This is a genomic window from Caulobacter sp. GW822-FHT07D08 (assembly GCF_058798735.1).
In genome coordinates this window covers 1-83,292 of sequence record NZ_JBXAKU010000020.1, presented here as the reverse complement: position 1 = coordinate 83,292, position 83,292 = coordinate 1, and the positions used below count along the sequence as shown (strand labels likewise).

The following is an 83,292-nucleotide window of genomic DNA, read 5'->3' as shown; positions in this document are numbered from 1 at the left end:
TTGTTTCGGGGTGGTTCTGCTCTTTGGGCCCCCCCGCGTTTCTGTGTCTGAGCGCGCGCCATCGTGGCTTATCGCGCGCGGCGGGCCGGGGCGCCGGGCGCCCAGAACCCGCGCCCGGCGGCGCGGGCCTCGTCCTGCGCGGCGGCGTAAGCGCCCTTGCTGTAGGCGCGCCATTCGGTGGTCAGTCCCGAGCGGATCATCGCGGCGTTGATGTCGGGGCTGGCGCTGGACCAGCAGCGGGCCACCGAACGCCCATAACGGTCCTGGGCCACCACCCGGCAGCCGACCCGGCCGCGCGTTAGCTTCGCCAGGAGGTCACGGGCTTCATAGGCCAAGGGCTCGGCCGCCGCCGATCCCCGTCGCACTTCCGGCGCATCGACCCCAAACAGCCGGATGCGGTCTTGGCCACAGCGCAAGGTGTCGCCGTCGTGGACGGTGGGCGCGGTGCAGGCGATCACGGCGCCGGCGAGGAGGGCAAGGGCGGTCATGGCGGCCCTATAGACCGGTTCGCCACGACCTCCACCCTAAGGCCCGGCGCCATGGCGTCGGAAGATGCGCGCGCCGCGCCCGCCCCGCCGGATCGGCGGACGGGCTGGCCGCCTTAGTCCGCCGTGTGGCCGTTGCTGCGCGACCGGACCAGGGTGTGGACACTGTCGATCACCACCAGGGCGGCGTTGATCGCGGCGCCGAACGACGGAGCGCCCAGGGCGGGCCGACAGATCGTCGTATTGTCCTTTGCTGACCCCTTCCAGGCCGCGCTGGGTCGGCGTTGATGGCCGCGACCTGGCAGTCGGGGCTCTAGTCGCTGGACTTGTCGATGACCGGGCGGGCCTGGACCCTTGAGCTAGAGGCCAGGGCGCGGACGACGCCCGTGCAAGAGCCGTCAGTGTTCGGATGAACGGCGCCGCCGGCGGCCATGGTGGTCTCTCCAGCAGATCTGAGCCGGGCGCGTCGACCGCGTCCTCTTCTGGCCTGATCTGACCGGGGACCGGTCCATCCCCGCAACCTTGGTCTTGGACTTTCTTCCCCTGGGGCGAGCGCCCCATTCCTCGCGAGACAAGAAACTTCAACGCCTACGGTCCTCCGCCAAGGCTCCGGGAGCGCGCCCCCAAGACCAAGAGCGGGGGCAGGGCGCGCCCTGCGGGGCGGACTAAGGCCCCGGTCCAGCGATCGCCATCGAGGCCGCGATCGGCGCGGCCCGGTTCAGATCGGAGAGACCACCATGGCTACCATCGGCACCTTCACCCTCAATGCTGACGGCTCGTACACGGGCGCCATCCACACCCTGGCCATCAATCTCAAGAAGGTTCAGTTCCGCCCGGTCGCCGACAAGTCCAGCGACAAGAGCCCCGACTATCGGGTCACGGCCGGCAACGCCGACCTGGGCGCGGCCTGGAAGAAGGTCAGCAAGGATAACAACGACTACCTGTCGGTCCGCCTGGACGACCCGTCGTTCGGCGCCGCGATCAACGCCGCCCTGGTGGTGATCGAGGACGTCCACACCCTGGTCTGGTCGCGCAGCAACGGCCACAAGGAGGACTAAGGCGGCCAGCCCGCCCCGCCGATCCGGCGGGGCGGGCGCGGCGCGCGCCTTCAATCTTGGGATGGCGGCGGCGGTCCGGGACAAGTCCGACCCGCCGTTTCCACGCCAGGGCCTGTCTTTGTACGACGGCCCGTCCGGACGTCTTGAGACCCCGGTTTTTGCGGATCAGAACGGTGGGGCGGGTCACGCGAGGACGCTTCCAACCGCCCGCCCAGGCGTCCATTTCGCACCCGCGCCGTCGTCGCGCGCTCGTCCCCCCGGCGCGCGGCGAGGCGGCGGCTCGACCGACCAGCTCAACTCCCCCCAGCTGGTCCTCGAGCCGCCGCCAGACGGGCCAACCGGCGCCCCCTCTGGGCGGGTCCTTAAGCCGCAAGGATGTTTCCATGACCACCATCGGCCACTTCCGTCGCGAGGGCGACGGCTTCACCGGGCGTATCGCCACCCTGGCCCTCGATGTCACCGTCACCCTGACCCCGGCCGAGAAGTTCTCGCCCAAGGCGCCTGACTTCATCGCCCAGGTTCGCGATCAGGACTGCGGCGCGGCCTGGCGGGTCAGCGACGCCAGCGGCGCGGTGCTCAGCCTCAAGCTCGACGATCCCACCTGGCCCGAACCGATCAGCGGCCGGATCATGGCCGCCGAGGACGGGGTCCTGCCGCTCGTGTGGTTCCGGCGCGCCGATCCGCCGCCGGCCGCCGCGCCGCCGCCAGGCTAGCGCGCGCCCTCGTCCGGGCCGTCATCGTCCTCGTCGGGATCGGCGGCCTCTTCATCGTCGCCGTCGTCGTTGTAGATGTCGGCCCAGGCCTTCTCCAGGAAGCTCTCGGCGCTGGCGGCGTGGCGGATCAGATGATCATCGATCTCCTCGGTCATCCGCCGCATGCCCGACAGCACCAGGCGCGGCGGCACGACGTTGAGGCGTGGTCCAACCTTGGTCAGCAGCTCAAAGAAGGCGATCCAGAACGTCATCGGCAGCTTACTGTCGAGCGTATAGAGCGCCACCTCCGGCCGCTTGAAGAACAGGGCCAGCTGCAGGGCCACCGGATCCGAACGCGTCGCGCGGGCGAACAATCGAAGCTTGCGCAGGTCAAGCGCGCCGCCGCCGGCCTCGAAGTCCTGATAGGTCCGCAGGGGCATATGCATGCTGTCGGCGACTTCCTGCTGGGACATCCGCCGCTCCTTGCGGACCAGTTTCAGGATCCGCTTGAGTAGGCGCGCCTGGCGGGCCAACGGCGTCGACGGCGAGCCTGACATGCCTTACTCCACACCACTGAACAACTCTAGATCGGTATTAGTCCTCCACTGCCGGCTGAGTGCAATTGTCGATTGACTGTCAGCCTTCAGACCATATTGGCGGCGCGCCGCGCGGGCCAAAATTGCTGCGCTTTCGCGCGCGTGAGATAAGCCCTTGCGGGCTTTTACGCAGCGATCGCCGATGTCATCGGCAAACGCCCGCGTGGTCCGCGGCCGATCGTTGCGCCTCGACCCGTCTAGACATCGATCGTGGCCTGGAATGCGCCCTTTCGACAGGCGCGGGGTCGACGCGATCTCGCGCCCCCGACACCCTTGCTGCCTTTGCGAGGAGCCACTGGTTGGGCCGGGACCGTGATCCGTTCGAGCGTACGATTAAGGCCTTGCGCCAGCGTCTGGTCACGGCTGGTCCGCTGCAGGGCGCGCCCTTGCTGATCAATTTGCTCGCTGACGAACTTGGGGTTAGCCAGACACCGGTCAGAGAGGCCCTGGCCTGGCTCGCGGGGGAGAACATGGTCGGCCGCACGCGCAGTGGGTATGTCGCCGCCACCTACGATGCGGAAGACTTGGCCGACACCTATCAATTGGCTTTGCTGCTGGTCTTGGCCGCCTATCGCCGCCGACCCGCCTCGCGCGTTCTTGGAGACGACGTCGACGCCGGCAAAGTGCTTGCCGACATCGTCGATCAGGGCGGAAGTCGGCCGCTCAGCCGGGCCTTCGCCCGCGTCTTGACGGAGCTCGCGCCGCTTGGCGCCGACGAGGCGGCGGTTTGCGGTGATAGCGCCGGAGCGGGGGCCCGGCTGGTCGTGGCGCTCGGCGAAGGCGCACCAACATTCGTCCATGCGGTGCGGCGTCACTATGCTCGGCGCATCGAACGGAGCGGGGAGATCCTCGCCCATGGGCTTCTCCGCTCCCCGCGAATATAGCGTTGAATATACTCAACTAAAGGCGCCCGATGGTGACACCGCAACACGCGGTGACAACGCCAAAAGGAGGCGACCATGACCACCACCATCCGCCTGATCCGTCTCGGGCAAGCCAAGCACCTGACCCAGGGCGGCGGCCTGCCGATCGTGCCCGAGGAGTTCAACCCCGCCCAGCGCTACACCGGCAGCTGACCCGGGGTCGGCGCGGGGCGCCGGAGACGTCCCGCGCCGCCTTTCGACCAGGCCTCGACAGCGTCGTTTGGCCGGGCGTCTCAACCTCGAAGCGGAAGGAGCACGCCATGACCGTGCGATTTCATTTGATTTGCCTGGGACGGGCTTGCGCCCTGACCCAGGCCGGCGGCGGCATGCTGGTGCCGGAGGACTTCGGTCCCGTGCGCTGGATGTAAAAGGCCAGCCGCGGGCCGCTGACGAGGGCGGCTCGCGGTCCGGCCTTGACAGGCCGGGGCCAGCCCGCTGATCCGCTGTTGCGGGGCGCCGTTCCCGAAGACATGACGCATTCGGCGACAAGCCTTGCCGCGGCTGGCTCAGCGCCGGCTCAAATATAGGTTTGAATATAGGTGATCGGCTTGGCCTGATTTGATCGCCGCGACCGGCGCGGCGCTTCAATCAGGAGAACCGTCTATGGCGTTTCAGTTCGCCCTGACCCGCTTGGGCAAGGCCTCGGCCCTCACCCAGTCCGCGGGGGGAACGCTCTTTCTCGAAGACAACATGATCTTCAAATACGACCCGATCTGACCCCACTCGGGCCGCCGCGGGGGCGTGCGGCGGCCATTGTCGATCCTCCAAATTTCAGAGGTCCGCGATGCAGCTTCGTCTCGGCGAGGACATTCACGGCGTCATGATCGACGGCGACGCTGTCTTTCTCGACGTCAAGGCCGACGCCTATTTCTGTCTGCCTCAGATTGGCCCGGTCCTGACGATCGAGGGCTCTGTCCTGTCGACGTCGGAACGCGCCCTGGCGGATGGCCTGTGTGACGCGGGTCTGGCCACGGCAGAGGCGATCGCGCCGCTCCGGCCAAGTCCGCCAGCGACCCCGCTTCGGACAGCCCGCGCCCTGATCGGCCAAGCGGGTCAGGCGACCGCCCAGCCGAGTTGGCGGCACTGGCAAGCCCTGGGCAGGGCCGCCGTGGTCGCCGCGCGAGGGCGGCGGCGCCCCTTCGACCGGCTGCTGCCCGATCGCGTCGTCGGTGCGGCCGCGCCCGATGCCCGACTGTTGGGAGATCTGACGATCTTTCGGCGGTTGGCGCCATGGCTGCCGCTAGACGGGCTCTGCCTCTATCGCAGCCATCTGCTGAGAACCTATCTGGTGGCGCTCGGCCATTCGGTCGACTGGATGTTTGGGGTGCGCACCTGGCCGTTCCGCGCGCACTGCTGGCTCCAGGCCGGCGACGTCGCACTTGACGACGAAGCCGAACGCGTCAGCGCCTATCACCCGATCATGGCGCGCTAGGATGTCTTACCTCGTCCTCGTCCATGAGCCGGGCCAGCCTGGGCAACTGTTCGACGCGATGGTCGCCGACCTGCAAGCACGGGGCTGGCGTCTTGAGATGAAGGCGTTCGCCCTCGCGGTGCTGACTCAGGGCGCGGCGGCGCCGATAATGGCCCTGGGCGCGGCCCAGGGCGTTGGCGGTGTCCTCGTCGGACAGGTGTTTGCGCGGGCCAGGCCCGGCGCGGGTCCCCTGGCGCAGGCCGATCTCGCCAGTCTGGTCGAACACGATCCTCAGGACGCTTGCGGTTGGTTGATCGAGAAGGCCTGGGGCGGTTACGTCGCCGTGTTGGCGCGCGATCGTCGCGAGCCGCCGACCGTGTTGCGTGACCCGACCGGGGCGATCGAGGCCTTCGTATGGAGCCGCGGCGGCGTGACGGCGATCGGTTCGACCATCCCCGAAGGCCTGGCCGCGCCGCCGGATCTGGCCCTGGACTGGGACCGGATCGGCGACATTCTCGCCGACCCGGCCAGGAGCGGCGGGGCCTTGCCGCTCACCGGGCTCCTCGCGGTAGACCCTGGCGCCTGTCGCTCAGGGCCGGGCGGTCGGCTTCAGCAGGTCCTCTGGTCGCCGGCCCGGTTCGCGCATCGCAAAAGCCAGGAGGTTTGGGCCAGCCGCGCGGAGCTGCGTGCCTGCGTCGACGGCGTCGTCGCGGCCTTGGCCGCCGATACGGGCAAGATTGTTTGCGAGATCTCCGGCGGACTGGACTCGGCGATCGTGGCCACCAGCCTCGCCGCCGTGGGACGCCCCGCCGACCAAGCCATCAACTTCTTTCGCGACCAAGCCGAGGCCGATGAGCGCGCCTATGCGACAGCGGCGGCCGAGCGCGCCGGCGCGCCGTTGCAAATGGTTCGTCGCACGCCCTTCGCCCTGACCGCCTCGACCTTCGATCTGAGCGCCAGCTCCGTAAGGCCCAACTTCAACGCCCTGGATCCTGGCTATGACCAGGCCTTGAGCGACGCGCTGGCGAGCGCGCAGGCCGACGTTCTCTTCACGGGCCATGGCGGCGACGTGGTCTTCCTGCAGGTCGGCGCGGCCAGCCTTGCCGCGGATCTGTTGGCGGGGGCGCCCTGCGAAGGCGCGCGCCTGAGACGCCTCGCCGAGGTCGCCCGCCGGACCCGGCGCTCAGTCTGGAGCCTCGCCGCCGAGGCGTTGCGCCAACGACCAGGCCGCTTTTCGCCCGAGGCGATGGTTTCGCCGTCCGGGATCGTCAAGCGCGCCGCGTCCCACGCCCAGCACCCTTGGATCGTCGAAGGCGCGGCGGCCGCGGCGGGCAAGCAGGCTCAAGTCGCCGGCCTGGTCATGAGCCTGACCTTGAATGGCGCGACGCGCCGCGCCGAGCGCGCGCGCCTGGCCCATCCGTTGCTCAGCCAGCCAGTGATCGAGCTCTGTCTGGGCATACCCGCCACGGTGCTGAGCGCGGGCGAGACCGAGCGCAGCTATGCGCGCGAAGCCTTCGCTGATCGCCTGCCGGCGTCGATCGTCGAAAGGCGTTCCAAGGGCGACATCAGCGTGTTCCTGGGACGCAGCCTGGCCGCCAGCCTCCAATTCCTGCGACCATTTCTCCTCGAGGGGCGAGTGGCGGCCGAAGGGCTCGTCGATACTCAGCGCCTGGACGCGGCGCTGAGCGTCGAGGCCATGGTCTGGAAGGACGCCACGGTCGAGATCCTGGCCGCCGCGACCCTGGAGGCCTGGATCGGCCACTGGGAGGGGAGGATCGCAGCGGCCCACCATCAGGGCGCAGAGGGGGCGCCGTCGACGGTCTCGGGTCCACCGAAGGCCTCCTCCAGGAAGGCGAAGGCTCGGCGATAAAGGTCGCGCGTGTTCTCGGGACTGATCGGCACGTGTTGTTCGCCGCGATAGACCACGAGCTGGGCGTCCTTGCCGTCCCGCGCCAAGGCCGAGAACATGCCTTGGGCCATGATGACCCCGAAATCGAGGTCGCCGAAGAACATCAGCACCGGCGCGGTGATCTTGCCGGCCTGGTAGCGGGGACTATTGGCGCGGTAGAGGTCGGGCGCATCCTCCGGCTTGGCGCCCATCCGGCCTTGGCCAGCCTCGGTATAGGCCGCGAAGCCGCCGAGCGTCAGGTGCGCTTCGGGCGCGGCCAAGGCGCCGAGCCGGCCGGTGTCATGCATCCATCCCAAGTCGGTGATCGGCGCCGATGCGATCACGGCCTTGAAGCGTGATGACTCCGCCCCCGCGAGCAAGGCGCCATAGCCGCCATAGCTGTGACCCCAGACGGCAAGCTTGGTCGCCGATAGCCCAGCCTGCTGCTGGCGCGCCGCGTCCACGGCCAGGAGCATGCCTTCGGCCAGCCGCGGCGCCGGCGGCTCGTCCATCGCCAGCGGCAGGCTGGGCGCAAGCACGGCGTAGCCCTTGGCGACCATGAGCTGGATACAGGTGTCAAAGCAGGCCGCGCCCGGCGCGTCGCTTGCCGGCGCGGCGTCGTAGCGATTGCCAGGATAGGGGACGACGACCAGGCCGCGATCATCGGACGCCGAGTGGCCGGCGGGCAGGTACAGCCACGAGGTCAACGGCTCGCCATGGATGCCCGTGTGCGGGACGGCAATGGCCTGGGCGAAGCGCACGCTGGCCAAGTCCTGGTTGATGGTGGTGACGGGAACAGGGGAGCTTCCGCGGCGCAGGACGATGAGGCGTGTGACGCCCTGGGCGTCCCTGGCCGTCGCCGCCACCGCCCCCGAGCGGGGCGAGAACGCCAGAACCTGCAGGGCCGGATCGACGGGCGCGGCGGGGACCGTCGCGCCATCGACCGCGAAGACACGGGTCTTGCTTCCGCGCGGGTCGAGCAGGGCCGACGGCCTGGTTCCGACAAGCGTCTGCCCGGGTGTCAGGCGCGCGTCCGGACCCGCGAAAAGTCTGGGCTCGCCAGCGCCGCCAAGGCGGAAGGCTCCCCTTGCCGTACGGACCACGAGCGCGTCGCCGCTGGCCGCCGCGGCCAGCCCCAGCGGCTTGTCCAGGCGCGCCGTGAGGTTGCGCGGCGTCGCGCCCAGCGTCCACCAGTCCACGCGCGCGTCGCCGGACCGGCGCGCCAGGCCGGCCGGTTCGCCGCCGACCCAGGCCGCCTGGCCCCGCGGTTGCACCATGAGGTCGCGCGAGTCCTCATTGACGAGGAAGTCCGGGGCGAGCCGTTCGGCCGCTCCGGGGGGAGAGAACCGCCAGTAGCCATACGGGCTGGCATATCGGTCGCCGTCCCGGGCGGCAGCGACCAGGGCCTTGCTGTCGCTGGACCAGGCCCAGCTCCTGGCCAGCACGTCGCAGCGCGGGCAGGGGATGGTCCGTGCGCCGGTTTTCAGATCGATGAAGCTCAGCCGCCGCCACCGCGCCAATTGCCCGCCCAGCGCTTGGGGGGTGCTCGCGTCGGGTTGGGTGAGGCGATCCTCCTCGAGCATCGCGGCGCTGGCGCCATCGGGCGACAGCAACATGTCGGAGAAGGCGCCCTTGGCCAGCGGTCTCACCGCGCCGTTGACCGCGTCGAAGGCGACAAGCGAGAGGGCCTGCGGGGCCGGCGTCAGATCCCGATAGCGGCCGCTCCCCAGCACAACGCCCGAATAGCGTCCTCGGCCCTGATCGCGCCACGCCGCCGAAAGTCGCGCCTGGGTCTGCCATCCCGCGCCCAGCAACAGCGAGGCGACCTCGGGTGGCTTGTCGATCACGATGACCTCATGGTCGTTTCGCCAACGCGCGGCGGCGGACCAGAACTCAGCCTCGACCGTCAGCCCTGACCACCGGATGTCTCCGGTCGACAGGGTGACGACGCCCATTTCCCGCCGGTGGTCCTTCAAGCGGAACACCAGCACCCGCGCGCCGTCAGGCGAGAACGCCCCAAAGGTATCGCCCCCTTGCGGATCGGTGCGCAGGAGCGGCCGCGCCGGTCCGGACGCAATCACGTCCACGACCAGGAGGCGGCTGAGCGTCTGTCCGTGCAGCCACTCGTGGTCAAAGTTGGGGGCGTCCTTGAAGGGGCCTTGGCGCTCGACCACCAACCATCGCCCGTCCGGGGAGAACGCGACGCGGCCAAGGTCTTCGAGGGACACGAGGTCCTCGACGGTGAAGGGGCGCTCGGCGCGGGCGGGCGAGACGCCCAGCGCGCAGGCGAACGCCAGCGCTGCGAAAGTTCGCATCACGGATCTCCGGGATTTCAGGAAAAGGCGGGGGCCTACCAGGCCTTGGTCAGCTGCAGGGCGATGACGCGTCCGGACGGATCGTAGTTGGCCGGGTCGTAGCCGACCCCGACCGGCGAGTCATAGAAGGGCGGGTCGCTGTCGAAGAGGTTCTGGACCGTCAGGGCGACCACCAGCCCATTGGCGAAGCCGCTCCGGGCCTTCGCCGCATACTGGAGCTGAAGGTCCGCCGTGGTCTGGGACGGAATGCGGGGGCCCGCGACGGTGTGGAGGTCGCCCAAGTGGTTCAAGCTTCCGGTGAGGCTGTAGGGGCCATGCGACCATGTGGCCGACAGGCGCGCGCGCAGGTCGGCGGGGTATTCGGCCATACCGGCCAGTTCGACCCCTTCGGCGGCGGCCGTGATTTTGCGCTTGTAGGACAGCATCCAGGAGAGGTTGCCCGTCAGCACGAGCGGGTCGCCGTTGACGCGCAAGCCGTAGGTCCCCGAAACGTCGAGCCCACGAACAAAAAAGTCGCCGGTGTTGACGTAGCGTGCGTCGGCGATCGCCAGATAGGCTTCCGGCGCATAGAGGCCCGCGACCGAGGACGACGCCTGCTTCAGGAGGTCCTTGACCAGGGCCAGGTCGGCCGGGTTCGTCGTCGGGCTGATGAATTGACGGAAGGGCGCGAGGTCCGGCGCGGTCAGGACGGTGGAGAGGTTGTTGATCGCCGGCTGACCGATCCTGCCCTTGAAGGTCGTGTTCCAGAGCGTCGCGTTCAGGCGAATGTCCGGATGGGCCGCGGGCGCGTATTCCAGACCCGTCGTCCAGGACTTGGCGGTCTCGGGCTGGAGATCGGGATTGCCGCCATAGCGCAGCAGGGTCAGGATCGTGCTCGCCCCGACGCTGATATTGACGGGCGTGACGCGCTGGGCGTCGGTGAGTTCGCCCAGGGACGGCGCGCGGAACGACTCCCCATAGGTGGCTTTCAGGTTCCAGTCCTGGATCGGCGACCAGACGAGCCCAAGCTTGGGCACGGTGCTGGTGGCGCCGCCTTCGTAGTGCTCCCGGCGAATGGCCAGGGACAGGTCGAGGCGCTCCAAGCCCGTTCGCCGATTGTCCGCGCCAAACAATGGCGCGCGGGCCTCGGCGAAGAGCGCGCCGACCGTGCGCTCGCCATAGCGCGAGAAGTTGGCGACGGGCGTGACCCCGGAGGTCGCCGACAAGCCGATTGTCTTGAGGTGTTCCTCGCGCAGCTGGGCCCCAACCGCCAGGCGCACCGGCCCGGCCGGCAGGCGGAAGAGCGCGCCGTCGGCCGTCACGCTGGCGGTGTCCAGACGGCCGATCGTGCGCCGCGTCTCCCAGCCGGAGGTCACGAAGTCGAGGATCGCCTGCTTGTTGCGGCCCGTGCCGATGAACGGATTGAAGTATCCGTCGCGCGCGGCGTTGTAGGCGGTCTGCGGATTGTCGGGGGTATTGCCCAGCGCCTCATTGAGGAAGGCCGAGTTGAGCATCGTCGTCGAGCGGCTAACGCCAAGCTCTTCGGCGTGCTGGACATAGGCGTCCAGTCGCCAGTCGCCGGGCAGGCGCACCTTGGCTCCAAGCGACAGACCGCGGCTTTGCACGCTGCCGGCGCTTTTCAGGCCGGTGGTCTCATTGAGGAATGAATAGGCGACGTAGTTCGAAGACGCGCCGTTCGGGGAGACGAAGTAGGGGTTGTTGCGGCCCACCACCAGCGTCGTCTGTGGCGCGACGGAATAGTCCGTGTAGCGTCGATCGCTATAGCGCGCATCGGCGTTCAGGGTGACGCGCGAGCCGAGCTCCTGGGTCGCGGCGACATAGAGACTCCCGCGCTCCTGGGTCGGCAACAGGGTCATCGACTTTCGCCAATTGGCCAGATTGCGCTGGCCGGGCAAGAAGTCGGTCGGCTTGAGGGTCGTGCCGTCCTGACCCGCCGGCACGGCGTATGTCGGCACGAGCGAGAAGGTCCCGGGGTCGACGCCGAGAATTGTGGCCGGCTGGCTGTAGTAGAGCCGATGGTCCGTGCCGCCGAGGGGCCGCAGGTCCGCGTCCGCCGTGTAGTCGCGGCGAGACGCCATCATCATGTCTCGCCTTTGATACTCCCCGCTGACCAGGATCGAGCCGCTGGTCCAGCCGTGTCCGAAGGTCTGGGCCAATTGCCGCTGACCAAGGTCGCCGCGCGTCGAGCCGCCAATCCGCGCTCGCGTCTCCGCACCCTCGTAGCGCTCGCGCATCACCACATTGACGACACCGCCGACGGCGTCCGACCCATAGAGCGCCGAAGCGCCGTCGAGCAGCACCTCGATCCGCGCCACCGCCGCCAACGGGATTGACGAGATGTCGGCGAAGTCGCCCATCAGGCCGGCGCCGGCCATGCGGCGGCCGTTGATCAACACCAAGGTCGCGTCGGCGCCCAGGCCGCGCAGGTTGACCGCCGTGGCGCGGTTGCCGTTGGTCGTGGTCGGGTCCGAAGCGGTGGTGCTGGTGTCGTCGCTGGTCGTGCCGCCGAAGGCTTGCGGGACCGCCGACAAGGCGTCGGCGACTGTGGCGTAGCCGGCGCGATCGATCTCGGCCCGGTCCAGAACCACCACCGGCGAGGGACCGTCCTTGGTTCCCCGCAGGTGCGTCCCGACCACGATTTCCGAAAGCTCGGTGACCGTTTCGCTCGCGTCGACCGGCCGGATCTGTGTAAGCGGAACCGCGGTCGGTGGGGTTGCCTGACGCCCATTGGCGGAGGCGGGAGGCGGCGTCGTCGAGACGGGCAGGCGGCTCGCGCGCAGCACGAGCACGCCCCGGCTCGCCGTCTGGGCCTCGACGCCCGTTCCCGCGAGGAGCTGGTCGAGGGCTTGCTTGGCGCTGAACCGTCCCTCGATCGCGGCGGCGCGTTTGCCGGCGACCAGGTCGCGGGAGAACAGGATCCGCACTTGCGTCTGCGTCGCTAGGCTAAGGATCGCCGCGTCCAGCGGCCCCGCGCTGATCCGAACTGAAGCCGGCGCTTCCGCCGGATCGGCCGCCCAGGCCGGCGAGGCCAACATCACCGTCATCGCGACGCCGCCCATCAGCAGCTCTTGGAACCGTCCCATCTCATCCCCCAGGCTGGCGGGCGCCGTCTTGGCGAGGCGCTCTTGCCGTCAGCAGTGAGGGGGGGACGCAAGACAAAGGGGGCTCGGGTAGTTCGCTCGTGAAAAAATTATGACGTCATGTCGGCGCGCCCCGCGCGCTCAGTTCTATGGCTCCGTCGGCGCGCTTTTGCGCCTTAAGGCCGTAGAGCAGCGACGCGGCCGAGATGAACTCCTGGGTGTCGCCGGCGCGGAAGGCGCCGTTAATGACCAACGCGCGCGGCGCGGACGCATCCAGCAGGATCTGGGTCTTGCTGTAGCGATTAAGCTCATCGACCGCCTCGGCCAGGGTCACGTTGTGGAAGGTGAGGGTGCCGGTGCGCCAACTGGTCAGCGCCTCAACGTCGACGGCGACCGGACGCGGCGAGGCGGACGGGCGCAAGACGAGACCTTGGCCTGGCGCGAGGGTCCAGCCGTCCTTTCCGGCCAGAGCGTCGGTGACGGCGACGCGGCCCTTGGCCAGGACGATACGCACTTCCGCTCCGGCCCGCCGAACGTCGAACTGCGTGCCAAGGGCGCGCACCTTCGCCGGTCCGGCGGCCACGACAAAAGGCCGCGCCGCATCGTGGGCGACATCGAAATAGGCCTGTCCGCGCACGAGGTCGACGCGGCGTTGGCCGCGCGTGAAACGGATGCGCAGCGCGCTGTTGGTGTTGAGACGGACCTGGGTGCCGTCGTCGAGGCGTAGACTCGTGATTTCACCGACGCGCGTGCTGTAGGCGTCGCCCGCGAAGTGTTCGCGAACGAGGACGGCGCCGGTGACCACGCCAGCAAACACCAGGCCCGCGCCCCAAATGCGCCAGTCGGCGGCGCGCCTGGCCTTCGATTTCTCCGGTGGACGGGCGAGCGCTTCCTTCGCGGCGGCGCGCATGACGGGGTCATCGCGCAGGCTGCGCACCGCGCGGCTGACGTCCTCGATGCGGTTGTAGGCCTCGAGGTTGGCCGGATCGCGGCTCCATCGCTGAAACTCAACCAACTCCCGGGTCTCGATCGGCGTGCGGCTGAGACGCGCGAACCAGTCGGCGGCTTGGAGTTCGCGCTGATCGGTTTCCTGCGTCTTCGTGGTCATGACGGCGCGTTCGAGCCCTTCAACGCTTTCGACGTCAAGGCCAGGGCTTGGCGCATGCGGTGATGGACTGTCGTCACAGGGATCTTCCTGAGCGTCGCGACATCGGCATAGGACAAGCCTTCGATGTGGGTCAGAATGAAAACATCGCGCAACTTATCCGGCAGGGCTAGCACGATCTGTCGTACGTTGAGCGCGGCCTCCTGTGATGCGCTGTCGGCAGCCTCCCGGATGGCTTGTTCCGACTCTTCCGAGCCAGCTTCACGCCGTCGGCTTCGATACCAGTCGCGCGCGAGATTGTCGGCGATCTCCATCAGAAACGCCTTGGGATGACGAATCTTTCCGGCGACCTCGTACGGCGCCGCGCGCAGATAGGTGTCCTGGGCGAGATCGTCGGCGAGCACGGCGCCATAGCGCCGCGTGAGTTTCTCGCGCAGCCAGCGGTCATGCCGCCGACAGAGTCGTTCGAGCGCCGCGTTGACGTCCGCCAAGCGGGGCGTGGGGGGGAGCGAGCCGTCCACGGGATGTTCCAACCAGAGATTGGCCCACAGAATCTCGCAGAACATGAGATGTGTGAAGTCGTTAAATGGCGAATTACGATGTGATGCGTCCTCAGTATGTCGTGTCGGTCGCCTGACATTCCCAAGCTTCGTCAGTTTGGGATGCGTGGTTCATGTCGACGTTGCGCCGTCAAATTGGAGCGATGGTAAGGCACCACCGCGAGATGGCGGGGCTTACGCAAGCCGAGCTCGGCGACAAGATTGGCAAGGCACTGGAGTCGATTGGGCGTATCGAGCGCGGCGAGATTACACCGAGTCTCAAGACGCTTGAGGGGCTGGCCCAAGCTCTAAAAGTGGATGTTCGCGACTTCTTCGGCGCCGGAGAGTTTGCGGTGAGGGATCGAAAGGGTGATCCCTTGGCCAAGATCCTCGACAGACTCTCTGGCTTGGATCTCGACGACCTAGACTGGATCGACAGGACGATCGCACAGGTGTTGAGCAGAAAGTCGCGGAAGTAGTCTGCGCAAATTGGCGCAGTGATCTGGCTTTGGCCGCGCGACGATCACCGGAATGGCCCGCAGATCGCCGTGGGCATTTCCGCAACTGCCAATTTTCGTGAGGCTAAGCGAGAGCAAAGCAATAGTCACGCTGTGCGCCTCGGCAGCGCTTCTGGCGCCATGCCTTCATGGCCGCGCTCGCGTCTCCGTCGGGATCGGGACGGCCGCCCGGCGGCGATGCCGATGGCGGCTGGCGCGCGCATGCGACCTTGGATGTCCCGGGGTTCGCTTGGGAATTTTTGCGGCGAAATCCCCTTTACCGAAGCGAGTTTGCCAGCGCCTTGGCCAGTGGGGCGCGGGCCGTGGATGCGCGGTGGGGACTTAGATTTCCGGTCGATCCGGAGGTGAGGGCATCCGAAGCCGACGTTTTTTGGCGATCGGAAGTCGCGCCGGGCATCGTTGTCCCCCTCGCGCCAGATGAAGCTTCTGGCCGCTCGGTCGTCCTGAACCTGCCGCCCGGCCGCGTGCGCGCCGCCGAGGACGGGTTGCATATCCGGTTGGCGGCTGGCCTCCAGGTTTTGCTGCGCGGCCTTGATCACGTCAGTGGGCCTGTTGTCGTCATGTTGGCCTATGACGCGCATTTCGGGCTTCGCGTGCGCGCGGCAGAAGCGCTGGATCGCGCCACGCGGGGACGCCCACCGCTCAAATCCCGACTGACAACGGCGCAACGCGCGCGGCTTGCGCGCTGCCTCGCGGCGCTGGATGGCCGTCTGCGTGGCGATAGCTATCGCGCTATCGCCGCGGCGCTGTTCGGCGAAAAGGCGGTCGGCGACGAAGCGTGGCGCACGGCGTCCCTGCGCGCCTCGACCATTCGCTTGGTCCAAACGGGGAGGGCGCTGATGGAGGGGGGCTACCTCAAGCTTCTCGGCGGCGGGCTCTAGGGGTGACGAAAACAGGGGGGCCTGAGTTCGTCATCCCCCCAAGCCTCTCCAGTCCGCCAGCCTATCCGAACGACGCCGGCCATATCCGAGCGTCGCCGAGGATACGCCATGACCCATCCCGGCGGTTCACCCCCGCAACGCCATCTCCGAACGCCTGAAGCCGCGCGCTTCCTGGGCCTTTCAGATCGCACGCTGGAGAAGCATCGATCGTACGGAACGGGTCCCATCTACCGCAAGATTGGCGGCCGAGTGGTGTACACAATCGAGGATCTACAGGCCTGGTCCGAGCGCGGCGCGCGCACCTCCACCACCGACCCCAACGCCCAGTTCGTGCCGCCGGCCAAGCGTCACGCCGCCGTCGGGACGCCGTTTTTGACGACGCCCCCGCGGCCGAAGGGCGGCGCGCGATGACCACTCAAGTCGAACTTCTCTGGCTGGAGGGGCAAATCGAGCGTTGGATCCGCTTTGGTCGCGCGGCCGCGGAGCGCATCGTCGATCGTCGCCGACGTATCTTGGAATTCAGGCCAGGCGCGATCTTCGCCTTGGTCCGTTGGCGATCGGGCGAGTACGGCACGGTCGAGTCCCGCATCGCGATCTTGCGGGCCGTGGATAAGGGCGAGACGTTCACCACCTATCCCTTCGTCGCGCCGGGCGCCGAGATCCTGCTCAGTCTCAGTGGGTGGACGAGGGTTCAGGCTGTCCTCGATGCGATCGATCGTGTTGAGGGCCTGGGCCTTCGACCCGAGGATGTGGCGCCCGATCACTGGCGTCATGTCGGCGCGCGAATTGGCGTGGGTCTGCCCCCCCGCCGCTACGATCGTACCCGTCATCGCGCCTGGATCCTGCGTCGGAGGTTGGGCCGATGACGCGGCGTCCCAAGCGCCTTCTACTGATCGGCGGCGCGGCCTGCCTGCTCATGGCGGCGGTAGGGTTCGTCCCGCCGACCAAGCGGCTCATCTTCAATCCCACGGCCAGCGCGCCGATCGGCTTCTACTGGCTGGTCGGCGCAGAACCAAAAGTCGGGGAACTGGCGCTTGTTCGTCCGCCGCCGCGCTTGGCGCGATGGATGGCGATCCGCGGCTACGTCCCGCTCAATGTGCCGCTGATCAAGCACGTGGCGGCGGTCGGGGGGCAGTTGGTCTGTGGCCGCGACGGGACGGTCTTCATCGACGGTCGCGCGGTCGCCAAGACCTTGAGGCAGGACCTGGTTGGCCGCCCACTTGCGCCTTTCGCCGCCTGTCATCGTTTGGGGGTGGGCGAGGTCTTCCTGCTCAATCCGGACGCGCCGCGAAGCCTGGACGGACGCTATTTCGGGCCACTTCCTCGCCAATGCGTCATCGGCCGGCTCCGGCCGCTGTGGACCTGGTAGCGCTGAGATGCCGCTTCTTGGTCTCCTTTCATTGTTCGGCCGTCTTGACCGACCTTTCCTCGTCCCGGCCAAGACCACGTCGGCGGCCGCGCGCAGCCGCGGTCAAGGGCGGCCACACGGCCGGCGCGCCACGCGCGCTTCCCTTGACGGCGGCGAGCACGGCTGCACGCTTTCATGCGCCGGAACGACGTCAAGGAAGCCGCGCGCCTGGCGCGCGACCGCATGCTCTTTTGCGCTGGGGGTCGGGTTCGCCCTGACGCCCGCCGTGTTCGCTTTGGCGGAAGATCGGCCCAGGAATGTTGGCGGGCTGGTGGCGGCGATCGACGAGGCGTCGCTTCGGTTTGGCGTTCCTGTAGCGTGGATCGAGGCGGTGATCGCGGTCGAGAGCGGCGGCGAGCGCAACGCCGTCTCGATCAAGGGCGCCATGGGTTTGATGCAGCTTATGCCGGCGACCTGGCGTCAGCTACGCGCTGATCTCGGGCTAGGCGTTGATCCCTTCGATCGCCGCGACAACGTCTTGGCCGGGGTGGCGTATTTGCGCGAACTCTATGATCGCTTTGGCCGCCAAGGCTTCCTCGCCGCCTACAACGCCGGGCCGACGCGCTACCAGGCCTATCTCGCGGGCGCCAAGCGATTGCCGCCAGAAACCGTCGCCTACGTCGCGCGTATTGAGGCCCGGTTGGCCGATCGAGGGACTGCGTCCTGGACGGTTCGCCAGGTGAGGCCTGGTGATTGGCGAGCGGCTGGCCTGTTCGTCGAGCGTGCTGGCGCCGATCGCAAAGGACCCGAGGGGGCGACGGCAATGATCTTCCTGGATGACGCGGACTAGGAGCGTAGGCCATGAGCGCCGTGCAGCATTTGGTCCTTGGAAAGCGGTCGGGAGAAGAGCGGGGGAGGGCTGAACACTGGGCGGGGGGAGATGGCGAGATAAAAGGACCGGGACCTTTCAGGTCCATGTCCTTGGTGTTGTTGGTGATTTTTCGGGACCTGGGACAGCGCGTAGGTCCCGGACTTCAGAGAATTCTGAGGTTTTTCATAGGCTTATCCGGGGCCTGCGGCCGGAACGGTCGCTATGTCTGACGATCAGGAGTTTTTCCTGCGTCTCGGCCGTATCGGCGATCGGGGCGCCGCGAATGCCGCGCGAGCCCGAGGATTTGTCCGCGAGGTGCTGGCCGGCGCTCGAAAGAGCGGACTCGGCGCCGTCGACCTGAAGGGGCGAGGACGCTTCCGCAAGTCAGGACGTGGCCGAGATGCGGGCCTTCGATCCCGCCTGGCCGGGCGCCGGGTGATCATCAAGACCCGGATCGTCAGGCACGCGGGAGCCCGATACCGTGCGGCGCCGCTGTCGGACCATCTGCGCTATCTGCGACGGGAAGGCGTCACCAAGGACGGGACGCCGGCAGAGATGTTCGATCGCGACGGAGCGGCCGACCACGACGCTTTTGCGAACCGGTGTGAAGGCGACCGGCACCACTTCCGATTCATTGTTTCTCCGGAGGACGCCGCGGCGCTCGACGATCTGCGGACGACCACGCGCGAGCTGTTGGCGCAGGCCGAGAAGGACCTGGGCACGCGACTGGATTGGGTCGCCGTCGATCACTGGAACACCGAGCACCCGCACGTTCACGTCCTTGTTCGCGGCGTTGACGATCAGGGGCGCGATCTGGTCATCGACCGCGAGTACATCGGCCAAGGGATGCGGCAGCGGGCAGAGGCGCTTGTGGCGCTGGAGCTGGGGCCTAGAACGACGGCCGAACTGGCTGCCAGTCTAGATCGCGAAGTCGAGGCCGAGCGCTGGACAAGTCTTGATCGCAATCTGCGCGAGCGCATGGGACCGGACGGACTTGTCGATCTGCGTCCTTCTTCCCAGCACGAACACCAGATCCCGCCGCGACTGATCGGGCGCGCCCGGTTTCTCGAGAAGCTGGGTCTGGCGGAGGGCGCTGATGGGCAGTGGCGCCTGGCCGATGACCTGGAGGCGCGCCTCCGCGCCCTTGGCGAACGCGGCGATATCATCAAGACCCTGCACCGAACCTGGCGGGGCGAACGCGATCCCGCCGACATGCGGATCCATGGCGATGATCTGGAGGCGCCGCTCATCGGGCGCCTGGCCGATCGAGGCCTCCACGACGAACTCAATGGGCAAGCCTATGTCGTCGTCGACGGTGTGGATGGGCGACTGCACCACGTTCGACTGCGGGATCTTGGCGCAGCGGGCGATACGCCGGTTGGAGGCCTCGTCGAACTCAGACGCTGGACGGCGGAGGATGGCAGGCGCGGACTGGAGCTGGTGCATCGCGCCGACCTGACGATCGAGCGGCAAGTCACCGCCACCGGTGCGACCTGGTTGGATCGACAGCTCGTCGTCAAGGATCCGGCGGCGCTGGCCTCTCACGGCTTTGGCCACGAAGTCCGCGAGGCCCTCGAAGCGCGGCGCGCGCACCTACAGCGTCTGGGAATGGCGGATAGGGCAGGGCGTCTTCGGCCGGGACTGCTCGCCGCGCTCCGGGCGCAGGAGCTAGCCCGCGTCTCCGACAACATCGTCGCGGCCGGTCAGGCGTCCTCCGATCCTGCGAAGCCAGGCGACTTTGTGCAGGGCGTCTATCAGCGACGGGTGGATCTAGCGTCTGGCCGGTTCGCCATGATCGACGATGGCCTTGGCTTCCAGCTGGTGCCCTGGACAAAGGCTTTGGACGACCGCCTCGGGCAGGAGGTGAAAGGGACGATGGCCCCGGGCGGAGGGGTCGATTGGGCGCTCGGACGCAAGCGGGGGAGAGGGATTTAACAGTGAGTCCCCTCCATGAGTGGAACGAAGATCCTCTGGGGCCAGATCCTGGTCGTTGGCCTCTTGGCCTTGGCTGGCGTCTGGTTCGCGACTGAATGGACCGCCTGGCGGCTGGGCTTTCAGCCGCAGCTTGGACCACCCTGGTTTCATCTCGGCCAGTGGTCGGTCTACCCGCCGCCAGCCTTCTTCTTTTGGTGGTTCGTCTACGACGCCTATGCGCCCGACGTGTTCGCAAGCGGCGCGTTCATGGCGGCGGGCGGCACGGTGACAGCCATCTTCGTCGCGATCGGCATGTCGATCTGGCGCGCGCGCGAAGCCAAGAAGGTGACCACCTATGGCTCGGCGCGATGGGCCAACGAGGGCGACGCGCGGACGGCCCGATTGCTTGGCCAGGATGGTGTCCTCCTGGGGCGGCTGGGCGAACACTATCTGAGACACGATGGCCCCGAGCATGTCCTGTGTTTTGCGCCGACGCGCTCCGGTAAGGGCGTCGGCCTGGTCGTCCCAAGCCTCCTGACCTGGGCCGGCTCGGCCGTGATCCACGACATCAAGGGCGAGAACTGGCAGCTGACCGCTGCCTTCAGGGCCAAGCTCGGCCCGGTCCTGCTCTTCGATCCGACCAATCCGCTCTCCAGCGCCTATAATCCATTGCTCGAGGTACGGCGCGGCGCGACCGAAGTGCGCGATGTGCAAAACATCGCCGACATCCTGGTTGATCCGGATGGCGCGCTGGAGCGCCGGTCGCACTGGGATAAGACCAGCCACAGCCTGCTGGTAGGGGCGATCCTCCACGTCCTCTATGCCGAAACCGACAAGACGCTGACGGGCGTGGCCAACTTCCTGGCCGATCCTCGCCGGACGATCGAAGCGACGCTGCGCGCCATGATGGTTACGCCCCATCTCGGAGATCGCGTCCACCCGGTCGTCGCCAGCGCGGCCCGGGAGCTGCTGAACAAGAGCGAGAACGAGCGGTCGGGGGTGCTGTCGACCGCGATGAGCTTCCTGGGTCTCTACCGAGACCCGATCGTGTCGGCCGTCACCTCACGCTGCGACTGGCGGATCGATGACCTCGTCATGCCAGGGCGGCCGGTTTCGCTCTACCTCGTGGTCCCGCCGTCGGACATCAGCCGCACCCGGCCATTGATCCGAATGATCCTCAACCAGATCGGCCGGCGGCTTACGGAAGGCTTGGAGGCGGCGCGTCTTCGGCCTGAGCTTCTCTTGATGCTGGACGAGTTTCCGGCGCTGGGTCGGCTCGATTTCTTCGAGCAGTCGATGGCCTTCATGGCCGGCTACCGGATCCGGGCCTTCCTGATTGCGCAAAGCTTGAACCAGATCGCCAAGGCTTACGGCGAGAACAATTCTATCCTCGACAATTGTCACGTCCGGGTCGCGTTCTCGACCAACGACGAACGCACCGCGCGCCGGATCAGCGACAGTCTCGGCACTGCCACCGAGATGCGGGCGATGAAAAACTACGCCGGGCACAGGCTGTCGCCTTGGCTCGGTCACTTGATGGTTAGTCGCCAGGAGACGGCCAGGCCGCTGCTGACCCCGGGCGAAGTTATGCAGTTGCCGGCCGACGATGCGATCATTCAGGTCTCCGGCGTGCCGCCAATCCGGGCGAAGAAGGCCCGTTACTACGTTGATCGAGAGCTCGTCGCGCGGGTCGCCTCGCCGCCGGACAAGCCGGCGGTGCTCCTCCCAGCGGAGGTGTCCGAATGGGTCTCAACGATCGTCGCGACCGGGACTGGGGATCGGGCAAAGGCCGACGAAGAAGACGAAGGCGGTCTGCGTCTCGAACCAGAGCTCGATCCCCCGGCGCCGACAGTTGCCTCTGAGCCGATCGAGGCGGCGCTGGAGCCGGAGCTCGACGAAGACGACACGGTCCAGGCTGAGCAATCCCGCCGGTTCCGAGCCGCGGCGCGCATCGCGGCCATGGATCCTGATGACGGCATCCCGCTGTGAAGGTCCAGACGAAGGTGTTTTTGGCCAGGGATCTTTCCCTGTCCTTGGACGCCGCCTCGCGTCGCATGCGACGGTCGAAGTCCGAAATCGTTCAGGCCGCTGTCGCCGCCTATCTGTCGCCGGACGGCGAGGAGGTGTCTGAGGCGGCGGTGACCCGCCGGCTCGACCGGATCAGTCGTTCGATCGAACGACTGGAGCGAGACGTGACAATCTCCAACGAGGCCGTCGCGCTCTTCGTCAAGGCCTGGCTCACGGCCACACCAAGCTTGAGCAGCGGGGACCAGAAGGCTCAGAGCGCCAAAGGCCAAGAGCGATACGCCGGCTTCTTGGAGGCGCTTTCCCGCCGGCTCGCCTCTGGTCGTTTGCTGCGCGCGGAGATTCTGAACGACAGGCCAGGGGAAGGTGAAATGTGACTCATCGCGGACCTTGGGAGAGTCCGCTTATCGGATGGCCGTGGGTGTCGGCCGGCATCGGCCACACCTGGCGCACCCCCGTCTTACCGCCAACGAGGAGCAAGACAGGGGGGCACCGACAAGCAAGCGCTATTCGGATCGCAAGTTGGCGACGGCCTAGCCGCGGATGAAGGCGAGTATGTCCTGATTGATCGTATCGGCCTGGGTCGTCGCCATCCCGTGCGGGAATCCGGGATAGGTCTTGAGCGTGCCGTTCCTGAGCAGCTTGATGGCTAGGTGCGCGCTGTCGGCGATCGGGACGATCTGGTCGTCCTCGCCATGCATGATCAGCACCGGCGCGTCGATCGTCTTCAGGTCTTCGGTGAAGTCGGTCTCGGAAAAGGCCGCGATGCAGTCGTACTGGGCCTTGGCGCCGCCGGCCATGCCCTGGCGCCACCAGTTGTTGATCAAGCCCTGGCTGACCTTCGCGCCAGGACGATTGAAGCCGTAGAACGGCCCCTCGGGAACGTCCCGGTAGAATTGGGCGCGATTGGCCTGCAGCGCCGCGCGGAAGCCGTCGAAGACCTCCATGGGCAGGCCGCCGGGGTTGGCCGGTGTCTTCAGCATGATCGGCGGTATGGCGCCGATCAGCACGGCCTTGGCGACATGGTCGCCGCGCCCGAAGCGGGCCACGTAGCGCGTCACCACGCCGCCGCCCGTCGAATGGCCGACATGCACCGCGTTCGCCAAGCCCAAGGCTTGCACCATGGCGTGGGTGTCGGCGGCGTAGGCGTTCATCTCGTTGCCGTCGTCCGTCTGGGTCGAGCGCCCGTGCCCGCGCCGATCGAAGGCGACGACCCGAAACCCCTGGCCGCCGAAGAACAGCATCTGGGTGTCCCACTCGTCGGCGGTCAGCGGCCAGCCATGATGGAAGACGATCGGTTGGCCGCCAATCGGCCCCCAGTCCTTGTAGAACAGCTCGATGCCGTCCTGGGTCTTGACCAGACCGCTGCTCGCCCGCGATGGCGTGGACGCGATCGCGGCTTGGGTTTCGGACGGCGATAGCGTCGGCGCCGCGGCGAGGGCGGCAAGGCCGAGGCCCGACGTCATCACCGCGCGTCGTGACGCGGCTTGGTTCTTGGCTGAACGCTCGCTCATTTCAAACCTCCTGTTGGTGACCGAAACGGTCGGCTCTGGGAGGAAACTGGTCGAGGCGTCGGAGAAGGGCTTGAGCGCATCGAGCCCCATCTTGGACCCATAGCGCCCTGAAGCCAGCGCGTGACGCCCTGCCAGCCTTCAAAGGTTGGGGCTCCGACACGGCTAGGCGGCGAGCGCTGGAATTCGCGCGATCAGCAGATCGGCCAGGGCCCGCAGTCGCGGCAGGCGTCGCAGATCACGATGATAACCGAGCCATTGCGTGCGGCTCGGCGGGTTCTCGTCCAATTCGATGCGCTGGATACCCGGTGCGGCGTCGCCGAGCGGGCGCGGCAGCACCGCCAGTCCCGCGCCCAGCGCACAGAGCTGGGCCTGGACCTCGCGACTGTTGCTGCGCGAGGCGATCCTGGCCTGTGGCAGGCGGCGCGTGATCCACGCCACGTCCGGCATGCCGCCGAACGCGCTGTCCATCACCACCAACGCATGGCCCGCGCCGTCTCCAAGCGGTTCGACACAGGCCTCGGGGCGACCATATAGGCCATAGGGAATCGTCACCAGGCGGCGGGCGATCACTTCGGCTTCGCTAAACGGCACCATGCGCACGACAAGGTCGGCTTCGCGTCGCGCCAGGCTGTAGATGCGTGGATCGGTCAAGGTCTCGACCACCACGGCAGGGTAGAGCTCAGCCAGTTCGGCCAGAACCGGCGCGAGCAGCACGCGGGCGAACCAGTCCGAACAGGAAACACGAAGCTCGCCGGCCAGCGCCGCGTCGCTGCCCGACAAAGTTCGAAGCAAGGCCAGCGACTCGGTCTCCATGCGTTCGGCATGGGCCAGCAGCGTCTGGCCTTCGTCGGTCAGGACGAAACCGTCAGCGGTGCGCTGAAACAGCGCCGCGCCGATCGCTGCCTCAAGCGCCTTCAGTCGCCGGCCCATGGTCGGCTGCGACTGGCCAACTCGGCGACCCGCCGCGCCCAGCGTGCCCTCACGCGCGATCGCCAGGAAGATCGGGAGGTCGTTCCACTCCAGCGGCGCCATGCCTCATCCATTCAAAAGTGAATGGCTATCGTGCCAAGTCTTCTATTCCAGTCAATACTGTTTGGATGATCTTCTGGGCTCAACCTAACCGGAGCTAATCTGATGCGCCCGACCCAAACCATGACCGCCGCCGTCGTCGATTCTCGCGACGGCCCCTTCACCCTCCAGGCAGTGGCCCGCCCGACGCCTGGCCCAGGCGAGGTGCTTGTCCGCGTCGAGGCCAGCGGCCTCAATCCCCTCGACCTGAAAATCCGCGCCGAACAGGCGGCGCACGCCCGCAATCCGTTGCCGGCGGTGCTGGGGATGGACGTGGCGGGTGAGGTGGAAGCCGTTGGCGCGGGTGTTGAAGGGTTCGCGACCGGCGATCGCGTCTACGGTCTCATCGGCGGCGTCGGGGGCCTGCAGGGCGCCCACGCCCAGTACGTCTCCGCCGACGCACGCCTTCTCGCCAAGCGGCCGGCGAACCTCGACGCGCGCGCCGCCGCCGCCCTTCCGTTGGTGGCGATCACCGCCTGGGAAGGCCTCGTCGATCGGGCCCAGATCCGGCCGGGTCAGACCGTGCTTGTCCAAGGCGGCGCGGGCGGTGTTGGCCATCTGGCCGTCCAGATCGCGCTGGCCAAGGGCGCGCGAGTCTTCGCCACCGCCCTGGGCGAGCAGGACCAGGCCTACCTGCGCAGCCTTGGCGCGGTCGCCATCGACGGTGCGCGATCGGTCGAGGATTATGTCGCCGAGCTTACCGCCGGCGCGGGCTTCGAGGTCGTCTACGACACCGGCGGCGGCGCCCTCTTGGATGCGTCGTTCCAGGCCGTCAAAAGGTTCGGCCACGTGGTCAGCTGCCTGGGCTGGGGCGTGCACGCGCTGGCGCCGCTCTCGTTCAAGCAGGCGACCTATTCGGGGGTCTTCACGCTACAGCCGCTGTTGAGCGGTGAAGGCCGCAGCCACTTCGGCGAGATCCTGACCAAAGTGGCGGCCCTGGCGGACTTGGGGGCCTTGAAGCCGCGTCTGCATGGCGGCCGTTTTGGCTTGGACGCGCTGGACGCCGCCTACGGAACGCTGGCGAGCGGTCGGGCTGGCGGCAAGGTCGTGGTCGATGTCGCCCATCCCTGACCCCTGCGTCGGCGGCCCGCAGTGGGCCGCCGACAGCCTTTGTCGACGTCTATTCGGCCTGATGGCCGGTGTCCGCCGCCAATCCGCCCCAGGTCGCGAGGATCTCGCTATCGCGGGCGTGCTTGGCGGTGATCGCGGCGATCGTATCGGTGCCGAGCGGCAGGCGCACCGGGGGAGCCGGCGCGTTGGCCAACCACAGGATCGCGTCGGCCAGTCGGGCCGGATCCCCGGGCTGCTGGTGATTGAGCCCGCCCACCCGGACGCGGACGGCGCCGGCGGTCTCGGCATAGTCGGCGATCGTCGGCGCGCTGATTTTCAACGAGGCCGGATCGAGGAAGTCGGTGCGGAAATAGCCTGGCTCGACCGCCGTGACATGGACGCCCAGCGGCGCCAGTTCCGCCTGCAGGGCTTCCGACAGGCCTTCGACCGCGAACTTGGTGGCGCAATAGACCCCAAAGCCCGCCGCGCCCCGGTAGCCGCCGATAGAGGACATGTTGATCACGTGGCCGCTGCGCCGGGCGCGCATGGACGGGAGGACCTCGCGTGTCACAGCCAGGAGGCCAAAGACATTGACGGCGAAAAGCTGCTCGATCTCGCTGGCGCTGGCCTCCTCGACCGCGCCCACCAGGCCATAGCCGGCGTTGTTGACCAGAACATCGATCGCGCCGAACCGGTCCAGGGCCTTCTGCACGGCGACCTTGGCCTCCGTCGGTTGGGTCACGTCCAGTCGCGCGGCCAGCAGGTTGGCGCGCTCGCCAAATCGCGTCGCGACGGCGCCCGGATCCCGCGCGGTGGCGACGACGTTGTCGCCAGCTTGCAGGGCCCGTTCGGCGATCTGGGCGCCGAGACCGCGCGCCGCGCCGGTGATGAACCAGGTTTTCATTGGGGAGAACTCCTTGGGGCTCGACGGTCTTCGTTGAACCTGGGCGGCAGACTAGGTCGCCTGCGGTCGCCCTGGGTGTTGTGCTGTGTTGTGCGCCGTGAAGCCGCGCTATCGGGCGCATCGCCATGGCGTTAGCCGTCTCCGAACCCCGGGTGACGCGGCCGCTGCAGCTGAGGGTCGCCGTCCTGTTGGATCAGGCGCTTACTGCGTTGCCCGCCGATCCCACGGCCGCCAAGGTCCTGGTCTCCCGGGCGCGGGCCCTGCTGGAGACGCCGTCGCGCGATGAGAGCGGCGCCGCGCAAGGCTCGGCCAATTGCGTGCTGCCGGCCTGGCGCGCGCGCCAGATCGCCGTTTTTGTCGACGGCAATATCGGGCGCACGCTATATAGCGCCGAACTGGCCGGCGCCGCCAAGATGAGCACAGGGCAACTCGGCCGCGCCTTGAAGGCGACGTTCGGTCTGTCGCCGTCCGAATTCATCATGCAAAGGCGCCTGCTCATGGCCCAGCGCCTGATGCTCGAGACCGACGACGCCCTGGCGCAGATCGCGCAGCTTTGCGGCCTCTGCGACCAAGCCCATCTCAGTCGCGCCTTTCGCAAGGCCTATGGCCAGACGCCGGCCGCCTGGCGTCGCGGCGCTCGGACGTGAGGACGACCAAGACGGTCTCGGACGCCACGCCTGGATCGGCGCGGGGCCAGGACCCCGCGCCGTCCGACCGCGACGTTTAGACCGCCTGCAAGGCGTCCAGCGCGTCCAGCGTCCGCGTCGAATAGACCAAGGCCGCGCCGGCGTTGATGGCGATGGCCACGCCGAGGGCTTCGGCGATCTCCTCGCGCGTGGCCCCCAGTCGATGCGCCGCCTCGGTGTGGACGGTGATGCAGCCATCGCACCGCAGGCTGATGGACGCCGCCAGGGCGATCAACTCGCGGGTCCTGGCGTCGAGATGGCCGGTCTTGGACCCGGCGCCGCTGAGCGTGGCGTAGCCGCGCACGGTGTCGGGCGACAGCTTGCCGAGTTCGCCGACGCCCTTCATGAGCTGATCGCGATAGTCGTTCCAGCTGAGCATGGTCATTAGGGGTTCCTTTCTCCAGAGGTTGATGGGCCGGATGGCGGGGATCAGAGACCGAGGTCGGAGAGCGACGGGTGGTCGGCCGGCCGCGCGCCGAGCGGCCAGAAGAACAGGCGCTCGGACTCGCTGATCGGCAGGTCATTGATGCTGGCCAGGCGCCATTCCATCAGTCCGTCGGCGTTGAACTGCCAGTTCTCGTTGCCGTAGGAACGGAACCAGGCGCCCGTCGCGTCGCGCCATTCATAAGCGAAGCGAACGGCGATGCGGTTCTCGGTGAAGGCCCACAGTTCCTTGATCAGCCGGTAGTCGTGCTCCTTCTCCCACTTGCGGGTCAGGAAGGCGACGATGGCCTCGCGGCCCGTGAGGAAGTCGCTGCGGTTCCGCCAGACGCCGTCGGGCGTATAGGCCTGAGCCACGGCGGCGGGATCTCGACTATTCCAGCCATTCTCGGCCGCTTGCACCTTCTGCCGGGCTGTCTCGAGGGTGAATGGGGGGAGTGGGGGGCGCATGGCGGCCTCTTTGCAATCTGTTGGAGGGGCGAGAGACGTTGACGCCCTTCGCCCCTCGATCTGCGCACGGACCTCGCCGAACCCCGAGTCAGGCGATGTGAAGCCTTGTGAAGCCCTCCGGCGAACGGCGTTGTGCGAGGGGCTGCGACATCCTTCGCGACGCCTCACGCCCGGTCACGGCGCTTAACGCGCGCTCGGCGCGATCCCGGTCGATGCTCCTGTCATCACGACAAGGAGGCTCCCATGCGCAACATCGCCCTGACAGACCATCCCACCTGGGGCGCGCCTGGCCACGATATGGTCCGCGCTCTGATCGACGACGCGCTCAAGTCACTGGACCGCGACCGGCACGCGGCGCGCACCTATCTGGGCCAGGCACATCGGATCATTGATCGCGAATTGCATGTCGCGCTGGCCGCTCCCGAGATCGCGCCACCCCGCGCCAAGGGCGCGCGCCTCACCGGCTGGCGTATGCGCCGCCTGGCTGAGTTCATTGAGGCCAATATCGAGCGGACCATCCAGGTCGGCGAGCTGGCCAGCGTGATCCGCATCAGCACCAGCCAGCTTGGTCGCTGCTTCAACGTCACCTTCGGCCTGACGCCTTCGGACTACATCATGCGCCAGCGACTGGAGCGTGCGAGGCACATGATGCTGAGCAGCGACGAAGGCTTGGCCCAAATCGCTTACGCTTGCGGGCTCTGCGACCAGGCCCACCTGACTCGCGCCTTTCGCAAGCATTATGGCTGCCCCCCGGCCGCCTGGCGACGTGATCACCGGGGTGAGCGCCGAACCGCTCCGGCCTCGTGGACTCCCTCGGAGGCGGTCGCGTGAGGCCGCCGCCCCCGCCACGCGTTCGGCCTTACCGGGCGGTCCGCTCGGAAACCTGGGCGGACCTGACCGCTGTTCTCGCTCGCGGCGAGGCCGGCGTTATCTTCGGGCGACTTCAGGGCTTGCAGGCGCCGGACGTCGAGCGCCAAGAACCGCGGTGTGACTTGGACGAAAGCGCTTTCGGACAAGTCCTCGGACCCTGACTGTGGTTAAGTTGCGGGGCCGCGCGACACTCAAGGCTGTGTCCGCGGTGGCTCTATCCACGCCTTGATAGGGGCCAGGCCGTTTGGGGGACGCACGCGCTATCGACTCGGGCGAAGCGGCTGGCGCGCGCCAGGCGCTGTTCGGGCCCTATGTGCTCGCGCCCGAGCAGCGATTGCTGACGCGGCAGGGTGTCCCCGTCGCTCTCGGCGCGCGCGCGCTTGAGGTCCTGATCGCTCTGGTCGGCGAGCACGGCCGCGTGCTCACGCATCGACAATTGATCGAGCGCGCCTGGGCGGGCCTCACGGTCGAGGAATCCAACCTGCGGGTCGCGGTCTCGGGCCTGCGCAAGACGTTGGGCGATGGCGAGGAGGGCGCGCGCTACATCGAGAACGTCGTCGGGCGCGGCTATTGTTTCGTCGCGCCGGTGCGTTGGCTCGACCTCGAAGCCGAACAGGCCACGCCTTCCGCGCTTCCGCCGCCAGCGCGGAGCCTCTCCACACGCCTGCCGCTGCCCGCCGCGCGCGTGATCGGCCGCGACGAGGTCGTCGATCGCCTCGTGGCGGCCATGGGCGAGCGGAGCCTGATCTCCCTGGTCGGCGCCGGCGGTCTGGGCAAGACCACCGTCGCGGCGCTGGTCGCCCACACTCTCAAGGCGCGAGCGGCGGTCGAGCCGGTGTTTGTCGATCTCAGCGCGGCAGATGACGAAGCCAGTCTGGTCAAGGCGGTGGCGGCCGCCCTGGGCCTGGACGGCCCGGGCCGCGAACTCGAGTCGACGGTGCTCACCGCCCTGGCCAGCCATCGCCTGCTGCTGGTTCTCGACTGCTGCGAACATCTCGTCGAAGCGGCCGCGGCGTTCTGCGATCGGCTCACCCGCCGGCTCGACGCCTATCGCGTCCTCGTCACCAGCCGAGAGGCCCTGCGGGTCGAGGCGGAGACCGTCCACCTGCTCGAACCCCTGGCCTTTCCATCCGCCGACGACGCTGGCGCCCCGCGGGAACCGCTCGGCTATTCCGCGGTGCAGCTCTTTATCGAGCGCGCCGAGGTCAGCGGTCGGCGGGGTCCATGGACGGCGGCGGAAATGCGCCTGGCCGGGGACATCTGCCGGCGGCTGGATGGCGTGGCGCTGGCGATCGAGCTCGTCGCCAGTCGCGTGGGCGCCCTTGGCCTCAAAGGCGTCGCCGACCTGCTCGACGAGAGCCTGGGCCTGCAATGGCCTGGACGCCGCGACGCGGCTCCGCGCCACCAGACGCTGCAGGCGCTGCTCGACTGGAGCCATGATCTGCTGGGCGAACGCGACCGGCGGGTGCTGCGGCGGCTGGCGTTGTTCACCGGCCCCTTCACCTTGAAGGATGCCCATTCCGTGGCCGGAGACGTGGGCGATGACGCGCTCGATGTGGCCAACGCCTTGACCAGTCTGGTCGACAAGTCGCTGGTCTGGACCTCCCACGGCGGCGCGGGTCCCGTGCAGTTCCGGCTGCTCGACACGACCCGGGCCTACGCGCTTGCCAAGCTGACGCGCAGCGGCGAGGCGGAGGTCATCGCCGAGCGCCACGCCACGCAGGTTCTCGCGCGCCTCGCCGACGGAGGCGGCCCCGGCGCTTCGCTCTTCCAAAGACGCGCCCCGTCGACGCCGCCTGCTATCGGCGATGTGCTCGCGGCGCTGCGATGGGCCGAAGGCGCCCGCCCGGACGACCTCTTCTCGAACCTGGCCGTTGGCGCGGCGCCTCTGCTGCTGTCGCGTGCTCAACTGGAGGAGTGCGAGTCTTGGTGCGTGCGGGCGCTGAACAGGCTCGCCGAGGCGCGCCGCGGCGGGAGCGAGGAACTGAGGCTGCTGGAAGCCGTCGCCATCGCCCGGATGTTCGGTCGGGGCAACCACGACGCCGTTCGCGAGACGATCGAGCGCGGCCTGGCGCTCGCCGAGCGCCTAGGGGCGCGCTCCGACCAGGTGCAGTTGCTCGCGGGCCAGCATATCTTTCTCACGCGGCTGGGCGAGTTCTCCGCGGCGCTGGACTGTGGGCGCCAATGCGCCGAACTCTGCGACCCCGCGCGAGATCCGGGCGGGGCGGCGCTGGCCCAATGGATGCTCGGCACCTCGCTCCACCTGGTTTCGGATCAGCGTCTGGCCCAGCAGGCGATCGACCGCGGCTTTGCCTACTGGGCTGGGGCCGACGCCGACGGTGCGGATGTCTTCGGCTACGACCACAAGGTCCGCGCGATGATCGTGCTGTGCCGCGCGCTGTGGCTTCGCGGCGAGCGCGCGCGGTCGATCGAGGTGTGCGTGGCCGCCGTGGCCGAAGCCGAGCGCGGAGGCCGTCCGGTCAGCCTGTGCATCGCGCTGATCTACACCGCGTCGGTGGCGCTCTGGGACGAGGACTGGGAGAGGGCCGAGGGCCTAGTGACGCGCCTGGTCGAGCATTCGGCCCGCCACGGCATTGGCCCCTATCATGGCGTGGGCCTGGCCTTGGCCGGTGAGTTGGATATCGGTCGCGGGCGATACGCCGAAGGGGTCGAAGGGCTCGGTCAGGCGCTGGAGCGGCTGGATCGGGAAGCCCACCGCATCCTCTCGCCAGCGTTTTCCGGAACCCTCGCCCTGGGGCTCCACGCCCTGGGCGATCAAGCCAAGGCGCGCCGGAGGATCCTCTCGGCGCTGGAGGACGCCAGAGCGATCGGCCAGCACTACGACCTGCCAAGGCTTTATCTGATCGCCAGCGAGGTGCTGGCGAGCGATGGCGAAGAGGTCGGGCGCGGCTATGTGATGCAAGCTCTGGAGGCCGCGCGGGCAGGCTCGGCGCTTAGCCTGGAGCTCGCGGCGGCCACGGCGCTGCTGGCGCGCGACGCCCAGAAGGCGACGCGTGGCGAGGCGCGTGAGCGTGTGCGACAACTGCTGTCCAAGATGCCCGACCGAGACGGTCCCCCGGCCCGGAGGGCCGCCGTCATGCTGTCCGCGGTGGTCTGAGTCCGACGCTTTCACGCCGCTTCACACCCTTGAACTGGCGGCCGCGCCGCCGGCGCCGCAGGCTTTGACAAGCCGTCCGGAGCGCCTTGCGTGGCCGCGTGGCGATCGCGAAAGAGCTCATACCGACATGCTCTCCTATCGGCGTAATTTCATTGACGGCCGGCGACAGACGCCGCTCGGCCGTCTGCGCGTTGAGGTCCGGTCTCCCTACGACGGCGCCTGGCTTGGTCAGGCGCCCTTGGCCAGCCCGGACGACATCGAGTTGGCGGTCCAGGCCGCGCGCCAGGCGTTTCAGCGGCGCGGTTGGTCGGGAGCGACCCATCAGGGCCGGCTCGCGATCCTCGAGCGCTTCTGGAGTCTCTACAGCGCGCGGGTCGATGAACTGGTCCTGCTGAGCGCCCGCCAGACCGCTCTGCCGGTGACGGCGGCGCGCGACCTGATGGCCCAGGCCCTGGAGGCCGGCGAGGCCCGGCTGGCCCAAGCGCGCGGGGCGGTCAGCGGGCAACTGGTCGATCCGCGACAACCGGCAGGGGTCGTGGCGGCGATCACGGCCTGGAACGCCACTCAGCCCGACGCCCTATCCTGGCTGTTGCCGAGCCTGCTCGCGGGCTGCTCCATGATCTTGGCGCTTCCGCCGGCCTGTCCGCTGGACGGCCAGTGGCTGGGCGAACTACTGGCCGAGGCGGGGCTTCCCGACGGGGTGTTCAACATCCTGGTCGCCGACGACGCCGCCTGTCTCGGGATGGCGGCGCATTCCCAGATCGATTGGTTGGCCTTTTCCGGCCCCGCCGAACTGGCGCCAGACTTGGCGCGCGCACGCGCGGCCACGGGCAAGTCGCTCGTCCTGAGCCTGCAAGGTCGCGCGACGGGCATCTTGCTGCCGGACGCCGACCTCGGCGCGGTGATCTCAGCGCTCGGGCCACGCCTGTTCTTGGCCAGCGGCCAGGGGCCGTCCAACCCGAGCCGCCTGTTGGCGCCGCGGCATCGCCAGCCGGAACTGGTCGAGGCCCTGTCCAGCTTGGCCCGCACGCTGCCCGTCGGCGACCCGCGAGACGCTCGCACGGTGATCGGACCGCTGATTTCCGACGCGGCGCGGACGCGCGCCGCATCGCTGCTCGCCGAGGCGGCCGCCGCCGGCGCCGAAATCGTCGTGCGCGGCGATGATGCGTCGTCGCGGCAAGGCGCTGTGATGGGGCCGACCTTGGTGGCCAATGTCTCGCCCACGATGAGCCTCTTCCGCACCGAGCCCTGGGCGCCGGTCGCGACGGTGATCCCCTACGGCGACCTCGATGAAGCGATCGCCATCGCCAACGCCCTGCCGGGCCGTCCGAGCGCGGCGGTCTGGTCCGAGGAGCCGCCGATCGCGCGGGCGGTCGCCACCCGTCTGCGAGCCGCGCACGTCGCCTTGAACCCCAAGGTGCTGGTCGCCGACCTTGCCGCGGTCGCCCGCGAGCGCGAGCAGCCGTTTTCATACCTCCAAGTCCTCACCTGTTCGGAGTCCTGATCCATGGCGCGTTTCCTCCTCGTCCACGGCGCCTGGCACGGCGCATGGTGCTGGTCGCGCCTCGGGGATCTGCTTGAGCGCCAAGGGCACGTGGTGGAGGCCGTCGACCTTCCAGGCGTCGGTGAAGCGCCGGACGCGCTGGGCGCGGTGGGCCTGGACGACTGCGCGCGAACGATTACGGCCGCCATGGGAGCCGATCCGGTTTGGCTGGTGGGCCATTCCCTCGGCGGCGCGGCGATCACCGCCGCCGCGGCGATGCGCCCTCAGGGCGTTGAAGCGCTCGTCTATGTCGCCGCCAGCGCGCCGCTGGCCGGCGAGACGCATCTCCAGGCGCTCGACCTTGGCCCGGCTGGTCGCGCGGTTCCCAGGATGATCATCGACGCCGAAAGAGGCGTGGCGGCGCTGAATCGGGAGGACCGCATCGCGGCCTTCTACACGCGCTGTCCCGCCGACCTGGCCGCCTGGGCCGCCGACCATTGCGCGACCTGGCAGGCGCTGGGGCCGGCGGTGGATCCGTTACCGTGCGATCCGCCGGCCGCGATCGCCCGCTTCTATGTCCAAAGCGCCGGCGACGAGACGATTCCGCTGGAGACCCAGGCGGCGATGTGCGCGCGCCTGACCTTGGCCGGGCGCGCCTTGCTTGATGCTGGCCACTCGCCATTTCTATCCGCCCCCGACGCCTTGGCCGAAGTCCTGGCGGAATTTGAACGTTCGCCCAGGTAATCGACTCAACCCGCCGACAGGCACGTTCGGGCGCGACTTAGGCAGATCCCGCCGCCCGCGCGGCGATTTTGGGAACGGGTAGGTCGCGCCTTGTACGTCTGATCCGTGGCCCGCTTGTTGCGAAGGCGTCCGCAGTTACAGACTGAGGAGCTTTCCATCATGAGCATCATGGGTCTGACGGCCGGACAGTCCATCGCAGCCCTGACGCGAAAGGGGCCAGCGCCGTCGTCTTCGCCTTCGCCTACCGATCCCATCGCCCCGCCCAAGACGGCGTCGTTGCAAAGCCCAACGAGCCTGTTTGGCGCAGACACCTCCAACGGCTTTTCGTTGACCTTGCTGGGGCCTTCGGGCGGGGATCTCGATCCTGGGCTCAAGGCGCTGCTGAATGGGCAGCTAGAGCAGCTCGGCGCGGTCGACACCGAGGCCGGCGCGCGCGAATTGGCGCCGGATGGCGCCCCGGCTGGCCAGCGGTTCGTGACGCCGGACACGTTCCATATGGATCTGGGCGGGGGACGTTCCGTGGAGATCCACCACGGCGCGCCGGGGCAGGGCGAATACAATCCCGCCGCCATGCGGGCGATGATCGCCACGCTGGAGGCCATGCGCCATGCGCTCGGCGATCCTGTCGCATGATCGGCTCGTCGCCCCCGTCTGGGGGAGGGTGAGGGCGACGAGCCTACCGAAGCCCCGGCCGTCGCGCCGCTAGGCGCGGGAGCGACGACCGTCTGGGGGAGTTGGGCTTCGGATCCGGTTACACGCCGCGATAGACGAGGCGCGTGAAGAGTTCGGGACTGATGATCGCCTTGCCCCACACCTCGTCGAAGGCGGCGGTGGGACGGGCGGCGATCACCTGATCGACCGTCAGGCCTTGGGCCTTGAGCCGGGCGACGTTGTCGCGAATGGTCGCGAGCATGGCGCGGTAGGCCACCAAATCGTCGCGACCGCCGACGGGGCCATGGCCCGGAATGACGATGGTGCGCGGTCCGGCCTGAGTGATGCTGGCGTCGGCGGCCGCGATCATCCCGTCGATGCCGCCGCCGGCGACGTAGTCGATGAACGGATAGAGGCCGTTCCACCAGGTGTCGCCCGTCAGCAGGACGTCGGCACCTTGGAAATAGACCGATAGGTCGCCATCGGTGTGGGACGGAGCGTACGGGCGGAGGACAAGCTGGTCGCCGGCGAAGGCGATCGTCGTCGAAGCCGTGATGCGCACGTCCGCGCGCCCGCTGTCCGCGACCGGGGTGAAGGTGTGACCCCATTCCTCGACGCGGATGGTCTCCTCCAGGTGGCGGGCGGTGTTGGCGTGGGCCACCACGACCGCGCCGTCCTGGCGCGCCCAGCCGTTGCCGTCGGTGTGGTCCCAATGCCAGTGGGTGTTGATCGCATAGCGCAGCGGACCCTTGCCCACGCGCTTGAGCGCAGTCCGCATCTTGGTCTTCGACAGAGCGATCCCGTCGTCGACTAGCAGCAGACCCTCGGGGCCGCCGATCGCGGCCATGTTGCCGCCGGAGCCTTCGACGAGATAGACGCCACCACGCAGCGGCGTGAGGGTGATGTCGGCCGCGGCGGCTGCCTTGTTGATATTGGCGTAGGGCGTCTGGGCGGCCGCCGCGCTGGGCTGGGCGCCCAGCAGCGCGGCGACGACGATGGCGAGGGCCGCGCCTTGGCGCGAGAGGGGTTGGGGATCGCTCATGTCTTTTTTCCTTGAAGATGTCGGCGCGCAGCAACCTGTCGCGTCCCCAGACCCTGCGCCTTGCCTCATCAGCGCGCTTGAAGCCGGGCCGCGCGCTTTTGGCTGAACGCCGCCTCCAGTTCCGTCACTCGGCCTGAGCGGTCTCCGCATCGAGGCGGTGGAACACCGGCGCGACCGTCCATGAAACGGTCCCCTGGTCGATGGTGTCATGAACGGGCGAGTCAGCCAGTTCGGACATCAGCCGACGGGCGGCGGCCCGACCTTGCGCGGCGCTCTGCCAGACCAGCATGTCGATGACCTCGCCGTCCGCGTCCTGGGCGATACGCCGCGACACGAAGCCGGGCTGGCGCGAGAGCCAGGGATCGACATCGGCGTTGGCGCGGATGAAATCACCGATCGTCAGCCCCTCGGCGAGATGGAAGCGGGTGATTTCGATGGCCTGGGTCGGATGGGGTTTGGTCATGGGAAGCCTTTGATCGCTAGAGGTCTAGAACGAGATCGGTGGCGGGCCTGGCGCAGCATAGGAGCGCTTCATCCGGCGCATGATCGGCTGTCGGCGGTGCGTCGTAGGCGACGCTGCCCGACAGCACCGCGGTCCGGCACGCGCCGCAGACCCCTATTCGGCAACCGGAGGCGGGCTCGAGCCCCACCTGTTCGGCAAGGTCCAGCAGACTGCCGCCTTGCTTCGGCCAAGGCGTTGTCTTGCCAATGGACGCGAAGGTCACGAGCGTGTCGGGTATCGGCTCGCCGACCACCCGAGCGTTCTGCGGAGTAAGGGGCGCCGGGCCAAACGCCTCACTGTGGATATGTTCGGGCGCGACCCCAAGCTTGGGCAGACCTTCGCTGAGCGCCCGCATGAAGTCAGGCGGGCCGCAGAGATAGAACTCGTAGTCGTCGAGCGGCAGCGTCCGGCGGATCAGGTCGAGATCGATCCGGCCCGAGAGCACGCCACGCGCCAGGTCTTCATCGCGCGGCGCGCTATAGGCGGTGATCACGCGAAGATTGGCATGGCGGCTGGCCTGGCTCGCCACATGGTCGGCGAAGGCGTGTTCGTCCCGGCTCCGCGCGCCGTGGAAGAACCAGACGGGCCTATCGGGCGTGTCGGCCAGCAAGCTATTGAGCATCGCCACCATCGGGGTGACCCCGATGCCGGCCGAGATCAGGACCACTGGCCGCTGTGACGGGGCGTCGAGTACGAAGCCGCCCCTTGGCGGCAGGGCCTCCAGCGTGTCGCCGACCTTGGCTTGGTGAAGCCATCCCGACGCCGCGCCCTGGCGCTTGACGCTGAGGCGATAGACGTGGCCGTCGAACAGCTCCGAGAGCGTGTAGGTGCGCGTCAAACGGTTGCGGCCGATCGGCAACCGGATCGGCAGGAACTGGCCGGGGGTGAAGGTTCGCAGCGCGCCGCCATCCTCCCGTTCGAGCCAGAGCGAGCGCACGGACCGGGTCTCGTCGACGATCCGGGCGAAGCGAAGCCGCTTGTAATCCCGTGACGCCCAGTCGGTCGGCGTGGGGCTCGACCACGATCCGGTCTGCTCCAGATAGGGCGAAAGGCCGATCGCGCCGACGGCGCGAAGCGGCAGGCTCGCGGGGACACGCACCATGCGATCGACCGTGAAGCGCAGCAGGCGCTGGGCGCCGGCGTAGGCCTCGACGTCCGGACCGTCCCAGATGATCTCCGTCGTCACGGCCAGATGCAGCAGATCGCCCGTGGCGAAGTCGGGAAACACCAGCCCCGCGCGGGGATCGAGCGTGAGGTTTCCCAAGGTGTTGAACAGGAAGTTGCCCACGAAATCGGGCGCGGTCAGGACGTCGCCCTCGACCCGCACGAAGCCTGGCTTGCCGCCGCGATGAGAAACGTCGACCCCGCCGACGGGGCCAACGGCCTCGCTAGGCGGCGCGGCCGAGGCGATGAAGAAGGTGTCGGCCGTCGCGATCAGGGCGCGCGCGGCCTCGTCCAGGCCCGACCTTCGAGTGGCGGGCTCTTGGGCATCCGGTTTGCGGGGCGGGGCGGCTTCGAGCGTTCGCGTCTGGATATACTGCGGGCAGTTGCCGAAGCTCTGGTCGACGGCGATGACGAAGCCCTTGTCATCCAGCGCTTCGATCCGGCCGTTGAGGCGATTGCGACGCCGTGTGGGCAGTTCGATGCCCAGCACGCCCACCGCTCCGCCCAGGCGCAGACCCGCGGCGGCGGGGTCTTCCGCATGAGGCCGAACGTCGACCGCCAGCCTTGTCGGCGTCGGCGCGTGCGCGAAGCCGGCGGCGGCGGCGATCAAGGTCGCGCAGGGCCATTGGTCCTCGCCCCGCACGCCCAACACCAGGAACGGGACCTGTGCGAAAAACTGTTGGTGCTGCTCGGGCATCTCGCCCCGGATCACCTTCCGCCCCAGAGCCTCGATCCTGTCGCGCACGCCCACGCGATCCTGCACCGCCTGTTCGCCGGCATGGAACGGCGAACGGGCGTGCGGCCAGACGGGAAGTGAGGGCATGGACATCGTGGGACCTCCAAGGGGTTGGGTCGTCTCAGGCGAGCCAGCAGGTGGCGAGATGGAGGCTCTCGCCTCGCTCGATCTCGATCAGGAGACGCCCCTCGATCGGTGATGGCGCGGGTTCGGCTTTAGGCTCGGGAGCCTTGGCCGGGCGAGGGCCCGGCGCGCCCGAAGACAGGCGCGCCGAGTGTTCGAGATCTGGTCGACGTCGGGGTGTCACGCCCGCAGGCCCACGGCCGAGGCCGGCATCGGGACGAAACCCGGCAAGGCCTCGATCCGGGCGATCCAGGCCAGCACGGCGCCGTAGTCGTCGAGCGCGACGTTGCCCTCCGGCGCGTGGGCCACGTACGAATAGGCCGCCACGTCGGCGATGGTGGGACGGGATCCGGCCAGGTAGTCCGACCGCGCGAGCTCCTCGTCCATCACCTTGAGGATGGCGTGGGCCTTGGCGATGGTTTTTTCCGGATCGAGCTTGGCGCCAAACAGGGTGATCAGTCGCGCCGAGGCCGGTCCGGCGGCGATCTCGCCGGCGGCGATCGACAGCCAGCGCTGGACCCGCGCGGCCTCGTGCGGAGCTTCCGGCAACCAGTCCGAGCGGCCCGTCTTCTTGGCCAGATAGACCAGGATGGCGTTGGAGTCGGCGATGCTCGCCGTCCCGTCCTTCAGCACCGGCACCTGGCCCAGGCTGTTCATCGCCAGGAAGGCCGGCGACTTGTGCTCGCCCTGGGCCAGGTTGACGTCGACGATGTCGACCTTCTCGCCGAGCAGCGAAAGGAACAGCCGGGCGCGGTGGGAGTGGCCGGACAAGGGAAAGTGGTAAAGCGTCAGGGACATGGGGATGACCTTCCGGTTGGCTGGCGGACACCGCTCGGAGGCGGGGTTCGACGAGCGGATCCCTGCATGATCGGCCCGGTCCGCGCGGGCGGCTTGAAGCCGCGCCGCGCGCCCTTGAACCAACGGGGACCGTTCAGTCGGCTTGGCGGGGAAAGGCCATCGGCAGGTCGTGATAGATCCTGTGCGTCTGGATCAGCCATGCGCTGTCGCGCTTCTGCAGCGTGGGCCGGTAGTAGCCAGACTCGATCGGGGTGATGGCGCCCTGGGCTCCGGCCGCCGTGGCGGGCCATCCCTCGGCCGGCTCCTCCGCGCCCAAGACGTTGAACACGATGAACTGGGTGTCGAGTTCGGCGACGTCGCCATCGATCGAGACCAGGGCGTCGTGCGTCGTGTGGTGGCTCCAGCCGCGGGGAGGGTGGGGGCGCATCATCGCGCTGACCGCGTTGGCGATCGCCTCGCGCCCTTCCAGGACACCCAGCAACTGGCCCGCGCCGCCCTTATCGTAGTGGATCTCGACCGTAGCCCCCTCGATGAACAGCGCCGCCATCGCGGCGCCGTCTCTCTGGTCGGCGGCGCGGACATAGCGCGCCATAACCTCGCGAACAGCGATTTCGTCAGTCATGTCAGTCTCCAAGCTTGGGGCGGGGGCCAGGCCCGATGTCTGGCCCTCTCTGACGCACGCTGAGGCGGCCTCGCCGCGAGGGCTTGGCTAGATCGCGCCCCCCAGCTCGCGTCAAATCAGGTAGCCGCCAGCCACCTCGATCGACTGGGCGTTGATCCAGGCGCTCTCATCGGACAGCAGACTCGCCACCACCCGGCCGACGTCGTCCGGCTCGCCGACGCGGCCCAAGGCGGTCTGTCCCGCGAGCAGTGTCTCGAACTCGGCGTTCAGGCCTCCACCGAGGTCGGTGCGGATCGCCCCCGGCGAGACGGCGTTGGCGCGGATGCGCCGATCGCCAAACTCCTTGGCCATGTAGCGCGTCAGGACCTCGAGCCCGCCCTTGAACGCCGCGTAGGGGGCGACGCCCGCCGTGGCGACGCGGGTGGTGGCGCTGGTGATGTTCACGATGGCCCCGCCGTCGGCCATCAGCGGGAGCAGGGCCTGGGTCAGGAAGAACGGCCCCTTCAGATGCACGTTCAGGAGCCCGTCGAACTGGGCCTCGGTCACGCTGGCGATCGGCTCGAAGAGGCCATGGCCGGCGTTGTTGACCAGGAAGTCGAAGCGGTCGCGCGCCCAATGGGCCTCAAGCGTCAGGCTGACGGCGTCGCGAAACGCGGCGAAGCTCGAGACCTGGGCGACGTCGAGCGGCAGGGCCTTGGCCTTGCCGCCCATCGCCTGGATCTCGGCGACGACCGCCTCGGCGCCCTGGGGATGGCTGTTGTAGGTGACGATCACGCCCACGCCGCGCTGGGCGCACTGCAGGGCCGCGCTCCGACCCAGGCCCCGGCTCGCGCCCGTGATGATGACGACTGACATGTTCGCTCTCCGCGCTGATCGAGGCGTGGGAGATAGGCCGGTGGGTCTCTTTCGGCGCTGGGAGATCCTGCCTGATCCTTGCCTGATCCTGCTTAGTGCTTGCGCAGGACCAAACGGCCGCGCAAGCAGCGTGCATGGAACAGCCCTTGAACGAGCTGCGCCGTCTCGCGGCGCGCGCTGAGAACCGGCGGACCGAGACTGGCATACCGCGATTGGCGATGGCCCAGGGGGTCATCCCTGAGCATGAACTGGCCGCGGTCTACGAACCGATGATCAATCTGATCCTTCGAGGATCGAAGTCGATGACCATCGGCGACCAGACGCTGCGGTATGATCCGGCGACCTATTTCGTGATGTCGGTCGATCTGCCGGCGATAGGGACCGTCCACGCCGAGCCGACCGGAGAGCCCTATCTCGCCGTAAGCCTGACGCTCGACCGCGCCGTGATCGCATCGCTCCTGGAGCAGGCACCTCTTTTGGCCGGGGAGGGGGCTGGCTTCTCCGTCGCCGCGATCACGCCGGAACTGCTCGACGCCTGGATGCGGCTGATGCGGCTCACGGAGCGACCGGAAGACATTCCCATCCTCGCGCCCGCCTATGAACGCGAAGTCCTCTATCGCGTGCTCCAGGGGCCGAACGGCTGGCTGTTGCGCGACATAGCCACGCCCGGCACAGCGCTCTCTGGCATTCATACGGCCGTGCGATGGATGCGTGAACACTTCGATCATCCTGCGCCGATTGAAGATCTGGCGCGTCTTGCGGCCATGAGCGTCTCGGCCTTCCATCGACGCTTCAAGGCGGTGACCAGCATGACCCCGCTGCAATTCCATAAGACAATCCGCCTTATCCAGGCGCGACGCTTAATGGTGAGCGAGGCGTTGGGAGCCGCTGAGGCGTCTGATCGCGTTGGCTATGAAAGCCCATCACAGTTCAGTCGCGAATATGCTCGGTTGTTTGGTCGCTCGCCAAGGCGGGACGCCGCGGCGCTGATTGGCCAATGGCGAGGTCCTTCGGGAGGCTAGGGCTGGGCGGCTTGGCCAGCCTGCGTCTAGATACGACGGTGCCAAGCAATGCCGGCGGGGTGCGAGGATGTCCGGCGGACCGCCGGCTTACTCCGTGCGCAGACGCAAACATATTGTCGAACGTCGTGTTCGTGGAGAAGTTGGAGAGTCCGCTTCTGGCGCTTGCGCGCCACAAGCCCTGACCGCGATGACTTGATCGTTCGAGGGCAGGATGCTCTCGCGCTAGCGCGTCTCTACGAACCGATAGGCGCGCGGAGCCTCGCGAATGAGAAGACCTCGGCTCTGGGAGATGTCGGCGAGTTCGAACTCGTAGCCATCTGCGCCTGGCGTGATGGTGACGAAGGTGACGGTCCCGTCGTCGTTCTTGCGGCTAGCGACCTCGCTGGCCCAACCGCCGAAGTCGAACACCGTCTTGTCGCCCTCACGCCGGACAACGAGATCACCCAGATCGGCGTTGGCGTAACGGGCCGCGAGCTTGTCGACGACCGCGCGGTAGGCCGGCGCGGTCAGGGTCTGTCGACCTTCGCCGCGGCTGGCCTTAAACGCCTTGCCGTAGTTGGCCAGGTCGGCCGCCGCCCGAGGTTCGCCGTCGAACAAGACCTCCAAAAGTCGCCGCCGGAACGCCGAGCGTAGCGCCGCGCCGGAGTCTGAATTGGTCAAGATGACCGCGCCGACGCCCTGATCGGGGAGCCAGATCATGTCGGCGCGATAGCCGTACTGCGTGCCGCCATGGTGGATGACCGGCACGCCCCAGATGCGGTCGATCTTCAGGCCCATGCCGTAATATTCGTCGCTGCCTTCGGTGACCTGGGGAATTCGGCGCGCCAGGAGCGGGCCCTCGGCGATGTAGCGCTCGCCGTTGGGAAGCCGCCCCTTGGCCAATTCCATCCGCACATAGCGCAGCATATCGCGCGTCGTGCTCCATTCGCCCCCGTCCGGGCGCGAGGGGATGCCGGCGGCGTTGAGCCCCATCACGGCGACCTGCTGGCGGCCATCGATGTCCAAGGCGTGCGGCGCGGCATGGTCGCCCGCCAGGGCCTTTCCGTAGTCAAAGGTCGTGCGCGACATGCCAAGCGGGTCAAACACCAGCGCTTGCATGGCCGCGTCATAGGCCGCGCCCAGTTCACGATCGGGTTGCTGGACGTACGCGCCCAGATAGCCGCCCGAGGCCGCGAGCAGATTGGAATATTGATAGAGGTCGCCAAAGCCGCTGGTCGGCTGCATCGTCGACAGCCAGGTTAGGACGGTGGAGGCCTGGGCCTTGTCGCCCTGGAAGATCCACGGCAGGTCCTGGCGAGGCAGGCCCGTACAGGCGCAGACCAGATGCTTGACCCGCACCTGGGCCGTCGTCGCGGCGTCGCCCAAGCGGAATGCGGGCCACAGCGAAGAGACGGGCGTTTCCCAGTCCATCTTTCCCTGTTCGACTAGCTTGGCGAGCATGAGCGTGGTGAGGGCCTTGCCGTTCGAGCCGATCATGAAGGCGGTGTCGGCGTCGACAGGCTCGGGCTTGCCCAGCTCGCGCACGCCAAAGCCGCCCTCGAACAGGATCTTGTCGTCTTGGATCAGACCAAAGCCGACGCCAGGGATGTCGAGGTCGGCCCGCGCGGTTTCGATCAGTTCCGTCAAGGCGGCCAGACGCGCCGCATCAATCTTGTGTGCGGTCCGCCCGGCGAAGGACTCGCGCTCATAGCCGGAGGGCAGCAGTTTGTTGAGGATCACCTCAACCTGGGAATCGCGCTTTTCCAAAACCTCGTCGGCCATGTCCTGAATGACCACAGTCCAGCGGTCGCCCTTACGCAGCGCCCGGGCCCAGATCGTGCGTTCTTCGCCGGCCGGCGGTTGGTAGCTGTAGACGCGAACCTGGTCCCAGCCGTCGCGAACCGTACGATCCTTGGCGCCCTTCAGCGCGGGCGCGGCGGCGGCGCGATAGGCTGACCAGGCCGCCGCCACCGCCACATCGGCCTCGCCTCCGACCGTGTCGGAGACAAGGATCGAAGATCCGCTCTCCGGCGCGTCGAGACGTATCGCGCTCGCTGTCTTGAGGAGAGACCATCCGCGCGGCGCGACCAGCCGCGTCCCGTTCAAGGTCTTGATAGGCGTATCGAAGGCAATCACTTTGGCGGCCTCCGCGACGCTCGATTGCGGTCGGGCGATCGCAAGGCTGGGCGCCGCGACCAGGACGCCCAGCGCGACGACCAAGGCCGGGCTACGCCATCCGGCCTGACGCGCGCCGAAGCTTCGGGTGGACGACGGAGTGATTGGAGACTGCTGCAAGATTGGCTCGCTGGCGTGGGGTTGCCGATACCCGCGCGAAACGAGCACGCTGGCGAGCCCGGCCTTCGCAGATCAGGCCGGAGAAAACCTTCGTCGGCCGGCGGCGTGCGATCAAGTTACAAGCTTGAAACGTCGCATCGGGCGCAGCCACCACGTCGATATAGGGCGCCTTGCCTGGCCTTTATCGCGAGGGCGCTGAGGTCCGGTTGTTGGAGGCGTAGCAACTTCCGCTCATGGCGCGGAACAGTCGTTATCGTCGGCCCAACGCCGCGACCCCATCGGCCCGAAGCTCTCCATTTGGAGCAACGTGTAGATACAGGGCTTGTCGGGTGAGGGAGCACGCGCTCTTCGCGGGATGAGCATCGAACAACCGGGAACTGCCAGTCCAGACCACTGTCGGCCGCGGATCGGCATTTTGAAAACCTCAGTCATTCGACGCTGGTGCGGCGCCGGATGTGGGATTCACGGGTCCGCCCAACACGTCGGGATAACGAGCGGCTGTCGCGGCCAGGTTGGTGGGCACGCCGGTGAGTGGGCCCGAGAGGAACGCCGCGAGAATGTCGGCCGCCGCCTGCTGTGTGGCCGCGGGCCCGCGGCCGCCGCCCACCACCTGCGCCAACAGCCAGCGCCCCGGCGGGGCGAAGAAGACGGGCGCATCGGTGAAGCTGTAGTGGTTGGCGTGCTTGATCTCAAAGTGGAAGCCCGGCCCGGTCATGCGGGCGAGTAGCTTGCCGTTGCCGTTGATGAAGAGGTCGCCGTGATGCGTCTCGGCATTGTCGCTCTGCAGCAAGAGGAAGGGCCGGGTCAGCTGACGGTCCGGCAGGTCCCCATAGGGCGTGCCATCGATGTTGGCGGCGGCCACGATACGCGGGTCTTCGCTCATCGCCATGGCTGAAGCCGCTCCACCGAAGGAGTGGCCGATCACAGCCACCTTCGCGGCCTCGATCCGGCCGCCCCGCAGCAGCGGCGACAGCGCCTCCGGGCGCGCGAGCTGGTCGATGACGAAACGAATGTCGGCGGTCCGCACGATCTGCTGGTCGGGCATGAATTGGGTGCGATCTGGCGGGAAGATCTCCTGGAGCCCGACCACCCGGCCGTCCGGAAGCTGGGTCACCGCCGACTCGTAGGGATGGTCCAGCACGAAGACGACGAAGCCACGGCTGGCGAGCCGGGTCGCCAGTCCGGTATAGACGGCGCGGGGCGCGCCGTAGCCCGGCGAGAAGATCACCACCGGCCAGGCCCGATCGCGGTGCGCGAGCGGTGCAAGGGCCACAGCGTGGGTATCGATCTGGCCGTAGCGATGCAGCATGAAGCCGGGCATGATGCCGACCTGGCTAGGCATGTGGCCGATGCCGTCGATGTAGGGGAGACGCGCGCCGCCGGAATGATAACGGCGCGTCGTCGGATACCAGGTCTGGGCGATCACGCTTCGCCGGTCGCCCGTGTCGGTCGTATGCGGCTCATCCCGCGACGCGTCGGTCCAGCGAAAGACCTGAGTCGCGACGGCGTAGCGGCCGTCGGGCGGCGGTAGCGTCGGGACGGCGGGCAGGATCCAGACGCCGATGCATGCGACGGCGATCCCGACCAGACCGAGGCGACCGATCCAGCGCAACACGACGCCCGTGCGGACCAGCGGCAGGGCGCTCAGCGCCAACAGGAGATGGGCCGGCAGATCCTGCCAAGTGAAGCCGTACAAGGCCCATTTGGCCGCCGCCAGCAAGATGCCCAGGCCGGCAGCGGCGATCCGCAGCCTTGGCCGCCAGGCCGGCGCGATCAGCCGCCACGCCGCCAGGACCAGCACTGCGGCTAGCATGATTAGATCGAATATCAACATCGCTTTACTTGGCTTTCTACATGCAACCAGACAAGTATTTCTTCACAAGCTTGGTGACGTTCAAAGGCTTGAGGCGCTCGACGCGGAGCGGGCGGGGTTGGTGATGGGCCATGATGGGGGCGATGCGCGTTGGGCGCCGCCGAAGGCGACGGTCGTCTGAGAAGGGCAAGGCGCGAAGCTTCGCGCCGACGAATCCGTCCAAAAAAGACGGACGCGTTCAGCCCTGCGGAAAGCGCGTGCGGATCATCGTCATGGCAAAGAACCTATTGCGAGGTGGTGCGAGCGGCAATCTGGAAGGCCTTAAGTGGTGGCCAAAAGTCCGATCCTAGGTTGGGAGCCAGAGGCAGCTAATGGCGACCGCGACTGACAGTCGAACGCCCAATTAGCGAAGGGGTTGGTCAGCGGCCGCTCCGTTTTAGGGGCGGGGCTCGAGCAGATCACCTCTTCAGGTAAAGCCACTGCAGGCCCTGCATCAGGCCGATCGGGAAAGTGGTTTCGTGGAAACCATCGTCCACGACGTTTGTCCTGATCTCCAAGCTCGGATAGGCGCGGCTTTTCAGCATCGCCGCCAGGCGCGACTGGTCGGCGACCATGTCGTTGTCGCAATCGGCGCATCCGCCGGGCCCCGGATGCTCACGCGAACCCGTCGCCAGATAGATTCTGGCCGGCAGGTCCTTGTGAGTCGCCGCGTAGGCCGCTTCGCTTTGCAGGACCGCCCGGTCGGCGAACCAGATCGAAGGGCTGGTCAAGATGTAGTTGCGAAAGAGCTTGGGCTCATGGAACGCCACCCACAGTCCAAAGAGACCGCCGTAGGACTGCCCCGCCAGGGTGCGGTCGACGCGATCGACGCGGTAGCGTGTTTCCACCAGCGGCATCACAGCCTGCTTCAGAAAGGTGAAATAGGCTTCACCGCCGCCGGTGACGCCGTTGATCTCATGATCGCGCCAGGGCGTCAGATCGCGTCTGCGGCTGTCGGCGGCAACCTCGCCGCGCGCGTACGACAGGCCCACGATGATGAACTCCCGAAAACGCCCGTGATTGAACGGCACCCGCGTCAGACCTGAAGCGACCTGGAAGGTGTAGGGGCCATCGGTGAGATAGAGCACGGGATACCGGCGGCCCGCATTGGCTGGCTCGTCGTACCCGGGCGGGGTCTTGATGTAGATTTCATAGTCGCGCCCTGAGTCGGCTGAGCGCAGCGGGATCACCGTGCTGTTCTCGATGACGAAGCCGCCGGCCGCGCTCGGCGCGTTGGCGCCGACCGCGTTGGCGGCTCCCTCGGCGACGGGTCCGTTTACGGCGGTGGGGCGTCGTGCATCACCGCACGCACTCAGAACCATGGCCGCCGCGAAGATCGCAAATCGCAGGGAAAAACGCATGAACGCCACCTAATCCACCTTGGGCATGCATCAGTACAGTCTAGGTGGCCCAAGGCGAGACCCTGCGGACAGCAATCCCCAGGGATATTGTCGAAGACCTTATCGTCGGCTTGGAGGCGGCTTTTCCAATAGCGGCCGGAGCTGAAAGTCCGGAGAGCTGGAGCGGAGCCGACTTCCGCTCCTGGCGCCAGACCGACGATCATAGGGGCGTGGACGGCGCGATGGACAAAGCCTCGCGTCCGGCGCGCAGGGTGCTGACGACCCCAGCGGTCAAGGCAAGTGCCGCCCCGATCCCCAAGCCGAGTCTCGGCGCAAGGTCGACGGAGGTAGCGGTGAAGAGCGCCGTCATGAGCACCGCGCCGGCGGTCTGGCCGGTCAGACGGGCCGTTCCCTGCAGGCCGCCGGCCGCCCCGCTACGTTCCGGAGGTGCGCCCAGGAACAGATTGCGGTTGTTGGGCGCCTGAAACAGGCCAAAGCCCAGGCCGCACAGCATGACGCAGGGAACCAGGATCCGGGGCGCGCTCGTGGCCCAGATCGCCATCGCGCAAAGGGCCAGGGCGAGAACGCCGCCGCCCAAGGCGCAGAGCCAGGCGGTCGAGACACGGTCGGACAGATGGCCAGCGACCGGCGCGGCGATCGCCACCGTCAATGACCAGGGGGTGATGCAGAGCGCCGTCTGCAATGCGCTGAGGCCCAGGCCGTGCTGCAGGTAGAAAGGCAGCGCCACCAGGGCCGCTGTCTGGCCGGTGAACAGGCACACCGAGGCGGTCGCCGAGAGGCTTATGGAACGCACGCGCAACAGGTCCAGTGGGACGAGGGGCAACGCCTTGGGGGCTTCGCGACGCACCAGCAGGGCTAGCGCAGCCCCGGCGCCGAGCAACAAGACGATGGAAAGGTGCGGACGGGTCGCCAGCAGGTCCACGCCGACGACCAAGCCGGCGAAGACACAGCCGTTGAGAACGATGCTGACGAGATCCAGCGGTCGCAAGGAGCCAGGTGAGCGGGGCAGGGCGCGGGTGGCCAAGAGCGCCGCGGCGCCGATCGGTAGGTTCAGGGCGAACAGCCAGGGCCAGCTTGCTGCCGAGAGGATCACCGCGCCCAAGGAGGGACCGGTCGCCGTGGCGAGTGCGACAGTCAGCGCATTCCAGCCGATGGCAGCCCCGAAGCGGTGAGGCGGCACGACTTGGCGCAGCAGGGCGACGCCCAGAGCCATCGCCGCCGCGCCACCGAGCCCCTGAAGAAATCGCGCCGCCACAAGCCAGGATAGGGACGGCGCGGCGGCGCAGAGCGCCGAAGCCGCCGTGAAGAGCGCTACTCCTGCGGTGAAGACCCGCCGAAAGCCGAGGCTCTCCCCGAGGGCGGCGCAAGGGAGAAGCGCCATCACCAGCGCCAGCTGGTAGGCGGTCATCACTAGGACAGACCTCGCAGGCGACACCTGCAAGGCTTGGCCGATCGACGGCAGGGCCAGGTTAGCGATCGCTGCATCCAGAACCACCAGCATCGTGGCCGCCAGCACCGCGGCGATCGCCTGGACGGAGCGCGCGGTCATGGTGCGCCCAGCGTCCACGCGCCGTTCCGTTTCTCGTAGCGCGTAATCCTGTGCTCTTCGGTGTCCTCAACCTTCAGGTCGCGTTCGGTGAAGCGGAACAGCAGGGCCGGACCGCTCGTGCAGCGCGTGTCGTGAATGTCTCCTGGCAGATAGACCTGCACCTGGCCGGGTTGGACCAGAGTGGTGTTGCGCTTGACCAAGCGCGGCGTCCTGTTGGTGCTGTCCAGGCGCCCATAGGTCCCCATCTCGCTTTGGCCGCGCTGGACGCCATAGATCACCCAGCTGCGGCCGTGGTCGTGCGGCGGCCGGTAGAGGCCCGCGGGCTCGGCGTGGGCCAGCAGCATGAAGCCGTGATCGGGATCGCGATACAGCGCCTTGCTGAGCGGCGGCTCCGCATGCAGATCCGCCAACCACGCTTCGGTCACCGGCGATTGGAGCAGCGCCGTCAAATGACGGCTGCACGCGGCGACGAGGTCGCTGGTCAACGGCCCCCAGTCGGATCGGACGTTGTCGATGAACGCTTCCAAGGCGGTCTTGGTCACGGCTGTCTCCTTCGGTTCTGACCGAGACATAGCCGTGAGCTCGATGGGGCGGAACGCGCACCATTTGCACTTCATTCGTGCGTTTAACGCCATATCAGAAGCGAGGTCGTGCTAGGCTCGACCGATGTCGACACCCGACCTCAATCTGCTCGTGGCCCTGGATGTCCTGCTTGTGGAGGGCAGCGTCGCGCGGGCGGCCAAGCGCCTGCAGCTCAGCCCTTCGGCGATGAGCCGGACCCTTGCGCGGCTGCGCGAGACAACCGGCGATCAACTGCTTGTCCGGGCCGGCCGCTGCTTGGTGCCAACGCCCCGAGCGCTGGCGCTGCGCGAGAACGTCGGTCAGCTGGTTGGCCAGGCTGCGGCGGTGCTGCGCCCGGTGGAGCGGCTCGATTTAGCCCACCTGGCCCGCACCTTCACCCTTCGCGCGCGCGAAGGCTTCGTGGAGAACTTTGGGGCCGAGCTGGTGTCACGGGTGTCCGAACAGGCTCCGAACGTGCGGCTCCGTTTTATCGCCAAGCTCGACAAGGACAGCACGCCGCTGCGCGATGGCAGCGTCGATCTGGAGACCGGCGTTGTCGAGCTAACGATTGGACCAGAGGTTCGGGCCCAGGGGCTGTTCGAGGATCACTATGTGGGCGTCGCGCGGCTCGGGCACCCGCTGAGCCTTGGACCGGTGAGTTCGGCGGATTATGGCGCCTGGCGTCACGTCGACGTCGTGCTGCAGGGCTCCGAAAAGCCGCCGATCGACGCCTGGCTGGCGGCGTCCGGCGTGGTGAGGGACATCGCCGCCGAGGCCGGCGGCTTCGCAGCGGCGCTGGCCCTCGCACGGGGATCTGATCTGATCGCCACCGTCCCCGAACGCCATACCCGCGCGCTGCGAGCCGGCATGTTCTGGTTTCCGCTGCCGGTCCCATTGCCTGGGTTCATGGTGTCCCTGCTGTGGCATCCTCGGACGGATGGCGACGCCGCGCACCGTTGGCTTCGCGGTTGCGTCCACGAGGTCTGCACCGGTGGCCTAGAGTAACACGATTAGGTCGGGTTTCCGGCGGGAAGCCAATGTCTGGTTATGGTGCACGACCGACTTTGACGTCGATTGACCCGACTTTGCCTTGGAATGGCGACTCGGACTTTGATCCCGCCGCCAACGAGGATCCGATGACCCCTGACGAATTTTCAGCGCTGGCGATGAGCTTTGGCCCGAGCGTCCAGGCCAAGCCGATCCTCGAAACCGTGCAGTTTCGCGTCGGCGGCAAGGCGTTCGCGACGTTGGGTTGGCCGGCGGCGGGCTGGGCGGTCGTCAAGGTGGCTTCATCTCGCCAGGCTTGGGCGCTTTCGCTGAGCCCTGGCTTGGCGCCCGAACCGGGCCGTCGGCGCAAGGCGGGTATCGTTCTGATGCAGCTGGCTGCGATCGACGAGGCGGTGGCGGTGGATCTGCTCGCGGACGCCTGGTCCTTCGCGCATCGGAGCGCCGCGCCGCGCGGACGAGCGGTCGGTGTGGCGGCTGGGCGCGCTCTTTCGGCTTAGGCCGGACGGACTGATCCCGCCGTTTGCCTGTCTTTGTACGCCAGGGCCCGATCAGGCGATTTGGCTGTTGAGATCGGCGATTTGCAGGTCTTCTTACTCATCCCCGTAAGCAACGGGGATCCGACGTGGACCTTTCCGAAACCCAAGCCGGGCGCGACCGCAGCCGCCAAATGCTGCGCACCGCACTTGGACCGCTGCTCCTGGCGCGGCTCGAAGATCCCGGCGTGGCCGAGGTCATGCTCAATCCCGATGGCCGGGTGTGGCTCGACCGTTTCGATGCGGGTCTGGTCGATGCGGGCCTGTCGGTTTCGGCCGATGACGCCGAACGGATCCTGCGGCTGGTCGCCCACCACGTGGCCGCCGAGATCCATGCCGAACAGCCGCGGCTGTCGGCCGAGCTCCCCGGCACGGGTGAGCGCTTCGAGGGCCTGATGCCGCCCCTTGCGGCCGCCCCGACCTTCTCGATTCGCAAACCCGCCAGCCTGGTCTCCCGGCTGGACGACTATGTCCGCGCCGGGATCATGACCGAGCGGGAAGGGCAGGTGCTGGCCGTCGCGGTAAGAGACCGGGCCAATATCCTGGTGGCGGGGCCGACGTCGAGCGGCAAGACCACTCTGGTCAACGCACTCCTAGCCGAGATCGCCATGGGCGGCGACCGCGTCATCCTGTTGGAGGACCTGCGCGAGCTGCAGTGCGCGGCCGTCAATCAGGTGGCCCTGCGGACCCGCGACGGCGTGGCCAGCCTCACCGACCTCGTTCGCTCGTCCCTGCGCCTTCGGCCCGACCGCATCATCATCGGCGAGGTCCGCGGTCCCGAAGCCCTCGACCTGATCAAGGCCTGGGGCACCGGTCACCCCGGCGGTGTGGGCACCTTGCACGCCGGCTCGGCCCTGGGCGCGCTCCTTCGCCTGGAGCAGCTGATCCAGGAAGCGGTGGTCACCGTGCCGCGCGGCCTGATCGCCGAAACCATCGATGTCATCGCCGTGCTCGCCGGACGCGGGCGACAGCGACGCTTGATCGACCTTGTCCGCCTGGAGGGCTTTGGCCCCGACGGCGCCTATCAGCTCAGCCCCGCCTGAGACTCTAAGCCCCCCAAACCCCGATATTGTTGAAGGAGATGGCCTCGTGTCCACGAGCCTTGCCCTGCCGCGCGCCCCCATGCCTGCTCATCGGACGCCCGGCCTGCCCCCCAGAGCGCGCCGCTTTCGCGATCGGCTTCCCAAGCGGGGGCCGTGGATAGTCGCTGGTCCGACGCTTGGCCTGGCGCTCGTCAGCGCTCAAGCCCAGGCGGCCGGTTCGGGCATGCCCTGGGAAGAGCCGCTGCAGCAGATCCTGGAGTCGGTCGAAGGACCGGTGGCCAAGATCATCGCGGTGATCATCATCATCGTCACGGGTCTGACCCTGGCGTTCGGTGAGACCTCCGGCGGTTCGCGCAAGCTGATCCAGATCGTCTTCGGCCTGTCGATCGCCTTCGCCGCCAGCTCCTTCTTCCTGTCATTCTTCTCGTTCGGCGGCGGAGCGCTGGTCTGATGGCCGGCGATCGCGCCTTGGGGTTCGCCGCGCCCGTCCATCGGGCCCTGACCGAACCGATGCTGCTGGCCGGCGCCCCGCGCGCGATCGCCCTGGTCAACGGCACCCTGGCCGCGGCCCTGGGCCTTGGCCTGCGCCTCTGGATCGTCGGGCTTCTCGTCTGGCTGGTCGGCCATGGACTGGCCGTCTGGGCCGCGCGCCACGACCCGCAGATCTTCGACGTCGGTCGCCGCCACGTGCGTCTGCCGGCCCACCTGGAGGTCTGAGCCATGCTCGACCTTCGCGAATATCGCCGCCAGCCGGTGCGCCTGGCCGACTACTTGCCGTGGGTGGCCCTGGTCGCGCCCGGCGTCGTGCTCAACAAGGACGGCGCCTTCCAGCGCACCGCCGAATTCCGCGGCCCCGATCTCGACAGCTCGACCGACGCCGAAGTCGCCGCCGTCGCCGCGCGGCTGAATGGGGCGCTTCGGCGTCTGGGGTCGGGCTGGGCGATCTTCGTCGAGGCCCGGCGTGACCCGTCGGCGGCCTACCCGACGAGCGCGTTTCCCGATCCGGTCTCGGCCCTGGTCGAGGAGGAGCGGCGCGCCGACTTCCTGGGCAGCGGCGAGCACTTCGAGAGCCGCTACTTCCTGACCCTCAGCTATCTGCCGCCGGCCGAGCAGCGCGGCCGGGTTGAAGGGCTCTTCGTCGAGGGACGCAGCAGCGCGGACGTCGATTGGCGCGCCGAGCTGGCCGCGTTCGTCGATCGCACCGACCGTTTCCTGGCGCTGCTCGATGGCCTGATGCCGGGTCTGGCGTGGCTGGACGACGCCGCGACCCAGAGCGTCTTGCATGGCGCGGTCACCACGACGCGCCAACGCGTAGCCGTTCCCGAGACGCCGATCTATCTCGACAATCTTCTGGCGACCGAGCCGCTCGCCGGGGGTCTCGAACCCCGCCTTGGCCGCGCGCACCTGCGCACGCTGACCGTGGTCGGGTTTCCGCCCGCGACCACGCCGGGGCTCCTGGACGACCTCAACCGATTGGCCTTCGCCTATCGCTGGTCGACCCGGGCGCTGTGCCTGGACAAGACCCTGGCCACGGGCCTGCTGACCAAGATCCGCCGCCAGTGGTTTGCCAAGCGCAAGTCGGTGCTGGTGCTGCTGCGCGAAGCCCTGACCCAGGAGCCCTCGGCGCTTGTCGACAACGACGCGGCCAACAAGGCGGGCGAAGCCGACCTCGCGCTTCAGGATCTCGGCGCCGACGCCGTCGGCTATGCCTACGTTACCGCCAGCATCGTGGTCTGGGACGAGGATGCCGCGCGGGCCGACGCCAAGCTCGCCCTCGTCGAAAAGGTCATCCAGGGGCGCGAGCTGACAGTCATCCGTGAGAGCGTCAACGCCGTCGAGGCCTGGCTGGGAACAATCCCAGGGCACGCCTACGCCAATCTGCGCCAGCCGCCGCTGTCGACCCTGAACCTCGCGCATCTGGCCCCGCTGTCGGCGGTCTGGGCCGGCCCTGAACGCAACCGGCATCTCGACGGGCCACCGCTGCTGATTGCGCGGACCGCTGGCTCCACGCCGTTTCGGCTGAGCCTCCATGTCGACGATGTCGGCCACACCCTGGTGGTGGGGCCCACCGGCGCGGGCAAGAGCGTCCTGCTGGCCATGCTGGCCCTGTCGTTTCGGCGCTATCCCGGCGCTCAGGTTTTCGCCTTCGATTTTGGCGCCTCCAGTCGCGCGGCCGTGCTCGGCATGGGGGGCGACTTCCATGACCTGTCGGGCGAGGGCGGCAAGGCCCCGAGCCTGCAGCCGCTGGCGATGATCGATCAGCCCGAGGAGCGCGGCTGGGCCGCAGAGTGGCTGGCGGCGATCCTGGCTCGAGAAGGCGTGACCATCACCCCGGCCGTGCGCGAGCACCTCTGGGCGGCGTTGGGGAGCCTGGCCGGAGCGCCGGTCACTGAGCGCACCCTGACGGGCCTGGTCGCGCTCTTGGCCAATCCGCCCCTCAAGGCCGCCTTGGCTCCGTTCATCCTGGGCGGTCCGCATGGCCGGCTCCTGGATGGCGCGGGCGAGCGCTTGGGGGAGGGCGATGTCCAGGTCTTCGAAACCGAAGGCCTGGCGCGCGTCGCCGCCGCGCCGGCGGTGTTGGCCTATCTCTTCCACCGCATCGGTCGCCGTCTCGATGGCCGCCCGACCCTGATCCTGATCGATGAGGGCTGGCTGGCGCTCGACGACCCAGCCTTCGGCGCCCAACTGCGCGAGTGGCTGAAGACACTGCGCAAGAAAAACGCTTCGGTGGTCTTCGCCACCCAGTCCCTGGCCGACGTCACCGGCAGCGCTATCGCCGCGGCGGTCATCGAAAGCTGCCCGACCCGGATCTTCCTGCCCAACCCGCGCGCCCTGGAGCCGCAAGGGGCCGAGGCCTACGCGCGCTTTGGCCTCAACGCCCGGCAGATTGAGATCCTGGCCCGGGCCACGCCGGCCCGCGACTACTACCTACAATCGCGCGTCGGGGACCGCCTGTTCGATCTTGGCCTGGGGCCTGTGGCCCTGGCCTTTTGCGCGGCCTCCTCGAAAGCCGACCAGGCCCTGATCGGCAAGCTGCTCAAGAGCCATGGAAAGCGCGGTTTCGCCGCCGCCTGGCTGCGCGCCAAGCGCCTGTCCTGGGCCGCCACCCTCCTACCGGGCGGATCGGCCGCCCCGGCGTCGGCCTCTCCGGAGACATCGTCATGATCCTTTCACGTCGCCGACTGGCGGCGGCTATGGGCGTGGGCCTGCTGGCCGTCGCCCCCGTCGCGCGGGCCCAGTTCACGGTCTTCGATCCGAGCAACTACGCCCAAAACGTCCTGACCGCGGCTAGGACGCTCCAGAGCATCAACAACCAGATCAGCTCCCTCCAGAACGAGGCGCAGATGCTGATCGGCCAAGCCAAGAGCCTGGCGAGCCTGCCGTACTCGTCACTGGCCGTGCTGCAGGCCCAGATCGACCGCACGCGCGATTTGCTGAGCCAGGCCCAGGGCCTGGCCTACGATGTCCAGTCGATCCGCGAGGCCTTTCGCACCCAGTACGGGACGGTCGACCTGTCGGTGACGGATGCGGCCCTGACGCAGAGAGCCGATGCGCGCTGGGGCGCGGCGGTGGCTGGGTTCCAGGACGCCCTCAAGGTTCAGGCCGGCGTGGTCGGCGGGATGGGCGCCAGTCGCGATCAGCTAGCGGCGCTGGTCGGCCAGAGCCAGGGCGCCGTCGGCGGCTTGCAGGCGGCCCAGGCTGGCAACCAGCTCCTGGCCCTGCAAGCCCAGCAACTGGCCGACCTCTTGGCGCTCAGCGCGGCCCAAGGCCGGGCTCAGGCCCTGGAAGCGGCCGACCGCGCCGCCGCGCGCGCCGACGCCAAGGCCCGCTTCTCCAAGTTCACGGGGAGCGCAGGCACGCCGTGACCCGAGCCCTCGTCTGGGGGACAGCACTCATCATCCTACTGGGCGCCGCTGTCTTGGCGGGCGGGGCGTCCCAGCCTTCATCGGCCGCGCGATCCATCGTCGCGCCGAAAGACCCTGAGCTGGCGCGGTGCCAGACGCTTGGCGAGGCCGGGGGACAAGACCCGCGCTGTCGCGCGGCCTGGGCCTCGGCCCGGCAGCGCTTCTTCAATGGGGCCGCGTCATGAGCGACGTCGGCGTCATCGATCGCTTCTTCGACACCTTCAACCGCTACCTCGACTCTGGCTTTGGATTGCTCGGCGGCGAGGTGGCGTTCCTCTCGACCACCTTGGTGGCCATCGACGTTACCCTGGCCGCGCTCTTCTGGGCCTGGGCCTCGAACGAAGATGTCCTGGCCCGCCTGATTAAGAAGACCCTCTATGTCGGGTTCTTCGCCTTCCTGATCGGCAACTTCCAGGCGCTCTCCCTGGTGGTCCTAAAGAGCTTCTCGGGCCTTGGCCTGAAGGCGTCCGGCGCGGGGATCTCGGCCGAGGATTTCCTGCGGCCGGGGCGGCTGGCGGCGCTGGGCGTCTCTTCCTGCAAGCCGCTCTTGGAAGCGGCCGCCGAGCTTGGCGGCTTTCCCGGCTTCTTCGAGAACATCGTCCAGATCGTCGTCCTGCTGCTGGTGGCGCTCTTCGTGATCGTCGCCTTCTTCATCATCGCGGTGCAGATCTTCGTGGTGCTGATCGAGTTCAAGCTGGTCACACTGGCCGGTTTCGTCCTCGTACCCTTCGGCCTCTTCGGCCGCACCGCGTTCCTCGCCGAGAAGGTGTTGGGCAACGTCATCGCCAGCGGTGTGAAGGTCATGGTGTTGGCCATCGTCGTGGGCATCGGCTCCTCGCTCTTTTCCGAATTTACCCGCGCCGCCGGCGGTCAGCCGACCTTGGAAGAGGTCCTAGCCATGGCGCTGGCCGCCCTGACCTTGCTGGGCCTGTCGATCTTTGGGCCCGGCGTCGCCTCGGGCCTGGTTTCGGGCGCGCCTCAACTGGGCGCCGGCGCTGCGGTTGGCACGGGCCTGGTGGTTGGGGGCATGGCCATGGCCGGGGCCGCCGCCGCCCAGATGGCCGCCAGCGGTGTCGCCAGTTCCGGCGCCGGCGCTGCGGCCGCGGCCGGCAGTGGCGGACGCCCGCCGCCAGCCGGAGCCGCGCCGACCGGCGGCCCGCCGCCCGGTTCTCCATCCGGCGGGGGTGGCGCCAGCACGGCTGGCGCGTCTGGCCCGGCCTCCTCGCCACCACCTGGCAGCGGCTCCGGCGGCCCGAGCGGCGGTGGCGCGGCGGCGGGGGCAAGTTCGCCGGCCAAGCCCGACGATCCGTCCGAGCAGCCCGCCTGGGCCCGCGATCTCGAGCAACGCCAGACCATGACCCATGGCGCGGCCATGGCCGTCCACGCCGCCGGCAGCGGCCATGACCACAGCGCCGGTGCGGCGCCCAGCCTTTCGGAGGATAGATCATGAGCCTGCTCAAGGGATCGGCGCGCTACGGCGCGACCCCAGCGCCGGAAACGGCCTACCAACGCGCTGGACAGGCCTGGGACGAACGTCTCGGATCGGCCCGCGTCCAGGCCTTCAACTGGCGCCTGATGGCGCTCGGCCTTCTGGCGCTGAGCGGTGGGCTGTCGGCGGGTCTTGTCACCCTGTCACTGCGCGGTGGCGTCACCCCCTGGGTCGTCGAGGTCGACAAGCTCGGCGAGCCGCGGATCGCCGCGCCGGCCATCCAGGGCGCGCGGCCGACCGACGCCATGATCGCCTGGACGCTGGCGCGCTTCATCACCGACGTGCGCACCGTGTCCACCGATCCGGTCCTGATGCGCCAGGCCTGGCTAAGGGCTTACGACTTCACCTCGACCGAGGGCGCGGCGGCCCTGTCCGATCATGCCCGGCGCGCCGATCCTTTCAGCCAGGTCGGCAAGACCCAGACGACCGTGGCGGTGACCAGCGTGGTCCGCGCTTCGCCTGACAGTTTCCGTCTCGCCTGGACCGAGCAGCGCTTCGAGGGCGGCCAGCTCGTCGCCACCGACCGCTGGACCGCCATCCTCTCCGTGACGATCAAGCCGCCGCGCACCGCCGAGGGCCTGCGCGCCAATCCGCTGGGCGTGTTCGTCACCGCTTTGTCCTGGTCCAAGGAGTTCGGCGCATGATCCGGCCGGCGTCATCCGCAGGCTGGGCCTGCCTCCTCCTGTCGTCCGCCGCCTGGGCCGGACCGATCGCGATCGATGCCCGGCTGGCCGCGCCAGCGGGCATGGCCCACTTCGACTGGGCTCCGACGACGGTCTTTCCCGTGGTCGCCACCCTGGGACGCATCACCGACATCGTCCTGGAGCCGGGCGAAACCCTGGTCGGTGCAGGCGCGATCGCGGCCGGCGACACTGCGCGGTGGGTGATCGGCGACACCGCCAGCGGCGCTGGCGTTGAGCGTCGGGTGCATGTGCTGATCAAGCCGACGGCGCCGGATCTCGCCACCAATCTCCTGATCAACACCGATCGCCGCACCTACCATCTGGAGCTTCGCGCTTCGGCGCGCACCTGGCAGGCCCAGGTCTCGTGGCGCTATCCGGCGCCGGCGCCGATTTTGGTCGAGGCGCCGCCCGCGCGGACCGTGCTCGACCTCTCGCGGGTGAACCGCGCCTACCGCATCGAGGGCGATTATCCGATCTGGCGGCCCGTCGCGGTCTTCGACGATGGCCAGCGCGCCTATGTCGAGTTCGGACCCGGCGTCGTGCTGGATGACCTGCCGCCGCTCTATCGGCTCGGCGTCGACGGCAAGAGCAGCGAGCTGATCAACTATCGGATCGAAGATCGGCGGATCGTGCTCGATCGCCTGTTCGATCGCGTCGAGCTGAGGCTCGGGATCAAACGGCAGGCCTTGCGCGTCAGGATCGTCCGCCAGGCCGGTGCGCCGGAGGTCTCGCGATGAGCGGCGAGCGCAACGAGGCCGAGGAGGCCATCGCTAAGTCCCTGCGCCTGCGCGCCACGCCGGTTCCGGTAGCCCGAATCTCACGCCGGGCCCTGATCATCACCGCGACGATCGTTTCGATCGGGCTGGTCGGCGCAGTCAGCTGGTCGATGCTCGAACACCGGCGCGCGGCCCCGCAAGCCGCCGACACGACGCCCGTGGCAACGCCCTCGGAGCGCGTGACCGCCTTGCCCAAGGGCTATACCGGCCCGGCCGGGGTTCCCGCCTTGGGGCCACCGCTGCCGGGAGACCTTGGCCGGCCGATCCTGGCCGCCCAGCGGGGGGAACGGGCGGGTGGGGCAGGGGGCGAGCCGCCGATCGCCGCGCCCACCACGCCTCCGGCCGCCGTCGCGCCGGTCGATCCAGAGCGCGAGGCCCGTGCTGCGGTCCGCCGCGCGGCACGGCAGAGCGGACTTTTCGTTGCGGATCGCGCTGAGCGCGGTGGGGCGCCGGCGACCGCGTCATCGAGCCCGTCGACCCCTCCACATGATCCGCGCACGACGAGCCTTGAACGTCTCCAGGCTCCGGCCTCGCCCTACGTGCTCCAGGCCGGCGCGGTGATCCCCGCCGCCTTGGTGACGGGCCTTCGGTCTGATGCTCCGGGTGTGGCCATCGCCCAGGTCACTCAGGACGTCTACGACAGCCTGGGCGGTGGCTTTCTCCTGATCCCAGCCGGTGCGCGCTTGGTCGGTGAGTACCAGGCCGAAGTCCAGGCCGGTCAGAGCCGCCTGCGGGTGAGCTGGACGCGCCTGATCCTGCCGTCTGGCCGATCGATCGTCCTCGACAAGATTCCGGCCGCCGACGCTCAAGGTATGGCGGGCCTGCAGGATGGTGTTGATCGTCATAGCGGCCGGATCCTGGCCGCGGCGGGCTTGAGCACCTTGCTGGCGATCGGGGCCGAAAGCGGCTCGTCCACCGATGAGTCCGATCTGGTTCGGGCGATCCGGCGCGGCGGCTCCGATGCGGTGTCCGATGTCGGAGACCAGGTGGTCGGCCGCAGTCTCGATCGCGCCCCGACCCTTACGATCCGTCCAGGCGCGCCGCTGCGTGTCCTGCTGACCAAGGATTTGGTTCTGGAGCCTTACCGCGTGGGAGCTCGTCCATGAGCAAGCTGAAGCTGCGGCCGCTGGAGGACGAGGCGCCGGTCAAGATGACGCTCGATGTGCCACCGGCGACCTATCGCAATCTGGTGGCCTATGCTCAGGCCCACGCCGCCCAGACCGGCGGCAAGGTCGCAGAACCCGTTCGGCTGGTCGTGCCGATGCTGGATCAATTTATGGCCAGCGACCGAGCGTTTGTGCGTGGGCGAAAGGGTCGGGGAGGGTGAGGCCAACGCTACCTGCGGGCTGAAGACTTGCGCATCGCGCCGTTTGGTCGGCTGGATTGTCTGCGGTCCGCCTATCGATTCCTGACCGCGTGGGCGACGTGCGGCATGTCCGAAGTAGGGATGTGTCCGACAATGACGCATCGGCGTGAGATCGATTGGGGAAGGGGGGAAGATGCGTCAGCAGGTCACGAAAAAATGCCACTGGGTCTCGCAATCCTACCTCAAGGCCTTCGCGGCCGACCCCGAGGGTAAGAAGATCTGGCGGCTTGGCCGTACGAGCGGGGAGCCGGAGCTGAAGTCGATCGAAAAGGTCGCCGTCCGCTTCCATCTCTATGCCCCGATGCAGGGGGGCGGAACGCGTAACGATTCCTTGGAGCGTAAGCTCGCCGACCTCGAAAAGTGGTTCGGAGAGCCGATTTGGGCCGCGCTCTGCAACCAGGACATCGACCTGGACTGGCCGCCGATCCGCAAGATGCTCGCCCTGATCGTCGCCACGACCTATGTGCGAAACCCCGTCCAGTTCGAGAAGTGGAAGCAGATGCATCGCCGCTTCGTCGAAGCATTCGATGGCGATGGGCCTCTGCCTGACTCCATGACGATCGGCGGTGTCCGTCGGAAAGTCGATCATTCCGACTGGCCGGCGTTCCGGGACGCCGATGACGAGAACATGAAGGCGGCCTGGAACGACTATGTCGGGTCGGCGGGCGACATGGCTCCGTTGTTGCTGAAGATGCGCATGGTCATGCTGGTCGCCGAGAAGCCGGTGTTCATCACGTCCGACAATCCTGTGAGCGTGACCCATCCGTCGCTTCAATTCCGCGGTCTGAAGGACCCGGAGAGCATGATCAGCTTTCCGATCAGCCCAACCCGCATGCTGGTGCTGGATAACAGGCACGGGGAACCCGACGGGGTCTACTATCCGCTCAAGGACGATAATGCCTCTGCCGACAATTTTTTGACTTGGCGAAATGCCTTGGAACACATGTTCTCGCCGCGCCATCCTGACGAGGTTTGCGCTGAAATCGTCGCAAATGAAGAACGATTTTTAGCCGCCGCCGGCTTAGCTGAAGACGCCGTGGGCTGCTGAGATGGATGAGCTAAACGATCTTCCTGGACGCGATCGCAATCACGTCCTCGATGATGCCGCCGATTTGGCCTTCCGCCAGGCCATCGGCTCTTCAAGCGCTTTCATCATCCAAGGCTCGGCGCGAAAGGACTACGGCGTCGACTACTGGCTCGAAGTCGTGGGCGCCGACCACGCCACCAACGTAACGGTCCACGTCCAGCTCAAGGGGACCGAAGGCGAGCTGAACAGAGATGGTTCGGTGAGCGTGTCAGTGCGGCGGGTCAATCTGAACTACCTGCTCATGCAGCCGCACGCGATCTATGTCTGCTTTCACGCCCCTACGGGTAGCCTGCTCTTCCGGCCTGCGGAATCTGTCCTTCGCCAGTACACGCACGGCGGTGGAGGCTGGTCGGGCCAGAAGTCCGTCACTGTGACGTTCAGCGATGGCCTGACCCAGGAGCGCTTGCAGGGCCTTGCGGATATTGCCAGGGCCGCTGCGGTCGGTGCGCGCAACAAGCGCGCGGCGCAGCTGGCCGTCCCGCTGGCCGAAATCCCCGACGTCTTGCGTCGGACCTCGCCAGAGTTGCAGGTTCCGGACAATCGCGAAGATGCGCTCGCCCTACTGCAACATCTCTACGAGGATGACGCGGAGGGTATCATCAGCGACGCCTTCGATCGTTTCAGCGCCGTGTTAGGCGCGGACCATCCCGGTATGACCTTCTGCCATATGGCCGAGATCAATCTTGGAATGGCGGACAAGAGTCGTGATCTGCAGAGGGTGTCTGAAGCGATCGTCTTCCTGAGGTCCAGGTTGGGCCGCGGGCAATTTGAGGCCAGCGGGCTCCATTACTCGATCGGCAACGGCTATTCGGCGCTCGGCAACGAGCAAGCGGCCGCGACCGAGTACGAGGAGGCGTTGCGGCTCCTGGATTCTGGCCCGGCCGCCCTGGCTGCACAGTGCCACAAGAACTTGGGATCGAGCCTTGAGCGCCTGGATCGGCGGGAGGAGGCCCTGAAGCACTATGAGCGCGCGCTCGAAATAGATTCCAACCTTAACGAGGCCCATTTCGCGCTCGGCTGTCACCAACATCGGCTCGGCGAATACTCCAAAGCCCTCGAACACTTCGATCATATTGCGTTCGCCGATAATCGACTGGGCAAGCAGCAGTCCGTTTCGGGCTGGCGAGTGAACATCCTTTTCAGTCTGGAGGACGGCAAGGGCGCTTTTCGGGAGATCAATCAGCTCCTGAGCAACGCCAAATCCGAGGCCTGGATTTGGCCGGTTTGCGCCAAGCAGGTCGCCATGTTCGGCCGAGCCTCGACGGACAATGCGCGATTGGCTGTCACCTTCTGGGCGCGATATCTCAAAGCCTTCCCTAACGATCCGAGCGGCGTTCGCGAGTCTTTGTTGGCGGCGTTCTATCTGAGATCCCATAGCGCCCTGGCTGAGGCGTTCGAGAACTTCAAGGTCCGCTTCGAGCGTGACATCGTGCATGTGCGCGCAGAGGAAACGGCCTTCCTATGGGACCGCCTCGGGCATTGGGCTCAGGACGACGGAAATTGGACGCAAGCCGAGGCGTGCTACCGCAAGGCGTACGAGCTCGAGGGCGGTCACTACGGCTATTGCCTTGGAACGGCGCTGAATTTCCTCGGACGCCACGAGGAAAGTCTCCCACTTCTTCAGGAACAGGCCGAGCTTCTGCAGCCGGATGCTCAGAGCTGGCATCAGCTGGCGGCGGCCTACGAGCGGCTGGGGCGCACCAGCGAGGCGATCGTAGCCTATGAGAAGGCCATCGCTGCGGATCCAGACTACGACCTGGCCTGGTTCAACCTCGGCGGTGTGTTCTGGAACAGCGGTGATTGGGAGAGGGCTAGGGCAACTTGGAAGATCGCTGTTCAGCGGTTTCCCGATCACGACCTAGCGGCCCACGTGCTCGGACATTTCCGGTTCCTCTTCGTCGAGGAATGAAGACGAGCGGTCCCTGTTGCATTTCGAGGCTGCTACCAGGGTGGCGATAAGCCATCCTTGCAGCTTCACCGTGCGATTCAGGATGCCGCCATGGGCACGATTATCTTCCACGACTCCGTCGAGCCGACCATCGATCGCGAGGCCGACGCCAAGCCCGGCTTCAAGCGCCAGGTGGAGATCTTCACCGTCAGCAGCCACGAGGGCGTCAACATCCGGTTCAGCGATCTTGGTGATCTGAACATGGGGTCAGGCCATTCGGTCCTGCTCACCCGCGACGCGGCCCGGGCGTTCCTCGACGGGCTCGAACGGGCCATGGGGCGGTTCGGCTATGACGAGGACTGACCTCGCCCGCACTCGCCCCTTCCCGGAATGGTTCAAGCTTTCCGAGGTCCTGACGGCCCAGATCATGGCGCGCATGGCCGAGGCGACCTCGGCCGTGGCCATGGTCGACCAGGTCCGCTTCGCCCCGATGCAGGCGCTTTGGTTCGTGGGCAACACCCTGACCTTGGCCAATCAGGCCAATCGCGACGGCATGCACGCCAACGCCCTGTCCCTGACCCGGCAATGTGTTGAGGCAATCGGCATCATCGAGCTGGGCGTCTGTGGGCCATGCCGACGTCGAGGCCAAGCTGCTGCTCTGGGATAAGGACAAGCTTAGGCCAGGCGACCTCCGTCAGTGGCTCGAGAGCGCGGTCTGGCCAGCCTACGGCACGGGCCTCGGGAGCGAGCCCTGGTCGACGTTTATGGGCCAGTTTGTGCGTGCCCTGCAGTCCTACGCCCACTACTCGAGCGACCTCGCCCAATGGCAAGCCGGTCTGCGACACGTTCATGACACCGACCAGCCGGACCAGCCATTCTTGGCCATGCTTGAGCTGGGGCCATGCGTCTACGACCCTCAGAAGGCTACGCGGATTACGCTCTTTCACGGCTTGCTGATGTACCTGCTTGGCCGGGTGTGGCTGGCGTCGCATCCGACCGATGCGGCCTTCGCAGAACAGATCGCGTGCTTCGGCGATGCCTTGGGACGCTCGGCCTATCTCGACGGCCACCAGACCGATTGGAGCCAGCAGTTTTGGGCCATGGTGTGGATGCGCGGCGGCCAGACCGAGCTAGAGTAGGTCGCGTCGGCGGGCGCGTGATGGATCTCTTGACGGCGGGCAGACCGGTTCTGCGTCCGAAACTGTCGTGCTGGCGGCGCAAGGGGAAGGGGCGATACTGTAACGCTCTCTCCTTCAAGTGGATTCGCCTTGCTCGACCTGGACCCCTTCGAAGCCCTCGCCCTGTCGCTCCATCATAGCCCGGGGAGCCTAGCGCTTCTGGTCGGATCCGGGCTCTCGCGCGCGGCGGGCATCCCGACCGGCTGGGAGATCACGTTGGACCTAGTGCGCCGCTACGCCGCCGTGAAAGGCGCCGAGAGCGAAGACGACGTGGTCGCCTGGTACCGCAAGGAGGCGGGCCGCGAGCCGAACTATTCGGAACTGCTCGACGCCCTGGCCTCCACCCAAAGTGAGCGCCGTGACATCCTGCATCGCTATCTTGAACCGCAGGCCGACGACGACAAGGCGCGGCGACCGACCAAGGCTCATCACGCCATCGCCCGTCTCGTCGCCGACGGGCGCGTGCGGGTCTTGGTCACCACCAACTTCGACCGATTGCTGGAGAACGCCCTACGCGACGCCGGCGTCGAGCCCACGGTGATCGCCCACGAGGACGCGCTGGCTGGGGCAGTGCCGATCGTCCATGCGCGCTGCACGGTGATCAAGGTCCACGGCGACTACCTCGACAGCCGGATCAAGAACACCGACGTCGAGCTGGAAACGTACTCACCGGCCATGGACGCCCTGCTGGACGAGGTGTTCGACCGCTTCGGCCTCGTCGCCGTGGGCTGGTCGGGCGAATGGGACGCGGCCCTGCGCAGCGCGATCCTACGCGCGCCCAGCCGCCGTTATCCTTTCTATTGGGCCGCGCGGGGCGACCCGGCAGAGCTCGCCACCGACCTCATAGACCAACGCCAGGGTCGATCCTTTCAGATCACCGACGCCGACAGCTTCTTAACGCGCCTGGACAGCACCCTCCAGGCCCTGGCTGCGGCGGGGCGTCCGCATCCGACCAGCGCGGCCATGGCCGTGGCGCTGGCCAAGCGATACTGTCGCGATGACGCCTTCGCGCTGGAATGGACCGAGCTTCTCGCCGCCGAAGCCACCAAAATTCGGCGGTTCGTCACCGATCCGGACTTCCATCCCCCCGGAACCCCGACGGCGGAGACGCTGAACGATCTGGTCCGGCGCTTCTTGGGACAGTGCGAGATCCTGCGGCGCGTCTGCCTGGTCGCCGGACGCTGGGGCACTCAGGAGGCGGCGAAGTCCGTTATCCGCGTCCTGCGCGAGCTGCAATTCCGCGACCTGTCGGGTGGCGGGTTCACCTATTTTGTCGCCTTGCGCGCATTGGGCGCCAGCTTTTGCTTCTACTGGTTCCTGGTCGGCTGCGCGGCGGGGGAACGCTGGACGTTGGCCTTGGAGGTGATGCGCGCCCGGATCCGATATGACGACAAGGATAAGCCCTTCGTCGCCCTGCTGCCGCTGACGTCTTACGAGACGGTCGAATGGAAGATCCTGGAAGGGTTCGAGAACAAACGGACCCCGGCCAGTGACTTCATGTTCGAGCGGCTCAAGGCCGAGATCAGTGACATTGCCGTCAGTGCGACCGGGCTTGAGGACCTGTTTGACGAGGTCGAACTTTTGGTCGCGATCGAGGCGGCCTACCAGCACATCCGTGTCAGGGGCATGGATTGGTTCTGGACGCCCTATGGCCGCTTCACCTGGCGCGAGCGGAGCAAGGGCTTCGAGAGCATTTTGGCCGAGGGCGCAGAATACCCCTGGGTCAAGGCGGGGCTGGCCGACGGGACTGTCGACACCGTCAAATCGACCATCGCGGCGGTGCGTGAACTCTTCTCGAAGTTCCCGCGCTACTAGACGGTGCGGCGGACTTCTTTTCACCGCTAGCGTCGGGGCATGCACCTAGGCCGGTCCCGGCTACCCCTCAACGTTCGAGTACTGCGGCGGGGTGGCGCGGGGCCCATCCTATCGGTGTCGATGGGCGCCTGAGAACGGTCGCCGACAGGCCAGCGCGTGAGAACGTCCGGCCACCCGGTGTGGCGAGGGTCAGGCTTCGGCCGCGATCTGGCGCAGGGCCTGCTCGAAGTACTCAGCCGGCTGACCGCCCGAGATCAGATAGCGGTCGTTGATGACCACGGCCGGCACCGAGGTTATGCCCGCCGCTTGCCAGGCGCGTTCGGCGTCGCGGACTTCTTGGGCGTAGCGGCCCGACGTCAGCACTTCCAGGGCTTCGTGCGGGTCCAGGCCCGCCTTCATCGCCGCGCGCACCAGCACCTCATGTTCGGCCGGGCTCTGGTTGTCTGTGAAATAGGCGTCGAACAAGGCGCGCTTCAGTGCCTTCTGACCGCCGACCATGCCAGCCCAGTGCAGCAGGCGGTGGGCGTCGAAGGTGTTGTAGATCCGGCTGTTCTCGTCGGTAGCCATGGTGAAGCCCACCGAGGCGGCGCGGTCGTGGATGGCCTTGCGATTGGCCGCCGACTGCTCGCGGGTGGCGCCGTACTTTTGCGCCACGTGCTCGACGATGTTCTGGCCTTCAGGCGGCATGTTCGGATTGAGCTCGAACGGCTGGAACTGGATCTTGACGTCCACCAGATCGCCGACCCGATCGAGCGCGGTTTCCAGACCGCCTAGCCCCACCACACACCACGGGCAGGAGACGTCAGAGACGAAGTCGATCTTCAAGGGCTTGGTCATGGCGCGATCCGAAGGAAGTGGATCGCGTGGATATAGGCGTTGGTGCCGCGATTGCATCGCCCAGTGAAGAAGGTCCCGATCATCTCGGGCATGTTTCGCCTGGCGGCTCTGGCCTTGGGGCTCCGCCCCCAGCGCGCTTCGGATCGTCTTCCGCCCAGCTTCGGCCGGCCTTTGGCCATCCTGCAGCCGGGTCCCCGCGAAGCCGCCCCTCCGCTTGCACCCCCGGTCTCGCCGACGGGCAAGGGTTCGATGTCGAACCCCTGCCTTCAAGGATGAGGATCATGGGACAAGCCGTTGATGATCTTGAGCCCCGTATCTATGTCGCGTGCCTAGCCGCCTATAACGGCGGCCGGTTGCACGGCGCTTGGATCGACCTCTCGGACGACGTCGATGCGGTCTGGGGCGCGATCCGGGAAATGCTGGCGGCCTCGCCCGAGCCGATGGCCGAGGAGTTCGCGATTCATGACTATGAGGGGTTCGGCGGCGTGGAGATCGCCGAGTACGCCAGTATCGCCAGGGTCGTCGAAATCGCGACCTTCCTGCGCGAGCGCGGCAGGCTCGGCGCCCTGGTGCTCGCCGAGGTCGGCGGTGATCTGGGCGCGGCGGCTGACGCGCTCGACGACCAGTATCACGGCGTCTTCGCCAGTCTGGCCGACTGCCTTCAGGCGCTGACCGAAGAAACCACGGTCATTCCGGAGAGCCTGCGCCTCTATATCGACTACGAGGCCATGGCTCGCGACGCGCGGCTGAACGGCGAGGTATTCACGGTCGAGACCGGCCGTGATCAGGTCCATGTGTTCTGGACGCGCTAGGCGCGGGGCAGGGCGCTCAGGGCGGCGAAGGCCAAGCCTGCCGCCAGCAAGGCGGCGACGAATACACCGGTCCAGCCGGTGGGGGTCAGGAGGCGAGCAGTGGGGCGTTGGCGCGAGGGCATGGCGCTAAGGTAGGCCCGGTCGCACGGCGGCGCTAGGCGTCACCGTGCCGCGCGAACCATTCTGCGTATGGCGTGGTTCTGGCCATGTGACGGTTGAGATTGGGCGCGCCGTCATCCCACCAGACCGGACCGCGTTCCCCCAGGCTGACCTTGGCGGCGTCGACGGCGGCGCGGGCCTGGGCGAGGGCGGCGGGATCGCCGCTCGTCAGGGCCGTCCGCACGGCGCGGCGGGCGTCCATCAAGGCGTCAACCAGGGCTTGGCGGCGGTGCGGCGTTAGGCGGGGATTGCTGGTCCGCCACAACCTTCCGCGCACCACGATGTAGCGGCCATCCGGCGTGACGAGGGGCGAGGCCTTCATCGGTCGAGCTGGATCCAGGTCGGGGCGTGGTCGCTGGCGTGATCGAGGCCTCGGACCCAGCGGTCGACTCCGGCCTCTTGGAGCTGGTCGGCCAGCTCCGGCGACAGCAGGAGGTGATCGATCCGCAAGCCTTTGTCCTTGGGCCAGCGTTCTCGCAGATAGGACCAATAGGTCCATGGCGCGGCGTTCGGATGCGCGGCGCGCAGGGCGTCGGTCCAGCCTTGATCCAGCAAACGCTGGAAGGCCGCGCGGCTTTCGGGGCGCAACAGGGCGTCGCCGCCATAGGAGTGGTTGGGGTAGAGGTCGGCCTCGGTCGGGACGACGTTGTAGTCGCCGGCCAACACCACGGGCGCGCCGGTGTCCAGCAGGGCGTGGGCGTGGGCGTTCAGCGCCTCGAACCAGGCCAGCTTGTAGTCGAACTTGGGACCAGGAAGCGGATTGCCGTTGGGCAGGTAGAGACAGCCGACCAGCACGCCGTTGACCGCCGCTTCGATGTAGCGGGCCTGCGAAGGGTCTGGGTCGCGGGGCAGGGCGGTGCGGGTCAGGACCGGGGTCATGCCCCGCGCCAGGATCGCCACCCCATTCCAGGTCCGCTGGCCCTTCCACACCGCGCCATAGCCCATCTGTTCGAGCGCTTGGGCGGGGAAGCGGCCCTGCTCGGTTTTCAGCTCCTGGAGGCAAACGACATCGGGCTGGGCGTCGTCGAGCCATTCGAGCAGAGGGTCGAAACGGCTCAGCACGTTGTTGATGTTGTAGGTCGCGATCCGCACGCCAGGACAACCGTCGGCGGGCCGCCAGCGTTCCGCGCCAGAGCGACGGCCCCGGTGGCGCGGGCTAACGCCGAACCGTTCGGAAGGTCACCGAATAGCGCATGGCCTCGACCGCCGGGATGGAGTGCTGCCAATCGCTGCGCGCCGGTCCGCTCATCAGATAGGCCGAGCGCGGCTGTGCCAGGATGGTGGCGCGGTCCCAACGATCGCCGGCCTTGCGCCGCAAACGAAAGTGGCAGGGCGAGACGAGCGAGACCCCGGCGATGGCCACGGCCGGCGGCCGGTCGCGGTGCCAGCCGATCCCCGCGCCCGGTGAATATTCGGTCACCAGGGCATGGCGGAAGGTGGCCTGGTCCAAGCCGGTGAAGGCCGCGACCTTGGCCAGCAGCGGCAAGAGCACATCGGGGATGGGCTCGCCGGTCTCGACCATCCGGCCGGCCTCGTCCTGGCGCCAGCCAAAACCGGCGATCCGGCGATTGCCGAAGTAGCCCAGGTGCTCATAGGGCTTGAACGGCAGGTCCTGGAAGCTGGCCACGAGCTCGCGCTCCTCGGCGGCGCTGATCAGCTCGGCTTGATAGCGGAAACCCGCGGGCAGCGGCGTCTTCGGCGCCAGCGGCAGGTCGAACAGCGAGGGCTGGACGTCGATCATCGATCCTCAGCAGAAATTGCGGCTACGCGCCGCCCAGGCCAGGTCCCCGGCGTCGGCGCCGCGATCCTGCAAGGTGGCCATCAGGGGCGTGAGATCGTGCAGCTGGTAGGCCACCAGGTGGACGACATCGCCTTCGCGCTGGATGCGCCCATCGACACCGATCAGGTGGGCGCCCAGCGCGATGCGGCGCTGCTTCTCGTAGAGGGTCTTCCAGATCACCAGGTTGGACGCGCCTGTCTCATCCTCGATGGTCATGAACATCACCCCCTTGGCGGTGCCGGGCATCTGGCGCACCAGCACCAGGCCGGCGGTCTTGATGAACCGGCCATCGCGAGCGTCGGCGGCGACCCGGCAGGGCACGCGCTTGAGGCCTTCGAGGTCGGGGCGCAGCAGGGCCAACGGATGGCGACGCAGGGACAGGCCGACATGGCTGTAGTCTTCGATAATCTCGCGGCCTTCGGTCATGGCCTTCAGAGCCGGCGGCGGCTCGTTGAGCTCGGCCGCGCCGGGCTGGTCGAAGAGCGGTAGGGCGACATCACGTAGGCCCTTTATCGCCCAGGCCGCTTCGCGCCGCGCCAGGCCGAGGCTCGGTTGGAAGGCGTCGGCTTCGGCCAGGCGCGAGAGGGCGCCGGTCTTGACGCCAGCCCGCCGCCAGAGATCGTCGATCACGCGGTAGGGGTCTTCGGCGCGCGCCAGGACCAGGCGCGCGGCGTCTTCCTCGGCGAGGCCCCCGACCATGCGCAGGCCCAGGCGCACGGCGAAGGCGCCATCGGCCTTTTCCTCCAAGGTGCAGTCCCAGCGCGAGGCGTTGACGCAGATCGGCCGGATCTCGACGCCGTGCTCGATGGCGTCGCGGACGATCTGCGCCGGCTGGTAGAAGCCCATCGGCTGGCTGTTGAGCAGGGCCGCGCAGAAGATCTCCGGGTGGTGGCACTTGAGCCAGGAGGAGGCGTAGGCCAGAAGCGCGAAGCTGGCCGCATGGCTCTCGGGAAAGCCGTAGGAGCCGAAGCCCTCGAGCTGGGCGAAGGTCTGCTCGGCGAAGTCCTGTGGGTAGCCGCGCTCGACCATGCCGCCCACCAGCTTGGTCCTGAAGTGACTGACCCCGCCGGTGAACTTGAAGGTGGCCATGGCCCGGCGCAGCTGATCGGCCTCGCCGGGCGTGAAGCCGGCGCATTCGATGGCCACGCGCATGGCCTGTTCCTGGAAGAGCGGCACGCCCAGCGTCTTGCCCAGCACCTTCTCCAGCTCCGGTTTGGGATAACAAACCGCTTCCTTGCCTTCGCGCCGGCGCAGATAGGGATGGACCATGTCGCCCTGGATCGGGCCGGGTCGGACGATCGCCACCTCGATGACGAGATCGTAGAAGGATCGAGGCTTGAGGCGCGGCAGCATGGCCATCTGTGCGCGGCTTTCGATCTGGAAGACGCCCAGGGTGTCGGCCTTGCGGATCATCGCATAGGTGCGCGGATCCTCGGGCGGGATCGTCGCAAGATCCAGGTCGATCCCCTTGTGATCCTTCAGTAAATCCAGGCCGCGCTTCAGGCAGGTCAGCATGCCCAGCGCCAACACATCGACCTTCATGAACTTCAGTTCGTCGATGTCGTCCTTGTCCCATTCGATGATCTGGCGGCCGTCCATCCGCGCCGGTTCGATCGGCGTCAGTTCGTCCAGCCGATCCTGGGTCAGCACGAAGCCGCCGGGGTGCTGGGAGAAATGGCGCGGGGTGTTGAGCAGCAGCTGGGCCAGTTCCAGGGTCAGGCGCAGGCGGCGATCGGTCAGATCCAGGCCCAGGTCGCGGGCGTGCTTTTCCTCGATCTCCTCGCGCGAGAAGCTCCAGACCTGGCTCGACAGCGCCTTGGTCATGTCCTCGGGGATCCCCAGCACCTTGCCGACATCGCGCACCGCGCCGCGCGGCCGAAAGCGCTGGACGACGGCGACGATCGCCGAGCGATCGCGGCCGTAGGTCTCGAAGATCCATTGCATGACGGTCTCGCGCCGGGCGTGCTCGAAATCCACATCGATGTCCGGCGGCTCGTCGCGCTCCTGGGACACGAAGCGCTCGAAGAGCAGGTCGTTGCGCTCAGGGTCGATGCTAGTGATCCCCAGCACGTAACAGACCGCGGAATTGGCGGCCGAGCCGCGGCCCTGACACAGGATGTCCTGGCTCCTGGCGTAGCGGACGATCGCATTGACCGTCAGGAAGTAGGGCGCGTAGCCCAGGGTCCCAATCAGCTTCAGCTCATGATCGAGGATGGCCTTGACCTCGTGGGTAATCCCGTCCGGAAAGCGTTCGGCCGCGCCTTCCCAGGTCAGATCTTCCAGCGTCTCCTGGGGCGTCTTGCCCGTCTCGGCGACCTCATTGGGATACTGATAGGCCAGCTCGTCGAGCGAGAAGCGGCAACGCTTGGCGATCGCCACCGAGGCGGCGATGGCTTGGGCGTGACGCGGAAAGAGCCGCACGATCTCGGCCGGAGCCTTCAGGTAGCGGTCGGCATGGCGGTCGCGCTTGAAGCCGACATCGTCGATGGTGGTCTTTTCGCGAATGCAGGTGACGACGTCCTGCAGCAGGCGGCGGGCCTTTTCGTGGAACAGCACCCGGTTGGTGACCACGGGCGTCACCCCGGCCGTTCGCGCCATTTGCTCCAGTTCATATAGGCGCAGAGCGTCACCCGGCCGGCGGCGCAGGGTGAGCGCCATGTGGGTGTCGGGGCCGAACACGGCCTTGAGCGTTCTCAGCTGGGCAGCGGCGACGTCGTCGGCGGCGTCGGGGATCAGGATGGCGATCAGACCCTCCGCGTAGGCCGTCACGTCCTGCAGGGTCAGATCGCATTCGCCCTTGCCGGCCCGGGCCTTGCCCAGCGACAGCAGTCGGCACAGGCGGCCATAGGCGGGCCGGTCGGTGGGTAAAACCACGAGGGTCATGCCGTCGCGCAACACCAGCTCGCAGCCGACGATCAGCCGCACGCCCGTGGCCTTGGCGGCGATATGGGCGCGGACCATGCCGGCGACGCTGTTGCGGTCGCAGATCGCCAAGGCGCGATAGCCCAGGGCCCGCGCCTCGTCGAACAGCTCGCCGGGCGAGGAGGCCCCGCGCAGGAGCGAGAAGTGCGAGGCGCATTGCAGCTCGACATAATCGCCAAGATCCTCAAGCGCTTGCGCGGAGATCTTCACCCAAACACCCCCGCTATGAACCAGCGCTGTGAGCCGGTGGCCAGATCCTCGCCGTCGCCGTCGCGAAAGATCCAGAACCGCTCGCCCGCCTCGTCCTCGACCTGGAAATAGTCGCGGGAGCGGGCCAGCTCCGCGTCGGCCTTCCACCACTCGCCAAACACCCGCTCGGGGCCGTCGGCCCGGCGGACCCGCCGGCGCATGCCGCGCCAGGTGAACGAGGCCGGCGCGGCGTCCGGCAGCAGGGCGACGGTCTCGATCGGTTCAGGGTGCGGGAAAAGCCGGGTCGGGCGCGGCCAGTCGGCCGGCCAGGAGAAGGCCTTGGGACGCTCGAGCGCCGGCGCCTTCTTCACCGAGCGTTCGGGCACGTCGCTTTGCACGCTGACCAGCCGATAGACATGCTCGGGACCCAGCCGATTGGACAGGGTGTCGATCAGCCCCGAGAGGTCGGCGGCCTGGCACGCGCCGGCCCCGATCGCCGCCTCGTCCTGCTTGTAGGCCAGGCCTTCCGCGCCAGGCGCGGCCAGCAGGATCTTGTCGACGCCAAAGCCCGGATCGACGTTTTCCAGCGTCTCGCACAGGAGCTTGGCCAGCCGCTTGGCGTCGCGCGTAGGCGCGGCCATGCCGATGCGCGCGGTCTCGATGCGGTTGTCGACCCGGAAGAAGTAGGCGTCGAGCCGTTTGGCGCCCAGGCCGGCCGCCTCCAGGGCCGCGCAGAGCTCGGCGGTCAAGTGCGTCACATAGCGGGCCAGGGTCTCGGGCGCGCCGATCGGCTCGGCGAACACCCTGCAGGCCCGGAGCGTTTCAGGCGCGAGGACCGGCTCGATCGGCTCGGCCTGCCGGGCGAAGGCCTGGTCCAGGCGCCGGGCGGGCTCCAGGCCCACGCGGTGGGTCAAGGGCCCCTTGGGCGTGGCCTCCAGCTCGCCGATCGTGTCGAAGCCGAGCTTTGACAAGGCCGGGACGAGATCTGCCGGCAGGCGCAAGGCCGCCACCGGCAGGTCCTGCAGTTCGCGACCGGTGGCGCCGGGGGTGACCACGAAGAGCGATCGCCTGGAATACCGGGCCAGGGCGTGGGCCCCGCCCCAGCTGTCGGCGATGGCGATCTGCGCGGCGAATCCGGCCTTGGCCAGGCGGTCGCGGATATCGATCAGCATCTTGTCTTCGCCGCCGAACAGATGGGCGCAGCCGGTGGCGTCGATGACCAGGCCATCGCCGGGATCGGCCGCGACGGTCGGCGAGTAGAGACGTTGCGCCCACAGGGCCAGGCGGTGCAGGGCGGCTTGGTCGCCCTCGGGGTCGAGATCGTAGAGCGCCAGGCCCGCGACCAGGGCGGTGGCGTGGGCGACGGGCTGGCCGACGCGCAGGCCCGCGCGCGCGGCGGCCAGGTTCATATGGGCGATCGCGCGGCGGCGGCCGACACGCCCGACCATGATGGTCGGCGCATCAGGCGGCGGCGCGCTCTTGCCCAGCGTCTGCGCCTGCATCCGGGCCAACCGGTCGGTCGGCCAGCGGGGCAGGAACACGGAGATGACCCTTTGCGTCACAGGCTTCCAGCTCGATGTCGAAGGCGTCGCCGGCGCGGCAGCGGAGAAGTTCGAGAAACCAGCGGGGACGGCCCACGCCGGGGACAGGCAGCGGTGAGGAGGGCAGGGCCGAGACCCGCCACCGCGTGGCCGCCGCCGTCGGCTGGCCCAGGTCGGCCGCGTCGGCGACCCGCCGCCATCGTCGAATGGCGATCGCCATCTGTCCGCTCTTCTCGGCCGCCAACTGCAGCCGGCGCGAGGCGGTCATCGACAGCTTGCCGACCTCGCCGATCACCCCGGCCAGGCCCGGCCAACGCAGGCCTTCCTCCATCGAGGCCAGCACCCCGGCCTCATCGCCGGCCTCGGCGAAGATGATCCGCTCAGGCGGCAGGCCGACCTGGCTGAGGAACGGCGCGAAGAGGTCGCGCTGGCGCAGGCACCACAGCACCTCGCCCTCGGCGCGGGCCAGGAGCCCGGCCGCGAAGCTCGCCGCCGCCGCGCCGTGCAAGGCGCCGTCGGCCCCGCCGGCCACTTCGTGCAGCGCCCCATAGGCTAGGCCGCCGTCCGGTAGGCGCGCATCGAGCGCCGGGATGCCGAACGGCAGCACCGCGCGCGTCGTGCGGTCCTGCGTTTCGAGGGCGCGGACCTGACGGCGAAGCGCGTCGAGCGCGGCGGGGGAGGAGCGGAGGGACATGAGGATGAAATGATATTGTTCCATCTTTGTTCTCGTGGCTCGGCGAGAGTCAATCAGCCCAGGGGTGCGGCGCAGGCGCACGCCTGGGCCAAGATCGCGGCGGCGCAAGGGTTTGGGCGGACTCGGAATTTTTAGGGGGCGACCGAAGCTGTCGTAAGGGCCGGCAGGGCGAGACGGCCCTGGACGCGGCCTAGACGGGCAGGGCGGTCTGCGACGTCGGCGGCGGGCTGGTGAAACTGGAGACGGTGACGCCCAAGAGCCGTACGCCCAGCCGCAGCGGATAAACCGAGCGGACCAGATCCTGGGCGACCTGGCGTAGGGTCTGCGCATCGGTGATGGCGCCGGGGAGCGAGCGTCGGCGGGTGGCCTGCTCGAAGTCGGCGTACTTGATCTTGACCGTGGCCGTGCGTCCGTAGGCGCCAGCCTTTTCGCACCAGGCGAACACCTTGTCAGCGAGCGCGGCGACCTCGGCCTCGATCCGGCTGGTGTCGACAAGGTCGGTCTGGAACGTTGTCTCCGACCCGGAGGACTTGCGCTCGCGGTCGGGATTGACCGGCCGCGTGTCGATCCCGCGGGCGATCGCGTAGAACCAGGGCCCGGCCCGGCCGAAATGCTGCACGAGGAACGCCAGAGACTGTTGACGCAGATCCTCGCCGGTCGCGATCTTAAGCCCCTTCATCTTGGCTTCGGTGACCTGGCCCACGCCATGGAAACGGCCGATCGGCAGGGTGGCCACGAAGGCCTCGCCCTGGCCCGGCGCCACTAGGAACTGGCCGTTGGGCTTGTTCTGGTCCGAAGCCATCTTGGCCAGGAACTTGTTGTAGGAAATCCCGGCCGAGGCGGTCAGTCCCGTCTCGTCGAGGATCGCCTGGCGGATCCGCCGCGCGGTCTCGGTCGCCGCGCCGACGCCGGCCAGATCGGCGGTGACATCGAGGTAGGCCTCGTCCAGTGACAGCGGTTCGATCAGGTCGGTGTAGTCGGCAAAGACCGCGTGGATCTGCTGGGAAACGCCGCGATAGACCTCCATGCGATGCGGCACGAAGATCAGCTCGGGGCATTTGCGCAGGGCGGCGCCGGAGGGCATGGCCGAGCGCACGCCGAATTTTCGGGCCTCGTAGCTCGCCGCGGCGATCACACCGCGCGCGGCGGGCGAGCCGACCACGACAGGCCGCCCTCGCAGGCTGGGATCATCGCGCTGCTCGATGGACGCGTAGAAGGCGTCCATGTCGATATGGATGATTTTGCGAGGCGGCGACTCCATGTCCCCAACTCTGTAGCAGTCTGTGAACGAAACAGGAACTTTCTCCTTGAACGCGCGACCCAAAAGGCGTGAAACGAACGCGCCATCTTGGTCGTATGGGAGAGCAGGGCGTGTCGCGCGTAGAGGGTGAGTTTCTGTTCCTGGCCCTGGAAATCGGCTTGGCCGAAACCATCGCGCAGACCCTCAAGGACGTGGAGCGGGCGATCGCCGATCTGCCCGACGGCCTCAGCGCCAACCGCTATCGGCGCCGGCTTGAAGACCAGCGCGCCTCGCTTCGCAATCCGACCTTGCGCACCAGCGCGGCCCTGGTGGTGTCGATGTGCGTCAGGACTCCAGCGCTGACCGGCAAGATCCGGCGCGTGTTCGCCGATCTTGCCGAGCGTCATCCGGAGCTGGCCTGGTTCTATGTTCAGTTGCCTGGAACCACGGTAGACGAGACCCTGCGCCGCGCCGGTTAGGCCGCCGCGCTTTGCACGTCAGTGAGCGGAGATCCTCCTTGGCGCCCACCCCTCCGCCCTCGACGTTGAAGCGCCCGCCCGAAGCGCTCATTCGACGCTTCCACCTGGGTCAGGTCGGCGCTGACACGGTCTCGACCTTTCTCACAAAAGGCTACTCGCTGGCCATCTGCTGCCGGGAATGTCCGCGGCTGATCGAATGGACGCCAGAGACGCTGTTGGAGACGTTCGGGGATCGGACCCACGTCAAGATCGCCGATATCGCCGCGCGCCTGTCGTGTTCCGGAGATCAGGGATGCGGCTCCACGGACGTGGCGATCTTCCCCCACCTTTATGACGGTCCCTGGTCCTGGGCGCCGCCGGAGCGGTGACCTCGATCAGGCTGGAATGACCTCGTCGCCCTTGCCGCCGAAGGCCACGATTTTCAGGCGCTCGGGGAGCGGACGTTGAAGCTTGGCGACCTCGGTCCAAGGCGCGTCGCTCATCCAAAGGTCCCAGTCTTCCGGCTCGGTCAGGATCACCGGCATGGCCTTGGAATGGTAGGTCTTCACGGGCTCGGCGGCGTCCGTGGTCAGGAAGCCGTAGGCCACGATCTCCTCCCAGCCCTTGCTCTTCATCCGTACGCAGGCATGGGGCGTCCAGATGCCGGCGAAGAAGGCCAGCGGGCGGCTCTCATCAAGGGCGAACCAGATATTCTTGCGGGTCTTCTCGTGATCCTGGTCCGGCTCGGCGAAGGAGGTGAACGGTACTAGGCAGCGGCTCCCCGCGCCCAGCCAGGGCGCCCAGTGCGCGTTGGTCTTGCCGGTTTTCTCGCTGGTGGTGTTGCGCACATTGGTGGTCCCCTTGTCCGGCTCCATCTTCAGCAATTCGGCGAAGTCGAACTCCGTGCCCTTGGCGCGCAGCTTGTCGGCCCGCTCCGTCGCGGCCTTGAACAAGGCCTGCTTAGACGAGGGCATGCCCCAACGCGCGTCACGCATCACCCGGCCGCCGTCCTGGCCATGGGTGATGATCGGCGCGGCGTAGTCCGGGTAGATGCCCGGCATCGGCGGCTGGTTGTTGTTGAGGTCGCTCATGGCGCGCGCCAAGGCGGCGACTTCGGCGCGCGCCTTCATGAGGGCGTAGAGATCGCACATTTGCGGGTCTCCCTAACCGGCGGTCTCCTGACGCTAACGGTCAGACGCGGCGCTGCAAAGCCGACGAAACAACAGCCTAGGCGGCCTTTCACCACACACGGGTCGGGGTTGATCGGCCGCGTTCGCGTGCGGCGGCCGGCTCAGTGGAAATGAAGCGGATCGCCGTCGGGGCCAAAGGCGGCGTATTGGCCAACGCCGCCGACCCGGACGGCCTCGACCATCGTCTTGAGCGCCGCGTCGATCTCGGCCTTGGCCGGAGGGCTTCCGTCGCGGCCAGACAGGGCGGCGGCGAACACCACCTGCCACGGCGGTCCGGCGTCCCTGGACTCGCGCGCCAAGCTGTCGAAATCGGTCAGTTCGCTGGCGGCCTTGTCGACGCACATCAACGCCGCCAAGGCCCCGCCGCGCCCAGCCAGGAAGTTTTCCCGCTGCGCCGCGCTCGGATGATCGGGCAGCTCGGCGCCGGCGAACACGAACAGCAGGCGATGGGGCTGGACCTGGGCGGCGGCGGTCTTCAGCAGTTGCTGAAAATGGGAGTCTTCGGTCATGGTCGCACCTTGGGCTATTTGAAAAACCAAGCCCTTGCGCGAGATCAAGGTCGCTTGGACGCGAGTTCAGCCTGGACCTCTATTGTGTTCGGCGCCACCGGCGACGGAGACGATCGTCACGGCAGGCGCTGGGATTGGCCAGCATCGTCCGGGGCCGACGACAGCCAGGGTCCCGATTTGCCGCCGCTCTTGGAGGTCAGACGCACGGCCTCGATGACCATGCCCTTCTCGGCGGCCTTGAGCATGTCATAGATCGTCAGGCAGGCCACCGAGACGGCGGTCAGGGCTTCCATCTCCACCCCGGTCGGGCCGGTGGTCTTGACGCGCGCGGTCACAGCCAAACCGCCATCGCTTGCCTCGACCGAGACCTCCACCTTGCTCAGGGCCAGCGGATGGCACAGTGGGATCAGATCGGAGGTCTTCTTGGCGGCCATCACCCCTGCGATCTCCGCCACGGCCCGAACCTCGCCCTTCCGGCCGGTCCCCGATAGCGCCAGAGTGAGGGTTTGGGGCGCCATGCGCACGAAGCCCACCGCTACGGCCTCGCGCGTTGTCGACGCCTTGTCCGTGACGTCGACCATCCGGGCCCGTCCCTCGTCGTCGATGTGGGTCAGGCGGGTCATCGGTCAGAACCCTCAGCGCGAAGGCGCGGGTTGTCCCATCGGCCAACGTCGTCATGATCTTGAGCGGTGGGCTCGATCCAACTTACGCCGTGCGGGCCGTGCTGCTTCTTCCAGAACGGCGCCTGGCTTTTCAAATAGTCCATCAGGAAGTCGCAGGCTTCGAACGCCGGTCGGCGATGGGCGGCGGCGGTGGCCACGAAGACGATCGCCTCGCCGGGGGCGATGGAGCCCGTGCGGTGGACGATCTGATAGTCCACCAACGCGAACCGCGTCTTGGCCCCTTCGGCGAAATCGGCGATCACCGCGTCGGTGAAGCCTGGATAGGCCTCCAGCTCCAGGATCTGGGCCGCGCCGCCTTCGGCCCGCGCCAGGCCCGTGAAGCTCGCTATCGCGCCGACCTCGGCGCGACCGCGGCAAAAGGCGTCGAGCAGCAAACCGGGCGCGAAGGGCTGTTGGGTCAGGGTGATCATCGGCCATCGGTTCGCTGCGCCGACGTCACCGTCATCCAGACCGATCGAAGAGGGAGGGGCAGGTGGGTTCATGCGGCGCGGACGATAGGCGCGCCATCGCGCCAAGCAAGGACAAACCGGGGGTGCGCGGCGATGGCGCACGGCTGGGGTGGTCAGGCTTGGCGCCCGTCAAGCCGACGAGCGGCGACTTCACCGACGGCGTTTGCGGTCCATCAAGGCGCGAGGGGTCTGGGCGGCCTAGGAGGAAAGGACCGCGGATCGCGCGGACCCGGGATCGGCTTAGTGGTTCGTCGAGCAGCCCCCTTTCTCGAGCCGGATACGACGCGATCGGCGTCGGAAGAGGCTTTCTTGGCCTTGGTGAGCGCCTTCTTCGAGGAGGCGCTCACGCCCGATCTTCGGCAGGCCGGCCGACAAACTCTTGGCGTGCATTCCGAAATCGAGGCGTGCAGGGTCTGGCATGCGCGACTGTTCGCGCGGGGCTGGATCGCGCCGGGTTGGCCGGTGGCGTGGGGCGGGACGGGCTGGAGCGCTCGCCAGCGCTTCCTGTTCGACCGAGAATGCGCCTTGAACGACGCTCCGGTGCTATTCGCTGGGGGGCTGCGGAGCCTGGGGCCCTTACTGATCGAGCAGGGCAGCGACGCGCAGCGGACGCGTTATCTGGGAGCGATCCTGTCGGGCCAGGATCTCTGGTGCCAGGGATTCTCTGAGCCGGAGGCTGGATCCGACCTGGCGGCGGTGTCCTGTCGCGCGGTCCGTCGCGGCGAGGCCTATCATCTCAATGGAACCAAGATCTGGACCACAGGCGCGCATCTGGCCAACCGCATGTTTGGCATCTTTCGCACCGCCGATTCCGAGCGCCGTCAGCAGGGACTAACTTTCCTGCTGATCGACATGGACAGCCCCGGGCTCACGGTTTCGCCAATCCTCGACCTGGCCGGGCAGCATGAATTCAACCAGGTTTTCTTCGATGACGTGATCGTCCCCGCAGAGAACCGGATTGGGGCTGAAAATGATGGGTGGTCTATGGCCAAGCGGCTGATGCAGTTGGCTCGCGCCAACAACACCCCCGCGGCCCTGGTGCGTCGCGCTCATCGCCACGCCGCCGAGCGGCTGTTCCAGTCCGGGTCCGGCGTCGATCCCGACCTGCGCCGTCGCCTGGCGAGTCTGGCGATCGAGGTGGACGCCTTCGAGCAGCTGGAATTGGCGGCGCTTCCGTCGGGCCGACCTGGCCCCCACGATCAGATCGCGCCCTCCATGCTCAAGCTGGTGGGCAGCCAGTTAAATCAGCAGGTCGCCGAACTGGCGATGGAGATCGCCGGCGACGCGGCGGCGGCAGCGCTTGGCGCCCTGGGCGTGGCAGACGACCTGGCCGGGAGCGAGGCGCTGGACGCCGGAGCGCGGGCCATGGCCCGGCGGCTGAGCCTGCGCGCCGCCACCATCTATTCGGGAGCCAGCGAGATGCAGCGCGACATCATAGCGCGGCATTTGCTGAGTACGGGGCGACCGCAGCGCTGACCGAGCTGTTCACCCCGCGAGCCCTGGAGCGGCCGTGGCCCTGTCGTGGAAGGGGGCGATCCGTCCTCGGGAAAGCCAAGCTATACTTTCGCCTCCCGGACTCCTGACATTCAACCAGACCGAAGCTGACGGAGGTCAATCGCAACCGGCGCGTCCTATGTAAGGGTGATCATGACGCTGGATGCGGTCCTCTTGGCAGCCCCGGCGTTCGATCCTGGTGCGTGGACCAGGCGCTCGCTTGCCTCGCGCTTTCTCAGGCCCCTCATCCAGGCGCGAGGCCTTCGTCACCCCCGAGATCCCCATGCTGTCGCATCTTCGCATCTCGCGAAAACTGTCCGTCGCCTTCAGTGCGATCATCGCCGTCTTCATCGGCGTCAGCGCAATCGTCCATTTCAATCTTTCGACCATCACCGCCGCGGCGGCGGCCAAGGACGTCACCAACATGGTGATGGAAGATCGCGCCGCGATGGACACCGCGCTTCTGGCGCAGGAAAGCGCCGTGCGCGCGTTCGTCGCCACGCAAGATCCCGCCTTCGTGGAACACTATCGCCAGGAAGGCCGCGCCTATGACGCCGCGCTTAGGCATCTGCGTCAGGTCGCAACCGATCGCAAGAACCTGGCGCTGGTCGGTCAGATGGACACCGCCGCCAACGCCTGGCGACGCGACGAGGCCCTGACGCAGATTCGGCTGGCGAGCGACCCGGCAGAGCTGCCGCAGGCGGTCGCCATGATCGGCGGCGGCAATTTGGCCACGGCCCAAGCGCTGAGCGCCACCATCGCGGCAAATATCGACCAAGTCTATCAACGGCGGACCTTGGCCCATCGCGCCGCGGTCGGTCAGTCGGCCCTGACCCTATGGCTGGGATCGGGCGTCGTGGTGGCGCTCGCCGGTCTCGCTGGTTGGTTCCTGACTCGCGGCGTCGCGGTTCCGGTGGCGGCCATGACCCAAACCATGGGCGCCCTGGCCGCCGGCCGCCACGATGTGGAAATCCCGGCGATCGGTCGCCGCGACGAGGTCGGAGACATGGCCCAGGCGGTGCTGATCTTCCGCCAGAACGCCATCGAGAAGTTGGATCTGGAGACCCTGACCGCCGCCCAACGCGCCGCCGCCGAGGACGAGCGGCATGAGCATGAGGCCCAACGCGCTCTGGCGGCGGCCCAGCAGGCGGCCGTGGTCGCCGCCATCGCTGATGGATTGGGCAAGCTATCGGCTGGCGACCTGACCCAGCGGCTGACGCAGAGCTTCGCGCCCGAATACGAACAGCTTCGCGCCGACTTCAACGCCGCGGTGGCCAAGCTCAACGACACCATGGGACTGATCATCCTGAACGCCGAGGCGATTGGCTCCGGCTCCCAGGAGATCAGCGAAGCCGCCAGCGACCTGTCGCGGCGCACCGAACAACAGGCCGCCAGCCTTGAGGAGACCGCCGCCACCCTTGACGAGATCACCGGGACGGTGATGCGGACCGCCGAGGGCTCCACCGACGCCCACCAGATCGTCTCGGCCGCCAAGGACGAGGCCGATCGTAGCGTCGGATTGGTCAGTCGCGCGGTGGAGTCGATGAGCGCCATCCAAGCTTCCGCCGGCCAGATCGGTCAGATCGTCGGCGTGATCGACGAAATCGCCTTCCAGACCAACCTGCTTGCGCTCAACGCTGGGGTCGAGGCCGCCCGGGCGGGTGACGCGGGCCGTGGGTTCGCGGTGGTCGCCCAAGAGGTGCGCGCCCTGGCCCAGCGCTCAGCGGGCGCGGCCAAGGAAATTCGCCTGCTGATCGGCGCCTCCTCGCGTCAGGTCGATGCGGGGGTGGATCTGGTCGGCCAAACCGGCGCGGCCCTGACCCATATCGCCGACCTGGTGGGACGGATCACCGGCATCGTCGAGTCGATTTCGGCCTCGGCTCAGGAACAGGCGACCGGCCTTCAGCAGGTCAATACGGCGGTCAATCAGATGGATCAGGTCACCCAGCAGAACGCCGCGATGGTGGAGCAGAGCACCGCCGCCAGCGTTTCGCTGGCCAATGAAGCGGCCGAACTGTCGCGATCCATGGCCCAGTTTCGTCTGGTCGGGTCGTTTTCGACGCCGCCGGTCCGCGGTGAGCGCGCGACGGCGAGCGTTTATCGGCCAAGCTTCGGCGGCGGCGCGGCGCGAGCCCATGGGGTCGCCCTGTAAACCTGGGAGGATTTCTAGGTCGGGTCCTGGCGGACTTGATCATCGGCAAGGTTCGACTTGCTCATTGTGCGCGCTCGCGACCCCTTCAACGCCCTATCGCGCGCCGCAGGCGGCAAGGCATATCCCGAGCCCTCAAGAGGGCGCTTCATGTCAACGCGATATCGCCGAAAGACGACTTGGACAGGGCGATCACGTCCATCGGCCGATCACCTCGCGGCCGATATGTTGATGGCTCTGCGTTATCCTGTCGAACAGGTCTTGACCGGTGGTTTGCGACAGGTGGCGCGGCGGCGGCCAGAGATCTTCGAGCGCCTGGGCGCCTA

Annotated in this window: 80 protein-coding genes; 46 read left to right on the top strand and 34 right to left on the bottom strand. The window is 67.8% G+C overall.

Translation table 11 applies throughout. From position 1 onward, the window contains the following. Positions 1-68 precede the first annotated feature (68 nt). Positions 69-488 (bottom strand): thermonuclease family protein, encoded by a 420-nt coding sequence (locus tag AC1RJ9_RS24610; RefSeq protein ID WP_099578836.1) that lies wholly within the window; start codon positions 486-488, stop codon positions 69-71. A 734-nt stretch (positions 489-1,222) separates the two neighbouring features. Here AC1RJ9_RS24610 and AC1RJ9_RS24605 point away from each other — a divergent pair. Together AC1RJ9_RS24605 and AC1RJ9_RS24600 are read left to right on the top strand one after the other, a co-directional pair. Then, positions 1,223-1,543: a DUF736 domain-containing protein gene (locus AC1RJ9_RS24605; protein WP_492840641.1), complete on the top strand. Its 321-nt coding sequence runs from the start codon at positions 1,223-1,225 to the stop codon at positions 1,541-1,543. Positions 1,544-1,926: 383 nt separating this feature from the next. Next, the gene (locus AC1RJ9_RS24600; protein WP_492840643.1) at positions 1,927-2,256 is read left to right on the top strand and encodes a DUF736 domain-containing protein; all 330 of its coding nucleotides are present in this window, start codon (positions 1,927-1,929) and stop codon (positions 2,254-2,256) included. Here the strand turns inward: AC1RJ9_RS24600 and AC1RJ9_RS24595 are convergent. After that, on the bottom strand, positions 2,253-2,792 hold the full coding sequence (locus AC1RJ9_RS24595) for a helix-turn-helix domain-containing protein (RefSeq protein WP_492840645.1): 540 nt from the start codon (positions 2,790-2,792) through the stop codon (positions 2,253-2,255). The two genes, AC1RJ9_RS24600 and AC1RJ9_RS24595, sit on opposite strands and share 4 nt — an antisense overlap. A gap of 338 nt (positions 2,793-3,130) precedes the next feature. Here AC1RJ9_RS24595 and AC1RJ9_RS24590 point away from each other — a divergent pair, with 338 nt between their 5' ends. The 3 genes from AC1RJ9_RS24590 (at position 3,131) to AC1RJ9_RS24580 (ending at position 7,035) form a co-directional block, all read left to right on the top strand. Continuing rightward, a complete protein-coding gene (locus tag AC1RJ9_RS24590) occupies positions 3,131-3,715 on the top strand; it encodes a GntR family transcriptional regulator (protein ID WP_492840647.1) in 585 nt (194 codons plus the stop codon). Positions 3,716-4,538: 823 nt separating this feature from the next. Beyond that, the gene (locus AC1RJ9_RS24585) at positions 4,539-5,186 is read left to right on the top strand and encodes a lasso peptide biosynthesis B2 protein (protein ID WP_492840649.1); all 648 of its coding nucleotides are present in this window, start codon (positions 4,539-4,541) and stop codon (positions 5,184-5,186) included. A 1-nt stretch (position 5,187) separates the two neighbouring features. Continuing rightward, the gene (locus AC1RJ9_RS24580; RefSeq protein WP_492840651.1) at positions 5,188-7,035 is read left to right on the top strand and encodes an asparagine synthase-related protein; all 1,848 of its coding nucleotides are present in this window, start codon (positions 5,188-5,190) and stop codon (positions 7,033-7,035) included. On the opposite strand, the gene AC1RJ9_RS24575 is transcribed toward AC1RJ9_RS24580, so the two are convergent. The 4 genes from AC1RJ9_RS24575 to AC1RJ9_RS24560 form a co-directional block, all read right to left on the bottom strand. Continuing rightward, on the bottom strand, positions 6,957-9,368 hold the full coding sequence (locus AC1RJ9_RS24575; protein ID WP_492840653.1) for a prolyl oligopeptidase family serine peptidase: 2,412 nt from the start codon (positions 9,366-9,368) through the stop codon (positions 6,957-6,959). The genes AC1RJ9_RS24580 and AC1RJ9_RS24575 overlap by 79 nt on opposite strands. A 35-nt stretch (positions 9,369-9,403) precedes the next feature. Next, entirely contained in the window at positions 9,404-12,451 is a 3,048-nt protein-coding gene (locus AC1RJ9_RS24570) for a TonB-dependent receptor (RefSeq protein WP_492840655.1), read from the bottom strand. 115 nt (positions 12,452-12,566) lie between these two features. After that, positions 12,567-13,556: a FecR family protein gene (locus AC1RJ9_RS24565; RefSeq protein ID WP_492840657.1), complete on the bottom strand. Its 990-nt coding sequence runs from the start codon at positions 13,554-13,556 to the stop codon at positions 12,567-12,569. Then, positions 13,553-14,074: an RNA polymerase sigma factor gene (locus tag AC1RJ9_RS24560; RefSeq protein WP_492840659.1), complete on the bottom strand. Its 522-nt coding sequence runs from the start codon at positions 14,072-14,074 to the stop codon at positions 13,553-13,555. Before AC1RJ9_RS24560 ends, AC1RJ9_RS24565 begins: the two co-directional genes overlap by 4 nt. Before the next feature lie 152 nt (positions 14,075-14,226). Here AC1RJ9_RS24560 and AC1RJ9_RS24555 point away from each other — a divergent pair, with 152 nt between their 5' ends. The 9 genes from AC1RJ9_RS24555 to AC1RJ9_RS24515 all read left to right on the top strand — a co-directional run bounded on the left by AC1RJ9_RS24555 (position 14,227) and on the right by AC1RJ9_RS24515 (position 22,026). Continuing rightward, positions 14,227-14,571: a helix-turn-helix domain-containing protein gene (locus AC1RJ9_RS24555; RefSeq protein ID WP_492840661.1), complete on the top strand. Its 345-nt coding sequence runs from the start codon at positions 14,227-14,229 to the stop codon at positions 14,569-14,571. A gap of 167 nt (positions 14,572-14,738) precedes the next feature. After that, positions 14,739-15,491, top strand: coding sequence for a DUF2285 domain-containing protein (locus AC1RJ9_RS24550; protein ID WP_492840663.1), 753 nt, complete (start codon positions 14,739-14,741; stop codon positions 15,489-15,491). Between the two features lie 108 nt (positions 15,492-15,599). Continuing rightward, positions 15,600-15,902, top strand: a complete 303-nt coding sequence (locus AC1RJ9_RS24545; protein WP_492840665.1) for a helix-turn-helix transcriptional regulator — start codon at positions 15,600-15,602, stop codon at positions 15,900-15,902. Then, a complete protein-coding gene (locus tag AC1RJ9_RS24540; protein WP_492840667.1) occupies positions 15,899-16,357 on the top strand; it encodes a DUF2840 domain-containing protein in 459 nt (152 codons plus the stop codon). The genes AC1RJ9_RS24545 and AC1RJ9_RS24540 overlap by 4 nt, the downstream gene beginning before the upstream one ends. Further along, positions 16,354-16,860: a S26 family signal peptidase gene (locus AC1RJ9_RS24535; protein ID WP_492840669.1), complete on the top strand. Its 507-nt coding sequence runs from the start codon at positions 16,354-16,356 to the stop codon at positions 16,858-16,860. The genes AC1RJ9_RS24540 and AC1RJ9_RS24535 overlap by 4 nt, the downstream gene beginning before the upstream one ends. Positions 16,861-16,867: 7 nt before the next feature. Then, positions 16,868-17,689 (top strand): lytic transglycosylase domain-containing protein, encoded by an 822-nt coding sequence (locus AC1RJ9_RS24530; protein WP_492840671.1) that lies wholly within the window; start codon positions 16,868-16,870, stop codon positions 17,687-17,689. Positions 17,690-17,932: 243 nt separating this feature from the next. Beyond that, the gene (locus tag AC1RJ9_RS24525; protein WP_492840673.1) at positions 17,933-19,645 is read left to right on the top strand and encodes a relaxase/mobilization nuclease domain-containing protein; all 1,713 of its coding nucleotides are present in this window, start codon (positions 17,933-17,935) and stop codon (positions 19,643-19,645) included. Positions 19,646-19,660: 15 nt separating this feature from the next. Continuing rightward, positions 19,661-21,613, top strand: a complete 1,953-nt coding sequence (locus AC1RJ9_RS24520) for a conjugal transfer protein TraG (protein WP_492840675.1) — start codon at positions 19,661-19,663, stop codon at positions 21,611-21,613. Between the two features lie 44 nt (positions 21,614-21,657). Continuing rightward, positions 21,658-22,026 (top strand): CopG family transcriptional regulator, encoded by a 369-nt coding sequence (locus AC1RJ9_RS24515; protein WP_492840677.1) that lies wholly within the window; start codon positions 21,658-21,660, stop codon positions 22,024-22,026. A gap of 156 nt (positions 22,027-22,182) precedes the next feature. Here the strand turns inward: AC1RJ9_RS24515 and AC1RJ9_RS24510 are convergent, their stop codons facing one another. After that, a complete protein-coding gene (locus tag AC1RJ9_RS24510; RefSeq protein WP_492840679.1) occupies positions 22,183-23,163 on the bottom strand; it encodes an alpha/beta fold hydrolase in 981 nt (326 codons plus the stop codon). 162 nt (positions 23,164-23,325) lie between these two features. Beyond that, positions 23,326-24,195, bottom strand: coding sequence for a LysR family transcriptional regulator (locus AC1RJ9_RS24505; protein WP_492840681.1), 870 nt, complete (start codon positions 24,193-24,195; stop codon positions 23,326-23,328). A 102-nt stretch (positions 24,196-24,297) separates the two neighbouring features. Between AC1RJ9_RS24505 and AC1RJ9_RS24500 the strand changes: the two genes are divergently transcribed. Continuing rightward, positions 24,298-25,302 carry a zinc-dependent alcohol dehydrogenase family protein gene (locus tag AC1RJ9_RS24500; protein ID WP_492840683.1) on the top strand — a complete coding sequence of 335 codons (1,005 nt, stop codon included), beginning with the start codon at positions 24,298-24,300 and terminating at the stop codon, positions 25,300-25,302. Positions 25,303-25,351: 49 nt separating this feature from the next. Here AC1RJ9_RS24500 and AC1RJ9_RS24495 read toward each other — a convergent pair whose 3' ends face one another. Beyond that, positions 25,352-26,185 carry an oxidoreductase gene (locus AC1RJ9_RS24495; RefSeq protein WP_492840685.1) on the bottom strand — a complete coding sequence of 278 codons (834 nt, stop codon included), beginning with the start codon at positions 26,183-26,185 and terminating at the stop codon, positions 25,352-25,354. A 125-nt stretch (positions 26,186-26,310) separates the two neighbouring features. Between AC1RJ9_RS24495 and AC1RJ9_RS24490 the strand changes: the two genes are divergently transcribed. Further along, a complete protein-coding gene (locus tag AC1RJ9_RS24490; RefSeq protein ID WP_492840687.1) occupies positions 26,311-26,832 on the top strand; it encodes a helix-turn-helix domain-containing protein in 522 nt (173 codons plus the stop codon). A gap of 76 nt (positions 26,833-26,908) precedes the next feature. Here the strand turns inward: AC1RJ9_RS24490 and AC1RJ9_RS24485 are convergent, their stop codons facing one another. Together AC1RJ9_RS24485 and AC1RJ9_RS24480 are read right to left on the bottom strand one after the other, a co-directional pair. Next, positions 26,909-27,256: a carboxymuconolactone decarboxylase family protein gene (locus AC1RJ9_RS24485; RefSeq protein ID WP_492840689.1), complete on the bottom strand. Its 348-nt coding sequence runs from the start codon at positions 27,254-27,256 to the stop codon at positions 26,909-26,911. 44 nt (positions 27,257-27,300) lie between these two features. Further along, a complete protein-coding gene (locus tag AC1RJ9_RS24480) occupies positions 27,301-27,762 on the bottom strand; it encodes a nuclear transport factor 2 family protein (RefSeq protein ID WP_492840691.1) in 462 nt (153 codons plus the stop codon). A 243-nt stretch (positions 27,763-28,005) separates the two neighbouring features. Between AC1RJ9_RS24480 and AC1RJ9_RS24475 the strand changes: the two genes are divergently transcribed. The 5 genes from AC1RJ9_RS24475 (at position 28,006) to AC1RJ9_RS24455 (ending at position 34,610) form a co-directional block, all read left to right on the top strand. Beyond that, positions 28,006-28,593 carry a helix-turn-helix domain-containing protein gene (locus tag AC1RJ9_RS24475; RefSeq protein WP_492840693.1) on the top strand — a complete coding sequence of 196 codons (588 nt, stop codon included), beginning with the start codon at positions 28,006-28,008 and terminating at the stop codon, positions 28,591-28,593. Between the two features lie 283 nt (positions 28,594-28,876). Then, positions 28,877-31,750 (top strand): ATP-binding protein, encoded by a 2,874-nt coding sequence (locus AC1RJ9_RS24470; protein WP_492853387.1) that lies wholly within the window; start codon positions 28,877-28,879, stop codon positions 31,748-31,750. 127 nt (positions 31,751-31,877) lie between these two features. Then, positions 31,878-33,254 (top strand): aldehyde dehydrogenase family protein, encoded by a 1,377-nt coding sequence (locus AC1RJ9_RS24465; RefSeq protein WP_492840697.1) that lies wholly within the window; start codon positions 31,878-31,880, stop codon positions 33,252-33,254. A 3-nt stretch (positions 33,255-33,257) separates the two neighbouring features. Then, positions 33,258-33,977: an alpha/beta fold hydrolase gene (locus tag AC1RJ9_RS24460; protein WP_492840699.1), complete on the top strand. Its 720-nt coding sequence runs from the start codon at positions 33,258-33,260 to the stop codon at positions 33,975-33,977. 159 nt (positions 33,978-34,136) lie between these two features. Then, positions 34,137-34,610 carry a hypothetical protein gene (locus AC1RJ9_RS24455; protein ID WP_492840701.1) on the top strand — a complete coding sequence of 158 codons (474 nt, stop codon included), beginning with the start codon at positions 34,137-34,139 and terminating at the stop codon, positions 34,608-34,610. Between the two features lie 118 nt (positions 34,611-34,728). Here AC1RJ9_RS24455 and AC1RJ9_RS24450 read toward each other — a convergent pair whose 3' ends face one another. The 6 genes from AC1RJ9_RS24450 to AC1RJ9_RS24425 all read right to left on the bottom strand — a co-directional run bounded on the left by AC1RJ9_RS24450 (position 34,729) and on the right by AC1RJ9_RS24425 (position 40,470). Continuing rightward, positions 34,729-35,670, bottom strand: a complete 942-nt coding sequence (locus AC1RJ9_RS24450) for an MBL fold metallo-hydrolase (protein WP_492840703.1) — start codon at positions 35,668-35,670, stop codon at positions 34,729-34,731. A 124-nt stretch (positions 35,671-35,794) separates the two neighbouring features. Further along, entirely contained in the window at positions 35,795-36,133 is a 339-nt protein-coding gene (locus tag AC1RJ9_RS24445; RefSeq protein ID WP_492840705.1) for a hypothetical protein, read from the bottom strand. Positions 36,134-36,149: 16 nt separating this feature from the next. Next, positions 36,150-38,165 carry a 2Fe-2S iron-sulfur cluster-binding protein gene (locus AC1RJ9_RS24440; protein WP_492840707.1) on the bottom strand — a complete coding sequence of 672 codons (2,016 nt, stop codon included), beginning with the start codon at positions 38,163-38,165 and terminating at the stop codon, positions 36,150-36,152. 210 nt (positions 38,166-38,375) lie between these two features. Then, positions 38,376-38,993, bottom strand: a complete 618-nt coding sequence (locus tag AC1RJ9_RS24435; protein ID WP_492840709.1) for a glutathione S-transferase family protein — start codon at positions 38,991-38,993, stop codon at positions 38,376-38,378. Between the two features lie 133 nt (positions 38,994-39,126). Continuing rightward, on the bottom strand, positions 39,127-39,615 hold the full coding sequence (locus AC1RJ9_RS24430) for a nuclear transport factor 2 family protein (RefSeq protein WP_492840711.1): 489 nt from the start codon (positions 39,613-39,615) through the stop codon (positions 39,127-39,129). 111 nt (positions 39,616-39,726) lie between these two features. Next, positions 39,727-40,470 carry an SDR family NAD(P)-dependent oxidoreductase gene (locus AC1RJ9_RS24425; RefSeq protein ID WP_492840713.1) on the bottom strand — a complete coding sequence of 248 codons (744 nt, stop codon included), beginning with the start codon at positions 40,468-40,470 and terminating at the stop codon, positions 39,727-39,729. Between the two features lie 146 nt (positions 40,471-40,616). On the opposite strand from AC1RJ9_RS24425, the gene AC1RJ9_RS24420 reads away from it, so the two are divergent. Continuing rightward, positions 40,617-41,492: an AraC family transcriptional regulator gene (locus AC1RJ9_RS24420; protein ID WP_492840715.1), complete on the top strand. Its 876-nt coding sequence runs from the start codon at positions 40,617-40,619 to the stop codon at positions 41,490-41,492. 222 nt (positions 41,493-41,714) lie between these two features. Here the strand turns inward: AC1RJ9_RS24420 and AC1RJ9_RS24415 are convergent, their stop codons facing one another. The 5 genes from AC1RJ9_RS24415 to AC1RJ9_RS24395 all read right to left on the bottom strand — a co-directional run bounded on the left by AC1RJ9_RS24415 (position 41,715) and on the right by AC1RJ9_RS24395 (position 49,070). Continuing rightward, entirely contained in the window at positions 41,715-43,766 is a 2,052-nt protein-coding gene (locus AC1RJ9_RS24415) for a serine hydrolase domain-containing protein (protein WP_492840717.1), read from the bottom strand. 424 nt (positions 43,767-44,190) lie between these two features. Further along, positions 44,191-45,600, bottom strand: a complete 1,410-nt coding sequence (locus tag AC1RJ9_RS24410; protein ID WP_492840719.1) for an alpha/beta hydrolase family protein — start codon at positions 45,598-45,600, stop codon at positions 44,191-44,193. 437 nt (positions 45,601-46,037) lie between these two features. Beyond that, positions 46,038-46,979 carry an alpha/beta hydrolase gene (locus tag AC1RJ9_RS24405; RefSeq protein WP_492840721.1) on the bottom strand — a complete coding sequence of 314 codons (942 nt, stop codon included), beginning with the start codon at positions 46,977-46,979 and terminating at the stop codon, positions 46,038-46,040. 199 nt (positions 46,980-47,178) lie between these two features. Beyond that, positions 47,179-48,528, bottom strand: a complete 1,350-nt coding sequence (locus tag AC1RJ9_RS24400; protein ID WP_492840723.1) for an MFS transporter — start codon at positions 48,526-48,528, stop codon at positions 47,179-47,181. After that, positions 48,525-49,070 (bottom strand): hypothetical protein, encoded by a 546-nt coding sequence (locus tag AC1RJ9_RS24395; RefSeq protein WP_492840725.1) that lies wholly within the window; start codon positions 49,068-49,070, stop codon positions 48,525-48,527. The genes AC1RJ9_RS24400 and AC1RJ9_RS24395 overlap by 4 nt, the downstream gene beginning before the upstream one ends. A gap of 124 nt (positions 49,071-49,194) precedes the next feature. On the opposite strand from AC1RJ9_RS24395, the gene AC1RJ9_RS24390 reads away from it, so the two are divergent. The 19 genes from AC1RJ9_RS24390 to AC1RJ9_RS24300 all read left to right on the top strand — a co-directional run bounded on the left by AC1RJ9_RS24390 (position 49,195) and on the right by AC1RJ9_RS24300 (position 65,860). Further along, a complete protein-coding gene (locus AC1RJ9_RS24390; RefSeq protein ID WP_492840727.1) occupies positions 49,195-50,094 on the top strand; it encodes a LysR family transcriptional regulator in 900 nt (299 codons plus the stop codon). Between the two features lie 131 nt (positions 50,095-50,225). After that, a complete protein-coding gene (locus AC1RJ9_RS24385; RefSeq protein WP_492840729.1) occupies positions 50,226-50,594 on the top strand; it encodes a hypothetical protein in 369 nt (122 codons plus the stop codon). A gap of 170 nt (positions 50,595-50,764) precedes the next feature. Then, on the top strand, positions 50,765-51,673 hold the full coding sequence (gene trbB, locus AC1RJ9_RS24380; RefSeq protein ID WP_492840794.1) for a P-type conjugative transfer ATPase TrbB: 909 nt from the start codon (positions 50,765-50,767) through the stop codon (positions 51,671-51,673). Between the two features lie 46 nt (positions 51,674-51,719). Continuing rightward, the gene (locus tag AC1RJ9_RS24375; RefSeq protein ID WP_492840731.1) at positions 51,720-52,124 is read left to right on the top strand and encodes a TrbC/VirB2 family type IV secretion system protein; all 405 of its coding nucleotides are present in this window, start codon (positions 51,720-51,722) and stop codon (positions 52,122-52,124) included. Then, positions 52,124-52,390, top strand: a complete 267-nt coding sequence (locus tag AC1RJ9_RS24370; RefSeq protein ID WP_343699212.1) for a VirB3 family type IV secretion system protein — start codon at positions 52,124-52,126, stop codon at positions 52,388-52,390. The genes AC1RJ9_RS24375 and AC1RJ9_RS24370 overlap by 1 nt, the downstream gene beginning before the upstream one ends. Before the next feature lie 3 nt (positions 52,391-52,393). Next, positions 52,394-54,838: a conjugal transfer protein TrbE gene (gene trbE / locus AC1RJ9_RS24365; RefSeq protein ID WP_492840733.1), complete on the top strand. Its 2,445-nt coding sequence runs from the start codon at positions 52,394-52,396 to the stop codon at positions 54,836-54,838. Continuing rightward, entirely contained in the window at positions 54,835-55,539 is a 705-nt protein-coding gene (trbJ, locus tag AC1RJ9_RS24360; protein ID WP_492840735.1) for a P-type conjugative transfer protein TrbJ, read from the top strand. The genes trbE and trbJ overlap by 4 nt, the downstream gene beginning before the upstream one ends. Then, the gene (trbK-alt, locus tag AC1RJ9_RS24355; RefSeq protein ID WP_492840737.1) at positions 55,536-55,763 is read left to right on the top strand and encodes a putative entry exclusion protein TrbK-alt; all 228 of its coding nucleotides are present in this window, start codon (positions 55,536-55,538) and stop codon (positions 55,761-55,763) included. Before trbJ ends, trbK-alt begins: the two co-directional genes overlap by 4 nt. Continuing rightward, complete coding sequence (trbL, locus tag AC1RJ9_RS24350; RefSeq protein ID WP_492840739.1) at positions 55,760-57,028, top strand: P-type conjugative transfer protein TrbL; 1,269 nt, start codon at positions 55,760-55,762, stop codon at positions 57,026-57,028. Before trbK-alt ends, trbL begins: the two co-directional genes overlap by 4 nt. Further along, the gene (gene trbF, locus AC1RJ9_RS24345) at positions 57,025-57,711 is read left to right on the top strand and encodes a conjugal transfer protein TrbF (RefSeq protein ID WP_492840741.1); all 687 of its coding nucleotides are present in this window, start codon (positions 57,025-57,027) and stop codon (positions 57,709-57,711) included. Before trbL ends, trbF begins: the two co-directional genes overlap by 4 nt. Further along, entirely contained in the window at positions 57,708-58,487 is a 780-nt protein-coding gene (gene trbG / locus AC1RJ9_RS24340) for a P-type conjugative transfer protein TrbG (RefSeq protein WP_492840743.1), read from the top strand. Before trbF ends, trbG begins: the two co-directional genes overlap by 4 nt. Then, entirely contained in the window at positions 58,484-59,632 is a 1,149-nt protein-coding gene (locus AC1RJ9_RS24335; protein WP_492840745.1) for a TraB/TrbI/VirB10 family type IV secretion system protein, read from the top strand. Before trbG ends, AC1RJ9_RS24335 begins: the two co-directional genes overlap by 4 nt. After that, on the top strand, positions 59,629-59,853 hold the full coding sequence (locus AC1RJ9_RS24330; RefSeq protein ID WP_492840747.1) for a DUF2274 domain-containing protein: 225 nt from the start codon (positions 59,629-59,631) through the stop codon (positions 59,851-59,853). The genes AC1RJ9_RS24335 and AC1RJ9_RS24330 overlap by 4 nt, the downstream gene beginning before the upstream one ends. 172 nt (positions 59,854-60,025) lie before the next feature. After that, positions 60,026-60,940 (top strand): DUF4238 domain-containing protein, encoded by a 915-nt coding sequence (locus AC1RJ9_RS24325; protein ID WP_492840749.1) that lies wholly within the window; start codon positions 60,026-60,028, stop codon positions 60,938-60,940. Between the two features lies 1 nt (position 60,941). After that, the gene (locus tag AC1RJ9_RS24320) at positions 60,942-62,888 is read left to right on the top strand and encodes a DUF4365 domain-containing protein (protein WP_492840751.1); all 1,947 of its coding nucleotides are present in this window, start codon (positions 60,942-60,944) and stop codon (positions 62,886-62,888) included. Between the two features lie 90 nt (positions 62,889-62,978). Next, the gene (locus AC1RJ9_RS24315) at positions 62,979-63,230 is read left to right on the top strand and encodes a hypothetical protein (protein ID WP_492840753.1); all 252 of its coding nucleotides are present in this window, start codon (positions 62,979-62,981) and stop codon (positions 63,228-63,230) included. Continuing rightward, positions 63,217-63,534, top strand: a complete 318-nt coding sequence (locus AC1RJ9_RS24310) for a hypothetical protein (protein ID WP_492840755.1) — start codon at positions 63,217-63,219, stop codon at positions 63,532-63,534. The genes AC1RJ9_RS24315 and AC1RJ9_RS24310 overlap by 14 nt, the downstream gene beginning before the upstream one ends. After that, positions 63,491-64,006: a hypothetical protein gene (locus AC1RJ9_RS24305; RefSeq protein ID WP_492840757.1), complete on the top strand. Its 516-nt coding sequence runs from the start codon at positions 63,491-63,493 to the stop codon at positions 64,004-64,006. Before AC1RJ9_RS24310 ends, AC1RJ9_RS24305 begins: the two co-directional genes overlap by 44 nt. 129 nt (positions 64,007-64,135) lie before the next feature. Then, positions 64,136-65,860, top strand: coding sequence for an SIR2 family protein (locus tag AC1RJ9_RS24300; protein ID WP_492840759.1), 1,725 nt, complete (start codon positions 64,136-64,138; stop codon positions 65,858-65,860). A gap of 189 nt (positions 65,861-66,049) precedes the next feature. On the opposite strand, the gene AC1RJ9_RS24295 is transcribed toward AC1RJ9_RS24300, so the two are convergent. Beyond that, positions 66,050-66,697, bottom strand: a complete 648-nt coding sequence (locus tag AC1RJ9_RS24295) for a DsbA family oxidoreductase (RefSeq protein ID WP_492840761.1) — start codon at positions 66,695-66,697, stop codon at positions 66,050-66,052. Positions 66,698-66,978: 281 nt separating this feature from the next. On the opposite strand from AC1RJ9_RS24295, the gene AC1RJ9_RS24290 reads away from it, so the two are divergent. Then, positions 66,979-67,509 carry an antirestriction protein ArdA gene (locus AC1RJ9_RS24290; protein WP_492840763.1) on the top strand — a complete coding sequence of 177 codons (531 nt, stop codon included), beginning with the start codon at positions 66,979-66,981 and terminating at the stop codon, positions 67,507-67,509. Positions 67,510-67,663: 154 nt separating this feature from the next. Here the strand turns inward: AC1RJ9_RS24290 and AC1RJ9_RS24285 are convergent, their stop codons facing one another. The 7 genes from AC1RJ9_RS24285 to dinB all read right to left on the bottom strand — a co-directional run bounded on the left by AC1RJ9_RS24285 (position 67,664) and on the right by dinB (position 76,055). Then, complete coding sequence (locus AC1RJ9_RS24285; RefSeq protein ID WP_492840764.1) at positions 67,664-67,990, bottom strand: hypothetical protein; 327 nt, start codon at positions 67,988-67,990, stop codon at positions 67,664-67,666. Further along, complete coding sequence (locus AC1RJ9_RS24280) at positions 67,987-68,760, bottom strand: exodeoxyribonuclease III (RefSeq protein WP_492840766.1); 774 nt, start codon at positions 68,758-68,760, stop codon at positions 67,987-67,989. Before AC1RJ9_RS24280 ends, AC1RJ9_RS24285 begins: the two co-directional genes overlap by 4 nt. 64 nt (positions 68,761-68,824) lie before the next feature. Then, a complete protein-coding gene (locus tag AC1RJ9_RS24275; protein ID WP_492840768.1) occupies positions 68,825-69,409 on the bottom strand; it encodes an alpha-ketoglutarate-dependent dioxygenase AlkB in 585 nt (194 codons plus the stop codon). 6 nt (positions 69,410-69,415) lie between these two features. Further along, on the bottom strand, positions 69,416-72,580 hold the full coding sequence (locus AC1RJ9_RS24270) for an error-prone DNA polymerase (RefSeq protein ID WP_492840770.1): 3,165 nt from the start codon (positions 72,578-72,580) through the stop codon (positions 69,416-69,418). Then, positions 72,577-74,100 carry a Y-family DNA polymerase gene (locus tag AC1RJ9_RS24265; RefSeq protein ID WP_492840772.1) on the bottom strand — a complete coding sequence of 508 codons (1,524 nt, stop codon included), beginning with the start codon at positions 74,098-74,100 and terminating at the stop codon, positions 72,577-72,579. Before AC1RJ9_RS24265 ends, AC1RJ9_RS24270 begins: the two co-directional genes overlap by 4 nt. Further along, the gene (locus AC1RJ9_RS24260) at positions 74,021-74,818 is read right to left on the bottom strand and encodes an ImuA family protein (protein ID WP_492840774.1); all 798 of its coding nucleotides are present in this window, start codon (positions 74,816-74,818) and stop codon (positions 74,021-74,023) included. The genes AC1RJ9_RS24265 and AC1RJ9_RS24260 overlap by 80 nt, the downstream gene beginning before the upstream one ends. Positions 74,819-74,984: 166 nt before the next feature. Continuing rightward, positions 74,985-76,055, bottom strand: a complete 1,071-nt coding sequence (gene dinB, locus AC1RJ9_RS24255) for a DNA polymerase IV (RefSeq protein ID WP_492840776.1) — start codon at positions 76,053-76,055, stop codon at positions 74,985-74,987. Positions 76,056-76,165: 110 nt separating this feature from the next. Between dinB and AC1RJ9_RS24250 the strand changes: the two genes are divergently transcribed. Next, on the top strand, positions 76,166-76,513 hold the full coding sequence (locus AC1RJ9_RS24250) for a hypothetical protein (RefSeq protein ID WP_492840778.1): 348 nt from the start codon (positions 76,166-76,168) through the stop codon (positions 76,511-76,513). A gap of 38 nt (positions 76,514-76,551) precedes the next feature. Next, entirely contained in the window at positions 76,552-76,881 is a 330-nt protein-coding gene (locus AC1RJ9_RS24245; protein ID WP_492840780.1) for a hypothetical protein, read from the top strand. Positions 76,882-76,887: 6 nt separating this feature from the next. Here AC1RJ9_RS24245 and AC1RJ9_RS24240 read toward each other — a convergent pair whose 3' ends face one another. The 4 genes from AC1RJ9_RS24240 to AC1RJ9_RS24225 form a co-directional block, all read right to left on the bottom strand. After that, positions 76,888-77,643, bottom strand: coding sequence for an SOS response-associated peptidase family protein (locus AC1RJ9_RS24240; RefSeq protein ID WP_492840782.1), 756 nt, complete (start codon positions 77,641-77,643; stop codon positions 76,888-76,890). A gap of 140 nt (positions 77,644-77,783) precedes the next feature. Then, complete coding sequence (locus tag AC1RJ9_RS24235; protein WP_492840784.1) at positions 77,784-78,191, bottom strand: ribonucleotide reductase subunit alpha; 408 nt, start codon at positions 78,189-78,191, stop codon at positions 77,784-77,786. A gap of 116 nt (positions 78,192-78,307) precedes the next feature. Next, entirely contained in the window at positions 78,308-78,814 is a 507-nt protein-coding gene (gene moaC, locus AC1RJ9_RS24230) for a cyclic pyranopterin monophosphate synthase MoaC (RefSeq protein WP_492840786.1), read from the bottom strand. After that, positions 78,811-79,284 (bottom strand): molybdenum cofactor biosynthesis protein MoaE, encoded by a 474-nt coding sequence (locus AC1RJ9_RS24225; protein WP_492840788.1) that lies wholly within the window; start codon positions 79,282-79,284, stop codon positions 78,811-78,813. The genes moaC and AC1RJ9_RS24225 overlap by 4 nt, the downstream gene beginning before the upstream one ends. A gap of 282 nt (positions 79,285-79,566) precedes the next feature. On the opposite strand from AC1RJ9_RS24225, the gene AC1RJ9_RS24220 reads away from it, so the two are divergent. Then, entirely contained in the window at positions 79,567-80,799 is a 1,233-nt protein-coding gene (locus AC1RJ9_RS24220) for an acyl-CoA dehydrogenase family protein (protein WP_492840790.1), read from the top strand. Between the two features lie 301 nt (positions 80,800-81,100). Next, complete coding sequence (locus tag AC1RJ9_RS24215) at positions 81,101-82,969, top strand: methyl-accepting chemotaxis protein (protein ID WP_492853385.1); 1,869 nt, start codon at positions 81,101-81,103, stop codon at positions 82,967-82,969. The last annotated feature ends 323 nt before the right edge of the window (positions 82,970-83,292 follow it).

Bases quoted from the DNA above. Each gene is read 5' to 3' on its own strand.
- AC1RJ9_RS24410 (WP_492840719.1), bottom strand. From the start codon at position 45,600: ATGTTGATATTCGATCTAATCATGCTAGCCGCAGTGCTGGTCCTGGCG.
- AC1RJ9_RS24285 (WP_492840764.1), bottom strand. From the start codon at position 67,990: ATGAAGGCCTCGCCCCTCGTCACGCCGGATGGCCGCTACATCGTGGTG.
- AC1RJ9_RS24370 (WP_343699212.1), top strand. From the start codon at position 52,124: ATGGCCGGCGATCGCGCCTTGGGGTTCGCCGCGCCCGTCCATCGGGCC.
- AC1RJ9_RS24335 (WP_492840745.1), top strand. From the start codon at position 58,484: ATGAGCGGCGAGCGCAACGAGGCCGAGGAGGCCATCGCTAAGTCCCTG.
- AC1RJ9_RS24510 (WP_492840679.1), bottom strand. From the start codon at position 23,163: ATGAGCGAGCGTTCAGCCAAGAACCAAGCCGCGTCACGACGCGCGGTG.
- moaC (WP_492840786.1), bottom strand. From the start codon at position 78,814: ATGACCCGCCTGACCCACATCGACGACGAGGGACGGGCCCGGATGGTC.
- AC1RJ9_RS24540 (WP_492840667.1), top strand. From the start codon at position 15,899: ATGACCACTCAAGTCGAACTTCTCTGGCTGGAGGGGCAAATCGAGCGT.
- AC1RJ9_RS24465 (WP_492840697.1), top strand. From the start codon at position 31,878: ATGCTCTCCTATCGGCGTAATTTCATTGACGGCCGGCGACAGACGCCG.
- AC1RJ9_RS24450 (WP_492840703.1), bottom strand. From the start codon at position 35,670: ATGAGCGATCCCCAACCCCTCTCGCGCCAAGGCGCGGCCCTCGCCATC.
- AC1RJ9_RS24320 (WP_492840751.1), top strand. From the start codon at position 60,942: ATGGATGAGCTAAACGATCTTCCTGGACGCGATCGCAATCACGTCCTC.
- AC1RJ9_RS24235 (WP_492840784.1), bottom strand. From the start codon at position 78,191: ATGACCGAAGACTCCCATTTTCAGCAACTGCTGAAGACCGCCGCCGCC.
- AC1RJ9_RS24535 (WP_492840669.1), top strand. From the start codon at position 16,354: ATGACGCGGCGTCCCAAGCGCCTTCTACTGATCGGCGGCGCGGCCTGC.
- AC1RJ9_RS24400 (WP_492840723.1), bottom strand. From the start codon at position 48,528: ATGACCGCGCGCTCCGTCCAGGCGATCGCCGCGGTGCTGGCGGCCACG.
- AC1RJ9_RS24550 (WP_492840663.1), top strand. From the start codon at position 14,739: ATGGCCGCGCTCGCGTCTCCGTCGGGATCGGGACGGCCGCCCGGCGGC.
- AC1RJ9_RS24585 (WP_492840649.1), top strand. From the start codon at position 4,539: ATGCAGCTTCGTCTCGGCGAGGACATTCACGGCGTCATGATCGACGGC.
- AC1RJ9_RS24275 (WP_492840768.1), bottom strand. From the start codon at position 69,409: ATGATCGACGTCCAGCCCTCGCTGTTCGACCTGCCGCTGGCGCCGAAG.
- AC1RJ9_RS24290 (WP_492840763.1), top strand. From the start codon at position 66,979: ATGGGACAAGCCGTTGATGATCTTGAGCCCCGTATCTATGTCGCGTGC.
- AC1RJ9_RS24385 (WP_492840729.1), top strand. From the start codon at position 50,226: ATGACCCCTGACGAATTTTCAGCGCTGGCGATGAGCTTTGGCCCGAGC.
- trbB (WP_492840794.1), top strand. From the start codon at position 50,765: ATGCTGCGCACCGCACTTGGACCGCTGCTCCTGGCGCGGCTCGAAGAT.
- AC1RJ9_RS24475 (WP_492840693.1), top strand. From the start codon at position 28,006: ATGCGCAACATCGCCCTGACAGACCATCCCACCTGGGGCGCGCCTGGC.
- AC1RJ9_RS24295 (WP_492840761.1), bottom strand. From the start codon at position 66,697: ATGACCAAGCCCTTGAAGATCGACTTCGTCTCTGACGTCTCCTGCCCG.
- AC1RJ9_RS24315 (WP_492840753.1), top strand. From the start codon at position 62,979: ATGGGCACGATTATCTTCCACGACTCCGTCGAGCCGACCATCGATCGC.
- AC1RJ9_RS24215 (WP_492853385.1), top strand. From the start codon at position 81,101: ATGCTGTCGCATCTTCGCATCTCGCGAAAACTGTCCGTCGCCTTCAGT.
- AC1RJ9_RS24500 (WP_492840683.1), top strand. From the start codon at position 24,298: ATGCGCCCGACCCAAACCATGACCGCCGCCGTCGTCGATTCTCGCGAC.
- AC1RJ9_RS24225 (WP_492840788.1), bottom strand. From the start codon at position 79,284: ATGATCACCCTGACCCAACAGCCCTTCGCGCCCGGTTTGCTGCTCGAC.
- trbL (WP_492840739.1), top strand. From the start codon at position 55,760: ATGAGCGACGTCGGCGTCATCGATCGCTTCTTCGACACCTTCAACCGC.
- AC1RJ9_RS24330 (WP_492840747.1), top strand. From the start codon at position 59,629: ATGAGCAAGCTGAAGCTGCGGCCGCTGGAGGACGAGGCGCCGGTCAAG.
- AC1RJ9_RS24260 (WP_492840774.1), bottom strand. From the start codon at position 74,818: ATGGAACAATATCATTTCATCCTCATGTCCCTCCGCTCCTCCCCCGCC.
- AC1RJ9_RS24565 (WP_492840657.1), bottom strand. From the start codon at position 13,556: ATGACCACGAAGACGCAGGAAACCGATCAGCGCGAACTCCAAGCCGCC.
- AC1RJ9_RS24600 (WP_492840643.1), top strand. From the start codon at position 1,927: ATGACCACCATCGGCCACTTCCGTCGCGAGGGCGACGGCTTCACCGGG.
- AC1RJ9_RS24430 (WP_492840711.1), bottom strand. From the start codon at position 39,615: ATGACTGACGAAATCGCTGTTCGCGAGGTTATGGCGCGCTATGTCCGC.
- dinB (WP_492840776.1), bottom strand. From the start codon at position 76,055: ATGGAGTCGCCGCCTCGCAAAATCATCCATATCGACATGGACGCCTTC.
- AC1RJ9_RS24455 (WP_492840701.1), top strand. From the start codon at position 34,137: ATGAGCATCATGGGTCTGACGGCCGGACAGTCCATCGCAGCCCTGACG.
- AC1RJ9_RS24325 (WP_492840749.1), top strand. From the start codon at position 60,026: ATGCGTCAGCAGGTCACGAAAAAATGCCACTGGGTCTCGCAATCCTAC.
- AC1RJ9_RS24445 (WP_492840705.1), bottom strand. From the start codon at position 36,133: ATGACCAAACCCCATCCGACCCAGGCCATCGAAATCACCCGCTTCCAT.
- AC1RJ9_RS24425 (WP_492840713.1), bottom strand. From the start codon at position 40,470: ATGTCAGTCGTCATCATCACGGGCGCGAGCCGGGGCCTGGGTCGGAGC.
- trbG (WP_492840743.1), top strand. From the start codon at position 57,708: ATGATCCGGCCGGCGTCATCCGCAGGCTGGGCCTGCCTCCTCCTGTCG.
- AC1RJ9_RS24485 (WP_492840689.1), bottom strand. From the start codon at position 27,256: ATGACCATGCTCAGCTGGAACGACTATCGCGATCAGCTCATGAAGGGC.
- AC1RJ9_RS24570 (WP_492840655.1), bottom strand. From the start codon at position 12,451: ATGGGACGGTTCCAAGAGCTGCTGATGGGCGGCGTCGCGATGACGGTG.
- trbF (WP_492840741.1), top strand. From the start codon at position 57,025: ATGAGCCTGCTCAAGGGATCGGCGCGCTACGGCGCGACCCCAGCGCCG.
- AC1RJ9_RS24460 (WP_492840699.1), top strand. From the start codon at position 33,258: ATGGCGCGTTTCCTCCTCGTCCACGGCGCCTGGCACGGCGCATGGTGC.
- trbE (WP_492840733.1), top strand. From the start codon at position 52,394: ATGCTCGACCTTCGCGAATATCGCCGCCAGCCGGTGCGCCTGGCCGAC.
- AC1RJ9_RS24525 (WP_492840673.1), top strand. From the start codon at position 17,933: ATGTCTGACGATCAGGAGTTTTTCCTGCGTCTCGGCCGTATCGGCGAT.
- AC1RJ9_RS24435 (WP_492840709.1), bottom strand. From the start codon at position 38,993: ATGTCCCTGACGCTTTACCACTTTCCCTTGTCCGGCCACTCCCACCGC.
- trbJ (WP_492840735.1), top strand. From the start codon at position 54,835: ATGATCCTTTCACGTCGCCGACTGGCGGCGGCTATGGGCGTGGGCCTG.
- AC1RJ9_RS24505 (WP_492840681.1), bottom strand. From the start codon at position 24,195: ATGGCGCCGCTGGAGTGGAACGACCTCCCGATCTTCCTGGCGATCGCG.
- AC1RJ9_RS24580 (WP_492840651.1), top strand. From the start codon at position 5,188: ATGTCTTACCTCGTCCTCGTCCATGAGCCGGGCCAGCCTGGGCAACTG.
- AC1RJ9_RS24495 (WP_492840685.1), bottom strand. From the start codon at position 26,185: ATGAAAACCTGGTTCATCACCGGCGCGGCGCGCGGTCTCGGCGCCCAG.
- AC1RJ9_RS24520 (WP_492840675.1), top strand. From the start codon at position 19,661: ATGAGTGGAACGAAGATCCTCTGGGGCCAGATCCTGGTCGTTGGCCTC.
- AC1RJ9_RS24405 (WP_492840721.1), bottom strand. From the start codon at position 46,979: ATGCGTTTTTCCCTGCGATTTGCGATCTTCGCGGCGGCCATGGTTCTG.
- AC1RJ9_RS24605 (WP_492840641.1), top strand. From the start codon at position 1,223: ATGGCTACCATCGGCACCTTCACCCTCAATGCTGACGGCTCGTACACG.
- AC1RJ9_RS24575 (WP_492840653.1), bottom strand. From the start codon at position 9,368: ATGCGAACTTTCGCAGCGCTGGCGTTCGCCTGCGCGCTGGGCGTCTCG.
- AC1RJ9_RS24595 (WP_492840645.1), bottom strand. From the start codon at position 2,792: ATGTCAGGCTCGCCGTCGACGCCGTTGGCCCGCCAGGCGCGCCTACTC.
- AC1RJ9_RS24530 (WP_492840671.1), top strand. From the start codon at position 16,868: ATGCCGCTTCTTGGTCTCCTTTCATTGTTCGGCCGTCTTGACCGACCT.
- AC1RJ9_RS24310 (WP_492840755.1), top strand. From the start codon at position 63,217: ATGACGAGGACTGACCTCGCCCGCACTCGCCCCTTCCCGGAATGGTTC.
- AC1RJ9_RS24545 (WP_492840665.1), top strand. From the start codon at position 15,600: ATGACCCATCCCGGCGGTTCACCCCCGCAACGCCATCTCCGAACGCCT.
- AC1RJ9_RS24490 (WP_492840687.1), top strand. From the start codon at position 26,311: ATGGCGTTAGCCGTCTCCGAACCCCGGGTGACGCGGCCGCTGCAGCTG.
- AC1RJ9_RS24610 (WP_099578836.1), bottom strand. From the start codon at position 488: ATGACCGCCCTTGCCCTCCTCGCCGGCGCCGTGATCGCCTGCACCGCG.
- AC1RJ9_RS24240 (WP_492840782.1), bottom strand. From the start codon at position 77,643: ATGTGCGATCTCTACGCCCTCATGAAGGCGCGCGCCGAAGTCGCCGCC.
- AC1RJ9_RS24440 (WP_492840707.1), bottom strand. From the start codon at position 38,165: ATGTCCATGCCCTCACTTCCCGTCTGGCCGCACGCCCGTTCGCCGTTC.
- AC1RJ9_RS24555 (WP_492840661.1), top strand. From the start codon at position 14,227: ATGTCGACGTTGCGCCGTCAAATTGGAGCGATGGTAAGGCACCACCGC.
- AC1RJ9_RS24390 (WP_492840727.1), top strand. From the start codon at position 49,195: ATGTCGACACCCGACCTCAATCTGCTCGTGGCCCTGGATGTCCTGCTT.
- AC1RJ9_RS24480 (WP_492840691.1), bottom strand. From the start codon at position 27,762: ATGCGCCCCCCACTCCCCCCATTCACCCTCGAGACAGCCCGGCAGAAG.